This window comes from Streptomyces sp. NPDC058619, assembly GCF_042717785.1.
Classification (GTDB): domain Bacteria; phylum Actinomycetota; class Actinomycetes; order Streptomycetales; family Streptomycetaceae; genus Streptomyces.
The window spans coordinates 115,007-229,659 of record NZ_JBHXQN010000007.1; the positions used below are offsets into that span (position 1 = coordinate 115,007).

The window sequence follows — 114,653 nt, forward strand, 5'->3', positions numbered from 1 at the left end:
GCCGCGCGGCGCAGCTGCCCGGCCATCAGGGCGGTGAGGACCCCGCGCCGGCGGTGGGTGGGGGCGACGGACACGAAGGTGAGCCCGGGGCAGGGCAGGTCCGCGCCGGGTACGGAGAGCCGGAAGTCGTGCGCGGCCATGAACCCGACGCGGGAGTCGCCCGCGAACGGGTCAGCGCGCCGAGGGGCCGGTCCATCCGGCCGGGACGTGCCCGATCCGGACCCGCTGCGGATGGTCCCCGACGGGGACGGAGACCCGCTTGAGGCCGGTGGCGAAGTCGATGGCGGTGACCTGGTCGGAGCCGCTCTCGGAGATCACGCAGGCGGTGCCGTCTCCGTCGACGGTGGCCCAGTACGGCTTGTCGGCGGGCACCAGCGGCCCTTCGGCGAGGGTGGCCCGGTCCACCACGGTCGCGTAGTCGTCCATCGTGCCCGCGATGCAGAGCTTGCCGCCGTCCGGGCTCATCGACAAGCCGTGGTGCCGGGAGTCGTTGACCCAGGTGGTCCGGTCGGTGCTGGTGTCCGGGTTGCCGGGGAGGGTCTTGAGGCGGGTGATCCGGTCGGTGGCCACGTCGTACTCCAGGAAGCCGCTGAAGAACGACACTTGGAAGTACAGCTTCGACTCGTCCGGGCTGAAGGACACCGGCCGTACGGCGTCGGACAGGTCCGGGCGGCCGAAGGCGTCGAGGCGCTCGCGCATGTCGATGACGCGGACCGTGCGGAAGGTGTGCGCGTCGACGACGGTGATCTTCCGGTCGCCCTTCGTCCAGTCCAGCCACGGTGCGTCGAGGGCGGTGTTCACCTCGCCGATGGAGCTGTTCCAGAGGAACCGGCCGTCGCGCGTGAAGGTGTTCTCGTGCGGTTTGTCCCCGGTCCGGAAGGAACCGAGTCCGCGGCCGGTCGCGATGTCGAGGACGTGGACGGTGTTGGAGGTGGAGGCGGAGACGGCCACGCGGGCTCCGTCGGGCGAGACCGCCATGTGGTCGGAGCGGAAACCGGAGACGGGGAAGCGCCAGTTGATCCTTCCCGAGCGTACGTCGATGGAGACGACGTCGGCGAAGCTGGGCCGGGAGACCACCACGGCGGTGCCGTCGGGGGTGGTGTACATGTCGTCCACGAACTGGTCGTGGCCCTCGCCGGCGGTTTCCCGGACGCCGAGGAAGAAGGCGAGCCTGACCGGGTTGAGGTAGATCTCGCGGAGCCGCTCCGCCTTGTCGGGGATCACGTTGATCCGGCCGACCCTGTTGAGGCTGCCGGTGGAGTCCAGGACGTCGGCGGTCCCCTCCCAGTTGTTCCCGACGAAGAGCACCTCCCGCAGCCCGTCGGCGGCAGGGGCCGTCGCCGGCCCCGCCGTGGGAGCGGCTGTCGCCGGTCCCACGGCGGCCAGCAGGGTGGCCGCGGCGAGCAGGCCCAGGGTGCGCAGGGTGCGTGACATCCGTTCAACTCCGATACGGGGAAGGGATGGAGAGGGTGCCTCCTGTTACCGGCCGGTAAATTAGGGGAAACGCCTAAAGGACGCAACCCCTGGCCCTGGGGTGGCGCCCTTTTCTCACGTTCGGCGTTCAGGTGTCAGTGTCAGAGGGTCCGCTCTTCAAGCGACGGAGCCTATGCGGCCGATCACCGTGCTGGAGACGTCGGGATGGATCGGGGTGTGCGCCCCGGTGAGCGCGACCCCGGTGCCGCCGCGGCGGTTGGCGACGATCTCGGCGGCGATGGACAGCGCGGTCTCCTCCGGGGAGCGGGCGCCGAGGTCCAGGCCGATCGGGGAACGCAGGCGGGCCAGTTCCAGCTCGGTCACACCGACCTCGCGGAGCCGCTTGGTGCGGTCCTCGTGGGTCCGGCGGGAGCCCATGGCGCCGACGTAGGCCACGGGGAGCCTGAGGGCGGTTTCGAGGAGCGGGACGTCGAACTTGGCGTCGTGGGTGAGCACGCACAGGACCGTCCGGCCGTCGACCTCGGTGGCCTCCAGGTAGCGGTGGGGCCAGTCGACGACGATCTCGTCGGCCTCGGGGAAGCGGGCCTTCGTCGCGAAGACGGGCCGCGCGTCGCACACCGTGACCCGGTAGCCGAGGAACCTGCCGATGCGCACGAGGGCGGAGGCGAAGTCGATGGCGCCGAAGACGATCATGCGCGGGGGCGGGACGCTGGACTCGACCAGCACCTTGAGCGGCTCTCCGCAGAGCCTGCCGTCGGCCCCGATCTCCAGCACGCCGGTCCGGCCGGCGTCGAGCATGGCGCGGGCCTCTTCGGCGATGCTGCGGTCCAGCTCGGGGTGTCCGCCGAAGCCGCCCTCGTGGGCGCCCTCGGTACGGACGAGCACGGCGCGGCCCATGAGCTCGGCCGGACCTTCGGCTATCCGGGCGACCGCGGCGGCCTCACCGCGGGCGGCGGCGGCCAGCGCGGCCGCGAGCACCTCCCGTGCGGCGGAGCCCACGGGCACCGGGGTGACGAGGATGTCGATGATCCCGCCGCAGGTCAGACCCACGGCGAAGGCATCGTCGTCGCTGTACCCGAAGCGCTCCCGGGCTGTTTCGCCGTCCTCGAGCGCCTGCCGGCACAGCTCGTACACCGCGCCCTCCACGCATCCGCCGGACACCGAGCCGATCGCCGTGCCCTCGCCGTCGACGGCGAGGGCGGCCCCCGGCTGCCGGGGCGCGCTCCCGCCGACGGCCACGACCGTGGCGACGGCGAAGTCACGTCCCTGCTCGACCCACCGGTTCAGTTCTTCGGCGATGTCCAGCATGGGGGGGCCTCCTCGGAGGGGTCGGTTCCAGTATGGGATGCGTGGAGGGTCAGGTACGGATCATCGCCGGGCCTAGCCGACGCCGAGCCATCCCTCGATGGGGTGGAGGGCGAAGAACACCAGGAAGATGCCGGTCAGCGCCCACATGAAGGCGCCGATCTCGCGCGCCTTGCCCTGCGCCACCTTGATGGCGACGTAGGAGATGACACCGGCGGCGACGCCGGCCGTGATCGAGTACGTGAAGGGCATGATCACGACGGTCAGGAAGACCGGGATCGCGGTCGCGCTGTCGGCCCAGTCCACGTGGCGGGCGTTCTGCATCATCATCGCGCCGATGACGACCAGGGCGGCGGAGGCGACCTCGCCCGGGACGATCTGGGTGATCGGGGTGAAGAAGAGGCAGGCGGCGAAGAACAGGCCGGTGACCACGGAGGCGAGACCCGTACGGGCGCCCTCGCCGACTCCGGTGGCCGACTCGACGAACACGGTCTGGCCGGAGCCGCCCGCGACGCCGCCGATGGCGCCGCCGGCGCCGTCGATGAACAGGGCCTTGGACAGGCCCGGCATGCGGCCCTTGTCGTCGGCGAGCTTGGCCTCGGTGCCGACGCCGATGATGGTGGCCATCGCGTCGAAGAAGCCGGCGAGCACCAGGGTGAAGACGATCATGCCGACCGTCATGTAGCCGACGTCGCCCCAGCCGCCGAAGCTGACGTCGCCGAAGAGCGAGAAGTCGGGCGGGGAGACCACGGAGCCGTCGAGCACCGGCGGGCCGTTCTTCCACGCCTTCGGGTCGACGTCCACGATGGCGTTGAGGATCGCGGCCAGGATGGTGCCGCCGACGATGCCGATCAGGATCGCGCCGGGCACCTTGCGGGCCTGGAGCATGAAGGTGGCGATCAGGGTGATCGCGAAGAGCAGGACGGGCCAGCCGGAGAGCTCACCGGTGGCGCCGAGCTGCACGGGGGGCATGAACTCCCCGCCGTTGCCGACGAAGCCCGCCTTCACGAATCCGATCAGGGCGATGAAGAGGCCGATGCCCATGGTGATCGCGTGCTTGAGCGCGAGCGGGATCGCGTTCATGATCATCTCTCGGAGGCCGGTGACGACCAGGAGACAGATCACGACGCCGTAGACCACGCACATGCCCATGGCCTGCGGCCAGGTCATCTGCGGGGCCACCTGCGAGGCCAGCACGCCGGACACCGAGAGGCCGGCGGCGAGGGCCAGCGGCACCTTTCCGACGAAGCCCATCAGCAGGGTGGTGACGGCTGCGGCGAACGCCGTGGCGGTGATGATCGCCGAGGCGGCCATCGCGGTGCCCTCGACGTCCTTGCCCGAGAGGAGCAGGGGGTTGAGGAGCAGGATGTACGCCATGGCCATGAAGGTCGTGATACCGCCACGAACCTCGTTGCCGACGTTGGATCCTCTGTGCGTTATGTGGAAGTACCGATCGAGCCAAGACCGCCCGGCGGGATTGCGAGAGCCGTCGCCGGCCTCTTCCGCACTGGTCTTGGGTTCCACAGACGATTGGGTCATGGTGCCTAACTCCCAAGGTTCAAAGGGGCACCCGCATGAAGATTGGAGACGCGGGATTTGGGAAACTCCGTTGGCTGCACGACCCGGGGTGACGGCCCGAGGCGACGCGAATGTTCACTGCGTGTACTGCGGGTAGTGCGGGGGTTACCGCTGGTACTACGGGGGTTTTCGCAGGGGTACTGCCGGGTGAAGGGACCGCGAGCGGTGCGGTACTCCGTGTACTCCGGGCGGTGTGGGTGGAAGTGTGACGTTCCCGGGTCACACCGCCCGGAGAGTCTTGGGGGGGGTGCGGGGGGGGGGCGGGCCCCCCCCCCCCCCCCCCCCCGCGGGGGGGGGTTTTAAAAAAAGAGGGCGGGCGGGCGTGGGGGGGGGGTGTAGGTGGGGGGGGGGGGGTGGGTTGGGGGGGGGCCGGGCCCCCGGGGGGGGGGGGGGGGGGGGGGGGGGGGGCGCCCCCCCCCCCCCCCCGCCCACCCGCGCCGTCCTAGAGGGTGCCGGTGAGGGCTTCCGGACGGATCGGCGTCTTGTTGATCTCCAGACCGGTCGCCTGCCGGATCGCCGCGAGGACGGCCGGGGTGGACGAGAGGGTCGGGGCCTCGCCCATGCCGCGCAGGCCGTACGGCGCCTTCGGGTCGGCGAGCTCCAGGACGTCGACCGGGATGGTCGGGGTGTCGAGGATGGTCGGGATCAGGTAGTCCGTGAAGGAGGGGTTGCGCACCTTCGCGGTCTTCGGGTCCACGATGATCTCTTCCATGATCGCCACGCCGAGGCCCTGGGTGGTGCCACCCTGGATCTGGCCGACCACGGAGAGCATGTTGAGCGCCTTGCCGACGTCCTGGGCGGTCGCCAGCTCGACGACCTTGACCAGGCCCAGCTCGGTGTCCACCTCGACGACCGCGCGGTGCGCGGCGAAGGTGTACTGGACGTGCCCGTTGCCCTGGCCGGTGACCAGGTCGAAGGGAACGGTCGGGTGGTGGCGGTACTCGAGCTCGAGGTCGATGGCCTCGTCGCCGAGGATCTCGGCGATGTCCGCGAGGACCTCGCCGCCGTCGGTGACGATCTTGCCGCCTTCGAGCAGCAGCTCGGCGGTCGCCCACGCGGGGTGGTACGAGCCGTTCTTGCGGCGGCCGATCTCCAGCAGGGCCTCGCGGACCGCCTCGCAGGTGTTCTTCACCGCGCCACCGGTCATGTACGTCTGCCGCGAGGCGGACGTGGAACCGGCGGAGCCGACCTGGGTGTCGGCGGGGTGGATGGTCACCTGCGTGACGCCCAGCTCGGTACGGGCGATCTGCGCGTGGACGGTGATGCCGCCCTGGCCGACCTCCGCCATGGCCGTGTGGACCATCGCGACGGCCTCGCCGTTGATGACCTCCAGGCGCACGCGGGCGGTCGAGTAGTCGTCGAAGCCCTCGGAGAAGCCGACGTTCTTGATGCCGACCGCGTAGCCGACGCCGCGGACGACGCCCTCGCCGTGCGTGGTGTTGGAGAGGCCGCCGGGCAGCGCGCGGACGTCCGCGCCCTCACCGGCCGACTCCCACTGGCGCTCCGGCGGCAGCGGACGGGACTTCACGCGGCGGAGCAGTTCGGCGACGGGCGCCGGGGAGTCCACGACCTGGCCGGTGGGCATGACCGTGCCCATCTCCATGGCGTTCAGCTGGCGGAACTCGACCGGGTCCATGCCCAGCTTCGCCGCGAGCTTGTCCATCTGGGCCTCGTACGCGAAGCAGGCCTGGACGGCGCCGAAGCCGCGCATCGCGCCGCAGGGCGGGTTGTTCGTGTAGAGCGCGATCGCCTCGATGTCCACGTCCTCCAGGACGTACGGACCCACCGAGAGGGAGGACGCGTTGCCCACGACCGCCGGGGAGGCGGACGCGTAGGCGCCGCCGTCCAGGACGATCTTGCACTTCATGTGCGTGAGCTTGCCGTCCTTGGTGGCGCCGTGCTCGTAGTAGAGCTTCGCCGGGTGGCGGTGCACGTGGCCGAAGAAGGACTCGAACCGGTTGTAGACGATCTTGACCGGCTTGTTCGTGGCCAGGGCCAGCAGGCAGGCGTGGATCTGCATCGAGATGTCCTCGCGGCCGCCGAAGGCACCGCCGACGCCCGAGAGCGTCATCCGGACCTTCTCCTCGGGCAGGCCGAGGACGGGGGCGATCTGCTTGAGGTCCGAGTGCAGCCACTGCGTGGCGACGTACAGCTCGACGCCGCCGTCCTCGGAGGGCACGGCGAGGCCGGACTCCGGGCCGAGGAAGGCCTGGTCCTGCATGCCGAAGGTGTACTCGCCCTCGACGATGACGTCGGCGCGCTTGCGGGCCTCCTCCACGTTGCCACGGAGGATCGGCTGGCGGTGCACGATGTTCGGGTGCGGGACGTGACCGATGTGGTGGTCGTCGCGGCCCTCGTGGATCAGCGGCGCGCCCGGGGCGAGGGCCGAGGCCTCGTCCGTGACGAGCGGCAGCTCCCGGTAGTCGATCTTGATCTTGGCGGCCGCGCGGCGGGCGGTCTCCGGGTGGTCGGCGGCCACGAGGGCGACCGGCTCGCCGTGGTGGCGCACCCGTCCGTTCGCGAGGACCGGGGTGTCCTGGATCTCCAGGCCGTAGTTCTTCATCTCGGCCGGCAGGTCGTCGTACGTCAGGACCGAGTAGACGCCGGGCAGCGCGAGCGCCTCGGAGATGTCGATGGAGACGATCTCGGCGTGCGCGACGGTGCTGCGGAGCGTCTGGCCCCAGAGCATGTCCTCGTGCCACATGTCCGATGAGTAGGCGAACTCGCCGGTCACCTTCAGGGTGCCGTCCGGGCGCAGCGTGGACTCGCCGATGCCGCCCTTGGTGTGCTTCTGCGTGACGTTGGTCGGCGTACCCGCCGGAACCGTGCGCGTGTTCTGAGCCATGGTCAGACCGCCTCTCCCTGACGGGCGGCCGCGAGGCGGACCGCGTCGAGGATCTTCTCGTAGCCCGTGCAGCGGCAGAGGTTGCCGGACAGGGCCTCACGGATGTCCTGGTCGGACGGGGAGGAGTTCTCCTCCAGCAGCGCGTCGGCCTGGACCAGGAGGCCCGGGGTGCAGAAACCGCACTGGACGGCGCCGGCGTCGATGAACGCCTGCTGGATCGTGGAGAGGGGGGCGCCCTCGCCGGTCTGCGAGTCGCCCGGCCCGTGCGCCTGCCACTGCTTGGCCGCGTCCAGGGTGACGCCGCCCTTGCCGCCGCAGCCGCCGGAGGCGCAGGCACCGCCGTGGCCGTGCTGCTCGCGCTGCTTGGAGAATTCCGCCAGGCCCTCGACGGTCACGACGTCGCGGCCCTCGACCTGGCCGGCGGCGACGAGACAGGAACAGACCGGCACGCCGTCGAGGCGGACGGTGCAGGAACCGCACTCGCCCTGCTCACAGGCGTTCTTCGAACCGGGCAGGCCCATGCGCTCGCGCAGGACGTAGAGGAGGGACTCGCCCTCCCAGACGTCGTCGGCTTCCTGCGGACGGCCGTTGACAGTGAAATTGACGCGCATGATTACGCAGCCCCTTCAAGCGAGCGGCCGGTGGTGCCGCGGTACTGCTCCCAGGTCCAGACGAGCTGGCGGCGAGCCATGATGCCTACCGCGTGACGGCGGTACTTCGCCGTGCCGCGGACGTCGTCGATCGGGTTGGCCGCGCCGGAGGCGAGGTCACCGAACTGCTTGGCGATCGACGGGGTGATGACCTTGCCGGACTCCCAGAAGCCGCCCTCTTCGAGCGCGGCGTTCAGGAACTCCTCGGCGGCCTTGGCCCGGATCGGGGTCGGCGCGGCCGACCCGATGCCGGTGCGGACCGTGCGGGTCTGCGGGTGCAGCGCCAGGCCGAACGCGCAGACAGCGATGACCATCGCGTTGCGGGAGCCGACCTTGGAGTACTGCTGGGGGCCGTCCGCCTTCTTGATGTGGACGGTCTTGATGAGCTCGTCGGCGGCGAGCGCGTTGCGCTTGACGCCGGTGTAGAACTCGTCGATCGGGATCAGACGGGAGCCGCGTACGGACTCCACCTCGACCTCGGCACCGGCCGCGAGGAGCGCCGGGTGGGAGTCGCCGGCCGGAGAGGCGCAACCGAGGTTGCCTCCGACACCGCCGCGGTTGCGGATCTGCGGGGACGCGACCGTGTGCGAGGCGAGCGCGAGTCCCGGAAGCTCCGTGCGGAGGTTCTCCATGATCTGCGTGTACGGGACGGAGGCGCCCAGACGAACCACGTCCTCGCCGACCTCCCACTCCCGCAGGAGACCGATGCGGTTCAGGTCCAGGAGGTACTCCGGCCGACGGTGGTCGAAGTTGATCTCGACCATCACATCGGTGCCACCCGCGATCGGCACAGCTGTGGGGAACTCGGCCTTAGCGGCGAGCGCCTCCTCCCAGCTGGCGGGGCGAAGGAAGTCCATGTGCGGCTCTCTTCTTCTTCATCGTGTCGTTCACTTCAAGCCAGGAGGCCCCATGGCCGTCGACTGGTCGTTCACGTGCTGTTAACGCGGTGTGGAGTCAGTACACAAGCCGCGCGTCCCCCGGGTGCAGTCACCGAAACCATGAAGGAGTTGGCTGGGGACCTCCCTCGTCTTGTAGATTCGTATGAAAGGCAGGATGCGACGACCTGCCCGATTTCCAACGGCAACATCGAGACAGATCGGCGGCGACATCATGCGGCTGCGCGCACTGCTGGAAACCGAGGCGCTGGGGCTGCGGCTGCTGGGCGGCGAGGATGAACTCGACCGGACGGTCCGCGGGGTCATGACGACCGACCTGCGGGACCCCAGCCGATACCTGTCCGGGGGCGAGCTCGTGCTCACCGGCCTGGCCTGGCGAAGAAATTCGGCCGATTCCGAGCCGTTCGTACGAATCCTGGCGGGCGCGGGCGTGGCGGGCCTCGCCGCGGGCGAGGCCGAGCTGGGGGACATCCCGGACGACCTGGTATCGGCCTGTCTGCGCAACCGCCTGCCCCTGTTCGCCGTGAACGAGGACGTTGCATTCGCCACCATCACCGAGTACGTGGTGCGCCAGGTCTCGGGAGAGCGCGCCGGGGACCTCGCGGCCGTCGTGGACCGCCACCGCCGCCTGATGACGTCGGGACCCACCGGCGGCGGACCCGACGTGGTGCTGGATCTGCTCACCACCGACCTCGATCTCCGGGCCTGGGTGCTGTCCCCCACGGGCCGGCAGATCGCCGGAGCGGGCGAGCCGCTGGCCCCGGGCGTCTGTGCGGCGCTGGCGAGCGAGCACCTCGCGGCGGTCCGGACGGGCCGCAGGGGCCCGCACCGGATCTCCATCCAGGGTATTACGTACTCGCTCTTCCCGATCAGGGGACACGGGCGCGGCGCGGCCGGTCCTGCCGCCCGCGACGTGCGCGAGAGCGTCCTGTCGGACTGGCTGCTGGCCGTCGAGGCCGACGCCGGCGACTGGCCCGCCGAGCGCCTCGACCTGCTGCAGGGCGTCACCCAGCTGATCGCGGTGGAGCGGGACCGGCGCGACGCGGCCCGTACGGTGCGCCGCCGCCTCGCCCAGGAGGTGCTGGAGCTGGTCCAGACGGGCGCCGCGCCCGCCGAGATCGCCGCCCGTCTGCGGGTCGCGGCCCCGGTGCTGCTGCCCGGACTGGGCGGAGCGCCGCACTGGCAGGTCGTCGTGGCCCGGGTGGACTGGGACGGCGGTGACATCGCCGGCGGTCCGGTGGCCCAGTCGCTGCTGGAGGAGATCCTCGTCGACCCGTCGCTGTCGGGGCCCGAGCCCTCGGACCGGATCGCCGTGGCCCACGCGGGCGACGAGGCCATCGCCCTGGTGCCGCTGCCCGCGCTGTCCGGGGAGGCCGGGGAGGACAAGGGCCCCGACGCGGCCCTGCACGCCGACGAGCTCCTGAGCGTCGTACGGCACCCCCTGCAGGCCGGCCTGGCCGACGACGGGCGGCTCACGCTGGGCGTCAGCGCGGCCGTGCACTCCGCCGAGGGGCTGCGCGGGGCGCTGGAGGAGGCCCGGCACGCCCGCCGGGTCGCCGCGGCGCGCCCTGGCCGGGTCTGCGCGGCGGGCCACCACGAGCTGGCCTCGCACGTCCTGCTGCTGCCGTTCGTGCCCGACGACGTTCGGCGCGCCTTCACGGCGCGGCTGCTGGACCCGCTGCGGGACTACGACCGGCGCCACCGGGCGGAGCTCATCCCGACGCTGGAGGCCTTCCTGGACTGCGACGGTTCGTGGACCCGCTGCGCGACGCGGCTGCACCTCCACGTCAACACGCTGCGGTACCGGGTCGGGCGAATCGAGCAGTTGACGGGGCGGGACCTGTCCCGGCTGGAGGACAAGCTCGACTTCTTCCTCGCACTGCGCATGAGCTGAGGAGATCCGCTCCCGAACCGCGCGGCCCGGGCCGGGGGCGGCTGATGATCCGTCCGGACTTTGTGAAAGAGTTCACCCGACCCCTTGGCCGGAGCCGCCGATCCGTGCTCTCATTTCGCCCCAGGGCTCAACGATGTGCTGCTTGGTTGCTTTGGGGAGGGCAATGTGGCGGATACCGCCATGTCCGGTGCCGGATCTACCGGGGGAGACGACCCCCTCCAGCGGGCGATATGGCGGCTGCGCTCGCGCGGCTGTTGGACCGACGCGGCGGCCCTGCTGACGCCGCATCTGAACCACGCCGGAGCGGCCGTGCAGCGCACGGCGCTGCTGGTCGAGCGCTGCCTGTTCACCGGGCAGGGCTGGGCCGAGGCCGAGGACGCGCTGCGGGTCGCCGAGGCCGTCGCGCAGGACGACGACGACCGGGGCGCGGCCGCCTGCGAGCGGGGCCACCTGGCCTACGCCGCCACCGTGCTCGGCGTACGCGACCGGGCCGACGAGGCCCGCTCGGCGCTGGGCCGGGCCGCGGCCCTGCTCTCCCCCGGATCCCGGACCCGGCCGCTGCTGGACTTCCGGCGCGGGCTGGTGGCCGAGCACATCGCGGACGCCCCGCAGTCGGCCCGTCCCGCCTACCACCGGGCCCACGCGGGCGCGGAGGCCCACGGGGACACGCTGCTGCTCTCGTTCACCTGGCGGCACCTGGCCGCGCTGGCGCTGCGGGACGGCGAAGTGGCCGAGGCCCGCAGGGGCTTCACCGAGTCGCTGCGGATCCGGGAGGAGCTGGGCTTCCTCATCGGTACGGCCCCGGCGCTGGCCGCCCTGGCCGAGGCCGAGCCGGAGCCCGAGGCGGCCCGGCTGCGCGCGGAGGCCCGCCGGCTCTTCCACCTGCTGGGGGGCATCCCGACCTGGCTGGCGGACCAGCTCCACCCGGACCCGGCTCCCGCGTAGCCCGGGTCCGCGCCGGCACGGGGGCCCGGGCGGCCAGGGGCCCGGGCGGCCAGGGGCCCGGGCGTGCGGGCCCCGGTCAGCCGGCGGAGCCTGCGAAGTGCTCCCGTACGAGTGACTCCACCACAGGGAGGTCACCGGCGATCAGGGCCTCCAGCAGCGCCGTGTGCTCGGCCGCGTCGGCGACCAGCGCGGCGCGGCGCACCCGCGGGGCCCCCGGCAGCGGCCACTGGGCGCGGCGGTGGAGTTCCCCAGCCACCTGGACCAGCTGGTCGTTGCCGGCAAGCGCGAGCACCTCGCGGTGGAAGGCGCGGTCTGCCTCCGCGTAGCCGGGCAGGTCGCCGACCGCGGCGGCGGCGGCCGTGGCGGCGGCCGCGGGCCGCAGCGCCTCCCAGCCGGCCGCGGGCACCTCACGGGCCAGCCGGAGCATCACGGGGACCTCCAGCAGGGCCCGTACCTCGGCCAGCTCGGCCAGCTCGCGCCGGGTGCGCGACAGGACGCGGAAGCCTCGGTTCGGCAGGCATTCCACCGCCCCCTCCAGGGCCAGCTGCTGCATCGCCTCGCGCACGGGGGTCGCCGACACGCCGAAACGTTCACCCAGGGCCGGGCCCGAGTAGATCTCCCCAGGCACCAGTTCGCCGTCGACCAGCGCCGCGCGGAGGGCGTCGAGGACCTGGCCGCGCACCGAATGACGCAACACCTTCTGCGGTGTCTTCTGCGCCGGAATCGACGGCCGCGCAGCTTCCGCGTCACCCCTGGCCTGCGCCGCTCCGTGCACTCGGTCCTCCTCACAGGTCTCGACCTGTTCTGAGAATAGGGGACGGCGCGCGAGGCGTGAGGGTACGCTCCCCTCCCGATCGGGTAAGGTAAGGCTAACCTTTTAACGATCGCTTGAATCGGTGGTCCCCCATGACCGTCACGGTCCTCGGCGCCTCGTCGCGCGTCACACCCGCCACGGACGGCTCTCCGGTGGCGGATGCGTACGCACGCCTGGCCGAGGTCTACGGCGGACTCCGGGTCGTCGAGCCGGCCGCGCACGAACCCGTCCCTCGCGGTGTGGGATGGGTCGGCGCGGACGAGCTCGCGGCCGGGGGGCCTGCGCTCGACGCCTTCCTCGCCTGGGACAACGCCCAGGTGCTGAAGGACTATGGGCACCAGGCGCGCCCCGACGTGGTGGCGAGCTTCGGCCTGCACCGGTACGCGTGGCCCGCGTGCCTGCTGATCACCCTGCCGTGGTTCCTCCACCGGCGGGTGCCGGACCTCCCCGTGTTCGGGGTCACCTTCCACCGGACGCTCGGCCGGATGGCCGTGCGCGTCGACGGTTTCGCCTGCCTGCCGGGCGATCCGGCGGCCGCTCTCCCCGGGGCCCGGGTCGTGCCCGACGAGGAGGCGCTGCGCGACGAGGTGCGGGCCGCGGTGGCCCGGCACCTCGGACCGGTGCTGGAAGGTTTCGGCCCGCGCATGCGGCGCGGCCGCCGCGCCCTGTGGGGCATGGTCACGGACGAGGTCGTCGAGAGCCTCTGGTACGTCGGCACGCTGCTCGGCGAGGAGCAGCGGGCCATGGCCGAGCTGGAGGCACTGCTGCCGGGCTCGACCGCCCCGTACACCGGCGGCGCGGGCTTCCGCACGCTCACGGGCGCCGACGGCACGGAGCTGCCCACCCGGGACCGGGCCAGCTGCTGCTTCTTCTACACGATCCGCCCCGACGACACCTGCGTGACCTGCCCCCGCACCTGCGACGCGGACCGCGTCGCCCGGCTCACGGCCTAGCCTCCGGCGGCCGCGGCGGGCCGGGCATCGGCCGCCAGGCCTCCCGGCGCCGAACCCACCCGCGGCGGTGACCGCAATTCGAACTCAACTCATCCCGTACGAGCGCCAGTTCGAAAGACAACACCCTATCCGGCGAGCCCCGCCCCCCGATGGCGTCCACTTGCCCCGAAACCCGCGTGTACGGCGGACCGGCTGCGCCACTATGGCGCCCGGAAAGCCGCACGACCGCAGACGCGAGGCAAGGGACATCCGCATGAGACTGACCGACATATCGCTGGACTGGCTGCTGCCCGGCAGCCTGCTGATCCTGGGCGTGCTTGCGGCAGTTGCGGTACTGGCCCGGGGGAAGCGCGAGAGCGAGAAGGCCGCGGCCGAGGACAGCTGGGAGCGCAGCGAGGAGCGGCGCCGCCGCAAGGAGGCCGTCTACGGGACCGCCTCGTACGTCCTGCTCTTCTGCTGCGCGGCGGTGGCCGCCGCGCTCTCCTTCCACGGGCTGGTCGGCTTCGGCCGGCAGAACCTCAACCTCACCGGGGGCTGGGAGTACCTGGTCCCCTTCGGGCTCGACGGCGCCGCCATGTTCTGTTCGGTGCTCGCCGTCCGCGAGGCCAGCCACGGCGACGCGGCCCTGGGCTCGCGCATGCTGGTCTGGCTGTTCGCGGGAGCGGCCGCGTGGTTCAACTGGGTGCACGCGCCCAGGGGTCTGGGCCACGACGGGGCTCCGCAGTTCTTCGCCGGGATGTCGCTCTCGGCGGCGGTCCTCTTCGACCGGGCCCTGAAGCAGACCCGCCGGGCGGCGCTGCGCGAGCAGGGTCTGATCCCCCGGCCGCTGCCGCAGATCCGGATGGTCCGGTGGCTGCGGGCGCCCCGGGAGACCTTCGGCGCGTGGTCCCTGATGCTGCTGGAGGGGGTTCGCACCCTCGACGAAGCCGTGGACGAAGTGCGCGAGGACAAGAAGGAGAAGGAGAACGACCGGCACCGCCGGCGCGAGCAGCACCGCCTGGACCGCGCCCACATCAAGGCACTGGGCCGGCAGAACAGGGCGTTCGGGCGGGCCCGTGCCCGCGAGGGCGACATGCCGGGGCTGGCCCCCGGATCGGGCTCCGCGCCGGTCGGCGCGGAGCCGGCCATAGCGGAACCGGGACAGCTGACCCCGCCGCCCCGGCTACCGCTGGGAGGGAGTACCGGAAGGCCCTCCCTGCAGGCCGTGTCGGGATCCGAGCCGCTTGAGGTGACCGGGCCCCGGACAGTGGACCTCACCGCCGAGGACGACACCCAGACCATTCCCCGGCTCGACTCCCTGGAGCGCAAACTGAAGGATCTGGAGCAGCAGTTCGGCTGACGGGGCACCGTCGGCACCGCGCGGGGCCCGCTCGTTCAGGCGGGCCCCGCGCCGTACGCCGCCTCGTACCCGGGGGTTCGGGTCGCGTGCAGCTCGAACCACACCACCTTGCCGCCGCCCGCGGCCGACCCGTCCACGCCCCAGGCGTCGGCGAGCTCTTGCACCAGCGCCAGGCCCCGTCCGTGCGTACCGTGGTCGGCGGGCGGTACGTGCGGGCGGGGGCGGCGGGCGGCGTAGTCGCGGACCTCCACCCGCAGGCGGGAGCCGCCGAGGCTGGCGGAGACCTCTGCGCCCTGGTCGGTGTGGACGAGGGCGTTGGTGACCAGTTCGGTGATCAGCAACTCCGCCACGTCGGCGGCGTCGGTCCGGCACCGGTGGCGCATCAACTCCCGTAACGCCCGGCGGACTTCGCCCACCGCCTTGAGATCCGCCCGGCGCACGCTCCGCGTGATCCGCAGCGTGTCCACCGCTCCCCCGTCCTCGGCGCCGGTCGATGGTTCTCGCGGTACGGGCCGCCCCCTCTTCCACAGCTTTCCGGTCTTCGCCCCCACCCGCACGGCGATGTACCTCCCGCGTCCATGACTCTCGAACAGGCCTACGGGATGCATGCCCCTCGGGCCGACCCGCACTCCTGCGGTCTTACGGGCGCGGCACGTTGCGCAGGTTGGATCGAGCCATCTGGATCATCCGGCCCACCCCGCCGTCCAGCACGATCTTGCTGGCGGAAAGTGCGAAACCGGTCACCATGTCGGCACTGATCTTGGGCGGGATCGACAGGGCGTTGGGGTCGGTCACCACGTCCACCAGAGCAGGTCCCTTGTGCCGGAACGCGTCCTTCAAAGCCCCGCTGAGCTGCTTGGGCTTCTCCACGCGGACCCCGTAGGCGCCCGCCGCGCGGGCGATCGCGGCGAAGTCGGGGTTCGTGTTCGTGGTCCCGTAGGAGGGCAGGCCGGAAACCAACATCTCCAACTCCACCATCCCGAGAGACGAGTTGTTGAACAGGACCACTTTGACGGGCAGGTCGTACTGCACCAGGGTGAGGAAATCTCCCATCAGCATCGAGAACCCGCCGTCGCCCGACATCGACACCACTTGACGGTTCCGGTCGGTGAACTGTGCGCCGATCGCCTGCGGGAGCGCGTTGGCCATGGAGCCGTGGCTGAAGGAGCCGATGATACGCCGCTTGCCGTTCGGGGAAAGATAGCGCGCGGCCCACACGTTGCACATGCCTGTATCCACGGTGAACACCGCGTCGTCGGCCGCCAGTTCGTCGAGGACGGCCGCCACGTACTCGGGGTGGATCGGGAGGTGCTTCTCCACCTTGCGCGTGTACGCCTTGACCACGCCCTCCAGCGCGTCCGCGTGCTTCTTCAGCATCCTGTCCAGGAAGCGGCGGTCCGTCTTGGCCCGCACCCGGGTGTTGAGGGCGCGCAGGGTCTCCCGTACGTCGCCCCACACGGCCAGGTCCAACTTGCAGCGTCGGCCCAGGTGTTCCGGCCGGATGTCCACCTGGACGATCTTCACGTCGTCCGGGAGGAACGCGCTGTACGGGAAGTCCGTGCCGAGCAGGATCAGCAGGTCGCACTCGTGGGTGGCCTCGTAGGCCGCGCCGTAGCCGAGCAGGCCGCTCATGCCGACGTCGTACGGGTTGTCGTACTGGATCCACTCCTTGCCGCGCAGGGCGTGCCCGATGGGGGCTTTGACCCGGCCTGCGAACTCCATCACCTCGGCGTGCGCCCCGGCGGTGCCGCTGCCGCAGAAGAGCGTGACGCGCTCCGCCTCGTCGACGAGGCGGACGAGCTTCTCGATCTCGCCGTCTCCGGGCCGGACCGTGGGTCGGGCGGTGACGAGCGCCTGCTCGACGGCCTTCTCCGGCGCGGGCGCGCCCGCGATGTCCCCGGGCAGCGAGACGACCCCGACGCCGCTGCGCCCGATGGCGTGCTGGATGGCGCTCTGGAGCACCCGGGGCATCTGGCGGGGGTTGGAGATCAGCTCGCTGTAGTGGCTGCACTCGGAGAACAGCCGGTCGGGGTGGGTCTCCTGGAAGTAGCCGAGGCCGATCTCCGAGGAGGGGATCTGCGAGGCGAGCGCGAGGACCGGGGCCATCGAGCGGTGCGCGTCGTAGAGGCCGTTGATCAGGTGCAGGTTGCCCGGGCCGCACGAACCCGCGCAGGCGGCGAGACGGCCGGTGATCTGGGCCTCCGCGCCGGCGGCGAAGGCGGCCGTCTCCTCGTGCCGGACCTGGATCCAGTCGATGTCATCCGTCCGGCGGATTGCGTCGACCACCGGGTTGAGGCTGTCGCCGACGACTCCGTACATCCGTCGGACGCCCGCGCGTACGAGGATGTCGACGAACTGCTCCGCGACGTTCTGCTTGGCCATGGGGAGGCGCCCTCTCCGGTGTCCGGTCCGTTCCCGTCCGGTTCTCCGTTGCGTGTGCCTCCCATCCAGCCACGCATGCGCCGGTTACGCCTCCCAGACGGCGGCGGCCGTGCGGTCGTCGGCGTACCCCTTGAGGCGCAGCTGGGCGTCCGCGAGGAAGGCGGCGAGGCCCGGCGGCTCCTGTCCCGACCAGCGGGCGGCGAGCTCCGCCGACAGGACGGCCTCCTCGCGCATCGGCTCCGCGAGCCCGCCCGAGCAGAGCAGCAGGGTGTCCCCGGGGCGGGCCACCGAGGCACGGAAGCGGAAGTCGCCGTCCCGCTCCTCAGACGCGGTCGGGGCGTCGGGCTCCAGGTCCTGCCAGCGGCCCGCCCGGAGCCGGAACAGCCCGCCGGCTCCGGAGCCGAAGCAGACCCGGGTGCGGCACTTCGGGTCCACCGGGAGCAGCAGCCCGCGCAGCCCCGCGGTGTACGCCTCCTCGGCGAGGCCCCGCCCGGCGGCGTGTGCCCGCAGCCGCCCGTAGCCCCGGTCGGTGAGCCGCTGGAGCCCGGAGCGCAATGCCTCGCGGTGCCCCCCGCGGATGTCGTCGGCCAGCCGCTCCTGGCTGCGTCCGACGGCCGCCGCGACGGTCCGGCACAGTTCGGCGGCGGCCTCGGCGGCCCCGGGGGCGGCCCGGTCGCCGCCCGCGAGGACCACGAGGACCAGGGCGTCGTCGCCGGTGCCGAAGCGGGCGGTGAGCAGGTGGTCCCGGCGGGGCTCGCCCCGGTAGCGGGCGGAGTCGCCGCGCAGGGAGGCGGCGCGCAGGGTGTACGTGCCGTACCGGGCCCCGTCCATGACGGTGTCGGGGGTCAGCCCGGCGAGGGCCGCCGGGTCGGCGGCGGGCAGCGCGCCCGGCTCGGCGGCGTAGGTCGGGGCGCGGTCGCCCAGGTGGCGCACCTCCGGGCGGACGGTGGCGGGTTCCGCCGGTCCCCCGTCCGGCGCCCCGCTCCGCCGGGCGGGCGGCCCGGGCTCCGGCGCGGGTACGGGTGCGGCGGCCGGTACGGGTACGGGTGGCACCTCTACTCCCCCGAGCGCGTAGCCGGTGGCGCCGCCCGCCCGGGGGTCCCGGGGCGGGGGCAGCACTCCGGGCGCGGCGGCCGGCGGTGCGGGGGGCGGCGGGGGCGGGGGTGGAAGCGGCGGCCCGTCCGGCGCGGGCGGCACGGAGGCCGAGCCCTGCCGGGGCCCGGGCAGGAACGCCTCCCCGGGCCGGACCGGCGGCGGCCCCGGCTCAGCGGGCGGTGAAGCGGGCGGTGGCCCAGCGGCGTGGGACGGTGCTGCGCCGGGCGGTGCCGGGGTGACGTCCGGGGGTACCGCGGCGGCCGGGGTCTCCGGGCGGCGGGCCTCCGGCGGAGGCGGCGGTCCGGGCGGCCCGAAGACGCCGGAGGCCGGGAGCCGGGGCATCGGCGGTGGCGGCGGTGGCCCCGCGGAGGCCGGCCGGGCCGGCGGCGGGCCGGGCTCCGCGGACAGCTCCCCGGGCGGGAGCGGCGGAACCGGCGGAACGGTGCCGGCCTCCGCCCGCCCCGACGGACGCGGCGCCGGCGAGAGCAACGGCGGAGGCGGCGGGGACGGGGACGGGGACGGGGACGGGGACGGGGACGGCGGAGATTCCCCCCGGACCCCCGGCGGCACCACAGCCCCACCCGAAGGGACCGCACCCCCACCCGAGGGAACCGCCCCCCCGGCCGGCGGGAATGCCGCTCCAGCCGCCGGCGGTACCGCCCCGGCCGCGGGCACCACAGCCCCGCCCGCCTTGGGTGCCGCCTCCACCGGAGGCATCGCCGAACCGGCCGCCGGAGGTGCCGCCCCCACCGGAGGAGGCACCGCCGAACCGGCCGCCGGAGGTGCCGACCCCGCCGGCGGCACCACAGCCCCGACCGCCGGAGGCGGCGCCGCCCCGCTCGTCGGGGGTGCCGTGGCGTCCGGGGGCACCTGCGGGGGGACCGTCGGGGGCGTCGTCAGGACCGCCGCCGAGCGGAAGCGGTGGTCGAGCGTGTCCCCAGGATCGGGGTCCGCTCCCGCGTCCGGGTCGTCGTAGAGCTTCTGCCACCAGTCGTCCGCGCCCTGCTGACTCATGGCCCTATTGTCGGCCTCCCGCGGGGGTGGAGAACACGGAACGCGCGAAAAGGGTCCACCGGACCGCCGTCCGGTGGACCCCTCCCGCTCTACCCGTACGGATCAGCGGACGTCGTACGCCCGCGTCACCGTCTGGGTCACCGACACGCCGTGCGCGTCGGTCAGTTCGACCTTCAGCGACACCGGCTTGCCGGAAGCTCCCGCGTGGTCGACGACGGCGGTCCACCGGCCGCCGCGCTCAGCCGCCTTCGCCGCGGTCCAGTTCTCGCCGTCGTAGGAGTACGACAGCTTCGCGGACTTCAGCGCGCCGGGCGCGTAACCCGCGTGCCCCGTCGCGCTCAGCCCGACGCTCTGGCCGTTCGCCGCCGGGACCGTCTTGTTCCCGTCGAGCGGGGCGGCGTACCGGGGGAAGAGGAGCGGCAGGCCCTGCGAGTACGCCGACGCGTCCCGCTTCGAGGTGAAGCCCCACGTCGTCCGGACCGCGGTCGACCGCTGCCAGGTACGGGTGGGCGGGCCGATCTTCTCGATGCCCTGGGTCAGTTCGTACCGCGCTTCCTCGGCCGGGACCTCGAAGACTCCGAAGGGGTACCAGCTGTCGCCGATGACCTCGCCGTTGCGCTTGAGCTGGAGGCCGCCGATGTCGCCGAAGGAGCCCGGCTGCGCGAAGTGGGAGCTGTCGCCCCACATCGCCGGGGCGAAGCCGATCAGGTCGCCCTGCCGTTCGGCGGCCGGCGCCTCCTTGCCGGTGCGGTCGCGGGGCGCGACCGGGGCGGTCACGCCGTCGTACCAACTGGCCGTGGTCTTTTGGCCCTTGGCGTAGCCGCGCTGCTCGCCGGTCATGAACTCGCCCCGTCCACGGTCGTGACCAGGACGATCGCTCCCTTGGCGGCGACCGCGGCGAGCTCCTCGGGGGTGCCGGAACCGGCGTTGACGAGGGGCGCGTTGCCGTGGCCGTCGAGGTTGTCGCTGCCGGTGGACGCGGTGATCGGGTGCAGGACCGGGCCGCCGGCCACCTTCAGCTCGGAGAGCACGGGCGCGCCGGCCCGCCAGTAGCTGCCGAACTCGAACGCGCCGTCCTTGGCGCGTCCTTCGACGGAGGCGTAGTAGCCGCGGATGGTCCGGCCGCCCATGGCGGTGCCGGCGTGCAGCCAGGTGTCGTCCCAGCTGCGGGCGAAGCCGAGGGTGGTGTTGCGGGCCTCCAGGGGCTTGTCGCCCGCGATGTCCAGCCGGCCGGCCTTGCGGGCGTCCAGGACGACGGTCGTGTCCTTCTTCAACTCGACCTGGGGGCGTCCGAGGTAGGTGAGGGAGTCGGTCAGCTCGGCGCCCTCGCCCGCGTCGGGGGTGCCGACGAAGGCGGAGAGGAAGTACGCGCCGGGGCGCACCCGGTAGACCTGGTCCGCGGCGCCCTCGTTGAAGCGGCGCTCACCGCTCGCGTCGTCGGTGCCGATGACGTCCAGCGAGGACGGTCCGGCGGCCGGCTTGCCCGAGCGGTCGATCAGCTTGACGCGCAGGGTCACCGTCTCCGGCTCGACGTAGAGCGAGAAGGGGGTGGAGACGCGGACGCCGTTCGCGGTGGCGACGAGGCGGCCGGTGACGTCCCCGTACTGGGACCGATCCAGCTTCGCGGCCGGGTCGAGGGCGAGCGGCACGGTGACGGTGGCGCCGGCCGGGACGGTCACCGTGCGCCGCTCCGGGCGGGCGACCTGGCTGCGGACGGCGGAGCCGTCGTTGCCGGTGACCTTCTCGACGGCGAGGTCCAGGGTGACGGGCCGGGCGGTGGTGTTGGTGTACGGCACCTGGACGCTCGTCCGGTCGCTGCGGTCCTGGGGCCAGTTGTACGAGCCGCCCTGCACCGCGGGGGCGCTGACGACGGCGGTGCCGATCGCCGCCTGCACGTCGAGGCGGCCGCCGCCGGTCTGCCGCACGTCCCCGGGGACCCGGGTGTTCGCGGAGCCGACGAGGGCGGCCTTGACCTGCTGGGCGGTCCAGTCCGGGTGGCGCTGCTTGACGATGGCGGCGGCGCCAGCGACGTGTGGGGTGGCCATCGAGGTGCCGGACATGGACTGGTAGGCGTACACCCCGCGTCCGCCGGCGGCGGCGGCCGAGATCCCGACGCCGGGGGCGGTGAAGTTCTTCGACGCTCCGACGCGGCCCTTGAGGTCGGGGTGCTCCAGGTCGGTGCCGGTGTCGAGGACGGCGACCCTGGTGCCCTTGCCGTCGTACCCGGCGGCCCAGGCGGCGGGCGCGTTGACCTGACGGGTGGAGCGCTCCAGGCTCGCCTGGACCTTGCCGTCGAGCCACAGCTTCTTCAGCGGACCGGAGGCGGCGCGGGCGCGGGCGTCCGTACCGGTGACATCGGCCCAGAAGGCGGCGGCCTGCTGCTTGTCGGCGGAGAGCGCGACGGCGCCGATGGAGTCGAGGACCAGGGAGCGGTCGGCGCCGCGGGGTGCGGGCGGGGCGCTGCGCGCCACGTTCACGGAGGCGTCGTAGACGGCGATCAGCGGGAGCTTCTTGCTGTGCGCGTCGTCGTAGCCCTGCCGGACGAGGCCGGTGACGTTGAACAGCTCGTGGTCGACCTTGCCCGAGGCGAGCGGGGCGACGGCGTCCTCGGGGTAGACGTAGAGGTCCTTGCCGGACTGGCGGGTCTGTACGAGCGGCTGCGAGCCGTCCTCGCGCGGCATCGCGGTGGCGGCGGTGCGGCCGGCGGCGTCGGTGGAGACCAGGATCCGGTCGCCGGTGACCAGGGTCACGGTGACGGGGGCCGCGGGCTGCTTCCCGGCCGCTTCGCTTCCGGTGACGGGTCTTCTGCCCGGCGCTCCGTCGCTCGGTTGTGCCGTGGACGGGCCCACGGCGGTGACGGCCAGGACGGCCGCCGTGGCCGCTCCCAGTGCCGTGCGCGATATCGGGCGCATCGCTCTCCCCAGGTGAATTCCGGCCAACTACTGCATTGCACGGCAAAGCTGCCGCGTAAATGGCTTCTGGCCAGCGGATGTTGGTGCTGCGGTGGCATGACCTTGGCAGAGAGGCGGAGGGTGCGGCGATGATGTCCGCGGCGGGTTTGCGCCGTGGCCGCTTCCCGCCAGGCGCCGCGTGGAGAGGTGGGGTGGACGGGTTGCTGGGTGCGATAGGCCTGGACGAGGGCCAGGAGTCGGCGTACCGCGTGTTGGTGGCGCTGGGGGCGGCGGAGGTGCCCGACCTCGCGCACCGGCTGACCCTGCCGGTGCCGCAGACCGAGCGGGCGCTGCGGCACCTGGAGCGGCACGGGCTGGCGGCCCAGTCCTCGGCCCGGCCGGGGCGCTGGGTGGCGGCGCCGCCGGGGGTCGCCCTGGGGGCCCTGCTGACGCAGCAGCGGCACGAGCTGGAGCAGGCGGAGCTGGCGGCGGTGCTGCTGGCGGAGGAGTACCGGGCGGAGGCCGCCGAGCCGGCCGTGCACGACCTGGTGGAGGTGGTGCAGGGCGCGAGCGCGGTGGCGCACCGCTTCCACCAGCTCCAGCTGGGCGCGGTGGAGGAGGTGTGCGCGCTGGTCACCGGCCGCCCGCAGGTGGTGACGGGCACCGACAACGTGGCGGAGGACCGGGCGGCCGTGCGCGGGGTCGACTACCGGGTGGTGATCGAGCGGGAGGTGCTGACCCTGCCGAGCGGGATCCGGGAGGCGTCGACGGCGCTGGCGCGGGGCGAGCGGGTCCGGGTGACGGGGCAGGTCCCGACGAAGCTGGTGATCGCGGACCGCACCCTCGCCATGGTGCCGCTGACGGCGCGCGGCGCGGAACCGGCGGCGCTGGTGGTGCACGCGTCGGGGCTGCTGGAGTCCCTGACGGGCCTGTTCGAGGCGGTGTGGAGGGAGTCCCTGCCGCTGCGGCTGGGGGCGGCGGGCTCGGCGGAGGAGTCCGGCGGCAGCCCCGACACCACCGACCTGGAGATCCTGTCGCTGCTGCTGGCTGGCATGACGGACGCGAGCGTGGCGAAGCAGCTGGAGCTGGGCCTGCGCACGGTGCAGCGGCGGGTCAAGGGCCTGATGGAGGTCGCGGGGGTGACGACCCGGCTGCAGCTGGGCTGGCACGCGTACGAGCGGGGCTGGGTGGCCCGATAGGTCCCGGTCGGTCAGGCTGGACAGATGGATCTGCCGCAGCTGCTCCTGGTGGGGCTGGTGCTGCTGCTCGGGGTGGTGGGGGTGCTGGTCCCCGGAGTGCCGGGTACGTGGCTGGTGTGGGCGGGGCTGATGTGGTGGGCGATCCGCGAACGGTCCGACCTGGCGTGGATCCTGCTGGTCGCGGCGACGGTTCTGATGCTGGTGGTTCAGGTGGTGAAGTGGCTGCTCCCCCCGCGGCGACCGCGGGGCGCGGCGGTCTCTCCCCGGACCGCGGTCTACGCGGGTGCGGGGGCGGTTCTGGGTTTCGTACTGGTCCCGGTGGTGGGGGCGGTTCCGGGCTTCGTCGGCGGCATCTACCTGTGCGAGCGGCTCCGGCTCGGAACGCACGGGGAGGCGTGGGCCTCGGTGCGGTCGGTGATGCGGGCCGTGGGGACGAGCGTGCTGGTCGAGCTGTTCGCGTGCCTGGCGGTGGTGGGGGCCTGGGTGGGGGCGGTGGTGGCCGGGGCGTAGGTGGTCCGGCGGGGCCCGGGGTGCGCGGGGCCTGCGCCGGGCGCCCCCGCCGCGCTGAAGCCCTCGAAACCAGTCATCTCCGCCGGCCTCGCAGCCCCCGCCCCACCCCGCCCCGGAGTCGGCGTACCTCCGCTCTGGCGCCACGGGCGCTGCTGCGAAGGCATCGCAGCTGGTCACGGCGTGTAGGACGGTGATGGCCGCAATCGGATCCCTGTGCCACCGTGGGCCGGATGGAGGGTCACGGGCACACGCACGGACACGACGCACTGGGCCCCGGGCACGGCCCCGGGCACGGCCCCGGGCACGGCCACGGCCACGGCCACACGGGACATGATCACGACGGGCCCGGTCACGCCCCGCACGCCGTTCACGGGCTCGCGCACGCGCCACAGGGCGGTCCCGGGGGCGGCACGCCCCGGTGGCGGCACCGGGCGGCCCACCTCCTCCGGCCGCACGGCCACGAGGCCGCCGACAAGGTCGACGCCGCGATGGAGACCTCCCGCGAGGGCATGCGGACGTTGTGGATCTCCCTGGTCGTGCTCGGTCTGACCACCGTCGTCCAGGCGGCGATCGTCCTGTTGTCCGGGTCGGTGGCGCTCCTCGGCGACACGGTCCACAACGCCGCCGACGCGCTGACCGCCGTCCCGCTGGGCATCGCGTTCGTCCTCGGCCGTCGGGCGGCGACCCGCCGCTACACCTACGGGTACGGCCGCGCCGAGGACCTGGCGGGCATCGTCATCGTGGCGACCATCGCGGCGTCCGCGGCCCTGGCCGCCTGGACGGCCGTGGACCGGTTGCTCAACCCCCGGGACGTCACCCACCTGTGGGCGGTCGCGGGCGCGGCGCTCGCCGGCTTCGCCGGCAACGAGTGGGTCGCCCGGCTCCGCATCCGCACGGGCCGCAGGATCGGCTCGGCCGCGCTGGTCGCCGACGGCCTGCACGCCCGTACGGACGGCTTCACCTCCCTGGCCGTCCTGCTGGGGGCCGGTGGCGCGGCCCTGGGCTGGCGGGCCGCCGACCCGGTGGCCGGGCTGCTGATCACCCTGGCCATCCTGCTGGTCCTGGGGGACGCCGCCCGCGAGGTCTGCCGGCGGCTGATGGACTCGGTCGATCCGGCCCTCGTCGACGCGGCGGAGGCCGCGCTGCGCTCGGTGGACGGCGTACTGGACGTGGGGCGGGTGCGGATGCGGTGGATCGGCCACGCGCTGCGGGCCGAAGCGGACATCGTGGTCGACCCCCGACTGACGGTGGTACGGGCGCACGCGCTGGCGGTGGCCGCCGAGCACGCCCTGATCCACGCGGTACCCCGGCTGACCGCGGCGACGGTCCACACCGACCACGCCCCCACCTCCGACGGCGACCCCCACACGCCCCTGGCCCACCACACCGCCCGCCCGGCGCCGGCCTGAGCCACGGGCCGGACCCGTAGGCCCGCCGGTCAGGCCCGGGGTCCGGACGTCGGCGGCGGGCTCAGGGGCGCAGGGCGGTGTCGAGGTCGCGGATGAACTCCCCTACGCGCCCGCCGCCGGGAGGTGCGGCGGGCAGGCGGCCGAGGACCGCGCCGACGGCGGCGGGGGCGTGCCGGCCCGCCCACTCCAGGGTCCCCTCGGCGCCGGACCCGCCGTCCCCGGCCGCCAGTTCTTCCGCCCGCGCCGCGTGGGCCGCGGCGCCGAGGATGTGTTTCACCTGATGGGCGCTGGCCTTGGGGTGCAGGTACGCGGCGGCGGCCGCGTGGCTCGCCGCTCGCGCCGCGTCGGCCGCGGCGGGCGAAGCGGCCTCCTGTGCGGCTTTGTACGCCGCCCAGGCGCTCTGCCGCAGCGCGGCCGTGCGCCGGCCGCTCCCGGCGAAGGCGCGTGCCGCGTCGATGGCGTCGCGGGGGCGCGTGTCGGCGGGGAGGTCCGCCTCGAAGATCGACAGCGCCCTGCACGCGCAGTCGGCCGCGTAGCCCGTGATCTCACGGAGTTCGTCGTTGCTCAGCTCGATCTCTTCTGTCCTGGTCGCCACCGTCCCATCGTGCCGCGGGCCCCCGCGCCCTCCGCACCGCCGGCCGCCCCGGTCAGCCCTCGAAAAGGAATGCGTGTCCCCGTCGGCGGGCGGGAAGCGCGGTCACCGGGCTCATCGCGCACTCCGCCGGTCCCCGGGCGGGGAGGTCCCTGGCACCTCCGTCGCCGCAGGCCGCTTCCACGTCGCCCCCGGCACCGCCGTCGGCCCGATCCGCCCGGAGCCTGACGGCGCTCAGGCGCCGAAGGCGGACCGACCGCGGTCCGTACGCAGGCACCGACCCGGCCGGGGGCTCCACGGGCGGGTTCCGCCGCGGAGGCCCGGCGGCACGGACCGGTGGTGGGGCCCGGCGGGGTTACGCGCGGCCGGTGCGCTTGGCGGCGTAGTTGGCGCGGCCCTCCGCCGACTTCAGGCGCCAGTCCCGGCGGATCTCCGACCGCAGGCGCGCGTCCGTCTTCGCGACGATCCGCTGGTTCTCCCGCAACAGCTTGCGGTAGCTCTCCAGACGGCGATCCGCCAGCTCCCCGGAGGCCAGGGCGGCCAGCACCGCGCACCCCGGTTCCGCCTCGTGCGCGCAGTCGTGGAAGCGGCAGTGCGCCGCGTACTCCTCGATCTCCGCGAAGACCTGGCCGACGCCGGCCTCGGCGTCCCAGAGTCCCACCCCCCGCAGTCCGGGGGTGTCGATGAGGACGCCGCCGCCGGGGAGGACGAGCAGGTTGCGCGTCGTCGTCGTGTGGCGGCCCTTGCCGTCGACGTCGCGCGCCTCCTGCACCTCCATCACGTCGGCGCCGAGCAGGGTGTTGGCCAGGGTGGACTTGCCGGCGCCGGAGATGCCGAGCAGGACGCTCGTACCGCCCGCGACGACGGCCGACAGGACGTCCGTGCCCTCCCCCGTGTGGGAGGAGACGGTGAGCACCTGGACCCCGGGCGCGGTGTTCTCCACGTCCTGGACCAGGTGGGCGAGCGTCGCCGGGTCGGGGACCAGGTCCGCCTTGGTGAGGACGACCAGCGGCAGCGCGCCCGACTCCCACGCCAGCGCCAGGAAGCGCTCGATGCGCCCGAGGTCGAGTTCGACGGCGAGGGAGACGGCGATGATCGCGTGGTCGACGTTGGCGGCGAGGATCTGGCCCTCGGAGCGCTGCGAGGACGTGGACCGTACGAAGGCGGTCCGGCGGGGCAGGTACGCCTTCACGTACCGCGGGTTGCCGTGCGTCTCGACGGCGGCCCAGTCACCGGTGCAGACGACCCGGAGCGGATCGTGCGGCGTGACGAAGGCGGTGTCGGCGCGGACCGCGCCGTCCGCGGTCATGACGTCGCACTGGCCCCGGTCGACCCGTACGACGCGGCCGGGCACGAGGCCCTGCTCGGCGTACGGGGTGAACTCGGCCTCCCACGCCGCGTCCCAGCCGTAGGGGGCGAGGGCGTGCGGGAGCGGGGTGGACTGCGGGAAGGAAGAGGAGAAAGACAAGGGGAACCCTTCACAGGGTGGCCCCGGCGGCACGCGCTCGGCGCGTGCAGGTGTGTGAGGTCAGCCGGAGACCACGGAAGTGACATTGATGGTCTTAGTGCGGGCAGCGCCCTGCGCGACGACAGTCATCAACGAACTCACCTCCGGGTCATGCACGTGCTGAGTGCTCCGCACCGGTCGGCGGGAACGGCTTCACCGTAACAAGATCCCGCGCGCGGGGGCCACTTCTTTTTCCGCCGCTCCGCGGCGGGGCCCGCGTGCCCGGGCAGGCGGCTTTCCGGTGCCGAAGGGCGACAGCTCTCGCGGCGCGCCGCGGTGTCCGTTTCCTTCAAGACGGGGGCCGAGGGCGGTGCCTAGGCTGCCGTCATGACTCCTCGACTCGACATGATCGGCATGGTCGTCTCCGACATGGCCGCCTCGCTCGCCTTCTACCGCCGTCTCGGCCTCGACGTCCCGGCGGGCGCCGAGGAACAGGCGCACGTGGAGGCCGTGCTCCCCGGCGGGCTGCGGATCGGGTGGGACACGGAGGACGTCGTCCGCTCCTTCGACCCGTCCTGGGTCCGGCCCACCGGCGACGGCCGCCGCGACCTGGCCTTCCTGTGCGACTCCCCCGCCGAGGTGGACGCGCTGTACGCCGAGCTGACCGCGGCGGGGTACCCCGGGCACCTGAAGCCGTGGGACGCCTTCTGGGGCCAGCGCTACGCGGTGGTCCTCGACCCGGACGGCTGCGGTGTCTCGCTGTTCGCCGCCTCGGAGCCCGGGCCGGACGCCCCGGCCACGCCGGCGGCCGCGGTGTAGGCGGTCAGCGTCGTCCCCGCCAGCGCGCGGACCTCGCGGGCCAGGTGCGCCTGGTCGGCGTACCCGGCGGCGTGCGCGACCTCGGCGTAGCCCGTGCCGGACCGGGCGAGGGCCAGGGCCCGGCGCAGCCGCAGGACCCGGCCCAGCGTGCGGGGGCCGTACCCGAAGGCGTCGAGCGAGCGCCGGTGCAACTGCCGCTCCCCGAGGCCGACCGCCGCGGCGACCGCGGCCACCGCCTCCCCCGCCCGGATCCGGGCCGCGACCTCGGCGGCGAGCGGGTCGGGCGGTCCGGCCCCGGCGGCGCGCCGCGCGGCCAGCGCCTCCAGCCCGGCGCGCGGGTCCCCGTACGACCAGACGAGCCCGGTGAGGCGGCGCACCTCGCGGGCCGGCCAGAGCTCGGCGAGCTCCACGCGCCGGTCCCGCAGGACGTGCGCGGGGACGCCGAGCAGGGCGGGGGCGGTGCCGGGCGCGAACCGGATCCCGGCGAAGGCGCCGCCCGGGACCTCCCCGGCCGGGTGCGGCCGGGTGTCGGTGCCGGCGACCAGCAGCCGCCCGTCCGCCCACAGCAGGTCCATGCAGCCGTCGGGCAGCACCATGCCCCCGGGGCCGCCGCCGGGGGCCCCGGCCCGCCACAGCACGGCTCCTGGGACGGCCGCCGAGCGTGCCTCCTCGTACATGTGACCAGGCTAGGGGGTGGCCGGCGGGGCCCGCCGGTCAGTGCTTGCGGATCCGCGAGGTGTAGTCCTCCGGCGGGAGGAACTTCGACCACCGCTCGGGGAACTCCGACGGCATCCCGGCGTCCTCGTCGTCCTCCGACTCGCCCTCCGCCATCGCCCGCCAGGCGGCGGCCCGCGCGATCAGCTGCGCCGCCTCCGCCTCGCGGACGCGTTCGTTCGCCTCGCGGGCCGCGGCCGTGGCCACGGACGGCCAGACGCGGTCGATGGCGGCGTTGACGGCGGCGCCGACGAGCACCGCGAAGGCCGAGATGCCGATCCACAGCAGGATGGCGACCGGCGCGGCCAGCGATCCGTAGATCGTCGGTCCCTCCACGGTGTTGGTGAGGTAGATCCGCAGCAGGAACGAGCCCAGCACCCACATGGCGAGGGCCACCAGCGCGCCCGGCACGTCCTCGATCCACGGCGAGCGCACCGGGACGGACACGTGGTAGAGCGTGGTCAGGAAGGCGATGGACAGCAGGGTGACCGTCGGCCAGTAGAGCACCGCGATCACCTCGGTGCTCCACGGCAGCAGCCGGACCACCGCGTCGGGCCCGACGGCCATCAGCGGCAGCACGATCGCGCCGATCAGCAGGGCGATGATGTACAGCAGGAAGGCCAGCAGCCGGGTCTTGACGATCCCGCGGTGGCCGTCGAGCCCGTACATCACGGTGATGGTGTCGATGAAGACGTTGACGGCGCGGGAGCCCGACCACAGCGCGAAGGCGAAGCCGAGCGAGATCAGGTCGGGCCGGCCCCGGCTGGTGACGTCGTCCAGCATGGGCCTGGCGATGTCGTTGACGCCGCGGTCGGAGAGCACCGTGCCGACGGCCCGCAGGATGTTCTCCTCGATGCTCTGGACGGACTCGGTGTCCGTCCAGCCGTCCACGTAGCCGAGGAGGCCGAGCAGGCCGAGGAAAAGCGGGGGCAGCGAGAGCAGGGTGAAGAAGGCCGCCTCGGCCGCGAGTCCGAGGATGCGGTACTCGATGCACGAGTTGACGGTGTCCTTCAGCAGCAACCAGGCCATCTTCCGCTTGGAGACGTTGCGGTAGAGGGCGCGGGCCCGGTGGAGCCGTCCTGGGATCCGCTCGGGTGTTTCTTTTGCTGGCTGCACGTCCTTACGGTATCCGCATGGCAGCCACCACCCACACAGTCAGCAACCAGGCCCCGCCCCTGGTGGGCCACGACGTCTACGGGGGCGATCGCGCCCTCACGGAGGGAGTGGAACGGCACCTCGCCTCCGCGGACCCCGAACTCCTGGGGGACGTAAGGGAGGAGCTCACGACGCTCGGGCGCGCCGCGGGCTCCGCGCAGGCCCAGGAGTGGGGTGAACAGGCGAACGCGCATCCGCCGGAACTGCGCACGCACGACCGGTACGGGAACCGGATCGACGAGGTGGACTTCCACCCGGCCTGGCACCGGCTGCTCGGGCACGCCGTGACCTCCGGGCTCACCGACGCCTGGGGGCGCCCCGCGGGGCACCTGCGCCGCGCGGCCGGATTCTTCGTGTGGTCCCAGGCCGAGGCCGGGCACGGCTGCCCGGTGTCGATGACGCACGCCGCCGTGCCGGCGCTGCGGGCCGATCCGGAGCTGGCCGCCGAATGGGAGCCGCGGCTGACCTCGCACGTGTACGAACGGGGCCTGCGGCCGGCCGGGGAGAAGGCCGGCGTGCTGTTCGGCATGGGGATGACGGAGAAGCAGGGGGGCAGCGACGTACGGGCGAACACGACGTCGGCGGCGGCGCTGGACGCCTCCGGGGAGTACCTCCTCACCGGGCACAAGTGGTTCTGCTCGGCGCCGATGTGCGACGGGTTCCTGGTACTGGCGCAGGCGCCGGGAGGGCTGACCTGCTTCCTGGTGCCGCGGGTGCTGCCGGACGGCACGCGCAACGTCTTCGCGATCCAGCGGCTGAAGGAGAAGCTGGGGAACCGGTCGAACGCGTCGAGCGAGGTCGAGTTCGACGGGACCTGGGCGCGGCGGGTGGGCGAGGAGGGCCGGGGGGTTCGGACGATCATCGAGATGGTCGCGGCGACCCGGCTGGACTGCGTCATCGGCTCGGCGTCGCTGATGCGGCAGGCGCTGACGCAGGCCGTGCACCACGCGGAGCACCGCTCTGCTTTCGGAGCGGTGCTCGTCGACCAGCCGCTGATGCGCAACGTGCTCGCGGACCTCGCCCTGGAGTCGGAGGCGGCCACCACCCTCACCCTGCGCCTCGCCGCGGCGTACGACGCGGGCACGGACCGGGAGAAGGCGTTCCTGCGCCTCGCGGTTCCCGTGGCCAAGTACTGGGTGACCAAGCGCTGTACGCCGATGGTGGCGGAGGCCCTGGAGTGTCTGGGCGGCAACGGCTACGTCGAGGAGTCCGGCATGCCGAGACTGCTGCGGGAGTCTCCGCTGAACTCCATCTGGGAGGGCTCGGGCAACGTGCAGGCGCTGGACGTACTGCGCGCCCTCCAGCGGGAGCCGCACGCGCTGAACGCGTTCCTCACCGAGGTCGGCCTGGCCCGGGGCGCCGACCACCGGCTCGATTCGGCCATCAAGGGGCTGCTCACCGAGCTCGCCGACCTGGACGGCATCGAGGCGCGGGCCCGCCGCGTGGTGGAGCGCATGGCGCTGGTGCTCCAGGGTTCGCTGCTGGTGCGGTGGGCCCCGCCGGAGGTGGCCGACGCGTTCTGCGCCTCGCGGCTCGGCGGTGACTGGGGCGCGGCCTTCGGCACACTGCCGCACAGCCTGGACCTCGGCTCCGTCGTGGAACGGGCGCGGATCGCGCACTAGCCGTCTCGCAGGAGACGCGCACTAGCTGTCTCGCAGGAGACGGGAGGGGGAGGGCGGGGACCCCCCAAGGTCCCCGCACCGCTCCGAGCACGGGATCCGGGCCCGTCGGACGAGACCAGGGGCGGCGCCGCGCCGACTCGGCACCGCCCCTGACCCGAGAAGCCCCGAGGAGGAGCTGTCACGCCGCTCGGCGGCGTGCGGACAGTTTCGGCCGGGCGACCGGGACTTGGCGAGAGTTGCATGACGTTGCACCCTGTGAGTCGGCAGCCGCCCGCCGGGGCCGGGGGGCGCGGCCTCCGCGGACCGCCCGGGCGGCTCCGTCGTACCTCCTGTTCGCACGGGGAGGTTCCGGTGGCCGACACCGCAGGCAGCACGGTCGATGTGGCGCGCATCTCGGCCATGGACGCGCGGCAGGCCGCGCGCCTGCTCAAGGGGGTGCGGGCGGCGGTGCTCACCGGCGACCGGCTGCCGGCGGCGCCCCGGCCGGAGATCGCCGAGTCCTGGCGCCGGATGCTGGCCGGCGGGGTGCACCCGGACCGGGACGCGCGCTCGCGGATGCTGTCGGCCGCCGAGACCGAGGAGCGGCGCCGGGCCTCGCGGCTGCGGGAGGTCCTGCCCGTGCTGCGGGAGGGGCTGCTGCCCGCGCTGGACGGGGCCCTGCACATCATGGTCGTCGCCGACGCGGACGGCCGGCTGCTGTGGCGGGAGGGCCACCCCTCGATCCTGCGCAAGGCGGACCGGCTGGGTTTCTCGGTCGGGGCCGACTGGGACGAGGCCGTGGTCGGCACGAACGGGGTGGGCACGGCCCTGGTGGCCCGGCGCCCCGTCCAGGTGTTCTCGGCCGAGCACTTCGTCTCCAGCCACCACGAGTGGACCTGCGCGGGCGCGCCCGTACGGGATCCCCGTGACGGGCGGCTGCTGGGCGTGGTCGACGTCAGCGGGCCGCTGGCCACCATGCACCCGGCGACGCTGGCGTGGGTGAGCTCGGTGGCCCGGCTCGCGGAGCGGGAGCTGCGCCTGCGCCACCTGGAGTCCCTGGAGCGGCTGCGCGCGGTGGCCGCGCCGCTGCTGGCCCGGCTGCCGGGGCGGGCGCTGGCCGTGGACCCCGACGGCTGGACGGCGGCGGTGACGGGCCTGGCCCCGTCGGACCGCGCGCCGCTGCCGAAGGCGTTCGGGCCGGGCCGGGTGTGGGTGCCGCAGCTCGGCGAGTGCGCGGTGGAGCCGCTGCCGGGCGGCTGGCTGCTGCGGATCGCGGATTGCCCGGTGCCCGCGGCGGCGACCCGGGTCGTCCTCGACCTCAGCCGGCCGGGGGCCTGGTCGGCGACGGTGTGCGGGGCGGCGGGGAGCTGGTCGCAGGAGCTGAGCCCGCGCCACGCGGAGCTGCTGTTCCTGCTGGCGCAGTGCCCGCGGGGCCGGACGGCGGCGGAGCTGGCGGGAGAGCTGTTCGGGGACCCGACGCGCACGGTGACGGTCCGCGCGGAGCTGTCGCGGGTGCGCCGCCGCCTCGCGGGCGTCCTCACCCACCGGCCGTACCGCTTCGCCGAGGATGTGGAAGTGGAGGTGGTCCGCCCCGACGACCCGGCGGCGCTGCTGGCCCACTCCACCGCCCCGGCGGTGATCCGGGCCCGCTTGGTCCGTACCGGGCCCGGCGTGATTCCCTGACCTGCATGAGCACCGTCACCCTCACCACCTGGTCCCTGGAAATGACCTCGCCCGGGGACCTGGTCCCCGCGGCTGCCCCGGGGCCGGAGGTCACCGTCGTCCGGTCCGAAGTCCCCTCCCCCGAGTTCAGCCGCTTCCTCTACGCCTCGGTGGGCGGCGACATCCACTGGACGGACCGGCTGGCCCTGACCCGCGCGCAGTGGGTGGAGCAGCTGGCCCGGCCGGGAGTGGAGACGTGGGTGGCGTACGACCGCGGCACGCCGGCGGGCTACGTCGAGCTCGACCCGCAGGACGACGGCGTGGTGGAGATCATGTACTTCGGGCTGCTCCCGGAGTTCCGCGGCCGCCGCATCGGCGGGCACCTGCTGTCGCTGGGCGTCGCGCGGGCCTGGGACCTGGCGTCCCGCTGGCCGGACCGGGAGGCGACGCGGCGCGTGTGGGTCCACACGTGCAGCCAGGACGGCCCCACGGCGATGGCCAACTACCAGCGGCGCGGCTTCAAGCTGTTCGCGACGGAAACGGAACTGAAGGAGGAGTCCGAGACCCCCGGGCCGTGGCCCGGCGCGTAGCCTCCGCGCGGGTGGCTCCCGGTCGCCCGCCCGGCGCCCCGCGGATTCGTTTCCGGGCTCCGGGGCGCGCCCGTGAGGGGCTCGGTGGAAACCGGAAGGGGCGCGGGGAGTGACCCCGATCACGCCATCCCGCGATACGAGACGACTTCGTCCATATCGTGGACAGTAGTGGACTCGTCCAATCGCCACATGACACGCTTCCGTCATGAATGGAGCTGGAATTGCCTTGGTGAGTCGGCGGCACGTCGACCTCGGCCGCATGTCCAGCGCCATCTGTCCGGCGCGCTGACGGAACCAGCCACCGCCGCACATCGCCGCACACCCGGCACCGCCGCCGCGGAAGCGTCGATCACCGCAGTCCCCTGAAGGCCGCATACCGCCCTGCCCGCCGGCCACCCCGGCACGGGCGCGGGTACCAGCCGCACCCACTCAGCGACGCCGACGTGACAGGGGCGCGCGCCGCCCTCCCCCTGCCCCCGCCTTGAGCTGCCGAAGAAGGACGTACCGCCATGGCCGCCACCCCCGAAACGCCCGCAGCCGCCGCTCCCGCAGCGGCCGCGCGCCGCAAGACCGGCCGTCACCGCGGTGAGGGCCAGTGGGCCGTCGGACACCACACGCCCCTCAACGGCAACGAGCAGTTCAAGAAGGACGACGACGGTCTCAACGTGCGGACACGCATCGAGACGATCTACTCCAAGGCGGGCTTCGACTCGATCGACCCCAACGACCTGCGCGGCCGCATGCGCTGGTGGGGGCTGTACACCCAGCGCAAGCCCGGGATCGACGGGGGCAAGACCGCGATCCTGGAGCCGGAGGAGCTGGACGACAAGTACTTCATGCTGCGCGTGCGCATCGACGGCGGCCGGCTGACCACCGAGCAGCTGCGCGTCATCGGCGAGATCTCCGAGGAGTTCGCGCGCGGCACCGCCGACCTCACCGACCGCCAGAACGTCCAGTACCACTGGATCCGGATCGAGGACGTCCCGGAGATCTGGCGCCGCCTGGAGGCCGTCGGCCTCTCCACCACCGAGGCCTGCGGTGACACGCCCCGCGTCATCCTCGGTTCGCCCGTCGCCGGCATCGCGCAGGACGAGATCATCGACGGCACCCCCGCCATCGACGAGATCTACCGCCGCATCGTCGGCAACCCCGACTTCTCCAACCTGCCCCGCAAGTTCAAGTCCGCGATCTCCGGCTCGCCGCTGCTCGACGTGGCGCACGAGATCAACGACATCGCCTTCGTCGGCGTGAACCACCCCGAGCACGGCCCCGGCTTCGACGTCTGGGTCGGCGGCGGCCTCTCCACCAACCCCAAGCTGGGTGTGCGCCTGGGCACCTGGGTCTCCCTCGACGAGGTCCCGGACATCTACGAGGGCGTCATCTCGATCTTCCGCGACTACGGCTACCGCCGGCTGCGCACCCGCGCCCGGCTGAAGTTCCTCGTCGCCGACTGGGGTCCGGCCAAGTTCCGCCAGGTCCTGGAGGACGAGTACCTCAAGCGGAAGCTGACGGACGGGCCCGCCCCCGAGCAGCCCTCCGGCCAGTGGCGCGACCACGTCGGCGTCCACCAGCAGCAGGACGGCCGCTTCTACGTGGGCTTCGCGCCCCGCGTGGGCCGCGTGGACGGCGCCACCCTCACCAAGATCGCGGACGTCGCCGCGCAGCACGGCTCCGGCCGCCTGCGCACCACGGCCGAGCAGAAGATGATCGTCCTCGACATCGAGGCGGACCGGGTCGACTCGGTGGTCGCGGCCCTGGAGGCGCTGGACCTGCGGGTCAAGCCCTCCCCGTTCCGCCGCGGCACCATGGCCTGCACCGGCATCGAGTTCTGCAAGCTGGCCATCGTAGAGACGAAGGCGCGCGGCGCCTCGCTGATCGACGAACTGGAGCGCCGCCTGCCGGAGTTCTCCGACCCGCTGACGATCAACATCAACGGCTGCCCGAACGCCTGCGCCCGTATCCAGGTGGCGGACATCGGTCTCAAGGGCCAGCTGGTGCTGGACGACGACGGCAACCAGGTGGAGGGCTACCAGGTCCACCTGGGCGGCGCCCTCGGCCTGGAGGCCGGGTTCGGCCGCAAGGTCCGCGGGCTCAAGGTCACCTCGGCCGGCCTGCCCGACTACGTGGAGCGGATCGTCACGCGCTTCCAGGAGCAGCGCGAGGACGGCGAGCGCTTCGCCGCCTGGGTCACCCGCGCGAGCGACGAGGCCCTGTCATGAGCGAGCGCGCCGCACCGTTCTACTGCCCGTACTGCGGCGACGAGGACCTGTTCCCCAACGAGACGGGTCACGGCGCCTGGGAATGCAGGGCCTGCAACCGGGCCTTCCAGCTGAAGTACCTCGGGCTGCTGTCCCGGGGCGTTCAGGCCAACGGCACTGGAGGGGACGAGATATGACGACGGTTCAGGAGACCGAGGACCTGAGGGTCCTGGCCGAGCGGGCGGGCCGGGACCTGGAGGACGCCTCCGCGCTGGAGATCCTCACCTGGGCGGCCGAGACCTTCGGCGGTAAGTTCGCCGTGACCTCCTCCATGGAGGACGCGGTCGTCGCCCACCTGGCGTCCCGCGCCTTCCCCGGCGTGGACGTGGTGTTCCTCGACACCGGCTACCACTTCGAGGAGACCATCGGCACCCGGGACGCGGTCGAGGCCGTGATGGACGTCAACGTCATCACGCTCTCCCCGCGCCGCACCGTCGCCGAGCAGGACGCCGAGCACGGCCCGAAGCTGCACGACCGCGACCCCGACCTGTGCTGCGCCCTGCGCAAGGTCAAGCCGCTGGAAGAGGGCCTGACCGCGTACGACGCCTGGGCGACGGGCCTGCGCCGCGACGAGTCCCCGACCCGGGCGAACACCCCGGTGGTCGGCTGGGACGAGAAGCGCCGCAAGGTCAAGGTCTCGCCCATCGCCCGCTGGACGCAGGACGACGTGGACGCCTACGTCGCCGAGCACGGCGTGCTCACCAACCCGCTGCTGACGGACGGTTACGCCTCCGTCGGCTGCGCCCCCTGCACCCGCCGGGTGGCGGAGGGCGAGGACGCGCGGTCCGGCCGCTGGGCCGGCCTGGGCAAGACCGAGTGCGGACTGCACGGCTGATGACGACACCCCCCACTCGTACGGAACCGACGGAGAAGAACCAGATGAGCGTGAGCGACCAGGGCGCCACCGTGTGGCTGACCGGGCTGCCGAGCGCGGGCAAGACCACGATCGCCTACGCGCTGGCCGAACGGCTGCGCGCCGGCGGCCGCCGCGTGGAGGTGCTCGACGGGGACGAGATCCGCGAGTTCCTCTCCGCCGGCCTCGGCTTCAGCCGGGAGGACCGGCACACGAACGTGCAGCGGATCGGCTTCGTCGCCGAACTCCTCGCGAGCAACGGCGTCACGGCGCTCGTGCCCGTGATCGCACCGTTCGCGGACAGCCGCGAGGCCGTCCGCAAGCGGCACGCCGCCGAGGGCACCCCGTACCTGGAGGTCCACGTGGCCACCCCGGTCGAGGTCTGCTCGGAGCGTGACGTGAAGGGCCTGTACGCCAAGCAGGCGGCGGGCGAGATCTCCGGTCTGACCGGGGTCGACGACCCGTACGAGGCCCCCGAGTCCCCGGACCTCCGTATCGAGTCGCACACGCAGTCCGTGCAGGACTCGGCCTCGGCCCTGCACGCGCTGCTCACCGAGAGGGGTCTGGCATGACCACGGCCGCACACCCGCACACCGATTCCGGCTCCGACGCCCCGTACGCGCTGTCGCACCTGGACGCGCTCGAGTCCGAAGCCGTGCACATCTTCCGCGAGGTGGCGGGCGAGTTCGAGAAGCCGGTGGTCCTCTTCTCCGGCGGCAAGGACTCCATCGTCATGCTGCACCTGGCGCTGAAGGCGTTCGCGCCGGCACCGGTCCCCTTCACGCTGCTGCACGTCGACACGGGTCACAACTTCCCCGAGGTGCTGGAGTACCGCGACCGCACGGTCGAGAAGCACGGCCTGCGCCTGCACGTGGCGTCCGTCCAGGACTACATCGACGCGGGCAAGCTGCGCGAGCGCCCCGACGGCACCCGCAACCCGCTGCAGACCCTGCCGCTGACGGAGGCGATCCAGCAGCTCAGGTTCGACGCGGTCTTCGGCGGCGGCCGCCGCGACGAGGAGAAGGCCCGCGCCAAGGAGCGCGTCTTCTCCCTGCGCGACGAGTTCTCCCAGTGGGACCCGCGCCGCCAGCGCCCCGAACTGTGGCAGCTGTACAACGGCCGCCACGCCCCGGGCGAGCACGTGCGCGTCTTCCCGCTCTCCAACTGGACCGAGCTGGACGTGTGGCAGTACATCGCCCGCGAGGGCATCGAGCTTCCGGAGATCTACTTCGCCCACGAGCGCGAGGTGTTCCAGCGGGCCGGCATGTGGCTGACCGCCGGCGAGTGGGGCGGTGCGAAGGAGGGCGAGACGCCCGAGACGCGCCTCATCCGCTACCGCACCGTCGGGGACATGTCCTGCACCGGCGCCGTCGACTCCGACGCCGCCACGCTGGACGCCGTGATCGCCGAGATCGCCGTCTCCCGCCTCACCGAGCGCGGCGCGACCCGCGCCGACGACAAGATGTCCGAGGCCGCGATGGAAGACCGCAAGCGCGAAGGGTACTTCTAGACATGACCAGCACCACCGAGCAGTTCGCCGACGTGTCGGCCACCACACTGCTGCGCTTCGCGACCGCCGGTTCCGTCGACGACGGCAAGTCCACCCTGGTGGGCCGCCTGCTGCACGACTCGAAGTCGGTCCTGACCGACCAGATGGAGGCCGTCGAGGCGGTCTCCGCCCAGCGCGGCCAGGAGGCCCCCGACCTCGCGCTGCTCACCGACGGCCTGCGGGCCGAGCGGGAGCAGGGCATCACCATCGACGTCGCGTACCGCTACTTCGCCACCGCGCGGCGCCGGTTCATCCTCGCGGACACCCCCGGGCACGTGCAGTACACCCGGAACATGGTCACCGGCGCCTCCACCGCCGACCTGGCCGTGGTCCTGGTCGACGCCCGCAACGGCGTGATCGAGCAGACCCGCCGGCACGCGGCCGTCGCGGCCCTGCTGCGCGTCCCGCACGTGGTCCTGGCCGTCAACAAGATGGACCTGGTGGACTACGCCGAGTCGGTCTTCGCCACGATCGCCGAGGAGTTCACCGCGTACGCCTCCGACCTGGGGGTCCCGGAGATCACCGCGATCCCGATCTCGGCGCTGGCCGGGGACAACGTGGTCGAGCCGTCCGCGAACATGGACTGGTACGGCGGCCCCACGGTGCTGGAGCACCTGGAGACCGTCCCGGTCAGCCACGACCTGACCGCGTGCCCCGCGCGCTTCCCGGTCCAGTACGTGATCCGCCCGCAGTCCGCGGAGCACCCGGACTACCGCGGCTACGCGGGCCAGATCGCCTCCGGCGTGCTGCGCGTCGGCGAGGCCGTCACGGTCCTGCCGTCGGGCCGCACCAGCACCATCGAGGGCATCGACGCGCTCGGCGAGAGCGTCGACATCGCCTGGGCGCCGCAGTCGGTGACGCTGCGCCTGAAGGACGACATCGACATCTCGCGCGGCGACCTGATCGCGCCGTCCGCGAGCGCCCCGGCCACCACGCAGGACGTCGAGGCGACGGTCTGCCACGTGGCGGACCAGCCGCTGGCCGTCGGCGCCCGGGTGCTGATCAAGCACACGACGCGCACGGTCAAGGCGATCGTCAAGGAGATCCCCTCGCGGCTGACCCTGGACGACCTGTCCCAGCACCCGAATCCCGGGCAGCTGGTGGCCAACGACATCGGCCGCGTCGTCGTCCGAACCGCCGAGCCGCTCGCGCTCGACGCGTACGCCGACTCGCGCCGCACCGGGTCCTTCCTCCTGATCGACCCGGCCGACGGTACGACCCTGGCGGCCGGCATGGCGGGCGAGTCCTTCGCCTCCCAGGCCGAGACGACCGTCCAGGCAGACGAGGAAGGGTGGGACTTCTAACCCATGCTGTCCGACATCTACTCGACCTTCGCCAAGGAGGGCGGCCGCGTGGGCAGCGGCTCCCTCGGCAGCGGCCAGGGAGGGGTGGCGCGATGTGCGCGATGACGTACGCGCACCGCATGCGCGCCCACACCCCCCACGAGCTGTACCCGCCCGCGCTCCACAGACGAAGACGTGCGCCGTGACCAGACGGCGCTCCGAGAGGAATACCTCCCGTGCCTGCCACCGGTACCACCACCCGTACTCCGCTTTCCCGTAGGACCGGGCTGCGCCGCGGCATCGCCGCCGCTGCCGCCCTCCCGCTCCTGATCGGTGCGCTGGCCTCCTGCGGCTACGGCTCCGACGCCAAGAAGGACGAGCCGAAGGACAAGGCCGCCAACGTGGCCGACGCCGGCAAGAAGCTCTCCGCCTCCGAGGTCCGCATCGGGTACTTCCCGAACCTGACGCACGCCACCGCTCTGGTCGGCCTCCAGGAGGGCCTGATCCAGAAGGAACTGAACGGCACGACGATCAAGCCGCAGTCCTTCAACGCCGGCCCGTCCGAGATCGAGGCCCTCAACGGCGGCTCTCTCGACATCGGCTTCATCGGCCCCTCCCCTTCGATCAACGGCTACGTGAAGTCCAAGGGCTCCAACCTGCGGATCATCTCCGGCTCGGCCTCGGGCGGCGTCAAGCTCGTCGTGAACCCGGACAAGATCAAGACCCTGGACGACCTCAAGGGCAAGAAGATCGCCACCCCGCAGAAGGGGAACACGCAGGACGTCGCGTTCCTCAACTGGATCTCCGAGAAGGGCTGGACGGTCGACCCCGAGTCCGGCAAGGGCGACGTCTCCGTCGTCCGCACGGACAACAAGGTCACCCCGGACGCCTTCAAGCAGGGCTCGATCGACGGCGCCTGGGTCCCGGAGCCCACGGCCTCCAAGCTGGTCTCGGACGGAGGCACCGTTCTCCTCGACGAGACCGCCCTGTGGCCCGACAAGAAGTTCGTGATCACGAACATCATCGTGTCGCAGAAGTTCCTCAAGGAGCACCCGGACGTGGTCGAGGCCGTACTCAAGGGCACGGTGAAGACCAACGAGTGGATCAACGCCAACCCGGACAAGGCGAAGGCCTCCGCCAACGCCAAGCTGGCCGCCGAGGGCGGCAAGCCGCTGGACGCCAAGGTCATCGACCCGGCCTGGCCGAGCATCGCGATCACCGACGACCCGCTGGCGTCGACGCTGAAGACGCAGTCCGAGTGGGCGGTCAAGGCCAAGCTCATCGAGCAGCCCGACCTGGCCGGCATCTACGACCTGACGCTCCTGAACAAGGTCCTGAAGGCCGCCGGCAAGCCCGAGGTCTCCGACGCCGGTCTCGGCGCCAAGTAACCCCGCAGTCCAGCAACCCCAGGAGGTGACGACCATGGCCACGACGCTTGCCAAGGCTGCCGAGGGCACCGTAGCGGAGCAGCTCACACACGCCGCGCGCATCGAGCACGTCTCGAAGTCCTTCTCCGGCCCGGCCGGATCGCAGCTCGTCCTGGACGACATCAGCCTCGATGTCGCTCCCGGAGAGTTCGTCACCATCCTGGGGGCCTCGGGGTGTGGCAAGTCCACGCTGCTGAACCTGGTCGCCGGTCTGGACAAGCCGTCCGCAGGGTCCATCGCGACCCCCGGCGGCCGTCCGGCGCTGATGTTCCAGGAGCACGCCCTCTTCCCGTGGCTGACCGCGGGAAAGAACATCGAACTCGCCCTGCGCCTGCGCGGGGTGGCCAAGGCCGACCGCAAGCCGGAGACCGAGCGCCTGCTGGAGCTGGTCCGGCTCGGCGGCTCGTACGGCAAGCGCGTGCACGAGCTGTCGGGCGGCATGCGCCAGCGCGTGGCCCTGGCCCGGGCGCTCGCCCAGGACAGCCAGCTGCTGCTGATGGACGAGCCGTTCGCCGCGCTCGACGCCATCACCCGGGACGTGCTGCACGGCGAGCTCACCCGCATCTGGGAAGAGACGAACCTGTCCATCCTGTTCGTCACGCACAACGTGCGCGAGGCCGTCCGCCTCGCCCAGCGCGTGGTCCTGCTGTCCTCGCGTCCCGGCCGGATCGCGAAGGAATGGACCGTGGGCATCCCGCAGCCGCGCCGCATCGAGGACGCGGACGTCGCCGAGCTGTCCGTCGAGATCACTGAACACCTGCGTGGGGAGATCCGCCGTCATGGCCAGCACTGACATCAAGCCCAAGGGCAAGGCCGCCGGCGCCGACGACCTCGCCGGGCTGGAAGCCGGCCTGGACGCCCTGGACGCGGTCCAGACCCACCGGACCCCGGTCCACGAGGTCCTCGTCAAGAAGGTCCTGCCCCCACTCCTGGCCGTGGGCCTCGTGCTGCTGGTCTGGCAGATCCTCGTCAGCGCGAAGGTCACCGACGAGACCAAGCTGCCGGCCCTGTCCGCGGTCTGGGACAGCCTCTCCGACATGTGGCTCCAGGGCACGCTGCTGGAGGTCATCTGGACCAGCGTGTCCCGCGGCCTCCTCGGCTTCCTGCTGGCCCTGGCCATCGGTACCCCGCTCGGCCTGCTGGTCGCCCGGGTGAAGTTCGTGCGCGCCGCGATCGGCCCGATCCTGCAGGGCCTGCAGTCCCTGCCCTCGGTGGCCTGGGTGCCGCCGGCCGTCCTGTGGTTCGGCCTGAACGACGCCATGATGTTCACGGTGATCCTGCTGGGCGCGGTCCCCTCGATCGCCAACGGCCTGGTGTCCGGCATCGACCAGATCCCGCCGCTGTACCTGCGGGCCGGCCGGACCCTGGGCGCCACCGGACTGCGCGGCGCGCGGCACATCGTCATGCCGGCCGCGCTGCCGGGCTACCTGGCCGGCCTGAAGCAGGGCTGGGCCTTCTCCTGGCGCTCGCTGATGGCCGCCGAGATCATCGCCAGCTCCCCGGATCTGGGCCTCGGCCTCGGCCAGCTGCTGGAGAACGGCCGCAACAACATCGACCTGCCGGGCGTGTTCCTCGCGATCCTGCTGATCCTGGTGGTCGGCATCGCCATCGACCTGCTGATCTTCAGCCCGGTCGAGCGGTGGGTGCTGCGCAGCCGCGGCCTGCTGGTCAAGAGCTGAGCGCCGCCATGCACCGCGCACGACCCGTCCTGCTGGTCATCGCCCACGGCAGCCGCGACCCGCGGCACGCGGCGACCGTGCACGCCCTCACCCGGCGTGCGCGGGCGCTGCGGCCCGGGCTGCGGGTGGAGACGGCCTTCCTGGACTTCAACGCCCCGCGCGTGGAGCAGGTGCTGTCCGCGCTCCACGCCTCCGGAGTACGGGAGGTCGTGGCCCTGCCGCTGCTCCTGACCCGGGCCTTCCACGCCAAGGCCGACGTCCCGGCCGTGCTGTCGGAGTCGACGGCCCGGCTGCCGGGGCTCACGGTGCGGGTGGCCGAGGTCCTCGGCCCGTCCCCGCTCCTGGTCTCGGCCCTCGAACGCCGGCTCGCCGAAGCCGGCCTCACCCCGGCGGACCGTGCCACCACCGCGGTGGTGCTCGCGTCCGCCGGCTCCTCGGACCCGGAGGCGATCGCAGTGATCGCTGAAACCGCGCGGGAGTGGCGGCACACCGGTTGGTGCGCCGTGCGGCCTGCGTTCGCCTCCGCCGCCCTGCCCCGTACGGAGGACGCCGTACGGGAGCTGCGCGCCGAGGGCCACCGCCGCGTGGTGGTGGCCCCGTACGTCATCGCCCCCGGCCGGCTCCCGGACCGCATCGTGGCGGGTGCGCAGGCCGCGGGCGCGGACCTCGTCGCGGACGTGCTGGGCGCGGCCCCGGAGCTGGCCCGCCTGCTGCTGGACCGCTACGACGCGGCCGCCCGCCTCCCGGCACGTCTGCGGACGCTGGTGGCGTAGGCCGCCCGCGGTGCGAAGCGGCGACGCCGTCCGGGCTAGCTCCGAGCCGCCGCCTCGTCCGCCAGTGCCGTCAGGTCCGCGATCGACATCGCGCCCGGCGGCAGCCCCTCGCGGGCGAAGATGTTGGCCGCGTGCCGCAGCACGTCGTTGACCGGGGTCGGCACCCCGTGCAGCCGGCCCAGCAGGGAGACCTCCCCGTTGAGGTAGTCGGCCTCCACCGAGCCGGTCCCGCGCGCCAGGCTCTGCCACGACGAGCCGCCGCGCACCCCGGCGGGCTGCTCGACCTTGCCGTCGCGGGCGTCCGACTGCTCGGCCTCGGAGGCGTACGGGATGCCCGCCGCGAGGAAGGCCGCCTTGGCCTCGCGGACGGCCCGCAGGAGCAGGGCCGCCTTCGCCGGGTCGGGCTCGGGGCCGGTCGTCGCCTGGATCGCGTTGTCCAGGTTGCCCAGCAGCTTCGCGTGCTTCCAGCGCATCACGTCCGTGACCACGGGCGCCTCGAACCCGGCCTTCGCGAGGTCCGCGGCGACGGCCGCGGCCGCCCTGTCCGCGCCGCCGGCGGCCAGGCCCAGGTGCAGGATGCCGGTCAGCGGCGCGCACAGGGCGGAGACCACGCCCGGCTCCAGGAAGGTGGAGGGCAGCCAGACGCACACCCCGTAGACCCGCGCGAAGCGCCGCAGGGCGAGGCGCTCGCTCTCCACGCCGTTCTGCGCGCAGAGCACGGGCAGCCGCTGGGCGGCCGTGCCGCCGCCGGAGACCTCGGCGTCGCCCCACGCGTCGAGCGCGGCGATCGCGTCCTGGGTCTTGACGGTCAGCAGCAGCACGTCGTCGGGGCGCAGTTCGCCCAGCTCGGCGGGTTCGCCGACGACGGGCAGCCGGTGCACCCGGGTCCCGTCGGCCGTCGTGAGCCGCAGTCCGTCCGCCCGGAGGGCCTCCGCGTGCGCGCCGCGCGCGACGAGGACGACATCGCCGCCCGCCTCCGCGAGCCGTCCGCCGATGGTGGCGCCTACCGCGCCCGCGCCGATGATGATGTAACGCATGCCCCGAGCCTGGCACATCCCACGCCCGCGGGAGCCGCCGGGGCGGGACCGTCCGGACCGCCGTGACCGAACCGGCGCCGCGGCGGGCCGCGTTCGGTCGGATCCGGTCGGGGCGGGGCGGGTTCGGTCGGGGCGGGGCGGAGTCGGTCGGGGCCGGATCAGGCCCCGGTCAGCTCGACGAGCTTGGCGACCGTGTTCCAGTTCCGGGTGGTCGCGTCGATCCCCTTGACGACGGCGGGCCTGGCGAGGGCCTCGGCCAGCTTGGAGCGGCCCAGCCCGTTCGGGGCGTAGAGGTACACGACCCGGTCGCCCACCCGGTACTCCTCCGGGAGGTACGCCGCCGCGTCGAGGCCGGCGAACCGCTCGGGCCCGGGCTGCTCGGAGCAGAACGTGGCGTGGAGCTGCCGGCCCTCCAGCTCGGCGGCCGGGAAGGGGCAGGCCTCGGCGACGGCCCGCAGGTACGCCCCGTCCACCACCAGGCACGGCACCCGGAAGCCGAAGTGGGCCTCGATGGCCGCCTCCAGCTCCCGGGCGAGCGCCGCCGGGTCCTGCCGTGCGCTGCTGAACACGGCGTTGCCGCTCTGCAGGTAGGTCTGCACGCCGCCGTGGCCGAGTCCCTCAAGCACCGCGCGGAGTTCCGCCATGGGGACCTTCCGGCTCCCGCCGACGTTGATCCCGCGCAGCAGCGCCGCGTATGTCACTGCCGAGGTCTTCTTCGTCATGGGGGCACCCTAAGCACCGGCTAGGACAGTTCGGCCTCGATGAGGTCGGCGGCCTGCGCCGTGCCGCCCTCCTCGGCCATCCGCGCGCGGACCTCCGCGCAGCGGGCCGCGACCGCCGGGTCCCGGACCAGGGCGAGGACCGCCTCCCGCAGGGTCGCCGCGTCCGCCTCGGCCATCGGAACGTGCCTGGCCACGCCGAGCGAGGCGAGCACGTCGGCGTTGCCGAACTGGTCGACGGCCTGCGGTACGGCGACCATCGGCGTGGCGGTGGCGAGGCCCTCGCGGCTCCCGCCGGCTCCCGCGTGGGTGATGAAGGCGTCGGCCTGGCGCAGGATGTCCGGCTGCGGTACCCAGCGGTGGACCTCGACGTTGGCGGGGACCGTGCCGAGCGCGGCCTCGTCGGTGAACGCGCCGATCTGGAGGACGACGTGCCAGTCCGGCAGGTCCCCGAAGGCCTCGATGCACGCCCGGTAGAAGGCGGGCTGCTTGGTGAAGGTGGAGCCGAGCGAGACCAGCAGCACCTTCCTCCCCTCGGCGGACGCCGGACGCGTCCAGCGTTCGCGGGCGTCCGTACGGTCGCCCTGGCAGGCGCCGACGAAGGTGTACACGGAGGGGTCGACGCGGTCGGCGTTCGGCTGGAGCACCCGGGGGATCAGGACGATGCTGCGGCGCGGGCGGCCCTGGAAGCGGTCGACGTCCCCGTCGAGGCCCTGTCCGGTGAGCCAGCCGGCGAACCTCGCGTAGTACGCCCGTCCGCGCGCGGACGCCTTCAGCTCGGCGAACAGCGGCTCGGCGACCTCTTCTTCGTACCCCTCCCACGCGACCAGGTTCGGGGAGAGGGAGACGGCGGGGACGCCCCAGCCGTGGGCGAGCACGGGCGCCGGGTAGGAGGTGATGTCGTGGAGGACGAGGTCCGGCTCGTCGCCGGCGAACGCGGCGGCGAGTTGCGGGAGCGCCTGGACGGCGTCGTCGAGGAAGGGCTCGATGTTGTCGATGAGTTCGGTGCCCCAGGCGTCGGGGTCGTCGTCGGTGGGGAGGGTGGAGGTCCAGATCACCGGGGTGGCGCCGGTCTCCGCGACCTTCTCGGCGAAGGATGCGGGGACGGCGTAGCTGACGCGGTGGCCCCGCGCGACGAGTTCCCGGACCACTTCGATGCTCGGGTTCACGTGTCCGTGGGCGGCGATGGAGAACATGGCGATGTGGGCGGGCTTCGCGGAGGTCATGATCCGAGCGTAACGAGACGAGACGTCTCGTACAACCAGGAGACCCGACCGGAGTCCCGGAAGCCCGCCCCGCGGCACGGCGACCGCTGCGGGCCCGAACGGTTCCTCCCGGTACACGGCCCCGCGCGGGTGGGCTCGCACACGGGGACGGAGCAGCGCCCCGGGAATCCGCAGAGCGGCGAGACACCTCGGTGACTTCCGGGCGGAGACGGTGGGGGAGGCCGTCGCCGAGGTCGCCCTCACCCTGCTCGCCTGCGCGCTGCTGGCCGGCCTGGCCCTGACCGCCTGACTGGCCTGGTCGTTCAGTCCGCGCCTGACCCTCGCCGGAGCCGGACTGCTCGCGCTCGTCCTCGCCCACGGCGCCTGGTCGGCCCACCGCGCCCCCGCGAAGGGCCGCCGCCGCGGCCTCGCCGCCGTGACCGCGGCCGCCCTCGCCGTGACGACCGCGACGGCCGTCTTGCTCTTCTTCCACGCCTCCGGCTGCGGCTGCCTGTGACCCCGTCGACCGCACCCCCCGCGGCCGGCCCCGGTGGGGGCCCGGAGCGCCGTAGGGTGGCGGGCATGATGCGCACCGTCGTGCTCGACATCGGCGAGACCCTGACCCGCGACGACCGCTACTGGGGCAGCTGGGCGGACTGGCTCGGCGTCCCTCGGCACACCGTGTCGGCGCTCGTCGGCGCCGTCGTCGTGGACGGCCGGGACCCTTCCGACGCCCTGCGGCTCCTGAAGCCGGGCTTCGATCCGGACGCCGAGTACGCGGCCCGTGAGGCGGCCGGCCGGGGCGAGCGGCTCGACGAAAGCGACCTCTACGACGACGTCCGGCCCGCGCTCGCCGCCCTGAGGGAGAGAGGCGTCCGCGTCGTCGTCGCCGGGAACCAGTCCGCGAAGGCGGGCGACCTGCTGCGGGCCCTGCACCTGCCCGCGGACCTGGTCGTCACCTCCGCCGAGTGGGGCGTCTGCAAGCCCGGTCCGGACTTCTTCCACCAGGTCGTCGGCGCCGCCCGAGCCCCCGCCGACCAGACGCTGTACGTCGGCGACCACCCGCAGAACGACGTCTTCCCCGCGGCCCGGGCCGGTCTGATGACCGCGCACCTGCGCCGCGGCCCCTGGGGCCACTGGTGGGCCGACGACGAAACCGTCCGGCAGGTCGCCGACCATTGCATCGACTCCCTGCTCGAACTCCCGGGCCTCGTCGACCGGTCGCGGGGTGGGGGAGCCCCGGCCTGACCGGACCCCGGTGCGGGGCTCAGGCCCCTTCGGGGATGCGAGACTGGGCGGATCCACGACGCTGCAGCAAGGGACGAGACGAACGGCATGGACGAGGCGCAGGCCAGGGACGTACTGACGGCGGCGGGCCTCACGGAGCCGCCGGCGCTCCTCGCCTTCGGCGAGAACGCCGTGTTCGCCGTCGGGGACCTGGTGGTTAAGGTCGGCCGGGAGGCGGCGCTGCTGGAGCGCGCCGAGCGGGAACTCGCGGTCGCGGACTGGTTCGCCGCGTCCGGGATCCCGGCCGTCCGCGCGGCCGAACCGCAGCCGCGGCTGGTGGACGGGCACCCGCTGACGCTGTGGCACCGGCTCCCGGAGGCGGTCCGGCCGCCCGGCCCGCAGGACCTCGCGGCCCTGCTCCGCGCCGTCCACGCGCTGCCCGCACCGCCGTTCTCCCTCCCGCCGCGGGACCTGCTGGGCGGGGTCGAGCGCTGGCTGCGGCTGGCCGGGGACGCCGTCGACCCGGCGGACGCGGCCTACCTGCGGGCCCGGCGCGACGCCTACGCCGGCGAGGTCGCGGCCCTCACCCCGTACCTGACCCCGGGCACCGTCCACGGCGACGCCCTGACCCGCAACGTGCACGTGGGCCCGGACGGGCCGGTCCTGGTCGACCTGGAGACGGTCTCCGCCGACCTGCGCGAGCACGACCTGGTGGTGATGGCCCTGTCGCTCGACCGGTACGGCCTGCCCGCGGAGGCGTACGGGGAGTTCGTGACGGCGTACGAGTGGGACGTCCGCGACTGGGAGGGCTGCGCGGTCCTGCGCGGGGCCCGCGAGACGGCCAGCTGCGCCTGGGTCTCCCAGCACGCGCCGGCCAACCCGGCCGCGCTCGCCGAGTTCCGCCGCCGGGTGGCCTCGCTCCGGGACGGCGACCGGGAACTGCGCTGGCACGCCTTCTAGACCCGCCTGTCGGCCCCGTCGGCCGGTCCGTACCGGCCGGGACCCGCGGCCGGTGCGGTCACCGGCTCCGGGGGATCAGCGGCCAAGCCGGCTCGACGACCGCCTTCGGGTCCGCGGTGCGCCGCAGGTAGGCCTGGAGCGAGACCGACTGCTCGGCCGCCGCGCGCACCTGGAGGTCGTGCAGGTCCGCCAGGGCCATCGCACCGACGGGCCGGTGCCTCTCGGCCATGCGGCGCACCACCCGGGCCGCGGCCACGGCGTCGGCCTTCGCGTCGTGCGCGTCGTCGAGCGACACGCCGTAGTGGGCGCACAGCGCGTGCAGGGCCCGCTTGCCCTTGCGGTACTTGTCGACGTGCTTGTCGATCACCAGCGGGTCGATGACGGGCGAGGGCGCGTCGCCCAGCCGCTCGCTGATCGACGCCACCCCGTGCCGCCGGCACTCGCGGTCCAGCAGCGACAGGTCGTAGCGGGCGTTCATCACCACCAGCGGTGTCCCGGAGCGCAGTCCGTCGGCGACGGCCCGCGCGATCTCCTCGACGGCGGAGACGGCCGGCGCGCCGTGCGCCCGGGCGTGCTCCGTCGAGATCCCGTGGATCGCCGACGCCTGCTCGGGTATCGCGATCCCCGGGTCGAGCAGCCAGGTCCGCTCCTGCGCGACGGCGCCGTCCGGGTCCAGCCGTACGACCGCCGCCGTGACGATGCGGTCGGTTTCCACGTCGGTGCCCGTGGTCTCCAGGTCGAAGGCCACCAGCGGCCCGCTGATCCAGCTCATCGCACTGCCCCCGCTCCGGCGGTGACCGCCGGCTGCATCCGGAGCGGTGTCCCCGGCTCCGCGCCGGCCGTCTCCGGGCCGAATCCGATCGGCAGACCGCCGTACCGGTCCCCCGTGCCGTGCCAGTCCTCCACCCCGTGCCCCTCCCCCGTACGCCTTCGGTCAACGGCTTTCAGCCTGACACGGGGCACTGACAAGCCGGACGACGCCCCCCGCGCCGCGCCCCCGCGGGCTTCACGAGACGGGCCGGGAGTCCTCCCACACCGACTCGAACTCCTCCCGGTACGTCGTGAACAGCCCGTGCTCGGAGTCCTTCGCCACCCCGCGCCCGCCCCCGCGCAGGACCAGGACCGGCGCCTCCATGCCCCGGGCCCGCCGCAGGTACGACTGGACCACCGCGATGCCGGAGGACTCCCCCTCCACGAGGTAGGCGGTGAACCGCGGGGTTTCGTCGAAGACGTGGATGTCGAAGCGCGAGGGGTCGCGCAGCCCCGCCCGCACCCGCCGCACGTGCAGGATGTTCATCTCCACCGAGCGGCTCAGCTCGCCCCTGCGCAGCCCCAGCTCCCGCTCGCGCCGCTTGACCGCGCTGCTCGCCGGGTTCAGGAACACCAGCCGCACCCGGCAGCCGGCCTCGCTGAGCCGGACGAGTCTTCGGCCCGAGAAGTTCTGCACCAGCAGGTTGAGGCCTATGCCGATGGCGTCCAGCCGGCGGGCGCCGCCGAACAGGTCCTCCGCCGGCAGCTGCCGCTGCAGGCGCACCCGGTCCGGGTGGACGGAGATGACGTCGGCGTACCGGTCGCCCACCAGGCCCTCGACCGCGTCGATCGGCAGCCGGTCGGCCGACGGGCTGCCCGCGCCCCCGCCCAGGACCTCCAGCAGCCGCGCCGAGGCGCGTTCCGCCTGCTCCAGGACCGCGCGCGACAGCGCCCGGTTGCGGGAGACCACGTTCCGCGTGACCTCCAGCTCGTCCAGGGCCAGCTCGATCTCGCGCCGGTCGTCGAAGTACGGCTCGAAGCAGGGCCAGTGCTGGACCATCAGCTCCCGCAGCTGGGGCAGCGTCAGGAAGCTCAGCACGTTGTCGTCGGCCGGGTCGAGCAGGTAGCCCTTGCGCCGGCTGACCTCGCGCACGGCAACGGCCCGCTGCACCCACTCCTGCCCGGCGGGTCCGGCCGCGGCGACCACCCAGTCGTCCCCGCTGTGCACCGGCTCGTAGACCGGCCGCAGCACGGCGCCGACCACCGCCCGCAGGCGCTGCTCGATGAGGTTCAGCCAGATGTACGCCCGGCCCGCCCGCTGGGCCCGGGTGCGGACCTCGCTCCAGGCCTCCGTGCCCCAGTCGAGTTCGGCTCCGGCCCCCGCCTCGCGGGCCTCGTCCGGTCCGCCCGCCAGGGAGACCGCTCCGGCCGGGACCCCGGCCGCCCCGCCTCCGGTGGCGTCCGCCGGGCCACCCTCGTGACCGCTGTCACCAGGGGGCAGCTCCAGACCTCCCGAGCTCACCCGTGCACCGCCTTCTGCGTCTGGACGCCCGTCTCCAGTGATCACGGAAGGGTACTCCGCGCGCGCGGCCCGTTGCAGCCCGATGGCCCGTACACCGGCTGCCCGTTGGCCCGTTATCCGATGCCCACACAGTCCGCTGACCCGATCGTCAGCTCTCCGGGTCACCCGGTAGGAGCAACCCAAGTCCACGCGTGCGGGGACTCTTTCGGGGAAGATCTGGCAGTGACGTGGTCCAGCCGGATCAGCCGGAGCAGAACGGGAAGAGTCGTTTTCTATGCAGGCATGGCCTGGACAGGCGTATCCGCTGGGCGCCACTTACGACGGCGCCGGCACCAATTTCGCGGTCTACTCCGAGGCCGCCCGCCGCATTGAGCTGTGCCTTCTCCACGACGACGGTTCGGAGACCGCCGTCGAGCTGCGCGAGACGGACGCCTTCGTCCGCCACGCCTACCTGCCCGGCATCATGCCGGGCCAGCGGTACGGGTTCCGCGTCCACGGCCCGTACGAGCCCGAGCGCGGGCTGCGCTGCAACGCGGCGAAGCTGCTGCTGGACCCGTACGCCCGCGCCATCGCCGGCCACGTCGACTGGGGCGAACAGGTGTACGGCTACCATTTCGGCCGGCCCGACTCGCGCAACGACCTGGACTCGGCCCCGCACACCATGAGCTCGGTGGTGGTGAACCCGTACTTCGACTGGGCCAACGACCGGCCGCCGCGGCACGAGTACCACCACACCGTGCTGTACGAGGCGCACGTCAAGGGCCTCACCATGCACCACCCGGAGCTCCCCGAGGAGCTGCGCGGCACGTACGGGGCGCTCGCCCACCCGGCGATCATCGCGCACCTCACCAAGCTCGGCGTGACGGCGCTGGAACTGATGCCGGTGCACCAGTTCGTCAACGACCACCGTCTGGTCAACGACGGGCTGAGCAACTACTGGGGCTACAACACCATCGGCTTCTTCGCCCCGCACAACGGCTACGCCTCCGGCGACCGCGGCCAGCAGGTGCTGGAGTTCAAGTCGGCCGTACGGGCGCTGCACGAGGCCGGGATCGAGGTGATCCTCGACGTGGTCTACAACCACACGGCCGAGGGCAACCACTTGGGCCCGACGCTCTCCTTCCGCGGGCTGGACAACGCCTCCTACTACCGGCTCGGGGACGACCCCCGCCACTACACGGACACCACCGGCACCGGGAACTCGCTCCTGATGCGGTCCCCGCACGTGCTCCAGCTGATCATGGACTCGCTGCGGTACTGGGTGACCGAGATGCACGTGGACGGCTTCCGCTTCGACCTCGCGGCGACGCTGGCCCGCCAGTTCCACGAGGTGGACCGGCTGTCCTCGTTCTTCGACCTGGTCCAGCAGGATCCGGTGGTCAGCCAGGTGAAGCTGATCGCCGAGCCCTGGGACCTCGGCGAGGGCGGCTACCAGGTGGGCAACTTCCCGCCGCTGTGGACCGAGTGGAACGGCAAATACCGTGACACCGTAAGGGACTTGTGGCGCGGGCAGCCGCGCACGCTGGCCGAGTTCGCCGGACGGCTGACGGGCTCCTCGGACCTCTACCAGGACGACGGGCGGCGTCCGCTGGCCTCCATCAACTTCACCACCTGCCACGACGGTTTCACCCTGAACGACCTCGTGTCGTACAACGACAAGCACAACGAGGCCAACCGGGAGGGAAACCGGGACGGGGAGACCCACAACCGGTCGTGGAACTGCGGGGTGGAGGGTCCGACCGAGGACCCGGAGGTGCAGGAGCTGCGCGAGCGCCAGATGCGCAACTTCATCGCCACGCTGATGCTGTCGCAGGGCGTGCCGATGCTCAGCCACGGCGACGAGTTCGCCCGTACGCAGGGCGGCAACAACAACGCGTACTGCCAGGACAACGAGATGGCGTGGGTGAACTGGCCCGAGCCGGGCAAACCGGCGCCGTCCCTGCTGGAGTTCACCCGCCGGATGGTGTGGCTGCGCCGCGACCACCCGGTCTTCCGGCGGCGGCGGTTCTTCCACGGCCGGCCGGTGGAGGGGACGCACGACGAGCTGTCCGACATCGCGTGGTTCACCCCGCACGGCGAGGAGATGCGGGCCCGCGACTGGCAGGCGCAGCACGCGAAGGCGCTGACGGTGTTCCTGAACGGGGAGGCGATCTCGGAGCCGGGCACCCGCGGGGAGCGGATCACCGACGACTCGTTCCTGCTGATGTTCAACGCGGGGGCCGATCCGCAGGACTTCACCGTCCCGGCCGGTCACGGCGCGCAGTGGCGCCTCGTCGTGGACACGGCCCGGCCGGAGGTACTGCCACCCGGCACCGGGCCGCAGTTCGCGGCCGGGGGCCGGGTGGCCCTGACGGGACGGTGCCTGGTGGTGCTTCAGCGGCCTGCCTAGGCGGCTTCGGCGGGCAGGCGGCTTCGGCGGGCCGTTCCGGCGGGTCGCTCGGACGGCTTCGGCCAGCGGCGCCGGGCCCCTCAGCGCCCGGCGGGCGCGGCCGCCTCTCCGAGGACCGGGGAGGCGGTCTGCTGGGCCGGGATGAAGGCCTTGCCGTGGGTCCGGCCGGACGGCACCCGGGCCAGGAGGGCGAGGACGAGGCACAGCGCGGCCGCGCCGACCGCCACGGCGAAGGCCCCGGCGGGGCCGTACCACTCGGCGAGGCGGCCGCACGCGAAGAGGGCCGTGGCCTGCCCGGCCACCAGGCAGCTGGCGGCGAAGGCCATCGACGCGGAGAGCCGGGCCGGTTCCACGGCCCGCTCGATGAGTGCGAAGGCGGTGATCAGGTGGGGGGCGTAGGCGGCCCCGAGGACGGTGACGACGGCGTACAGCGGCCACAGGCTGTCGGTGAACAGCAGCGGCACCGACAGCACCAGGGCCGCGCCGGTGGCCGCCCGCCAGCGCAGCCGCAGCCCGTAGCGGGCCGGGAGGGCGCCCAAAGCGAGCCCCACGACGGCGCTGACGACGCCCATCGCGGAGTAGACGACGGCCGCCTGGTCGGGGACGCCCAGCCGGATGGTGAGCGCGGCGATCCCCGCCTGGCAGGCGCCGAACATGGCGCCCTGGAGGGCGAGCGAGCCCCGTACGGCGTAGACCACGCCGGGCGGACGGGCCCGGTCCCCGGCGGTGCGGGCCCGTGCGGGCGACCCGGCCGTGACGGCGGCGGTCGGGTGCAGCGCGTAGGCGGTGCCGAAGACGGCGACGAGCCCGGCGGCGCCGCCGAGGGCGACGGCCGGGTGGGCGAGCAGCGCCGCGAGGCCCACCAGGGCGGGCCCGAAGACGAACGAGACCTCGTCCAGGGTGCCTTCGAGCGCGTGGACGGCGCCCACGACGCTCTCGTCGGAACCGGCCCGGCGGGCCAGGGCCACGGACCGGGTCCGGGCGAGCGGCCCGATCAGCGGTACGGAGGCACCGGTGACGGCTCCGAGCGCGGCCAGCGGGACCGTGGCGAGGTGCGTGAGCGCCCCGGTGACCAGGGCGGCGGTGGCCAGCGCGTTGACGGCGGCGGCGGTGAGGACCACGCGCCGCTGCCCGTACCGGTCCGCGAGCCTCCCGAGCAGGGGGCCGCAGAGCACCTGGCCCACGGAGAGGGAGCCGCCGACGATGCCGGCGGTGGCGAGGGAGCCACTGGTCTCGGCGACCAGGAGGAAACTTCCGAACTGGGACATCGCGACGGGCAGTCGGGCGAAGAACGAGACGAGGGGGAGTAGGGGCCCGGTCAGGGCGATGACTTTTCGATAGGTGTTGACGGTTCCAACCACTTGAGCAACGTTAACCCGCCGCAGTCACCCGGATGCATTGGGTCATGGCACGGAATCCGGCAGGCTGGGTACGTACGTTCTCATGAGCCAGCCGCAGTCAAGCCTCCGTTCGGAATCTGATGTTCCGAAACCTGTCACTCCGGCGTCGACCTACCGCCTCCAGCTGCGCCCGGAGTTCCCCTTCGAGGCGGCCGGGGCCGCCGTGCCGCACCTCGCCTCCCTCGGCGTGTCCCACCTGCACCTCTCCCCCGTGCTGGAGGCCGTGCCCGGTTCGGCCCACGGGTACGACGTCACCGACCACTCCCGGGTCCGGGCGGAGCTGGGCGGCGAGCCCGGCCTGCGGGCGCTCGCTGCGACCGCCCGGGCGCACGGGCTCGGCCTGGTCCTGGACATCGTGCCGAACCACATGGCGGTGCCGTCGCCGCTGCGGCTGAACCGCCCGCTGTGGGAGGTGCTGCGGGACGGGCCGGACTCCCCGTACGCCCGCTGGTTCGACATCGACTGGGAGGCGGGCGGCGGGCAGGTCCTGCTGCCGGTGCTCCCCGGACCGGCCGCCGGGTGCGCGCTCGCGGTGGACGGGGACGTCCTGCGCCACGGGGAACAGGAGTTCCCCCTGCGCGAGGGCACCGCGGGCCTGGAGCTGCCGGAGCTGCTGGCCGCCCAGTGGTACCGGCCCGCCTGGTGGCGGGAGGCCCGCACCGCCCTCAACTACCGCCGCTTCTTCACGATCTCGGAACTGATCGGGGTCCGGGTGGAGGACCCGGTGGTGTTCGCGGCCACCCATGCCAAGGTGCTGGAGCTGGTGCGGGACGGGGTCGTGGAGGGGCTCCGGATCGACCACGTGGACGGGCTGGCGGACCCCGGGGAGTACCTGCGGCGGCTGCGGGAGGCAGCCGGGCCGCACTGCTGGGTGGTGGTGGAGAAGATCCTGGCCCGCGACGAGCGGCTGCCGTCCGCCTGGCCGGTCGCGGGGACCACCGGGTACGACGCGCTGCACCGGGTCGACGGGGTGTTCACCGACCCGGAGGGCGCCGCCGAACTGGCCCGCCGGTACGCCGCCTTCACCGGGACGGCGCCGTGGGAGCGGACGGCCGCGGCCGCCGCGCGGGAGGTGCTGACCGGCGACCTGGCCGCCGAACTGGCCGCGCTGGAGCGGATGGCCGGCCCGGAACTCGGACCGGCGGTGCGGGAGCTGCTCATCGCCTACCCCGTCTACCGGCCGTACCCCGAGGCGCCGGAGCCCGACCCGGGGGCCCTGGAGCGGGCGGCCGCGGCGCTCGCGGCGGTCGGCGAGGCCCCGGTAGGCGAAGACCCGGCCGCGGAGGGCGCGGACCGGGAGGGCGCGGACGGGGAGGACGCGGGCGGCGGGAGCGCGGCCGGCGGCAAGGACGCTCTGGGCGGCGTACGCGAACTGCTGCTGCACGAGCCCGCGTTCGCCGCCCGCTTCGCCCAGACCTCGGCGGCGCTGCGCGCCAAGTCCCTGGAGGACAGGGCCTTCTACCGGTACGCCCCCCTGCTGTCCGCCACCGAGGTCGGCGGCGAGCCGGGCCACCCGGCCGTCCCGCCCGCGGAGTTCCACGCGTACTGCGCGGCCCTGGCGCGGGAGTGGCCCGGGTCCGGCACGGTGCTGTCCACGCACGACACCAAGCGCAGCGCGGACGTCCGGGCCCGGATCGCGGTGCTCTCGCAGGCGCCGGAGCTGATGGGCCGGCCCGCGGGCGCGGACCCGCAGCTGGCGTGGGTGGCCCGGCAGACCGCCCTGGGCCTCGGGGACGCCCCCGAGGCCCCGGACCGCCTGGCGGAGGCCCTGCTCAAGGCGGTCCGCGAGGCCGCCCTGCACACCGGCTGGACGGAGCGGGACGAGGCGTACGAGACGGCCGTCCCGGACTACGCCCGGACCGGCGGCGGGCTCCCGCCCGAGCTGGCCGAGGCGGCCCGGGCCAACCTCCTCGGGACGGCTCTGCTGCACCTGGCGATGCCCGGGGTCCCGGAGGTCTACCAGGGCGCCGAGACCGAGTACCGGGCCCTCGTCGACCCCGACAACCGGCGGCCGGCGCGCTTCCCCCGCGAAGCCCTGGCCCGGCTGGACGCGGGAGCCGCCCCGAGCGGTCCCGCCGAGGAGAAGCTCGCCCTCACGGCCGCCGTCCTGCGGCTGCGCCGGGCCCGCCCGTCGCTGTTCGCCGGGTACGCCCCCCTCACCGCCCGGGGTCCGGCGGCGGAGCACTGCCTGGCCTTCGCCCGCTCGCCGGGGCTCGTCGCGGTGGCCACCCGGCTCTCGTACCGGCTGGCCGGGGCCGGGGGCTGGCGCGACACGGTGCTGCCCCTGCCGCCGGGCCGGTGGGTCCCGCTGGCCGGGCCGGACGGCGCGCCCGGCGCCCCGTACGCGGGAAAGGCCGCCCTGGGCGAGCTCCTGGCCGCCCGGCCGGTGGCGCTCCTGCTCCGGCAGGAGTGACCGGGCGGCGGCCGGCGGCGCCCCGGTCGGGTGTGCGAAGGGCGGTCGGACGGTCGGTGCGGACGGCGTGGCCAGGCGGTTCGCGGGACATTTGGGGAAGTGCCGGGCGCCCGGAGCGGTAGGGGGTGCGCCGGGCGGGCATGGCATCCCCTGTGACCCTCCTTCGCGACATGCACTACCCGACGCCGCTCGAACTCGTTCTGACCGCCCGCGCGCTGGCGGACGACCATCCCGGCCAGGTCCGGCTCCGCCAAGCGGGCAGCTCCCGGGCCGGGCAGCCGCTCTGGGTGCTGTCCGTCGGGCCGGCGGACGGCCCCGGCGGCGGCCCGGCGGCCGGGCCCCCCGCGGGGCCCGGCCGCAACGTGCTGGTCGTCGCCGGCGCGCACGCCAACGAGCCCGTCGGCGGCGCGACCGCGCTCTCCCTCGCCCGGCACCTGCTGCACGACCCGGGGCCGCGCGCCGGCTGCGGCTGGCACTTCCTGCTCTGCGCCGACCCGGACGGGGCGCGGCTGCACCGCACGCCCCGTCCGTACTCGCTCCTGGAGTACCACCGGCACTTCTTCCGGCCCCCGGGGCCGGAACAGCCCGAGTGGGCGCCGTCTTTACTGCCCCCGGACCGGCTGCCGCCCGAGACCGTGGCCCTGACCGCCCTGATCGACGAGCTGCGGCCCGTCCTTCAGGTCTCGCTGCACGCCACCGACCTCGGCGGCTCCTGGGTGCAGCTGACCCGCGACATACCGGGCCTGGCGGAGCCCTTCGCCAAGTCGGCCGCCGAGCTGCGGATCCCGGTGGAGAACGGGGCGTCGGACGCGGCCGGGTGGCTCTCCCCCGGTCCGGGGATCTTCGTGATCCCGGAGCCGGGCAGCGAGGCCGCCGGGGCCTTCCCCCCGGAGGACACCCGGCTCAGCACCTGGTACCACACCCACCGGTACGCCGGCACCACGGCGATCGTCGAAGTCCCGATGTGGGCTTCGGACCTGGTGGACGACCCGGCCCCGCACCCCGATCCGCGCCGGGCGCTGCGGGTGCTGTCCGAGCGGCTCACGCAGGACGCCGCCCTGGTGTCCCGGGTGCGCGACGGAACGCTGTCCGGGCAGGCCCCGTACGGCGACCCGGACGCGGCGCCCCTGCTGCGCGCGGTGGACTGGACGCTCGCCCTGATCCCGCGGATCGCCGCCGAGTGGACCGGCCCGGGCGCCCCCACCGAGGCCACGGCCGCGTACGTCGCCAGCATCGACGCGTTCGGGCGGCGGCTGTCGCTGCGCGCGGCGGCGATGCTGCTGCGGGTGCTGCGCGCGCGGGACGACGCGGCGGCGCCGGGGCTCGACCGCCTCGTCACGGGGTGGTGCGAGGAGTTCGCGGCCCGCTTCCAGGCCCGCTGGGTCCCGGTGGCCACGCAGGTCGAGCACCAGTCCCGGACCGTGCTGGCCGCGTACGAACGCCTCGCGCCCCGCCCGCGCTAGGAAGCGGCCGGAGCAGTCGGGGCCGGGGCGGGCGGGGTCCACGTGTACCGGCGCTTGGGGGCGCCGGTGGCGCCGAGCCGGTCGTAGAAGCGGACGGCGCCCTCGTTCCACTCGGGGGTCTGCCACTGCACCTCGTCGAGGCCGAGCTCGTCCGCGAGCCCGGCGACCCCGTCCATCAGGGCGGCGCCGAGCCCGTGCCCGCGGGCGTCCTCGGCGAGGTACAGGCAGTCCATGTGGAGGTAGGAGCGTGCGTCCCAGAAGGCGAACTCGGCGGAGCAGGCGGCGTATCCGGCGACCTCGCCCCCCGGGGTCCCGGCGAGCAGCACCCACAGCCGGGCGCCCTCGGCGAACAGCAGCGGGCCCAGCCGCTCGGCGAGGCCGGGCGGGCGGGGCGCCGCCCTCTCGTACGCGACGTGCTCGTGGACGAGCTCGACCAGGCGGGGCAGATCGGCGGGGCGCGCGCGGCGCACGACGGGGGTGGTGTGGTCCATGCGGCCATCCTGCTGGGCGCCGCCCGCCCTGCGCACCCGGGGGCCGGCGCCGCGCCCGGTCCGGATCCGCGGGGTACGGGTCCCGGTCGGCCGTCAGCTCGCCGAGAGTCGGAAGGACATCTTCCCGAAGCCGATCTGGTCGCCGTCCCGGACCACCGCCGAGCCCGTCACCCGGTGCCCGTTGACCGTGGTCCCGTTGGTGGACCCGAGGTCCTTCAGTACCCACGTCCCGTCCCGCAGGCTGAGCTCGGCGTGCGCCCGGGAGACGGTCTCGTGGGTGAGCCGCAGGCCGCTGCCCGGGTCGCGGCCGATCCGCAGGACCCCCGCGCTCGGGTGCGGGAGCAGCAGCCGGGGCAGCTTTTCGGCGGCCCACGCGCGCCGGACGCCGACGCTGACCGCGGACACCCGGCCCACCCAGCCGAACAGCCGACGGGTCCACGGGCTTTCGCGGCCGCCCCGGCCCTGGAGGTCGGCGGTGAGGACGGCGAGGTCCTCGGAGCGCCGGGCCACCAGGGCGAGTTCCATACGGCGCAGGAACGTGTCGTGGGACAGCTTGCCGAGGGCAGCGCCCTCCCTGAGCTGGCCCAGCGCCCGGTCGCGCTCGGCGTCGGACAGCCGCGGCGCGGGATAGGCGGGGAACTCGAAACTCGACGTCACAGGGTGATTGTCGGCCTGTTGGGGGTGGAGTGTCCAGAACTCCCCCGCCCGGCCCGGAATGATGGGCAGGATACGCATGCTGGACACCGCCGGAGACGAGGGGACCGTCCGTGCAGTTCGAGGTGTGGGCACCACTGACAGGTCATGTCGCCATGCGACTCGACGACGCGACGTACGACATGGCTCCCGATCCGGACCGGGATGGCTGGTGGGTGGTGCAGGCCCCGGCCGCCGACGGCAGCCGGTACGGGTTCCTGCTGGGAGAGGACCCCGTCCCGCGCCCCGACCCGCGCGGCCGGAGGCTACCGGACGGGCCCGACGGGCTCTCGGCGGTGGTCGCCCCGGACGCCTTCGCGCCGCACGGGGCGCCGCCCCCGCGGGTGCCGCTCCAGGACGCGGTCCTGTACGAGCTCCACGTCGGCACCTTCACCCCCGAGGGCACCTTCGACGCCGCCGCCGCGCGCCTGGGCCACCTCACCGGCCTCGGTGTCACGCACGTGGAGCTGATGCCGGTCTGCTCCTTCCCGGGCCGGCACGGCTGGGGGTACGACGGGGTCGCGCCCTGGTCGGTGCACGAGCCGTACGGCGGCCCGGCCGGCCTCTCCCGGTTCGTCGACGCGGCGCACGCGGCCGGCCTCGGGGTCGTGCTGGACGTGGTCCACAACCACCTCGGTCCCTCGGGCAACCACCTGCCCGCCTTCGGCCCGTACTTCACGGACGCCCACCACACCCCGTGGGGCGCCGCGGTCAACCTGGACGCGCCCGGCTCGGACGAGGTCCGCGCGTACTTCCTTGGGTGCGCCCTGGCCTGGCTGCGCGACTACGGGATCGACGGGCTCCGGCTCGACGCCGTGCACGCGCTGGCCGACGGGCGGGCGCTGACCTTCCTGGAGGAGCTGGCCGCCGCCGTCGACGCGCTGGCGGCCGAGTCCGGGCGGCCGTTGTTCCTCATCGCCGAGTCCGACCAGTGCGATCCCCGCACCACGACCGCGCGCGGCAGTGGCGGGCTGGGTCTGCACGCGCAGTGGAACGACGACTTCCACCACGCCCTGCACTGCGCGCTGACCGGTGAGTCCCAGGGCTACTACGGCGACTTCGCGGCGGCGCCGCTCGCCGCCCTCGCCAAGACGATGACCCGGGCGTTCTTCCACGACGGAACCTGGTCCTCCTTCCGCGGCCGCACCCACGGCCGGCCCGTGGACCGCCGGCGCACCCCGGCCCACCGGTTCCTCGGCTACACGCAGACCCACGACCAGATCGGCAACCGGGCGCTCGGCGACCGGCTCTCCGCCTCCCTCTCCCCCGGGCTGCTGGCGTGCGCCGCGACGGTGGCGCTGACCGGGCCGTTCGTGCCGATGCTGTTCATGGGCGAGGAGTGGGGCGCGGGCACCCCGTGGCAGTACTTCACGGACCACCCCGACCCCGACCTCGCCGAGGCCGTGCGCAGCGGCCGCCGGCGGGAGTTCGCCGCGCACGGCTGGAAGGCCGAGGAGATCCCCGACCCGCAGGACCCGGCGACCCGGGCCCGTTCCTGCCTGGACTGGACGGAGCCGGGGCAGGGCGCCCACGCCCGTCTGCTGGCCTGGTACCGGACCCTCGTCGCGCTCCGCCGCACGCACCCGGACCTGCGCGACCCCGACCTCGCGGCGGTCCGGGTCGCCTACGACGAGGAGCGGCGGTGGCTCACGTTCCGGCGCGGCGACGTACGGGTGGTCGTCAACCTCTCCCCCGAGCCGGCGACGATCGCGCTGGGGCGCAACGGGGTGCGGGTGCTGGCCGCCTGGGAGCCCCTCGACCACCCGGGCCCGGACGGCCGGGTGCACGTTCCGGGGGAGTCGGCGGTCGTCCTCGGCCCGTGACGGCCGTCTCCCCGGGTGCGGTGGAGGGCCGCGCGGCGGGCCCGCCGGCCGGCTACTCGACGACGGCCAGTTCGCGCGGGGCGTTGTTCAGGCGGCGCCCGCCGTCCCGGGTGACCGTCACGATGTCCTCGATGCGGACGCCGAAGCGGCCGGGCAGGTAGACGCCGGGTTCCACGGAGAAGCACATGCCGGGGACCAGCGGCCGCTCCTCGCCCTCGACCATGTAAGGGGGTTCGTGGGTGGTGACGCCGATGCCGTGGCCGGTGCGGTGGATGAAGCGGTCCCCGTACCCGAACTCGGTGACGACCGCACGGGCCGCCCGGTCCACGTCCTGGCAGGCGGCGCCCGGCCGGACCGCCGCGAAGCCGGCCTGCTGGGCCTCGCGGACGACGTCGTGGACCCGCTGCTCCTCCGCGGTGGGCTCCCCGACGTGCACGGTGCGGGAGATGTCGGAGCCGTAGCCGTAGCGCAGGCCGCCGAAGTCCAGGACGACCATGTCGCCGCGGCGGATGACCCGGTCGCCGGCCTCGTGGTGCGGGTTGGCGCCGTTGGGGCCGGAGCCGACCACGGTGAAGTCGACCTGGGAGTGGCCGTGCGCGCGCAGCAGGCCGGCCAGGTCGGCGGCGACGTCGGTCTCCCGGCGGTCGGCGAAGGGGAGGTGGAGGATCTGCGCGTACGCGGCGTCGGCGGCGGCTCCCGCCGCGGCGAGGCGCTCCAGCTCCCGTTCGTCCTTCACCGCGCGGAGCATGGGGAGCGCGTCGGTGAGCGGCGCGTACGAGCTGGCGGGAAGCGCCCGCTGCAGGCCGAGGAGGTGCAGGGCCCAGGTGTTGTCGCTCACGCCGAAGCGCCCGGCGGCGTCCAGCAGCGGTGCGGTCGCGGCGTACGGGTCCTTGCCGTCGGCCCAGTCCCGCAGGGTCAGCGCGGGGGCGCCGGGGGCCTTCTCCGCGTCGGGCGCCTCCAGCGCCGGCACGACGAGCACCGGCTCCCGCCCGGCTGCCAGCACGAGCACGGTCAGCCGCTCGGTCTCGGCGGTGGGGCGGTAGCCGGTGAGGTGGGTGAGGTCGGGCCCGGGGGCGATCAGCAGGCCGGCCAGGCCCGCTCCGGCCGCGGTCCGCGCGGCCGCGGCCATCCGGGCGGCGTAGTCCGCGGCCGTGAAGGGGGCGGGTTCGGCGGGCGCGGGGTCAGGCGTCGCGTGCGTGGGGTCGGGAGTCATACGGCGATCCTGCCGCGAGGCGTGCGGCGAGCGCAGCGGCCGCGCCGGTCGGAGTGCCGGGCGAGAGCAGTTCCGTACGGTGCACCAGGCGCGGGGCGGCCAGGGGTACGGCGACCCCGGCGCCGGCGGCCGCGGCGACCCGGCGGGGCAGCAGCACGAGGCCGTGCCCGGCGGCGGCGAGGGCGCACAGGGCCAGCAGGTCGGTGCCGTCGTAGCGCAGGGCGCCGCGGGCGGCGGTGAGCGGCAGTCCCACGCCGGGGGCGTCGAGCCAGCGGGCGTCGGTGAGGTCGTCCAGCCGGACGGAGGCCCGCACGGCCAGGGGGTGCCCGGTGGGAAACAGCACGGCCAGCGCCTCCTCGCCGATCCCGGTCACCGTGAGCGGGGCCACGTCGGGCAGCCGCAGCGGGTCGCTGGGGGCGGCGAGCCCGTCGACGAGGCCGAGGTCGCAGCCCCCGGTGGCGACGGCGGCGGGCACCTGCTCCGGGGGCAGCACCCGCAGGGTGACGCCGGTGACGGGCAGGACGGCGAGCAGCGCCGGCCCGACGGCGAGCGGGGAGGCCGCGAGGGTGACCCGGCCGGGCGGGGCGGCGGCCAGCCGCAGGACGTCGGCCCGGGCGGCGTCGAGGCGCAGCAGCAGCGGCCCGGCGTGTTCCAGGAGTCGTTCCCCGGCCGCGGTCGGCTCCACGGGCCGGCGGGTGAGGAGCCCGGTCCGCAGGTCGCCCTCCAGGGCGGCGATGTGCTGGGACACGGCGGACTGGGTGTAGCCGAGTTCCCGGGCGGCGCCGGAGAAGGAGCCCAGCCGGGCCACGGCGACGAAGGTGCGGAGCAGGTGCGGTTCCATGGGCATCAGCGTTGCTTATCGAGGGAGCGACAACAATCGTTGGCGCTGAAATGGGAGGGGTCGCAGGATGATCCGCATGACCACCACACCGGCCGGCGCCACCCTCGCCGCCACCACTCTCGCCGCCACCACCCTCCCCGCCCCCGCCCCTGTGCGCGCGGCCCGGCTGGCCCTCGTCGGCGACCGCTCGCCCCACGTGACCGCCCACACCCGCATCCCGCTCCTCCTCGACTCGCTCGCCTCGCGCGAAGGCCTCGTCCTCGACGCGTACTGGATCCCCACCGGCGACGCCGTGGCCGAGGCCACCTCCGGGGCGCTGGCCCGCTTCGACGCCGTCTGGGTCCCGCCGGGCAGCCCGTACGCCAGCGAGGCCGGGGCGCTCGCGGCGATCCGGGTGGCGCGGGAGGCGGGCATCCCCTTCCTCGGGACCTGCGGCGGCTTCCAGCACACCCTGCTGGAGTACGCCCGCTCCGTGTGCGGCCTGACCGGAGCCGCGCACGCCGAGAACGACCCCGGCGCGGCGGACCCGCTGATCGCGCCGCTCGCCTGCTCGCTCGCCGGGCACGAGGGGCTCGTACGGGCCGAGCCCGGGTCGCTGGCCGAGTCGGCGCTGGGCGCGGAGCGGTCGATGGAGCGCTACAGCTGCAACTACGGCCCGGTGGCAAGGCGCCTGGAGGTGCTCACCGCGCACGGGCTGCGGCTGTCGGGTCGCGACGAGGAGGGACAGGCGCGCATCGCGGAGCTGCCGGGCCATCCCTTCTTTCTCGCGACGCTCTTCCAGCCCGAGCTGTACGGGGACGGCACCCGGCCGCACCCGATCGTGCGGGCGCTGGCCGCGGCGGCCGTCGCGCACGCCGCCGCGGGGGCTCCGGTGGCGGAATAAGGCGTCGCGGAAGCACCCCGCTGATCGGCTATGCTGTGCATGCACATCGAACGGGTGGTCCGCCACCCTTCGTGGTGGGTGTAGCTCAGTTGGTAGAGCACCTGGTTGTGGTCCAGGTGGCCGCGGGTTCAAGTCCCGTCACTCACCCTGTTGATCCCCTGGCGGGTACGAGGTCCTCCTCGTACCCGCCAGGGGCTTTTCCACGTCCGGGAGCGGCACTCCGCGCACGTCCCCTCCCCCGCCCGGCCGGATCACCGGCCACGGCCGCCCCGTCCGTCGGCACGTCCGGCACGGCCGTCATGCCCGTCGGCACGTCCGTCGGCGCCATCGCCCGCGCCACCGACGCCCGACGCCGATGCGGAAGCCGTCCGGCCGGAGGACGGCCGGACCGGCGATCGTCCCGTCTGCCGCGGATCGACCGCGATGTCCGGCCGGTTCCTCACGGGTCGTGACGGAGGCAATTCGGCAGGTAGTAATTAGGTGAATCCCCGACTGAATTCCAGTCAATAGACCTTCCCTGATTATTTCGATTCGATAACAACGACCCGATGAAGGCCTGGACCATTAGGGCACTATTACCTCAACTTGGCACCTGGTAAAGCTAATTGAGTGTTCGTCAAATCAGACGGACAGGTAACGGAATGATTTCCCGGGCCACGCACCCCTTTGTCCGAATTCTCCGGCGCGTACGTCTGGCAGGCTTCCGCGGACCCAGTCACTCCGATCACTATTTGAGGTGCGCATGACAGGACGCAGACGGCGGGAACACCGGCGCAGACCCCGGCGGTTGATACTCCTGACCGCCGCCACGGCCACAGCGGCCGTGATCGCGGCGGGTATCGCCTATTCCGGAATCGGCGACGGCGCCCAGGCCGCGGCCCCCGCGCAGGCCTCGGGGGCCGACGCGGAGACGGTCGTACCGGCCGCCGCGGCCGCCCGGGACCAGGAGCCGGAGCCGATCCCGGCCGCTCCCGCCAACGAGAACGCGCGCGGGATGGTCTACGACGGCCTCAAGGCCGCTCCGAAGGGCGACCGGTGCGTGGGCGTCTACCGCACCGAGGCCGGACTGTGCACCCACGGACCCGACGCCCCGCCCAAGGGCGTCGACATCAAGAAGGAGATACCGCCGGCCGTCGCCACCACCGCGGCGGCCGCCGACCCGTCCCGCCCCGCGACCGAGGACCCGGCCGCCACGCAGGACGGCGGGCGTCCTCAGGACGCGCCCGCCGCCGACGCGGCCGCCACCAAGGACTCGGCGCCCGCGCCCGCCGCCGCCCCCTCGGCCGGCGAGCGCGCCGTGGCCGCGGGACCCGCGGGCCAGACCGTCCAGTGCGAGGGCGACGGCACCACCGGCAACCGCGTCCAGGTGGTGTACGTCCACGGCCCCGGCCGTGACCGGTTCTCCCAGTACGCCGCCTCGTTCCGCAAGTGGGCGGCCGACGCCGACCTGATCTACTCGGCGAGCGCCCAGGAGACCGGCGGCGTGCGCCACATCCGCTACGTGACGAACGCGGACTGCACGCCGGCGGTGCTCAACATCGAGCTCCCCGACTCGGCACTGTCCGAGTTCAGCGCCACCAACGCCGCGCTCGCCGGCAAGGGCCTGGACCGCCGGGACCGCAAGTACATGATCTTCGCCGACACCCAGGTCTACTGCGGCATCGGCACGTTCGCCGGCGACGAGCGGCCCGGACAGAACAACCAGAGCAACTTCGGCCCGTCCTACGGGCGTACGGACTCCGGGTGCTGGGGCGGGCACACGGCGGCGCACGAACTCGGCCACAACCTCGGCGCGGTGAACAACAGCGCCCCCAACACCAGCCTCGGCGCGCACTGCACCGACGAGTTCGACGTCATGTGCTACTCGGACTCGCCGAACTACCCGAAGATGCGCAACGTCTGCACCAACCAGGCCGCCGAGAACATCCTGGACTGCAACCACGACGACTACTTCCACACCAGTCCCAAGGCCGGCAGCTACCTGGCCACGCACTGGAACATCGCCGACAACCGGTTCCTGATGAAGACGAAGGGCGGCGGAGGAGGCGGCACCGACCCCGGTCCGAACCCGAGCCCGAGCCCGACCCCGAGCCCGACGAAGAAGCCCTCGCCGACCCCGACCGAGAAGCCCGGCGGCGGACCGGCCGTGACGGCCGCCCAGGTCCAGTCCACCTCGGTCGTGGTGAGCTGGCCCAAGGTCGAGGGCGCCGCCTGGTACCAGGTCCTGATCAACGGCAAGCACCTCACCTGGGTGCAGTCGCAGGTCCTGCGCATCCACGGCCTCAAGCCGGACACCACGTACAAGGTGACCGTGTCCGTGCGCGACGGCTCCGGCCGGGACAGCGGTCCGGGCAAGGCGGCCTCCTTCAAGACCCCGAAGGCCGGCGGCGGCGCCACCACCCCCGGCAGCCGCTACACCCTCGGCAACGGCAGCACCGGCATGGCCGCCGAACTGTGGGGCGGCCGTACCGCCGACGGCACCGTGCTCGTCGGCTCCCGCGCCAACGGGTACGCGCAGCAGCAGTGGTACTTCGACGACGCGGGCGGCGGCCAGGTCCGCATCCGGTCCGCGGCGTCCGGCAAGTGCCTGCAGCCGGGCGGCGCCCCCTCCGCCGGCATGTGGGTCGCCCAGCGCCCGTGCGGCACCGACGCGGCGCAGTCCTGGCGGCTGACGACCCGCGGCGGCGCGGTGACCGTCACGGACCCCGGGGGCGGCTTCGCCCTCACCGTGAGCCGCCGCCCGTACTACGGGAGCTGGCTGCTCGACCTCCAGCGCGCGGACGGCGGTGCCGCGCAGCTCTGGACCGTCCAGAAGGCCGGCTGACGGCCTGCCCGAAGGACCGACCGACGACACGGCCGATGCCCCTTGACCCGAGCCCGGCCGACGGTCCGGCCCCGCCCGACCGACGGATCCACCGGCCGACCTGACGGAGTGCCGGTGGGGCCGACGGCCGGGCCGGCGGTCGCGGGGGGGCCCCCCGCGGGCGGCCCCCCCCCCCCCCCCGCCCCCCCCGCCCCGGGGGCGGGCGCCGCGGCCCCCCGCGCCCCCCCCCCCCCCCCCCCCCCCCCGGGGGGGGCCCCCCCGGGGGGCGCCCCCCCCCCGACCCCTCACCCCACCCGGAGCACCGCAACGATGCGTACCAGATCCGTCTTCCCGGCCTTCGTGGCCGCCCTCGGCCTGATCCTCCTGGCGCCCGCACCCGCACTGGCCCACGGCGACACCGTCAAGGTGGTGGTCACCGGCCAGCGCGAGGGCCGCGTCACCGCCGCCGTCACCTGGGAGAACGACGGGGACGCCGTCGAAGAAGCCGTCGCCGCCACCGTGAACGCGGTCAGCGTCGACGGCACCCGCACGCTCGGGCCCTTTCGCCTGATCCGCGACCCGCTCGCCCCTCCGGCGGGCTGGACCACCGCCGAGGCCCTGCCGCCCGGCACCTGGAAGGTCAGCGTCGACGTGGGCTTCCCGGCCCTCGGCCACGGCGAGCTCGAAGTCGGCGTCCCCGTGGTGGACCCGGCGCCCGCGCCGTCGGCCGCCGGCCCCTCCGCCGGTACCGCGGCCACCGGCGCGACGGCCACCGGAACCTCCGCCACGACGCCCACGGCGGCCGCCTCCCCGACCGCCTCCTCGCCGCAGTCCGGCGCGCCCGCGTCGGACGCCGCCGAGCCCGCCGCCTCCGGTCCGGCCCTGTGGTGGACCACGGCCGGCGTCGCGGTCACCGCGCTGACCGGCGCGGCCGCCGGCATCCTCCTGCGCCGCCGCCGCGCCCGCCGCCTGCGCTAGGGGTGTCGGCCGTCCCGCCGGCGCGCCACCGTACGGACCCCGTCCCCCACCGGGGTCCGCCGAACGGCGAAGGCCCCGGAGCGGGCGGGCTCAGCTCACGAGGAAGGCCTCGACCGCCGTGGCGAAGGCCACCGGGGTCTCCTGGGGCGGGTAGTGGCCGGTGCCCGGCAGGGTACGGATCCGGCAGTTCGGGTACCACGCCTGCCAGGTGCCCCGCATGACCTCGGCGGTCAGCGCGAGGTCGTACTCCCCCACCAGGACGAGCACCGGCACGGTGTTGCCCTTGACGGCGCAGGACAAGTCGAGCGGCTGCCAGCTCGCGAGGTAGCCGGCGAAGGCCTCGGGCCGGGACGCGGCCAGCGAATGGGCGACCATCCGCTCCAGCCAGTGACGGCTCGCACGGTGCCCGGTGACCAGGTCCAGGATGGTCCGGCGCTTGTCGGGGTCCTCGGCGGCTCCGTGGAAGAGGGCGTGGGTCGCGTCGTCCATCGCGTAGGGCGCGGCCGGGACCGGCGCGACCCCGATGAGCTTCTCGATGCGCTCGGGGGCCCGTACGAGCACCTGCTGCGCCGCCTTGCCCCCCATGGAGTGGCCGAGGAGCGAGAAGGTGTCCCAGCCCAGCTGGTCGGCGAGTTCGAGGACGTCGTCGGCGATCTCGGGGAGGCTGTAGCGGCCCGCCACGTCCCGCCGGTCGCCGTAGCCCCGGCAGTCGAGGAAGGCGTACGAGAACCCCTCCGGGTCCAGGTGGTCCAGTACGGATCCCCAGGTGGCGCAGGTGCCGAACCAGTCGTGCAGCACGATGACGCGGACGGGTCCGGTGCCGATCCTGCGATGGGCGATGGCCATGCGTTCTCCCTCGGTGACGGGGTGGAGATGCCGACGCCGTACGTACTGCCCACCGGACCTACCATCACACCGTGAATCCGCCGCCGGCCGCGGCGGACCGGTCAGACGGTCCTGAGCGCCGGGTCGGAGACGCCCGGGGCTCCCGTCTCCACGTGGCCCGCGAAGCGGCGCAGGAAGGTGGCGTCGGCGTCGGAGACCACCTTGACGTCGTACCAGCGGCCGGTGGTGCGCAGGTCCACCGTGTGCGCGACGGTGGCGCCCGGGTTGACCTTGAAGGTCTGGGCGGCGCCCCCGTAGGAGTTCGTCACGGTGAGGTGGACCGCGGCCGCGCCGGAGTTGGCGAGGCTCAGCACCAGGTTGCCGCTCGCGTCCGCGTGACGCGCCGTCACTTCGGGGCCGGCCTTCTTCGCCGGGCCCTTCCAGGTGCGCAGGAAGCCGTTCGGGCCCCAGACGGTGAGGTTGACCTGGTTGCCGGTGGAGGCGCTGGTGCTCCACGTGTCCGAGAGGGTCTTGCCCGCCTCGACGGTGTAGGGCCAGGGCCCGTCCGCACGGTTGCCCGAGGTGCTGTGGAAGTGGGCGCCCAGGGTGGAACCGGCGGCGAAGGTCAGCGTGAACTTGCCGGTGGACACGGTGGCCCTGCCGTCCGCGTAGGGGCTGTAGCCGAGCGGACGGGTCGGCTTGGAGCCCGCCTCCTGCTTGGGCAGGGCGCCCGTCGCCGGCGGCACCGGGTGGTACGACGGGTGGGTGTTGCGGTCAGGCGGGAGGTAGCCGTCCGTCGGGGGGAGCGCGACCGGGGCGGCGTCGGACCGGGTGAAGTCGAAGGCCGAGGTGAGGTCGCCGCAGACCGCGCGCCGCCACGGGGAGATGTGGGGCTCCTTGACGCCGAATCGCTTCTCCATGAAGCGGATCACCGAGGTGTGGTCGAAGGTCTCCGAGCAGACGTACCCGCCCTTGCTCCACGGGGAGACGACGATCATCGGGACGCGCGGGCCGAGCCCGTAGGTCCCGGCCGCGTATCCGCCGCCGCCGGCGTACAGGTCGCGCGTCACGTCGGCGGTGGACAGGCCCCGGGCCGCGGACGCCGGCGGGTACGGCGGGACGACGTGGTCGAAGAAGCCGTCATTCTCGTCGTAGGTGATGAAGAAGGCCGTCTTCGCCCACACGTCCGGGTTGGAGGTCAGGGCGTCGAGGACCTGCGCGATGTACCAGGCGCCGAAGTTGACGGGCCAGTTCGGGTGCTCGCTGAAGGCCTCCGGCGCCGCGATCCACGAGACCTGGGGCAGGGTTCCGGCCCGCACGTCGGCGCGGAGCCGGTCGAAGTAGCCGTCGCCCGCCTTGGCGTCGGTGCCCGTACGGGCCTTCTCGTACAGGGCGCTGCCCGGCTGGGCGTTGCGGTAGGAGTTGAAGTAGAGCAGGGAGTTGTCCCCGTAGTTGCCGCGGAAGGCGTCGCTGATCCAGCCCCAGTGGCCGGCGGCGTTCAGGCCGTCGCCGACGTCCTGGTAGATCTTCCAGGAGACCCCGGCGGACTCCAGGCGCTCGGGGTAGGTCTTCCAGCCGTAGCCGGCCTCCTGGTTGCCGAGGACCGGGCCGCCGCCGGTGCCGTCGTTGCCCGTGTGCCCGGTCCACACGTAGTAGCGGTTGGGGTCGGTGGCGTCGATGAAGGAGCAGTGATAGGCGTCGCAGACCGTGAAGGCGTCGGCCAGGGCGTAGTGGAACGGGATGTCGTCACGGGTCATGTGCGACATCGTGGTGGCGGTCTTGGCCGGGACCCACTTGTCGTACTTGCCGTTGTTGTAGGCCTGGTGCCCGCCGGCCCAGTCGTGGTCGAGCCCCTCCACGAACTGCATGCCCAGGTCGTCGACCTGCGGGTTGAAGGGGAGGATGTCCTTCGTCCCGTTGGACTGGTGGAAGACGGACTTGCCGTTGTCCTGGAGGACCGGCCGCGGGTCGCCGAAGCCACGTACGCCCTTCATCGACCCGAAGTACTGGTCGAAGGAACGGTTCTCCTGCATGAGGACGACGACGTGCTCGACGTCCTGGATCGTCCCGGTGGCACCCTGCGCCGGGATGGCGGCGGCCCGCGCGATGCTCTCGTTCAGCATCGCGACGGCGGCGGTGCCGCCGGCGATCTGGAGGAACCTGCGGCGGTTGACTTCTGCCATGGCGGGACGACCTCTGGGGTGAGGGGGGAGTCGAGGGGCGCCCCAAGGACAGCGGCCCAGGGGGGCCGGACGGCGATCCCCGGCTGACGCCGGGCCGTACAGCGGGAGAACGGACGGCCCTGCCGGGAGGAACGCACGGACCAGCCCGCCCACCCGGTGGTCCTGGACGTCCGAAGGGCCCGGTCCCGGGGCTGGAACCCGGGCCGGACCCTTGAGGACTGCCTCAGCTCTGCGCGGGGGTCAGCCGCAGGGAGATGGAGTTGATGCAGTACCGCTGGTCGGTGGGGGTCGGGTAGCCCTCGCCCTCGAAGACGTGGCCCAGGTGGGAGCCGCACGCGGCGCAGAGGACCTCGGTGCGGACCATGCCGTGCGACCGGTCGTGGACCAGCTCGACCGCGTCGGTGTCCTTCGGGTCGAAGAAGGACGGCCAGCCGCAGTGCGACTCGAACTTCTCCGTCGAGCGGAACAGCTCGGAACCGCAGCCGCGGCAGGAGTACACGCCCTCCGTCTTGGTGTCGGTGTACTCACCGCGGAAGGCCGGCTCGGTGCCCGCGAGGCGCAGCACCTGGTACTCGGCCGGGGTCAGCTCGGCCTGCCACTGCTCGTCCGTCTTCTCGACCTCGTACGCCATGACGTTCCCGCTCCCTCAGTTCGACAGCCGGGCGATCGTTTCCAGGATCCGGGGTCCCAGGTCCGTGACGTCGCCCGCGCCCATGGTGAGAACGAGATCACCGGGCTTGGCCATTCCCGCGATGACGTCGGCGACGGCCTCCTTGGAGTGCTCGGCGGTGACGTCGGCGCCCGCGGCCCGGGCGGCGGCGATGATCAGCTCGCTGGTGACGCCGGGGATCGGGTCCTCGCGGGCCGGGTAGATGTCGAGGACCACGGAGGCGTCGGCCAGTGCGAGGGCCCGGCCCATCTCCTTGCCCAGTTCCTGGGTGCGGGAGAAGAGGTGGGGCTGGAAGACGACCAGGATGCGGGCGTCCCCGGCGGCGCCGCGGATGGCCTCCAGGTCGGCGGTCATCTCGGTGGGGTGGTGCGCGTAGGAGTCGATGACCTGGACGCCGGCGGCCTCGCCCTTGAGCTGGAGGCGGCGCTTGACCCCGGTGTACTTGCCGAGGGCGGAGGCCAGGTTGTGCGCGGGGATGCCGAGGGCTACGCCGGCCGCGAGGGCGGCGACGGCGTTGTGCGCGTAGTGGCGGCCGGGGACGGAGACGGTGAAGGTGAGCATCCGGCCGCCGATGACGACGGTGACCTCGCTCGCCAGACCGCGCGGGGTGATCTTGGTGATCCGGACGTCGGCCTCCGGCTCCTCGCCGTAGGTGACGACGTTCAGGCCGTCGTTGCCGCGGACCCGGCGGGTGATCTCGGCGGCGCCGGCCTGGCCGTGGGCGACGACGAGGGTGCCGCCGGGCACGATCTTGGAGACGAAGGTCTCGAAGGACTCGTAGATCTCCTCCATCGACGCGTAGTTCGCGTGGTGGTCGAGCTCCGCGTTGAGGATGATCGCGACCTGCGGGGTGTACTTGTGGAAGCTGCGGTCGCTCTCGTCCGCCTCGGCGACGAAGATGTCGCCCTCGCCGTGGTGGGCGTTGGAGCCGGGGGCGTCCAGGTCTCCGCCGATGGCGTACGAGGGGTCCAGGCCCAGGGCCGACAGGGAGACCGCCAGCATCGAGGTGGTGGTCGTCTTGCCGTGCGTGCCGGCGACGGCGATCGGGCGCAGGCCGTCCATCAGGCCGGCGAGGGCGTCGGAGCGGTGCACCACGGGGATGGCGAGCTCGGCGGCGCGGGCCAGCTCGGGGTTGTCGGCGCGGATGGCGCTGGAGACGACCACGCAGGTGGAGTCGTCGGCGAGGTGGCCGGCGGCGTGCCCGATGTGGACGACGGCGCCGTGCGCGCGCAGCGCCTGGGCGGTCTCCGAATCGCGCGAGTCGCTGCCGGCGACCTGTGCGCCCCGCTGGGCGAGGATCTTCGCGATGCCGGACATGCCGGCGCCGCCGATGCCGATGAAGTGGGGCCGTTCCATGGCGGTCGGCAGGCCGGGCTTCATTCAGGTCGCTCCAGGAATCGATCGTGCGTGTCCTACGGGGGTGCGCGTCCGCGTTCGCGCTGCGGGGCGCGGGCCCAGCCTATTCGTTGTGGGCGAAGAGCTTGAGCACCGGAACGCCCACCTTGTGGCGGGCGCGGGAGGCCCAGTCCCGGTGGAAGAACTCCTCCACGAAGTGCGGTGCGGTCAGGACGATCACCTCGTCGGCCCCGGTCTCCTCGACGACGTCCTTCAGCCGGTCGAGGGGGTGCCGCCCGATGATCTGCCCGGTGGCCTTGGCGCCCTTGCCGCGCAGGGCGTTCAGGGAGTGCGTGAGGGCGTGTGCGGCGGGGCCCTGTGCGGCGTCGCCCTCGGGCTCGTCGCCCTCGCGGATCGCCTCGGGGAGCTCACCGAGCGCTACGTCGTCGATGGCGCGCAGCAGTCGGTCCTGGTCACCCCGGGGCTGCATGAGGACGACGAAGGAGACCGCGTCGTCTCCGTGCAGGCTGGTGACGAAGTCCACGTCCACCGTGGTCAGCGGCTGCTCGATCATCAATACGCTCGTGAACACGGACGCCCTCTCCTTCATGGGCCGAGGCCGGCTGGCGGGCCGGCCCCTGCGGAAACCATCCTGCCCCGCCGTTGCACGGGGCTTGCGCAGGTATATGCCCAGCGGAAGCGAAGCGGAACGACAAATTCCGCCCCTTGTCAGATCCGACGGTAGCTCGTGAAGAGGAACCCGGCCTCTTCCAGTACACAAGCGGGCGCCAGCCGGTGCGGAACCGCGACCGACGGGCCTCCGGAGATCCGCTGGGCGCTGCCCGCGGTGAGCATCGGCGAGATGGTCAGGCACAGCTCGTCCAGCGCGTCGGCGGCCACGAACTGCCCGAGCAGCCGGGGTCCGCCCTCGGTGAGCTGGCGGCGCAGCCCCCGCCCGGCCAGTTCCCGTACCGCCCGCGCCGGGTCCACGCCGGACCCGTCGCCCGCCACCACCACCTCGGCGCCGGCATCGACCGCCTCGGCGACGCGGTCGGCGGGCGCTCCGGCCCCGGTGACGACCAGGGTCGGGACCAGGGGCGAGGTGAAGAGCGGCAGGGTGAAGTCGAGGTCCAGGCTCGCCGTGACCACCGCGATCGCGGGGGCCGGCCCCTGGCCCGCGGCCTCGCGCCGGGCCGCGAAGGCGTCCCGCGCCCGGGCGGGCCGGTACCCCTCCTGGCGAACCGTTTCAGCACCGACGACCACGACATCGGCCAGCGCCCGCAGGGTGCCGAAGATCCGCATGTCGGTCTCGCCGGAGATCGGCTGCGAGCGGCCGTCGTGCTGGGCCGCCCCGTCCAGGGTGGAGACCATGTTGGCCCGGAGCCAGTGCTCACCGGCGCCGAGGGAGGGGTACGCGTACGCCTCCGCCAGCTCGTCCAGCGACCATGCGCGGTCGGCCGGATCCCGGGGTGGGGCCGGTGTCTGATCGGTCACAGGGAACAGGCGTCGCATCGGTGCAGTGTGCCACGCCCCGTAGAGTTGAGTGCTGTGTCGACCTCTCTCTCCACCTCCGGTTCAGCCGCCGGGCGGCCCGCCGACCGGCCTCCCATAGCCGACGCCGGCCCGCAGGCGCTGTGTGCCCGTGAGCCCCGGGTGCCCGCCGAACGGCTGGTGGCCGAGATGGTGCCGCCGCCGCGTTTCGACTCGGTGCGCTTCGACACCTACGACCCGGACCCGGCCCAGCCGAGCCAGTCCGAGGCCGTCACCGTGCTGAGCGGCTTCGCCGCCGGCCTCGGCGGCGCCCACGCGACCGGCTCCGGCAAGCGCCGCTGGTTCGCGAAGAAGCCCGCGGCCCCGACGGGCCCCCGCGGGGTCTACCTCGACGGCGGCTACGGCGTCGGCAAGACCCACCTCCTCGCGTCCCTGTGGCACGCCACCCCGGCCGAACCGGCGCTCAAGGCCTTCGGCACCTTCGTGGAGCTGACCAACCTGGTCGGCGCGCTCGGCTTCCAGCAGACAGTGCAGACCCTGGGCGGGCACCGGCTGCTGTGCATCGACGAGTTCGAGCTCGACGACCCGGGCGACACCGTCCTGGTGTCCTCGCTGCTCAGCCGCCTGGTCGAGCAGGGCGTGGCGCTGGCCGCCACCTCCAACACGCTGCCCGGCAAGCTCGGCGAGGGGCGCTTCGCCGCCGCCGACTTCCTGCGGGAGATCCAGGGGCTGTCGGCGCACTTCCGGCCGCTGCGGATCGACGGCCAGGACTACCGCCACCGGGGGCTCCCGGAGGCGCCGGCCCCCTTTTCCGAGGAGCAGGTCACCAAGGCCGCGTACGCCACCCCGGGTGCGAGCCTGGACGACTTCCCGGCCCTGCTGGAGCACCTGGCCCGGGTCCACCCCAGCCGCTACGGCGCGCTGACGGACGGGCTCTCGGCGGTCTGCCTCACCGAGGTCGGACCCGTGCCGGACCAGTCGACGGCGCTGCGGCTGGTGGTGCTCGCCGACCGGCTGTACGACCGGGAGGTCCCGGTCCTCGCCTCGGGCGTACCGTTCGACCGCCTGTTCAGCGACGAGATGCTGAACGGCGGCTACCGCAAGAAGTACTTCCGGGCGATCTCGCGGCTCACCGCGCTGGCACGCGACGCGAAGCCCCTGGTGTCCCAGTAGGTTTGGCACGGTCGGGCCCTTTCGCGGCCCGGCCGTTCCCACTTCTGCGAAGGGATCCACCATGGCCACCACGCGTCACGCGCACACCGTCTGGGAAGGCAACCTCCTCAAGGGCTCGGGTGTCGTCACCCTCGACTCCTCCGGTCTCGGCTCGTACGACGTCTCCTGGCCCTCGCGCGCCGAGGCGGCCAACGGCAAGACCAGCCCCGAAGAGCTGATCGCCGCCGCCCACTCCAGCTGCTACTCCATGGCGCTCTCCCACGCCCTGGACGGCGCGGGCACGCCGCCCACCCGCCTGGAGACGAAGGCCGACGTCACCTTCCAGCCCGGCGAGGGCATCACCGGCGTCCACCTGACCGTGCGCGCCGAGGTCTCCGGCCTGGACGCGGAGGGCTTCGCCGCCGCCGCCGAGGACGCCAAGAAGAACTGCCCCGTCAGCCAGGCCCTGACCGGCACGACGATCACGCTCTCCGCCGAACTGCTCTGACGGAACTGCTCTGACGGCCGGAGCCGGTCCGGCCGGGTTCGCGGGCCGGCACCGTTCGCCGCTGCGGCCCGGCGGTAACACGCCGGGCCGGGGCGCGCCGGGCCGGGGCTGCGGGGCCGGGGCTGCGGGGCCGAGGCCGCCGCTGCGGGGCCGGTGCGCCGCTACGGTCCGAACAGCCCGCGGCACCCGTCCAGACCCGCCAGCTCCACCGGCACCGTGCGGTGGGCCTCCCAGTCGGCGCGGTCCAGCCGCAACCGCCGCAGGGTCCGCGCCGTCCCCCGTACGGAGACCGTCTCCAGCCCGTCCGGGCGGTAGCCCAGCTTCTCCGAGACCCGCAGCGAGCCCGCGTTGTCCGTCATCGCGGCCGAGGTGGCGCTCCGCGCACCGAGCCCCTCGAACGCCAGGTGCAGCACCGCCGCGCGCATCTCCGTACCGATGCCCCGGCCCTGGTGGACGGCGCCGAGCCAGGAGCCGGTGTGCGCCTCGCCCGTGACGGCGAACTCGGCGGCGGACAGGTCCTGGCGGCCGACCAGCGTCCCCTCGCACCGCACCGCCAGGCTCAGCGTCCAGTCCCGCACGGTCCAGCCCGCGACGGTGCCCAGCACGTGCTGGAACACCGCCCGCCCCCGTTCCGCGGGGGCCGCGTCGGTCCACGGCACGGTGAACGGCATCCGCCCGGGATCGTGGACCCCGTCCGCCGAGACCGCCGCCAGCTCGGCCAGGCCCGCCAGGTCCGGCAGGCACAGCTCCAGCCGGGGGGTCGTGATGCGCAGCCCGTACAGGGGCCAGACGTCGCTTTCCATGGAAGGAGCCTGCCGAATCCGCGCCCGGACGTCGAGTGCGTTTCCACCGGCGCCGGGCGGCGGAACCCGCGGACACGGTGGTGTGACACCCGGCCGGGAGCGCTCGCGTCGGCCCCCGGCGGGCGGGCCGCCGTGGTAGCACGGGCCGTTCACATCTCCAGTAACGCCGCCGGGAGTTGCCGATGTCCGTCACCCGCCGCAGCCTGCTCGCCGCCGGTGGGATCGCCTTCACCGGCGCGCTCGGCGCCCTGTCCACCGGTGGCGCCGGAGCCGCCCGGGCCACCGGCCGGGGGTACGGGCCGCTGCTGCCCGATCCGCGCGGGCTGCTCGACCTGCCCGCCGGGTTCTCCTACCGGGTGCTCTCCCGCGCGGGCGACCCGCTGCGCTCCGGCGAGGGGCCCGTGCCGGCGAACTGCGACGGCATGGCCGCCTTCTCCGCTGGCGGTGGCGGTGGCGTCGGCTTCGGTGACGGTTCCGCCGGCGGCGGCAACCGGGTCCGGCTGGTCCGCAACCACGAGAACCGCGCCACCGCCGCCCTGCGCGTCCCCGCCGTCGCGGGACTGACGTACGACCCGCAGGCGCTCGGCGGCTGCACGGTCCTGGAGCTCGACGGCGCCGGCCGGGTCGTCGGCGAGCGGGTCGCCCTCGCCGGTACGGCCGTCAACTGCGCGGGCGGGCGGACCCCCTGGAACACCTGGCTGAGCTGTGAGGAGACCGAGGACCGCGCCGGCACCTCCGGCTACACACTGGACCACGGCTACGTCTTCGAGGTGGACCCCGCCGACCCGCACCGCTCGGGGGCCTTCCCGCTCACCGCGCTGGGCCGGTTCGCCCACGAGGCCGTCGCCGTGGACCCGTACAGCGGGATCGTCTACGAGACCGAGGACGCCTTCGTCGAGCCGTTCGGGCTCTTCTACCGCTTCCTGCCCGAGCGGCCCCTCGGCGGCCCCGGCTCGCTTCGGGCGGGCGGCGCCCTGGAGGCCCTGCGCGTACCGGGGCTGGCCGACCTGTCGGTGGTGGACGAGCCCGGGGCGGAGTTCCCGGCGCTGTGGGTGCCCGTACCGGACCCGGGGGCGGCCGCGACCCCGATCCGGCTCCAGGACTTCGGGCCGGGCGGGATCACCCACGCGCAGAAGCTGGAGGGCTGCTACTGGGGTGACGGCGGGGTGCACTTCGTCTCCAGCTACGCCCGCAACCGCGAGGGATCGGCCGCCGACCACCACGGCCAGGTGTGGTCCTACGACCCGCGGCGCGGCCGGCTCCGGCTGGACGTCCTCTTCGGCCCGGCCTCGGACACGGTCCTGCCCGGGGACTCCCCCGACAACATCTGCCTGGCGCCGGACGGCGGCCTGATGGTGTGCGAGGACGGCGGCGGGGCGCAGTACGTCTTCGGCGTCACGGTCGGCGGCGAGGTCTACCCGGTCGCGCGCAACGCGCAGGACGTCGGGCGGCCGGGGGCGCCGGAGTGGGGCGAGTTCGCCGGGGTCACCTTCTCACCCGACGGCCGGACGATGTACGTGAACGCCTACGCCCCGGGGACGACGTTCGCGGTGACGGGCCCCTGGCGCTGACATCGGCCGCCACGTCGCGATTCCGTTCGATCGGAGGGAAGATCGAACGGAATCGATGCGATGGGGGTAGGTGGCGTGGCAAAGAAGCACACGGACCGGCAGAAGCGGCAGCCCGACCCGGACGGCCCCGAAGTCCCGGACGCCCGCGAACCGGCCGACCGGGGCGGGAAGACCCCGGCCGGCAAGAAGCGGACCCGGCCGGAGGCCGAGCCCCAGCCGGAGCCGGAGGGCAGGGCCACCTCCGGGAAGGGCACGGCCGGAACCGCGCCCGAGGCCACCGGCAAGCCCGCGAAGGGGCCTGGGCCGAAGCCCAAGGGCCGGGACAAGGGCAAGGCCAAGGGCGAGGGCGAGGGCGACGCAGCCGGCAGCACGGCCCGGACCGGGGCACCGGACGGGCCGAAGGCCGACGTCGGCGCCCCTCCCGAGGGCGAGGTCCCGGCACCGGACGGGCCGAAGGCCGGCAGCAAGGCCAGGGGCCGGTCCGCGGCCGGGCCCGGACCGAAGACCGGAGACGGCACCGAGCCGAAGGCCAAGGGCAAGCGCAAGGACAAGTCCCCGGACCGGCCGAAGGGCGACGACGGTCCCCGGCCCGATACCAAGGGCAAGGCCAAGGGCAAGGGCGACGCCACGGCTGAGGCCAAGGATGCCCGGGGCAAGGGCAAGGGAAAGGGCAGGGAGGCCAAGAAGGTCAAGGCCAGGACCGAGGACAAGACCGAGGTCAGGGCCACCGACCACCGACCCGACGCGGACGACGGGACCCGCCCCGGGGCCACGGCCACGGACCGGCCGGAGGCGGACGACGCGGGGACCAGGAAGGCCAAAGCCAAGAGCAAGAGCAAGAGCAAAACCAAGGACAAGGCCAAGGCCAAGGCGGGGACCGAGGTCGGCGACCGGCCGGAGGCGGACCCCGCCGGAGCCGAGAAGGCCGAGGGCAGAGCCAAGGTCAAGGCCGAAGCCAGGGCCGCAGTCACCGACCGGCCCGAGGCGGAGCACCGCGGGACCGGGCCGGAGGCCGACGGCGGAGAGCGGCGGGAGCGGCCCGGAGCCGGGGCCGGCCCGGAGCTGCGGGAGGTGTTGCGGGTTCCGGCGGGCGAGCGGGTGGACCTGCGCCGCTTCGACCCCCGTGCCACCCTCGCCGGACCCACCGACAAGGCGGCGGGGACCACGGCCACCGCCGCCATGGCGGAGCGGCTCGGTTCCCTCCAGGAGCGGCTCTACGCGGCCAGCACCGCCGGCAGCCGCCGCCGCGTCCTGCTCGTCCTCCAGGGCATGGACACCAGCGGCAAGGGCGGCACCGTCAAGCACGTCATCGGCCACTTCAACCCGTCCGGCTGCCGCATCCGGGCCTTCAAGGCGCCCACGCCCGAGGAGCACAGCCACCCCTTCCTCTGGCGCGTCACGCAGGCCCTCCCCCAGCCCGGCGAGATCGGCATCTTCGACCGCTCCCACTACGAGGACGTCCTCATCGCCCGCGTCCGCGAACTGGTGCCGCGCAGTGTGCTCGGCCGCCGGTACGGGCAGATCAACCGGTTCGAGCAGACCCTCGCGGACGACGGCGTGACCGTCGTGAAGGTCTTCCTCCACATCAGCTACGCGGAGCAGCGCGAGCGGCTCCTGGAGCGGCTCGACAACCCGGACAAGCACTGGAAGTTCAGCGAGGGCGACATCGAAGAGCGGGGCCTGTGGCCCGCGTACCAGGAGGCCTACGAGAAGGCCCTGGAGCGGTGTTCCACGGACGCCGCACCGTGGTTCGTCGTCCCCGCGGACCGCAAGTGGTACCGCAACTGGGCGATCAGCCAGCTGCTGCTGGAGCACCTGGAGGCCATCGGTCCGCAGTACCCGAAGGGTGATTTCGACGTGGAGGAGTGCCGTGCACGTCTGATTGCCACATAGTCATATATTTTGCCTGCGTGACTATTTCTGTGCGCAAAGCGGCAGCCGTAGCCGCGCTCGGTGCCGCCCTCGCGGGTTGCGGGGGCGGCACCGGCACGTCGGACGCCGGACGCGAAGCCCGCATGGGCACGCCGGCGGCGACGGACTCCGCCCCCGCCTCCCCGTCCGGGACGGCGTCCGCCGCCCCCGGCCCGTCCGCCCCGCAGGCCGGCCCGCCGGCCAAGCCCCCGACCATGGCGCCCGGTCCGAACGGTCTGACCCCGGTCTTCGAACGGGCGCGCCAGCAGGCCGACAAGACCGTCGCGCTGACCTTCGACGCCGACATGACCTCCGACCAGGGGCCGCGGGCCGCGGACGGGGAGCACTTCGACAATCCCGCGCTGATCTCGGCGCTGCGCACCCTCAAGGTGCCCTCTACGGTGTTCATGACGGGACGTTGGGCCGAGGAGTACCCGGACCAGGCGAAGTCCATCGGCACCGACCCGAACTTCGAGATCGCAAACCACTCCTACAGCCACCACGCCTTCACGTCCCCCTGCTACGGGCTGCCCGCGCTCGACGCGGCTGCCGCCCGGGCCGACGTGGACCGGGCCTTCGCCGCCTTCCGCACGGCGGGCGCGGTCAACACCGTCCCGTACTTCCGCTTCCCCGGCGGCTGCTACGACGACCGGTCCCTGCGGGCCCTGTCCACGGCCGGGATCACGGCCGTCCAGTGGGACGTGGTCAGCGGGGACGCCTTTGCGAAGGACCCGGACGCCGTGGCCGAGCAGGTGCTCGCCGGGGTCAAGCCGGGCTCGGTGGTGGTCATGCACTGCACGCGCAGCGCCGCCCCGGTGACCGAGGAGGCCGTCCGGAAGATCGTCCCGGAGCTGCGCAAGCGGGGCTACCGCTTCGTGAAGGTGTCCGAGCTGATCGGCACCTAGGGGGGTGTCGGGGGGCTCAGCCGGAGCAGGCGGTGCGCTGCGCCTCCTGCCATTCGCACACGGGGCACAGCACGATGCCCGGGGTCGCGACCCCGTACTCGGTGGGCCTGCCGCACCCCAGGCAGTCGGCGTACGGCGGCCCGGCGACCCGCCCGGCGGGCGCAGCCGGGGCCGCGCAGTACGACGGGGCGCCCTCCCGCTGCTCCGACGGGGTCTCTTCCTGCTGCTCCATGTGTACGAGCCTACTCAGCCGGGCCGCCGGACGGCGGGCCTGCAGCAGTGCGACCGCCGGCGGCCCGGCCGAGGGCGGGGGGGCCGGGGAAAGCGTCCCCCGACGGTCAGTGCGCCCCGGTCCGCTCGGTGACCTCGCTCGGGCGGACCATGACGAAGCCCTCGCCCCGCAGCATCAGCTGGACGGCCTCGCCGGAGCCGCCGCGGATCATCGAGCCGGCCGACTGGGAGCGGTGCAGGCCGGTCTCCAGTCCGGCGCTCCAGCCGACGACCGCGTCGGTGTCCACGTAGACCGGGGCCTGCGCGGTGACCGGTATGACGATCGGGGCGCCGTCGCAGACGACGGCGAGCTTGCCGGTGCCGGTGAAGAGGCTGTTGAAGAGGCCGCCGCCGGCCATGCCGGCGCCCTTCACCATCTTGATCTCGTAGGACAGGGTCGGGTCGAAGCACAGCACGTTGCGGCCGTGACGGTCAGGGCGTCGCCCGGCTCGAAGTCGACGATGAAGCAGTTGCCGCCCTGGTGGGCGAACCAGGCCTCGCCCTGCCCGCGCACCGTCATCAGCGCGAGGCCCTCGCCGGTGACGGCGCGCTTGAGCATGCCGCCGATGCCCTGTCCCTTGCGCTCGAACTGGAGGCTGCCCCGGAAGGCCACCATCGAGCCCTGGCGCGCGAGCATCTCGCCGTCGACGGCGTACTTCACCGACTTGGCGTTCTGCAGGGTCATGCCCGGGGCGGTGGCGGGCCGGGCCAGGTTCTCGGATGCGAACAGGTCACTCTTCATGGCTTCGATCCTCGCCCGGAGCGAGCCCCCTGGGCGTCATCCTGAAGGCGGAGGCTGGCATCCTTGGCAGGATGAGCAGCCAGCCCGCGCACGACACCACGGACGTACCCGCCGTCGGATCGGACCGTCCCTTCCGCCAGGAGCACGCCGTCCGCGACGAGGCCCCCCAATTCGTCCTGCCGCTGGTCGTGCGGATCGAGAAGGCCGAGCCGCCCGCCCGCACGGACGCCCTGGAGACCGCGGCCCGCGCGGTGCTCGTCCTGCTGACCGACGAGCGGGCGCACGGCGAGGGCGAGTGGGCCGAAGCGGTTCGGGACTGGCAGGACGCCCGCATCCGCAAGGTGGTCCGGCGGGCGCGCGGCGCGGAGTGGCGCAAGGCCGGGACCCTTCCGGGCGTCACCGTGCACGGCGACGCCGCGGAGGTACGGGTCTTCCCGCCGGTGCCCCTCGACGGCTGGCCCAAGGAGCTGGCCAAGCTCCAGGTCTCGGGCACCGACCTGGACGACCCCGGGCCCGTCGCGGCCCCCGCCGGGGCGGACCTGCCCGTGCTGTGGCTCAACCCCGGCCTGGACATGTCGGCCGGCAAGGCCATGGCGCAGGCCGGGCACGCGGCGCAGCTCGCCTGGTGGGAGCTGACCGCGCCGGAGCGGGCCGCCTGGCGGGAGTCAGGCTTCCGGCTGGCCGTACGGACCCCGCCGCGCGAGCGGTGGGCGGAGCTGAGCGGGAGCGGGCTGCCGGTGGTGCGGGACGCCGGCTTCACGGAGATCGCGCCCGGCTCGTGCACGGTGGTCGCGGACCATCCGGCGCTGCGGGCCCGGCTCTGAGCCTGTTCCGCGGGCCCGCGGAACCTCAAATGTTGCTCTGAACGTCCCCCTACGCGATTGGCGTGACCCTGCCGGGGCGATGACACCGGCACAGGGTCCGATGAGAGGGGGCGGGGGACATGGAACCCATGGCACACCTGGGGGTGGGCATCGGCTGGCGGCCGGAGATCTCGGACGCCGTCGAGCGGCTGCCCGGACTGGACTGGGTCGAGGTGGTGGCCGAGAACATCTGCCCGGGCCACCTCCCGACCGCGCTGGTGCGGCTGCGCGAGCGCGGCGTGCGCGTCGTACCGCACGGGGTCTCCCTGGGGCTGGGTGGCGCGGACCGCCCCGACCCGGAGAAGCTGGCGGCGCTCGCCGAGCGGGCGGTGGCGCTGGGGGCGCCGCTGGTCACCGAGCACATCGCGTTCGTACGCACCTCCTCGCCCGCGCTGGAGGCCGGCCACCTGCTGCCGGTGCCGCGCACGCGGGACGCGCTGGACGTGCTGTGTGAGAACGTACGGATCGCCCAGGACGCGCTGCCCGTGCCGCTGGCGCTGGAGAACATCGCCGCGCTGATCTCCTGGCCGGACGAGGAGATGACGGAGGGCCGGTTCCTGTCGGAGCTGGTCGCCCGGACCGGTGTCCGGCTGCTCATCGACGTGGCCAACCTGCACACCAACCGGGTCAACCGCGGCGAGGACCCGGCGGCCGTGCTGGACGCGATCCCGTTGGAGGCGCTGGCGTACGTGCACGTGGCGGGCGGGGTGGAGCGGGGCGGTGTCTGGCACGACACGCACGCGCACCCCGTGCCGCCGGTCGTGCTGGACCTGCTGGCGGGACTGCGGTCCCGGGTGGACCCGCCGGGCGTCCTGCTGGAGCGGGACGACGACTTCCCGCCGGAGGCGGAGCTCGCCGGGGAACTGACCGCGATCCGCACGGTGCTGACGACCGCCGGCCGGGACGCCGCGCCGCCGCGCGTACGCGTCCCGGCGGCGGCGGGGGTCCCTACGGTGACCGGGGTCACCGCGGGGACGGGGGTCACCGCGGGGACGGGGGTCCACACGGTGACGGAGGTCCCCACGGTGACGGAGGTCCCCACGGTGACGGGGGTCCCCACGGTGACGGCCGCGCCGAACGCCGCGTCGCCTGCGGCTGCGGCTGCGGCTACACCTCGGGCGGCCGCGCCGGAGGCGGCGCCCGCTGCCGGGTCCGGCGGTGTCCCGGCGGGCCACAGCGGCGCCGACGGCCCCACCGGCCCCGTCGTGGAGCCGGATCCCGTGCCCGCCCCGCCCGCCCCGGCCGGCGAGGCCGCCCGGACGCGCGTCGGGCTCCGGCAGGCGGCCCTGCTGTCGGCGCTGGTGGCCGCGACGCCCGTCCCCGAGGGGTTCGACCGCCGGCGCGTCCACGTGCAGGCCCGCGCCCTGATCGCCAAGCGGGCCGGGGTGGTGGCCAGGCTGGCCCCCGAACTCCCCGCGATCCTCGGCGGTGACGGACCGTACCGCGAGGCGTTCTCCGCGTACGCCAAGGGCCGTCCCATGACCGGCGGATACCGCCGGGACGCGCTGGACTTCGCCGAGCACCTCCTCATCCGGGACCTGCCGGCCGACCCGGCCGCCCGGCGCCGGCTCACCGCCTGGTGGCAGGACCGGGCCGGAGCGCGGCCGCCCCGCCGCATCGTGCGCTGGGCCCGCGCCCTGGTGGGGAGAGCGGCATGAACCTCCTCGCCCTGGCCGTCTGGCTCAGCGTCGCCGCCTCCAGCGTCCTGCTCTTCCGCGGCCTGCGCCGCTCCCGGACCCCGGCGGCCGGGGCGGCCCCCGGCCTCCACGACCTGTCCGAGGCCGCGTTCCTGTCCGGCGGGCCGGGCGGCGTGGTGGACACCGCGCTCGTCTCCCTCCTCGGGGACGGCCGGCTGGTCGTCGGGGGCCCGGGCATCGTCCACGTACGGCCCGGGGCGCGGGCCGGCGACATCGCCGAGCGCGCCGTGCTCGGGGCGCACCAGGGGGCCCCTTCGGGCTGGCTCTACCAGGTCCGGTACGCCGCCATGCTCGACCCCGCCGTGCAGGAGACCGGTGACGCGCTGGCCGCCCGCGGGCTGCTGTCCCGGCCCGGCGCCGGGCGGACCTGGCGGCGCTGGGCGCTGGTCCAGACCGTGGTGTGCGCGGTGCTGATCCCGGTGTCGCTGCCGCTGACCTTCCTCGCGTACGTCCTGGAGTCCGGCCCGGCGGTGCCGTTCGCCGTGAAGGTGGTGCCCGCGCTGCTCGGCGGGATCGTCGCGGCCCGGATCGGCGCCGCCCGGGCCCGGAGCCGGCTGACCCCGGCGGGCGCTCGGGCGCTGCGCGAGCTGCGCGGCTCGTACGCGAACGACCCGACCCCGCACGTGCAGACCGCGCTGTTCGGGCTGCGCGGGCTGCGGGACCCGTTCCTGCGGCAGCAGCTGGTGCCGGCGGCGCGCGGCACCCGGCTCGCGGCGGCCCAGGTGCGCGGCCGCCCCGTCCGCCACGGGTCCCACGACCACGGGTCGTTCGCCGATGTCCTGCCGGTCCTCTGGTGCGCCGGGAGCGACGGCGGCGGAGGGGGCGGCGGCGGTGCTGGCGGCTGCTCCGGGGGCGGCGCCGGCTGCGCCCCGGGCTCCGGCTGCGGCTCCTCGGGCGGCAGCGGCGGCGGGAGCGGCAGCAGTTGCGGCAGCAGCGGTTCCAGCTGTTCGAGCAGCTCCGGGTCCAGTTGCAGCAGCTCCTCCGGCTCCAGCTGCTCCAGCAGTTCCTGACCGCTCGTCACGACGGGCCGCGGGTACGGCAACCGGGGGTGGATCGCGGACTGGGCGGTCTGGGACCGCGACAACACCGAGCTGGCGCGTACGGCCCCGTTCGAGACCTGGGCCAACGCCTTCCTGAACCTGCCGTGCGCCTCCTGGCCCGTACGGAACCGGCAGCGGCCCGCCGCCGTGGGGGCCCCGCACCCGGGGCTGCCGCGCACGCTCGTCGTCGCCGCGGAACGGGACGGGGCGACTCCGTACCGGGGGGCGCTGGAGCTCCAGCGGCGCCTCGGCGCCGGGGCGGCGCTGGTCACGGAGCGGGACTCGGGCCACCACGGAGTGGTCGGCGGACGCAACGACTGCGTGGACCGTCACGTGGAGCGGTACCTGCTGACAGGTGACACCGCGGGACGGCGTGTCACGTGTGGACCGCATCCGGAGCCCGCACCGGTGTCGCTGGACGGCCGGGCAGCGCGTGCCCGCGGGGCACTGGTGCCGCCTGCCGTCTGAACTTCCGGGCGGGGTCTCCGGCTGCGTCGATTCGGGGGCTGTGCCTCCCGATCCACCGGCAGCGCCTCAGTCAGGGGCGCACGCCGGTTCTTCCCCCCAGGGGAGGTATCAGGCGAGTCCGGCCACCAGATCGGCGACGGACTTGCGGCGCCCGGTGTAGAAGGGGACCTCTTCACGGACGTGCATGCGGGCCTCGGAGGCGCGCAGGTGACGCATGAGGTCGACGATGCGGTACAGCTCGTCGGCCTCGAAGGCCAGCATCCACTCGTAGTCGCCGAGGGAGAAGGAGGCGACGGTGTTGGCGCGCACGTCGGGGTAGCCGCGGGCCATCTTGCCGTGGTCGGCGAGCATGCGGCGGCGGTCCTCGTCGGGCAGCAGGTACCAGTCGTAACTGCGGACGAAGGGGTAGACGCTGACGTAGTCGCGCGCGTTCTCGTCCGCCAGGAAGGCCGGGATGTGCGACTTGTTGAACTCGGCCGGGCGGTGCAGGGCCATGTTCGACCACACCGGCTCCAGCGCGCGGCCCAGCTTGGTGCGGCGGAACAGGTTGTAGGCGCCCTGCAGTTCGTCCGCCGTCTCGGCGTGCCACCAGATCATGACGTCGGCGTCGGCGCGCAGGCCGGACACGTCGTAGGTACCGCGGACGGTGATGTCCTTGGCGCCCAGCTGGTCGAAGAGATCCTGGACCTCGTCGGCGTAGCCGGCGCGGTCCTCCGGGAGTACGTCCTTCAGCTTGAAGACGGACCACAGGGTGTAGCGGATGACCTCGTTGAGGTCCTTCGCCTTCTTCCCCGCGTTGGGAATCTTCTCTGGTGCAGTCATGCGTCCATTGTCCCGTGTGCTGATCAGTGGTCGGTGCCAGGGGTGCCGATCGCGGCGGTCACCGCGTCGGCGGCCCTGTGCGCACTGGCGACGCACGCCGGAACGCCCACCCCGTCGTAGAGCGCCCCGCAGACCGCGAGGCCGGGCAGGGCCGCGACGGCGGCGCGGATCCGGGCGACCCGGGCGAGGTGGCCCACGGGGTACTGGGGCAGGCCGCCGTCCCAGCGGGTGACGGTGGAGGCGACCGGGCGGGCCGCGAGGCCGACGGCCGCGCCGAGGTCGGCGAGCGAGACGCCGACCAGCTCCGCGTCGTCCCGGGCCAGGTCCGCCTCGTCGCCGTGGCGGCCCACGGAGGTGCGCAGCAGGAAGAGCTCGGGGTCGGTGCCGGCCCAGGCCCACTTGTTGCTGGAGAAGGTGGAGGCCTTGATGGTGCGGCCGTCCACGGGCGGGACCAGGAAGCCGCTGGCGCCGCCGCCGGTGACGCAGGCCGGCAGCTCGGAGCGGCGGAAGGCCATCGTGACCAGGGCCATCGAGGCGTACTCGACGGAGCGCAGCTCGGCGGCGGCCGCGGGGACCGTCCCGTCGAGCAGACGCGCGGCGGCTCCGGCCGGGGTGGCCAGGATCACGCCGTCGGCCTCGACGGCCTCCGCTCCGGCCACCACCCGCCAGCCCCCGGTGGTACGGGTCAACTCGCTCACGGGGGTGTCGAGGAGGATCCGCGCCCCGGCCGCGCGGCAGGCGTCGGCCACGGCGAGCGGGAGCCGGCCGATGCCGCCGTCGATGCCGGCGAAGACGGGCCCGGCCGCCTGGGGCTGCTCCGCCGCCCGGCGCTGCAGTTCCCGTACGCCGTCGCCCAGCAGCGCGTGCGTGCGGGCGGCCTCGAAGAGCTGGGGCACGGCCGCGCGCATGGAGATGCGGTAGGCGTCGCCCGCGTAGACCCCTCCGAGCAGGGGTTCCACGAGCCGGTCGACGACCTCGCGCCCGAGCCGGGCGGCGACGTACGCGCCGACGGCCACGTCCTCGCCGATCTCGGTGGGCGGCTGCTCGTGCTCGGCCCCGATCCGGGCCAGGCCCTCCGGGGAGAGCACCCCGGACGCGGCCAGCGGGCCCAGGTCGCCGGGGACGCCCATGACGTGCCCGCGCGGCATCGGCCGCAGCTCGCCGCGGGTCCACAGGTGGGCGGTGGCGGTGGCGGGCGCCTGGAGGGCTTCGCCGAGGCCGACGGCGCGGGCCAGTTCGAGGGCTTCGGGGCGGCGGGCGAGCACGGACTCGGCGCCGAGGTCGACGGGCAGGCCGGCGAGCTCGTCGGCGCGCAGCTTGCCGCCGAGCCGCGGTCCGGCCTCCACCAGGGTGACCCGGACGCCGTCGGCGAGCAGCCGGTGGGCCGCGGCGAGGCCCGCGATGCCGCCGCCGACCACGACGACGTGGCCCGGAGAGCCGGCCGGGGCCCCGGGGACGTCCGGCCGGTCCGTACGCATGTCCGCTTCGTGCATGGACACATCGTCTCAGACCGATCACCGACGCCGGACCGTGACCGCATCGGGACCGGGCCGGAACCGCGCGGGTGCAACCCGTACCGGGCCTCGGGACGTCGAACCGGCAACACCAGCCGATCTCCGGGGGTTCACCATCATGCATTCCGTGCGCGGACACCGCTCCGCGTCCGCTCTGGCCGCCCTCTCCCTGGCCGGGGCGCTCGCGCTCACCGGCTGCGGGGCCGGCTCCGCCGAGGACAAGTCAGCCGCGCGGCCGGCCGCCGCCGACCGGGCCCCGGCGGCCGGTCCGCAGGACGGCGCGGCGCAGGAGGGCGGGGCTGCCGCGGCCAAGCCGGGTTCCGGGACCGCCGCGCCCTCGGCGGCGGACGCCAAGGCCCAGCCACAGCCCGCGCCGGTCCGCGCCCACGTGATCCGCACGGCGACGCTGGCCATCGAGACGGCGGAGCCGCAGAAGGCCCTCGCGGCGGCCCGCACGGAGGCGGAACGGGCGGGCGGGTACGTGGGCAACGAGTCCACGGGGCGCGGCAAGGACGGCCTGGTCACCTCGACGGTGACGCTGCGGGTGCCGGGCGAGCGCTTCGACGCCGTGATCGGCTCGCTGGAGGGCGGCGGGAAGCTGCTCAACCGCAAGGTCGAGACCCAGGACGTGGGCGAGAAGGTCGCCGACGTCGACAGCCGGGTCAAGTCGCAGCAGGCCAGCGTGGTCCGGGTGCGCGAGATGATGGACCGGGCCTCGGCGCTGAGCGACGTGGTCATGCTGGAGGGCGAGTTGAGCCGGCGCCAGTCCGACCTGGAGTCGCTGCTGGCCCAGCAGGGCGCGCTGAAGGACCAGACCGCGCTGGGCACGATCACCCTCTCGGTGTCCGAACCGGCCCCGAAGGCCGCGGAGAAGAAGGACGACGAGACGGGCTTCGCCGACGCGCTGCGCGGCGGCTGGGAGGTCTTCTCCACCCTGGTGCGGTACCTCGTCCTCGCGATCGGCGCGGTGCTGCCGTTCGCGATCACGGCGGCGCTGCTCGCGCTGGCGTTCCGCATCTACCGCAGGCTGCGGCCCGCGAAGCCGCGCCCGGCGTCCGCCGCCGCGCGGGTCCCCGCGCAGGGTGCCCCGGGGCCGTGGGCCACGCCCGCCGCGCCGCCGGCCGGCGCCCCCAATGCCGCGCCGGCCCGCGCGAGGGCTTCGTCCCCCGCCGACTCCCCCACCGGGACCGGGACCGGGACGGACGGACAGGCCTGAGGCCCGCCGGGTAGGGGGGGAACACGCCTTCGCCCGTAGCGTGTTCCCCCGGACGACGGTGACGGGTGACGGAAGGGCGGTACGGGCGATGGCGGCGGAACGACTGGTGGTGGTCGGCGGCGACGCGGCGGGGATGTCCGCGGCGTCGCAGGCGCGGCGGCTCAAGGGCCCGGCGGAGCTGGAGATCACCGCCTTCGAGCGCGGGCACTACACCTCGTACTCCGCGTGCGGGATCCCGTACTGGATCGGCGGCCAGGTCGCGGGGCCGGACGACCTCGTCGCCCGTACGCCCGAGGAGCACCGGGCCCGCGGCATCGACGTGCGCACCCGTACCGAGGTCGTGGAGCTGGACCTGGCCGGGCAGCGGGTCCGGTCCCGCGATCTGGAATCGGGGTCCGAGTCCTGGACCGGCTACGACCAGCTCGTCCTGGCCACCGGCGCCCGCCCGGTCCGGCCGCGGCTGCCCGGCATCGGCGCGCACGGGGTGCACGGCGTCCAGAGCCTGGACGACGGCCGGCGGCTCATGACGAGCCTGGAGCGTACGGAGGGCCGGCGCGCGGTCGTCGTCGGCGCGGGCTACATCGGCGTGGAGATGGCGGAGGCGCTGGTCGGCCGCGGGTTCGAGGTCACCGTCCTGCACCGCGGCGAACAGCCGATGGCCACCCTGGACCCGGACATGGGCGGCCTGGTGCACCGTGCGATGAACGGCATGGGCATCGTGACGGTCTCCCGGGCCGAGGTGACGAAGATCCTGACCGACGACGAGGGCCGGGTCCGGGCGGTGGCGACGGCGGCGGGCGACGAGTACCCGGCGGACGTGGTCGTGCTCGGCATCGGCGTGGAGCCCCGCACGGCCCTGGCGCGCGCGGCCGGGCTGCCGCTCGGCCTGTCGGGCGGCCTGCTCACGGACCTGTCGATGCGGGTCCGCGGCCACGGCAACGTCTGGTCGGGCGGGGACTGCGTGGAGGTCCTCGACCTGGTCTCGGGCCGCACCCGGCACATTCCGCTGGGCACGCACGCCAACAAGCACGGCCAGGTCATCGGCTCGGGCGTCGGCGGCGGCTACGCCACGTTCCCCGGGGTGGTCGGCACCGCGGTGAGCAAGGTCTGCGACCTGGAGATCGCCCGTACGGGACTGCGCGAGAAGGACGCCCTGGACGCGGGCCTGCGCTTCGTCACCGCGACGATCACCTCCACCAACACGGCGGGCTACTACCCGGGCGCGACGGAGATGACGGTGAAGATGCTGGCGGAGCGCCGCACCGGCCGGCTCCTCGGCGTGCAGATCGTCGGCGGCGCGGGCGCGGCCAAGCGGGTGGACGTCGCCGCGGTCGCCCTCACCGCGGGGATGACGGTGGACCAGATGGTCTCGCTGGACCTGGGCTACGCCCCGCCGTTCTCCCCGGTCTGGGACCCGGTGCTGGTGGCGGCCCGCAAGGCGGTCTCGGCGGTGCGCGCGGCCGGCGTGTAGCGGATCCCGTCCGGCGGCGGCTGCCGCCGGACGTGCGAGACGCCGGTCCGTGCCGTGCGGTGCACAGCGCGGTACCGGCGTCCCGGTCGTCTCCGGTGCCGTCCGGCTCAGCGGGCGGTCTTGGTGTGGACGTAGTCCACCAGGCGGGTCAGGGCCTCCGGGTCGGTCGTCGGGAGGACGCCGTGCCCGAGGTTGAAGACGTGGCCCTCCAGACCGGCGGCCGCCGCGAGGACCTCGTCCGTCTTGGCCTCGACCGCCTCGGGGGTGGAGAAGAGCACCGCGGGGTCCAGGTTGCCCTGGAGCGCCTTGCCGGGGCCGACCCGGCGGACGGCCTCGTCCATCGGGATGCGCCAGTCGACGCCCATGACGTCCGCGCCGGCCTCGCCCATCAGGCCCAGCAGCTCGCCCGTGCCCACGCCGAAGTGGATGCGCGGGACGCCGTACGACGCGACGGACTCGAAGACCTTCGCCGAGGCGGGCATCACCGAGCGGCGGTAGTCGGCCGGGGCCAGCGCGCCGACCCAGGAGTCGAAGAGCTGGACGGCGGAGACGCCCGCCTCGATCTGGACCTTCAGGAAGGCCGAGGTGATCTCGGCGAGGCGGTCCAGCAGGTCCGCCCACAGCTGCGGGTCCCCGTACATGAGGGCCTTGGTGTGCTCGTGGTTGCGGGACGGGCCGCCCTCCACGAGGTAGCTCGCGAGGGTGAACGGCGCACCCGCGAATCCGATCAGCGGGGTGGAGCCCAGTTCACCCGTGAGCATGCCGATCGCCTCGGTGACGTACGAGACGTCCTCCGGGGTGAGGTCGCGCAGCTGTGCGAGGTCCTCGCGGCGGCGGATCGGCCGGGCGACGACCGGGCCGACGCCCGGCTTGATGTCCAGGTCGATGCCGATGGCCTTCAGCGGGACCACGATGTCGGAGAAGAAGATCGCCGCGTCCACGTCGTGGCGGCGCACCGGCTGCAGCGTGATCTCGGTGACCATGTCCGGCCGCATGCACGATTCGAGCATCTGGGTGCCCTCGCGCAGCTTGCGGTACTCCGGCAGTGAGCGCCCCGCCTGCCGCATGAACCACACCGGGGTGTGGGGCACCGGCTCCCGCCGGCACGCCTTCATGAAGGCGGAATCGTACGTCTGACTCGGCTGGCCCGTGGACGGGGTCTCCCCAGCTCGGGCGGAGCCTCGAGCGAGGGGAAGGTCGTTGGCACTCACGCCCCGAATCCTCGCACGTATGAAGAAGTGCCCGGCCCGGCGCGGGTGTCCCTGCGCCGTACGGGCGCTCGTTCCGCCTAGTCTTCCCCGCATGGCTGCGGCTCAGGGACGATTTTCAGATGGCGCCGACGGTATGGACAGCGCGAAGGAGAGCTCCGTCCCGCTCCCGTTCCGGCGGGCGGTCGACGGCTTGAAGAAGGCGCGGCTGCGTGCGGGGATCGAGATCGACCCCACGAAACCGCCCCAGAGACTGGCTCCGCACGCCTACGCGCTGGAGGCGGCGGTCGTCGACGGCGAGGACGACCTGGCCGACGGCCGGCTCATCCTGCTCCACGACCCCTCCGGGCACGACGCCTGGCACGGGACGTTCCGCCTGGTGACGCTGGTACGGGCCGAGCTGGAGCCGGAGATGGCCGCCGACCCGCTCCTCCCCGAGGTGTGCTGGTCCTGGCTGACCGGGGCGCTCGACGCGCGCGGCCTGACGTACGGGGAGCCGAGCGGCACCGTCACCATGGCGAGCTCGCACTACTTCGGCGGGCTCTCGGAGCGGCGGCCGGCGACCCAGATCGAGATCCGGGCCTCGTGGACGCCCCGCGAGGGGGTGGGCGGGGTGCCGGACACCTCGGCGCACCTGTCGGCGTGGTGCGAGCTGCTGTGCCAGATCGCGGGGCTGCCCCCGGTGGGCCCGACGGACACGGCCACCGGCGTGGTCTCCCTGCCACAGCGGCGCGGTCCGCACCGCCCGTAGGCGCGGGGCCGTACGGCGGTGCGCGGGAGGCCGCGCGGACGCGCACCCGGCCCCCGGCCCCGACCGCTCGCAGCCCGTGCGGAGCGGGCGGGATCCGTACACCGCCTCGCACGGTCGCTCGAAGCCCGGAACCGAGTGTCAGAACCGGGCGTCCGTTGTGGGCTTCTGATCACCCGATGATCGATCATGCGTCCGAATTGCCCGAATTGTTACTCACCAAATCGTGATCATTCCCTAAAGCCGGGCGGGTGACGTGCCGAAGGAGTCAGTGACCATCCGCACGGTTCGCACCGGCTTCCTTCCCCTAGCCGGCCGTCCCGCCACTCCCCCAGGAGGCCTAGGTGTCCGTTCTTCTCGAGCAGCCCGCAAGCCTGGTCGCCTACCGCCCGAACAAGCCGACGGCCATGGTCGTCGTGGCCGACCCGCGCGTGCGTTCCACCGTGACCCGCCATCTGTGGGCCCTCGGAGTACGCGACGTGATCGAGGCTTCGTCCATCGCGGAGGCCCGTCCCCGCGTCGCCAGCCCGCGCGACATCTGCGTGGCCGACGTACACCTGCCCGACGGTTCCGGTCTCACCCTGCTCTCCGAGACCCGCGCCGCCGGCTGGCCCAACGGCCTGGCCCTGTCCGCCGCCGACGACATCGGCGCCGTCCGCAACGCCCTCGCGGGCGGAGTGAAGGGCTACGTCGTCACCGGTACCCGGACGAACATCGGGCTCCCCACCCGGCCCGGCGCCGCCCCCATCGGCGCTGCCGCGGCCCGCATGCACCGCCGCCCCCCGGGTGCCCCGAGCCACCCGGGCGGCTACCGAGAGCTCTCCGGCCGCGAGGTCGAGGTCCTGCGCCTCGTCGCGGAGGGCCAGTCCAACAAGGCCATCGGCGTATCGATGGGCCTGTCCGCCCTGACCGTCAAGTCCCACCTCGCACGGATCGCCCGCAAGCTGGGCACCGGCGACCGGGCCGGGATGGTCGCCGTCGCCCTGCGGACCGGAATCATCCACTGATCCCGCCCCGAGGCTCCCCGGCGGACCCCAGCGGTGGCTGGGGGTGCACCCGGGGGAACCCGGGGAGCCGTCCGCCCCCACCCCCCGCACCCGTCGCCGGAACGTTCCGGCGACGGGTGCGTCACATCCACGGATACCCTTGACCGGTGACCGACGCCCAAGAGACCGCAGCAGACGTGCGCACCACCACCGGGGGCGGCCCCCCGGACGAACGAGCTCCGTCCGACGGGCCGCCGATCCCCCTGCTCGAACCCCGCGAGGGAATCCCGCCGGTCGTCGCCGACGCGGAGTCCCTCGCCCGTGTGGTCGCGGCCTTCGCCGCGGGCACCGGCCCCGTGGCCGTGGACGCCGAGCGCGCCTCCGGCTACCGCTACGGGCAGCGCGCCTACCTGGTGCAGTTGCGCCGCGAGGGAGCCGGCTCCGCGCTGATCGACCCGGTCGGCTGCCCCGACCTGTCCGACCTCGGCGAGGCCCTGTCCGGCACCGAGTGGATCCTGCACGCCGCCACCCAGGACCTGCCGTGCCTGCGGGAAATAGGCATGGTGCCCACCTCCCTGTTCGACACCGAGCTGGCCGGCCGCCTCGCGGGCTTCCCCCGGGTCGGCCTCGGCGCGATGGTCGAGGGCGTGCTCGGCTACGCGCTGGAGAAGGGCCACTCCGCCGTCGACTGGTCCACCCGCCCGCTCCCGGAGCCGTGGCTGCGCTACGCCGCGCTGGACGTCGAGCTGCTGGTGGACCTGCGGGACGCGCTGGAGGAGGAGCTCGACCGGCAGGGCAAGCTGGAGTGGGCCCGCCAGGAGTTCGACGCCATCGCCGCCGCCCCGCCCGCCCCGCCCCGCAAGGACCCGTGGCGCCGCACGTCCGGCATGCACAAGGTGCGCCGACGCCGGCAGATGGCGGTCGTACGGGAGCTGTGGGAGTCCCGGGACCGGATCGCGCAGCGCCGTGACGTGTCCCCGGGCAAGGTGCTGAGCGACGGGGCGATCGTCGAGGCCGCGCTCGGCCTCCCCGCGAACGTACAAGCGCTGTCGGCGCTCCCCGGGTTCGGGCAGCGGATGGGGCGGCGCCAGCTGGACCAGTGGATGGCCGCCGTGGACCGGGCGAAGGGCCTGCCCGAGAGCGAGCTGCCGCAGCCGGGTGCCAACCCGGCCGGTCCGCCGCCGCCGCGCTCCTGGGCGGACAAGGACCCGGAGGCCGCGGCCCGCCTGTCGGCGGCCCGCACCGCCGTCTCGGCGATCGCGGAGGGGCTGAACCTGCCCCAGGAGAACCTGATCGCCCCGGACACGGTCCGCCGGCTGTGCTGGGAGCCGCCGGTGCGGCTCGACCCGGCCACGGTCGCGGAGGCCCTCGCGGGCCACGGCGCCCGCCCCTGGCAGATCGAGCAGGTGACCCCGGCGCTCGTCACGGCCCTCGCCGCGACGGCCCCGCCGGTCCCCGAGCCGGCCGACCAGCCCGGCGCCGCGGACTGATCCGCACCCGGTCCGCACCGATCCGTACGGGCAGAGCCCCCGGCCCACCGGCCGGGGGCTCTGCCCGTTCCGGGGCCGTCCGAGTGTGACCTTCGCCGCTCCTCCCGGAGGGGCTGTCCACATTGGTTACCCGCAAGTAGCATGGGCGAGGTGAGCGCGCGCTCAGCGGCACCCGCCGAGCGCGTACCCGCGCAGCAGTGCACACCCGCACCTGGAGGAGAGCCAACGTGCCTCGTACCGTCAGGGACGTCGTCTTCGTCGACGGCGTCCGCACCCCGTTCGGCAAGGCGGGCCCGAAGGGCATCTACCACGAGACCCGCGCCGACGACCTCGTCGTGAAGGCGATCCGGGAGCTGCTGCGCCGCAACCCGGACCTGGACCCCAAGAAGATCGACGAGGTCGCCATCGCCGCGACCACGCAGATCGGCGACCAGGGCCTCACGCTGGGCCGTACGGCCGGCATCCTCGCGGGCCTCCCGCAGTCCGTCCCGGGCTACTCCATCGACCGCATGTGCGCCGGCGCGCTCACCGCCGTGACCGCGGTCGCGGGCGGCGTGGCCTTCGGCGCGTACGACGTCGCCCTCGCCGGCGGCGTCGAGCACATGGGTCGCCACCCCATGGGCGAGGGCGTGGACCCCAACCCGCGCTTCGTTTCCGAGAAGCTGGTCGACGAGTCCGCCCTCTTCATGGGCATGACCGCCGAGAACCTGCACGACCGGTACCCGACGATCACCAAGCTCCGCGCCGACGAGTACGCCGTGCGCTCGCAGGAGAAGGCCGCCAAGGCGTACGCCGACGGCAAGATCCAGCAGGACCTGGTCCCGGTCTCGGTGCGCAACACCAACGAGGCGGCGGGCGAGACGGGCTGGGGCCTGGTCACCACCGACGAGCCGATGCGCCCGGGCACCACGCTGGAGAACCTGGCCGGCCTGAAGACCCCGTTCCGCGCCCACGGCCGGGTCACCGCGGGCAACGCCGCCGGTCTCAACGACGGCGCCACCGCCGCGATCATCGCGTCCGAGGACTTCGCCCGGGAGAACAACCTCCCGGTCAAGATGCGCCTCGTCTCGTACTCCTTCGCGGGCGTCGAGCCGGAGGTCATGGGCTACGGCCCGATCCCGGCCACCGAGAAGGCCCTCGCGCAGGCAGGTCTGACGATCGACGACATCGGCCTCTTCGAGGTCAACGAGGCCTTCGCCGTACAGGTCCTGGCCTTCCTGGAGCACTACGGCATCGCCGACGACGACGCGCGCGTGAACCAGTACGGCGGCGCCATCGCCTTCGGTCACCCGCTCGCCTCCTCGGGCGTGCGCCTGATGACGCAGCTGGCCCGTCAGTTCGAGGAGCAGCCGCACGTCCGCTACGGCCTGACCACCATGTGCGTCGGCTTCGGCATGGGCGCCACCGTCGTCTGGGAGAACCCGCACTTCACCACCGAGGGAGACGCCAAGTGAGCACCACCACTGAGCTCCTGAAGGGCGCGGCCGAGCTGTTCCCGGACGAGGTCGTCACGCAGGCGCACGTACGCCACCTGGACCTGCCGCTCGGTGCCGGGCGCTTCGCGCTCGTCACGCTGGACAACGGCCTGGACCACACCAAGCCGACCACCTTCGGCCCGCAGTCCCTCGCCAACCTGAACGCGGCGATCGACCAGGTCGAGCAGGAGGCCGCCGCCGGCTCCATCGTCGGCGCGGGCATCACCGGGAAGCCGTTCATCTTCGCGGTGGGCGCCGACCTCAAGGGCGTCGAGCTGCTGAAGAAGCACGACGAGGCGCTCGCCATCGGCAAAGGCGGCCACGACGTCTTCAAGCGCCTCTCCGCGCTGGCCGTCCCGACGTTCGCCTACTACAACGGCGCGGCGATGGGCGGCGGTGTCGAGGTGGGCCTGCACTGCTCCTACCGCACCGTCTCCAAGGCCATCCCGGCCTTCTCGCTGCCCGAGGTCTTCCTCGGCCTGGTTCCGGGCTGGGGCGGCTGCGCGCTGCTGCCGAACCTGATCGGCGCGGACCGCGCGGTCTCGGTGATCATCGAGAACTCGCTGAACCAGAACAAGCAGCTGCGCGGCAAGCAGGTCCTCGACCTGGGCATCGCGGACGCGCTGTTCGAGGGCGCGGACTTCCTGGAGCAGTCGCTCCTGTGGACCGCGGGCGTGCTGAAGGGCACCACCGAGGTCGTCCGCGCCGAGATCGACCGCGGCGAGGCCTGGGACGCGGCGGTCGCCCGCGGCCGCGCCGTCGCGGACTCCAAGGTGCACGGCGCGGCCCCGGCCGCCTACCGCGCGCTGGAGATCATCGAGGCGGCCAAGGACGGCGACCTGCAGAAGGGCTTCGACGCCGAGGACACCGCGCTCGCGGACCTCATCATGGGCGGCGAGCTGCGCTCCGGCATCTACGCGTTCAACCTGGTCCAGAAGCGCGCCAAGCGCCCGGCCGGCGCCCCGGACAAGTCCCTGGCCCGCCCGGTCACCAAGGTCGGCGTCGTGGGCGCGGGTCTGATGGCCTCGCAGCTGGCGCTGCTCTTCCTGCGCCGCCTGGAGGTGCCGGTGGTCCTCACCGACATCGACCAGGAGCGCGTCGACAAGGGCGTGGGCTACGTCCACGCCGAGATCGAGAAGCTGCTCGGCAAGGGCCGCATCAACCAGGACAAGGCCAACCGCCTGACCGCCCTGGTGACGGGCGTCCTGGACAAGGCCGAGGGCTTCGCGGACGCGGACTTCATCATCGAGGCCGTGTTCGAGGAGATGTCGGTCAAGCAGAAGGTGTTCGCGGAGGTCGAGGCGGTCGCCCCGGCGCACGCGGTCCTCGCCACCAACACCTCCTCGCTGTCGGTGTCGGAGATGGCTTCCAAGCTCCAGCACCCGGAGCGCGTGGTCGGCTTCCACTTCTTCAACCCGGTCGCGATCCTCCCCCTGCTGGAGATCGTCCGCGGTGAGCAGACGGACGACGCCTCGCTGGCCACCGCCTTCGGTGTCGCGCGGAAGCTGAAGAAGACCGCGGTCCTCACGAAGGACGCCCCGGCGTTCGTCGTGAACCGCATCCTCACCCGCTTCATGGGCGAGATCCAGAACGTCATCGACGAGGGCACCCCGGTGGCCACCGCCGAGAAGGCCATCGAGCCGCTCGGTCTGCCGATGTCCCCGCTGGTGCTGCTGGAGCTCGTCGGCCCCGCGATCGGGCTGCACGTCTCCGAGACCCTGAACCGCTCCTTCCCGGAGCGCTTCACCGTCTCCCCCAACCTGAAGCGGGTCGTCGAGGCCGGCAAGCGCGGCTTCTACGTCTACTCGGCCGAGAACGGCTTCAAGCCGGAGCTCGACCCCGAGGTCGCCGCCCTCCTGGTCCAGGGCGACAGCGTCCTGACCGAGGAGCAGGTCCGCGACCGCGTCCTGGACGCGGTGGCGCAGGAGATCGGCCTGATGCTGGAGGAGGGTGTCGTGGCCGAGGCCCAGGACATCGACCTCTGCCTCATCACGGGCGCCGGCTGGCCCTTCCACCTGGGCGGCGTCACGCCGTACCTGGACCGCGAGGGCGTCTCGGAGCGCGTGAACGGCAAGAAGTTCCTCGCCCCCGGCGTGGCGAGCGTCCCGGCGTAGCTTCCCGGAGCGCCTGACCGGCGGCGTCCGTCCCCCGTCGAGGGGGGCGGGCGCCGCCGTCGTTGTCCGTACCCCGGTGCACGGACATGGCCTGCGACCTCGGATAATCGTGGGATGTACCCGAGAACCGCCAAACGGCCACGCTTCCCCCGGATATCGACGGCGGCCGCGATCGCGGTGGCGTGCACGGTGATCGGCGCGCTGCTGGGAGCGGTCGGGTACGTGATGACCCGGGGGGATGGGGCCACCGAACCGCCGGCCGTCACGGCGGCCGGCCTGCGCGTGGTCAACTGGAACATCTGCGGGGAGGCGGGCGGGCAGCGCGGGCAGCGCGGCTTCTGCCCCAACCGCAACCGGCCCGACCTGACGGTGGCCGAGATCGGCGAGATGGTCGCCGAGCGGGATGCCGACGCCGTGACCCTGCAGGAGGTGTGCGGTGGCGCGCCGGGGAGCCATCTCGCGCTGCTGGACGCCGCTCTCGGCGAAGGCTGGAGCATCGTGCGGGCCCTCGGCACCCGGCCGGACGGGGCCGCCGAGTGCCGTGGCTCGCTGACAGGAGATCTCGGCGTCGCCATCGCCGTTCGCGGCAAGGTCGTCTCGGACACGTCGAGCAACACCCTCTCGGACGAGGCCCCGCGGTCGGGCGAGCGGCTGTCGCCGCTGCTGTGCGTCGATGTCGAGGGCTGGTCGCACCGCGTGTGCACGACGCACATGCTGCCTTCCGGCGACAAGCGGGGCGCCGGGCAAGCCGAGAGGATCGCCCACCGGATCTCACCGGACGGCAGGCCGTACATCCTCACCGGGGACTTCAACCGGCCGTCGGACTCGCCCGAGCTGGCCCCCCTCACAGACGCCATGGTGGAGTGCCGCCATCTGACGCGCGCGGAGCAGACCACGCATCACGCGTGGGACGCCAAGAAGCGCCGGCACGTCTACCGGACGCTCGACCACATCTTCGCGGGCCCGAAAGCCGGTGGAGCCGCGTCGGAGTTCTCCTCGTGCGGCGTGGACCGCTCGCGGATGGACACGACGCCGAACGAGGAGGACACGCCGCCCAACGGCAAGTCCGACCACGCCCCGCTCTACGCGACCGTCAGGATCGGGCGCTGAGGAGGCCGCCCCCGCGGCGGCCTCCGGGGTCCGTACCCGTCACCAGCGCCCGGCGAAGGGCATGTGCTCGCACTTGGGGCCGCACGGGACGCGGGACATGGTGGATTCCCGGATCCAGTTGCCTTCCGGTACACCGTGCACGCGCAGGGTGTACGGCAGGGGCTTGGAGTGGATGGCGCTGAAGATGGCGACGAACTCCAGCGAGTACGTACCGGGCTGCCAGTCGTGCTCGTGGGTCACCTTCCAGGTGCCGTCCTTCTGCACCGGCGCTGCGGCGATCAGCCGTTCCCCCTCCATGACCATGATCTGGGAGACCCCGGGCACGGCCGTTCCCGAGAAGCGTGGCCGCGGGCCGCTGAGGGTCCCCTCGCGGGGACCCGTCACGACCGGCGGGTCGACGCTCTCCCACACCGTGAAGGGAAGCCGGCCGATCTCGGACAGCCCCTGCTCGGTGATGCCGACGGCCTGGATCGTGCGGTCGCCGCCCATCCACTTGACCGCCCGGCGCCAGGTCCACTTTCCTTCCGCGTTGACCCGCGTACCGCCGATGTACCCGCCCTGCTCGAAGAAGAGCAGGTACGAGGTGCCGGGGGCGGCGGTACCCCAGAACTTCTGCATCGCGCTCACGGCCTGCCCGGGCTTGGGGCCTGCGAAGACGGGCGCGGGGACGACGCCGCCCTGGCTCTGGAGCGCCCGCTCGGGCGAGGCGACGGTGAACTCGGTCAGTGGCGGCGGGTAGCCGGGGGCCGCGGCTATCGCCTCCGCATCGACCAGCCCGTAGGGCAGGCCCTGCGCCGTCTGGTGCAGGCCGATCGCCACCAGCCGGGCGACCTCCCTGGCGCCGGCCTCGTTGAAGTGCGACGCGTCGATCAGGCCGTCGGGGTGATGGGGGTGCTCGCCGGCGTCGACCCAGCGGTAGTACTGCCGGGCCCGCTGCGGGCCGAGTTCCCCGAGCATCCGCGCGGTCATCAGGTTGAGGTCGACCAGCGGCGTACCGGTCTCGGCCGCCACCTCGCGTACCACCTGCGGGTAGCCGTCGCGGGTGTCGGCGACCGTTCCGTCCGGCTCGAAGACACAGCGCACGGCGGGAGTGAACAGGACGGGCAGCGCGCCTTCGCCGCGGATGGCGGCGACGTAGAGGTGCAGGAACTCCCGGAGCTCGCGGTGGCTGTGGTAGAGGCCCGGCTTGTCGATGCGCTGTTCGACTCCGCCGAAGTCGATCGCCACCACGTCACCGGGGCTGAGCAGGTTGAGCAGCGTCAGGAAGCGCTCGGTGTAGTACGAACGGGCGGTCATCGCGTCGCGCGCGTAGTTCCGGACCTCGACGTACGCCGTCATGTACTCGCCGAGGAACTGCCCCCAGCCCGCGAAGGGCCCTTCCTTCGGCGTCCTGGGCGCGGCAACGGAATTGCCGATAATGCACAGCTTGGTCACGACTTCTCCTCTTTCACGCATGTGTCTCCACGCCCTGCGGTGCTGCTACAACGGCCACTCGGGCATCCGGCCTGCGTGGTAGCGCTGGTTGCGGGGCGCTCCGTACTCGAATTGGCTCGCGACGGGGAAGTAGCTCGGGAGGAACGCGGCCAGGATCGCGTCCTGCTCCTCCTCCGGGACGTCACCGTCGTGGTAGTCGTTCAGGCAGAAGACGTCGTGCGGGCGGGCCGTCATCAGGCGGCTCAGTCGGGTGCGGTGTTCGCTCAGGCCCACGTTGACGAATCCGCAGGCGATCCGGCCCGGGATGCTGCGGCCCGTCTGGTAGGCGAAGTAGTGGTGGAGCGAGGAGGCGATGGACACGTCGCTGTGGGCACGCAGCCGGCTCGCGGCGGTCTGTGCGACGACCTCGGGGTAGGTCTGGTGCAGGTCGGCCATGACGCTGCGGCGCATCGGGTAGGGCGCGTGCAGGAAGCCGTGGGTCAGCGCCTGGCCGAAGGATCCCGCGATCAGCGCCCTGTTGTTCTTGGCCGCGCTGATGTTGAAGTCGTCGTCGTGGCGGGTCGGGAGCATGGGGATGGCGGTCGGCGACAGGAAGTGCTTCGCCTGGCCGTTGCCCTCGAAGAAGAGCCCCGGCAGCACGGTCCGGCCCATGAAGAAGTCGTCGTTGAAGTAGAGGAAGTGCTCCGCGAGGCCCTCGATGTTGTGGAGCTGGCTCTCGATGGCGTGCGAGTTGAAGGTCGGGAGCGCGCCGCGGTTGCCGAAGATCTCCGTGTGGTCGACGACGCGTACCCGGTGGTGGTTGGTGTCCAGCCAGGGCGGCACCTGCCGGTCCGTGACGATGTAGATGTTCCGGATCCAGGGCGCGTACATGTCGATCGAGCGCAGTGAGTAGCGCAGCTCGTCACGGCTGCGGAAGCGCGCGGCGCTGGCGGCCGCGTCCACCGGCTCCAGGCCGAGCCCGGACAGCACCTGGTTCTTGCGGTCCAGCCAGCTGAGGTCCGAGCCGTCGACCCAGGTGTAGACGGCGTCGACCGGGAAGGTGACGTCGCCGTGCAGGGGCTGTTCGAAGGGGGCGATGGTCGGATAGGTGCGGCCGGACAGGACCGTGGGCACACGGCTCATCGAGTACTGCGAGATCCGGTCGCCGATGAGGGTACGCGTCGGGGTGACCACGAACTCCTCCTCTTCGGGGTCGGTGTCCCAGAAGGAGATGGTGCAGCCGTACACGGCGCCCAGGCGCAGGGTGCGCGAGGTGGTGACGACGCTCTGGTAGACGCGGACCCCGGTGCAGGAGAGCTGGGCGTACTCCTCGCAGAGCCCGGCGAGGACGGTGGCGATGGCGTCCTGGCGCTCGTTCAGGAAGACGGCGTACACGGCCTCCTGCCGGTAGGCGTCGGCCACCGCCTTCAGCACGGCCTCGCGGTAGGAGGCGTGGACGGCGATGGTCTTGCGCACCATCGTGTCCCGCGTGAGGAGGTAGGGGATGGCGGCGGCTTCGAGGGCGTCGGCGGCCAGTGCCAGGTTCGCCTGCACGATGTCGAACGGGGACTCGGAATCGGTGACCCGGCAGAGCTGGCCGCCGTCGCGGACCAGCTCGCGGCGGCGTTTGGCGACCTGCTCTTCCAGCTTGCGCTGGTTGCCGGCGCGGGACTGGCTGGCGGGTGCGGGGGACGCGGCGGTGGCCGCGCCGGTGATCCCGCTGTAGACCGCGTGCAGGGCGACGCGGTCCGCCTTGGCGGCGTCGCGGCGCCCGCTCTCGCGGTGGCCCGCCAGCTCCTTGAAGAGCTTCTCCCACTGTGCGGTGATCTGGGGCGGGTCGAACCGGTGGATCGTGTGCGCGGCCTCGGCACCCATCCGGTGCCGCAGTTGCTGGTCCACCATGAGCCGTTCGAGTTGCCGGGCGAGGGCCTCGACGTCGCCGTGCGGGACGAGGATGCCCGAGCGGCCGTCCAGGATGATCTCGCTGGGGCCGTTGGGGCAGTCGTACGACAGGACGGGGACGCCCGCGGCCTGCGCCTCCATGAGGACGAGCGGGAAGGCCTCGTTGCGGGAGGTCATCAGCGCGATGCTGGCCTTGGCCCATTCCTCGGCGAGGTGCGGGGTGTTGCCGTTCAGCTGGACGCTGTCGTGCAGGCCGAGCTGGTTCACCTGCCGGCGCAGCACGCCGGACAGCGGGCCGTCGCCGAAGATGCGCAGGATCCAGTCGGGGTGACGCGGGGAGATCTGGGCCCAGGCGTTGATCGCGTGGTCGAGCTGCTTCTCGCCGACGAGGCGCCCGGCGGTGACGACCGTACGGGTCTCCAGCGTCGAGCGGGGCCGGAACCCGTGGGGCAGCGCGTTGGGGATGACCTCGATCCGCGGGGCACTGGCCCCGAGGGTCTCGGCGAACCAGTCGCCGGTACGGCCGCTGAGCACGGCGAGGGCGTCCAGGCGCGCGGAGTACTTGAGGAGCGGTTCGCCGCTGGTGCCCCGCAGCTCGGAGACGCGGTGCTCCTGGTGCACGGTGATGACCCGGCTGGGCGCGAGCTGGACCGCGAGGGCCATCAGGGCCGGGGTCGTCGTGACGAGGATGTCGGTGTCGGTGTGCTGGAGCGCGAGTTCCAGTTCGATGTCCGACAGTTGGTTGAAGGCTGCCTCCCAGGCGCGGTCGACCAGGACGCTGGACTGCGCGGAGAGGACGGAGTACGCGTCGTCGCCCAGGTCCGCATGGCGCGTCGGCCGCGGTACGGGGCCGGTCTGGTCGATCAGGTAGTCGATCCGGACCCGCTCGTCGAGCGGGAAGAACAGCTCGGCCTGGCTGCGGAAGACGCTGAGGACCCGCACGTCGTGGCGGGCGGCGAGCTCGGCGGCCTGGTTGAAGACAGCTCGTTCGGTGCCTCCCACGGCGTCGGCAGTGGTCAGCAGAAAAGTGATCTTCATCAAGCTCTCCGCCCGGCTTCGGGCATGCGGCTGCAGGTCACCCGGAGGTTGCCCGCGGGGGTGTAACGGGGGTGGACGATCATCGGGGCCTGCCCCCTCGGGGCGACGACGGCCTTGTTGATGGAGAACACGCGCATCGGGTTGCGCACGTCGTGCATCCGGCGGCCGATGCGCAGTGCGCGTGAGGCCTTCGAGCTGACGGCGACGTCCCAGTGGTCCGTGGCGCGCGCCGGAGGCATCTCCTCCAGCGGGACGACGACCCGCCAGGCGCCCGCGGGCAGCGGCTGGGCCGGCCGCTCGATGCGGCGGCGGGACGCGGTGAACTCGACCCGCGGGTCGGCGATCCGCGTGCCGATCAGCCGGAAGTCCACGACGAGTGCGGAATGCGAGAGGTCGACGCGCACGACCTCGGCCAGTGGCTTGGGGTTCGAGGTGACCACGCGCAGGCTGCCCGCGACCGTACGGCCGAGGCGGTGGCGCAGTCCGTCGACGGGTGAGGCGTCCATCGGCCTGGTCGGCCCGGCGTACGCCACGGGCGGCTCGACCAGCAGCAGGTGGTACTTGCGGGTCTTGCGGCCGCCGTGGACCAGCAGTCTGGCCTTCCAGCGTCCGCTGGTCACGGCCAGTCCGCCGAGGCCGCCGCCCAGCAGCACTGTGGCGTCCATCAAGAGCCGGTCACCGCGGTCCTCGTACACGCGGACCGTCGTGCGGAAACCGGTCCGGCCGTGTTTCAGCTCGATCTCGGCGGATTCGCCGAGCGTCGCCGCGTGCGGCAGCTCGGCGTGGAGGTTCATGGTGTGCCCGTCGAGGATCTGGGCGTAGCGCAGCACGGCGGCGCGACCGGCGCGCCGGGGCAGGAACACGTGCTCCATGAGCCAGGCACGGAGGACGAACAGGCGCGGGGCCAGGCCGGCCACGATCGACTCGCGCGAGCGGAGCAGCCTCTTGAGGAGATTCTTCATCGGTAGTGCGTGCTTCCCAGCTCGGCGGTGCGCTGGGTGGGGATGCCCACGGCGTCCGGAATCTCATAGGGGCTCGGTACGGGAAAGTACGAGTCGAGGAACCGCTCGACCATGCGCGCCTGCGCGTGCTTGTCCTTCGGTTCGACGGTGTCGTTGATGCAGAACGTGTCGAAGTCACGGCGGGCCACGAGCCGGTCGAGGCGCTGCTGGGCGGCGCCGTCGCCGATGTCGATGTACACGTACCGCAGGTCGCCCACCGTGGCTCGCGCCGAGTGGTACGAGTAGTAGTGGTGGAGGGACGAGGCGATCGGTACGTCGTGCGGGGAGCGGAAGCGCGACTGCTGGGTGACCCAGTGGGAGCGGGCGTAGACGTGCTCGATCTCCCAGAGCACGCTCCGCCGCAGGGCGTGCGGCGTGTGCTTCATCTTCTGGGAGATGAACGTGCCGAACTGCTGGGCGATCAGGCCCCGGCTGTTCTTTCCGGCCGCGTTCACGGGCAGGTCCTGGGGGCTGACGCCGCCGGGCGGGATCAGGGCCTTCGACATGAAGAACTTCGACAGCCCGTTGGAATGGAAGAAGTGCCCGGGCCGCACCGGCCGCCCGAGGAACACGTCGTCGTTGAGGTAGAGGAAGTGCTCCGACAGGTCGGGTATGTGGTGCAGCTGGCTCTCGATGGCGTGCGAGTTGAACGTGGGAAGCGCCGTCGGGTCGGAGAAGATCTCCCGGTGGTCGACGACCCTGAGACCCGGGTACTCGGTGTTGAGCCATCCCGGTGCCTGGCCCGCGGTGACGAGGAAGATCTGACGGATCCACGGCGCGTACTGGTGGAGGGAGCGCAGCGAGTACCGCAGCTCGTCACGGCTGGTGAAGCGCGCGTCGTTGGCGGCCTGCGCGTGCAGCGGGGCGGCGTCCTCCCCGCCCGCGGTGATGCCGCGGCGGGCCGAGTCCTTGCCCGCGCGCCACACCGGATCGGAGTCGTCGACCCAGGTGTAGACGACGTCGATCGGGAAGAGGTGGTCGGAGGGCAGCGGGGCGGTGAACTCCGCGAGGGTGCGCGCCTCACCGGTCCAGTACGGGGAGGGCACCGGGCTGAACCGCTCCTGCGGCGCCCAGGTGCGGCGGCCGTCGGCCGGCACCTCGGTCACCACGCTGTTGGGCCGCGGCGCGACGAGCCGGCCGGCCACTTCGTCCCAGAACTCCAGATCGACGCCGGACTCGTGCCCGAACACGAGGTTCCCCGTCGGGTCGCAGACGATCCAGAACAGCCGCAGAACGTCGCGCGAGCGCTGTCGGCGCCAGCTCTTGGCCGAGGCGCCGGGGAAGTACCGGGGGCTTCCGGTCGCGGGGGCGACGTAGCCGGGGTTGAAGCGGAAGGCGCCGCGCAGGGCCGCTTCGGCTTCCTCCCGCCACGCGGTGGGAACGGCGACGCACGGGTTTGCCGTCCCGGTGCCGCGGACGCAGAAGTAGTCGATGCCCGCTTCCTCGAGCACGTTGACGAGGGACTGCAGGTTGCGGGCTCGGGCGGCCCATTCCGTGGCCCCGGCGACGACCATCGCGTGGACGTGCCTGCCCTGGAGACGGACCACCCTCAGGACGGCGTCGTCACTGTGGCCCGCCTGCTCCGGGCTGCCGCCCATCGCGCGGACGACGACGGCGGACCGGGCCGAGTCCACGAGCGTCATGCTCTTCATGACGCCGGCGCGCATGGGCTTGGGAACGGTGCGTACGAGGCGCCTGCGGGCGCGGACGGGGACCATCGAGCGGTAGCCCGCCACGAGAGCACTGGACTCCGGGTTGCTCGCCACTGATCGCATCCGTCCACATCGCCAGGGGACCGCCATGACCGGTCGCTCCGGACTCGCCAAGCTGCAGTGCGCATGGCCCCGTTGGTGCGCCCCAAACACTTATCGGATCTTCACACCAATGGCCATGAGTTGTCCATCTGCTGATCGTCGAGGGGACACCTCAACGTGCCGATATGCAGGACATGTTCAGGATTGAGTAAAAACTCAGTGAAGAAGCTCACAGGCTTTTCTAGAGGGAATAGCCGAGCATTTGGCACTGAATGCGGCGTGAATGTCCCGCTTTAAACCTGGACTGAAGGGTTCATACTCAGACCCGGCCCGTCACTCTGACGTGCGATCCGCAGCCCGCCGCCCGCGTCCACCATGCCGATCACCACGCGGCCGTACCCGTCGAGCGCGAGCGCGGGCGGGCATGCCGTGCCCTCGCCGGTAGCCGACCACCACAGGCCCGCACCCTCGTTCTCCGTGCCGCAGGCGGCCAGCATGACCTGGCCGTCGTACCCCCGGTGCGCCAGAACCGTGCAGTCGTACCCGTCGAGCACGGCGCGCACGGCCGCCAGCCGCCCCCCGGCCGGTGCTCCGCCCAGGGGGATGATCCACTCTCCGATCCGGTGGGCGAGGATCCCGCCCGATTCGCTGTCGGTCCAGTAGTACGTGACCCGGCCCGGCGAGGTCTCCAGCGCGACGACGCTGTCCCCGGTGGGCGCGACCCGGATGTTCGGCCGTCGTTCGACCTCACCGTCGGCCGCGGCCTGCGCCCAGTGCATGGCGCGTCCGTTGTCGGCGGGGACCAGCAGCTCCACGAGCCCCGTGGAGGCGGTCACCGCCGCCAGGCCGTCGAGAGCACACTGGCCCTGCAGGTTCCGCCACGGCTCCCACGCGCCGCGCTTGCCCTGACGGCGCATGGACACGCCCCCACCGGCATGCCGGACGAAGACGTACACCGCCCCCGATCCGGCCACCGCCCCGACCGGCGGGCCCGCCATCGCGGCGCGCTCACGGTCCTTGGACGGGCTCCCCAGCGCGAACCAGTCGGTCGACGGGCGGCCCGTCTGGAACTGCGTCGCCTGGACGAAGTCCACCACCGGCACCCCGTCCGCCCCCCGCGCGGTGCGGCGGCCCAGCAGGTGCAGGTAGCCGTCGACGCCCTGAGCCACGCAGATGTGGGAGAGCTCGGGAGTCTCCTTGAGGTCGGGGCCGGTCCACTTCGGCCCGCCCGGCGCCTCCTCCGTCCAGCGCAGCAGCCCGCCGCCCGAACGGACGAAGGCCGTGAGGCGGCCGTCCTTACCGAGGGAGAGCCAGCGCCCGTCGACAACGAAATCGCTCACCGCGACCCTTCCAGAAGTGGTACCGAGCCGCCCGGGGGCCCAGTCAAGGCGAATAATAGTGGGACGTACAGACAAGCGATTCGAGTCGGTGGACCGCACGCCTGTCTCATTTGCTGCCTACAATGCACGATCAGCGTGGGAGGGCGGGGCGGTCTCACACCTTTCGGGCGTCCGTCACCTGCCAACAACCGCTCGCACTACCACCATTGAGGAACAGCAGCATGAGCCAGGACGTCATGACCCCTGACAATGAAGCCCCCCGCCGTTCCCGGCGAGGTGGTCGCAAGCGGGTTCGGACCCGCGGTCAGCGCGTCAGGCGGATCATTCTGCTGTCGGTGGCACTCCTGATCCTCGCCGCGGCCGGCACGGGGTGGTGGATGTACAGCAGCCTCAACAGCAACCTCTCCAGCGTCGACCTGGACCGGGCCATCGGGGACGACCGGCCGAAGAAGGTCGTCGCCGGGGCGCAGAACGTCCTGGTGCTCGGCTCCGACTCCCGGGCCGGGGCCAATGCCGACCTGGACCACGGCGACGTCAGCGGGGCCCGTTCCGACACCACCATGCTGGTGCACATACCCGAGGGCCGGGCCAAGGCGACCGCGGTCAGCATCCCGCGCGACACCCTGGTCAACCGGCCCGAGTGCAAGGGCGAGGGCGGCAAGACGGCCCCGGCGCAGAAGCGCGCCATGTTCAACAGCATCTACAGCACCGGCGGCCCGGCCTGCGTCGTCAAGACCGTCGAGGCCATGTCCGGCGTCCGCGTCGACCACTTCGTCGAGGTGGACTTCGCCGGCTTCAAGGGCCTGGTGGACGCGCTCGGCGGGGTCACCGTCACCCTCGACAAGCCGATGACCGGGGCCAAGGGCGGCCTGAAGCTGGACGCGGGCACCCACCGGCTGAACGGCACCGACTCGCTCAAGTTCGTCCGTACCCGCTACGGCTACGGCGACGGCAGCGACCTCGGCCGAATAGGCCTGCAGCAGCAGTTCATGATGGCGATGCTGTCCGAGATCAAGAAGCAGGACGCCCTCGGCAATCCGGCCCGGCTCTACAAGCTCGCGGACGCCGGCACCAAGTCGCTGACCACGGACTCCGATCTCGCCTCGCTCACCGCGCTCTCGGACTTCGCGCAGAGCATGAAGGGCGTGGACCCGGAGACCATGGAGACCATCATGCTCCCGGTCGCCTACGACAAGGTGGACCGGAACCGCGTGATCACCGCGGAGCCGCAGGCGACCCAGCTGTGGGAGGCCCTGCGCAACGACCAGAAGATCCCCGCCTCCGCGAAGAAGTCCCCGGCCACCGGCGGCTGAGCCGCCCCGGGCCGGGGACTTCGGAGCGCGGGCTCAGCGGTCCGCGCGGTACACGCGGACTTCCTCCCCCCGGCCCAGCCTGCTGTGGCTGCGGCCGTAGAGGAAGTAGACGACGACGCCGATCGCCATCCAGACCCCGAAGCGGATCCAGGTCTCGGCCGGCAGGTTGAGCATCAGCCAGAGCGAGGCCGCGATCGACACGATCGGGACCACCGGAACCCACGGGGTGCGGAAGGCCCGGTGCAGGTCGGGGCGGGTCCGGCGCAGGACGATGACGCCGAGGGCGACCACCACGAAGGCGAACAGGGTGCCGATGTTCACCAGCTCCGCGAGCTTCTCCAGACTGGTGAAGCCCGCGACGACGGCGATGACCCCGCCGAGCAGGATGGTCGCCCGGTAGGGGGTGCGGTACTTGGGGTGGGTGACGGAGAAGACCCGCGGCAGCAGTCCGTCACGGCTCATCGCGAAGAACACCCGGGTCTGGCCGAGCAGCAGGATCATGCACACGGTGATCAGACCGACGGACGCCCCGAGACTGATGGCGCCGGCGAAGAACGGCTGGTTCACGGATTTGAAGGCCTCGGCGAGCGGGGCGCTGGGCGACATCTCCGAGTATTTCTGCATGCCGGTGACCACCAGCGTCACGGCGACGTAGAGCACCGTGCAGATGATCAGCGAGCCGAGAATGCCGCGCGGCATGTCCCGCTGGGGGTTCTTGGTCTCCTCGGCCGCGGTGGCCACCACGTCGAAGCCGATGAAGGCGAAGAAGATGAGGGAGGCCGCGGTGAAGATGCCCATGACGCCGAAGTTGGTGGGCGCGTAGCCGAAGAGCAGCTGGACCAGTGGCGCGTGCAGGCCGCCGCCCGCCTCCTGCGACTGGGCCGGGGGGATGAACGGCGAGTAGTTGTCGGCCTTGATGAAGAACAGGCCCGCGACGATGACCAGCAGCACCACGGTGACCTTGATGGCGACCACGATCGCGGTGATCCGGGCCGAGAGCTTCGTCCCGACGACCAGGATCGCGGTCAGCGCCAGGATCAGCAGGAAGGCCAGCAGGTCGAAGGTTCCTCCCGCGTCGGGTCCGGCCAGCGCGACGGGCATGTCCCAGCCGAGGTTGGTCTCCAGGAGGTGACGCACGTACCCGGACCAGCCGACCGCCACGACGGCGGTGCCGAGCGCGAACTCCAGGACCAGGTCCCAGCCGATGATCCAGGCGGGCAGCTCACCGATCGAGGCGTACGAGAAGGTGTAGGCCGAGCCGGCCACCGGCACGGTGGACGCGAACTCGGCGTAGCAGAGCGCCGCGAGGGCACAGACGACGCCCGCTGCCACGAAGGCGAGGGCGGTGGCGGGTCCGGCGTTGTTCCGGGCCGCGATGCCCGTGAGGACGAAGATGCCGGTGCCGATGATGACACCCACACCGAACACGGTCAGGTCCCAGGCGGAGAGCGACTTGCGGAGCGCGTGTTCCGGCTCCTCCGTGTCGCGGATGGACTGCTCCACCGTCTTGGTGCGGAAGGGGCTGTTCATATCCCTACTCACCAACGCACCTCCGAACAGGTGTCGACGCACGCGAACGGGCCGGGAGGCCCACCTCAAGGGTGATCTCCCGGCCCGTGACGTGCAACCGCGCGGCGATCTACGGACTAGTCGACGGTGGCCGCCGGCTCGGTGTCGTAGCGCCCGTCGAGCTTGGCCACCAGGCCCGTGACCTGCCGGGCGATGTCCGGGGCGGTCAGGCCGATCTCGGCCAGGATCTCCTTGCGCGGCGCGTGGTCGAGGAAGCGCTGCGGAATGCCGAAGTCGCGCAGCGGTACGTCGACGCCGGCGTCCCGCAGGGTCTGGGAGACGGCGGCGCCCACGCCGCCGGTGCGGCCGTTGTCCTCGACGGTGACGACCACCCGGTGGCCGTCCGCGAGCGGGGCCAGGGCCTCGTCGACCGGCTTGACCCAACGGGGGTCGACGACGGTCGAGGTGATGCCCTGCTTGTCCAGCAGGGCGGCGATCTCCAGGCACATCGGGGCGAGTGCGCCGACCGAGACGATGAGTACGTCCGGTCGGGTGACCTCGGGGGCCGGGATGCGCAGCACGTCCATGCCGCCGATGCGTCCGACGGCCGGGACGGCCGGGCCGACGACGCCCTTCGAGTAGCGCACGACGGTCGGGGCGTCCTGGACCGCGACGGCCTCGCGGAGCTGGGCCCGCAGCTGCTCGGCGTCGCGCGGGGCCGCGAGGCGCAGGCCGGGGACGACCTGGAGGATGGACATGTCCCACATGCCGTTGTGGGAGGCGCCGTCGTCACCGGTGACGCCCGCGCGGTCCAGGACGAAGGTCACCCCGCACTTGTGCAGGGCGACGTCCATGAGGACCTGGTCGAAGGCGCGGTTGAGGAAGGTCGCGTAGACCGCGAAGACGGGGTGCACGCCGCCGCTGGCCAGGCCCGCGGCGGAGGTGGCGCCGTGCTGCTCGGCGATGCCGACGTCGAAGATGCGGTCCGGGTAGGCGTCCGCGAACTTCTTCAGGCCCACCGGCTGGAGCATGGCCGCGGTGATGGCGACGATGTCCTTGCGCTCCCTGCCGAGCTTGACCATCTCGTCGGCGAAGACGGAGGTCCAGCTGGCCGCGGCGGTCTTCACCGGCAGGCCGGTGTCGGGGTGGATCACTCCGACCGCGTGGAAGCGGTCCGCCTCGTCCTGGACGGCCGGCTCGTAGCCCCGGCCCTTCTGGGTGAGGCAGTGCACGATGACCGGTCCGCCGAAGCGCTTGGCGCGCTGCAGCGCCGATTCCAGCGCCTCGATGTCGTGGCCGTCGATGGGGCCGACGTACTTGAGGCCGAGGTCCTCGAACATGCCCTGCGGGGCGATGAAGTCCTTGAGGCCCTTCTTGGCGCCGTGCAGGGTCTCGTAGAGGGGCTTCCCGACGACGGGGGTGCGCTCCAGGAGGTCCTTGCCGCGGGCCAGGAAGCGCTCGTAGCCGTCGGTGGTGCGCAGGGTCGCCAGGTGGTTCGCGAGGCCGCCGATGGTGGGGCCGTACGAGCGCTCGTTGTCGTTGACCACGATGACCAGCGGGCGGTCCTTGGCGGCGGCGATGTTGTTCAGCGCCTCCCAGGCCATGCCGCCGGTGAGCGCGCCGTCGCCGATGACGGCGGCGACGTGGTGGTCCTCGCGGCCGAGCACCTCGTTGGCCTTGGCGAAGCCGTCGGCCCAGCCCAGCACGGTGGAGGCGTGCGAGTTCTCGATCACGTCGTGCTCGGACTCGGCGCGCGACGGGTAGCCGGACAGGCCGCCCTTGGTGCGCAGCCCGCCGAAGTCCTGGCGGCCGGTGAGGAGCTTGTGGACGTAGGCCTGGTGGCCGGTGTCGAAGAGGATCTTGTCCTTGGGCGAGTCGAAGACCCGGTGCAGGGCGATCGTCAGTTCGACCACCCCGAGGTTGGGGCCGAGGTGCCCGCCGGTCTTGGAGACGGCGTCGACGAGGAAGGACCTGATCTCCGAGGCGAGCTGGTCGAGCTCCTCCTTGCCGAGCCGGTCCAGATCGCGCGGTCCCTTGATGCGGGTCAGCAGCACCCGTGCCTCCTTGCAGTCGCCAGCTGGTCTGACGAGTCTAATGTTCCGCTCACGGGCGCGGTCATCGGGCCGTCCCGGCGGAGTCACACCTTTGTCATACATGTACACAGTGCCGTGCGGTCACACACCCCAAACGGGCGTATACCCGCACAGCTGTGCGGGTATTTGTACGCACCGATGCCCGGTGCCACACGAAGTGGCACCGGGCACTGTGACCGGTCTTACCGGCGGACGTGGCGTCCGGGAGGGCGGTCAGGCCCGTCCGGCGGTCTTCTGGGTCTTGCGCGTGACCGAGTCGATCACCACGGTGGCCAGCAGCACCGCACCGGTGATCATGTACTGGATCGGCGTCGCGATGCCCTCCAGGGCCAGGCCG

93 protein-coding genes, 1 tRNA gene and 3 pseudogenes (2 of these 97 running past the window's edge) are annotated in these 114,653 nt (G+C 73.4%); 50 read left to right on the forward strand and 47 right to left on the reverse strand.

Features of this window, described 5'->3' with window-relative positions; translation table 11 throughout:
* The 7 genes from ACFWTC_RS09850 to ACFWTC_RS09880 all read right to left on the reverse strand — a co-directional run.
* Window positions 1-233 carry the 5' end (the start) of a GNAT family N-acetyltransferase gene (locus ACFWTC_RS09850; RefSeq protein ID WP_384026670.1) on the reverse strand. 400 nt of this gene lie to the left of the window's left edge, so the window shows 233 of its 633 coding nt (coding positions 1-233); its start codon is at window positions 231-233; the stop codon falls past the left edge of the window.
* On the reverse strand, window positions 172-1,434 hold the full coding sequence (locus ACFWTC_RS09855; RefSeq protein ID WP_384026611.1) for a YncE family protein: 1,263 nt from the start codon (window positions 1,432-1,434) through the stop codon (window positions 172-174). The genes ACFWTC_RS09850 and ACFWTC_RS09855 overlap by 62 nt, the downstream gene beginning before the upstream one ends.
* A gap of 156 nt (window positions 1,435-1,590) precedes the next feature.
* On the reverse strand, window positions 1,591-2,742 hold the full coding sequence (locus ACFWTC_RS09860; RefSeq protein ID WP_383918961.1) for an XdhC family protein: 1,152 nt from the start codon (window positions 2,740-2,742) through the stop codon (window positions 1,591-1,593).
* 72 nt (window positions 2,743-2,814) lie between these two features.
* On the reverse strand, window positions 2,815-4,278 hold the full coding sequence (locus tag ACFWTC_RS09865; RefSeq protein WP_383918964.1) for an NCS2 family permease: 1,464 nt from the start codon (window positions 4,276-4,278) through the stop codon (window positions 2,815-2,817).
* A 481-nt stretch (window positions 4,279-4,759) separates the two neighbouring features.
* A complete protein-coding gene (pucD, locus tag ACFWTC_RS09870) occupies window positions 4,760-7,162 on the reverse strand; it encodes a xanthine dehydrogenase subunit D (protein ID WP_383918967.1) in 2,403 nt (800 codons plus the stop codon).
* 2 nt (window positions 7,163-7,164) lie between these two features.
* The gene (locus ACFWTC_RS09875) at window positions 7,165-7,773 is read right to left on the reverse strand and encodes a (2Fe-2S)-binding protein (protein WP_384026614.1); all 609 of its coding nucleotides are present in this window, start codon (window positions 7,771-7,773) and stop codon (window positions 7,165-7,167) included.
* A 2-nt stretch (window positions 7,774-7,775) separates the two neighbouring features.
* A complete protein-coding gene (locus ACFWTC_RS09880) occupies window positions 7,776-8,669 on the reverse strand; it encodes a xanthine dehydrogenase family protein subunit M (RefSeq protein WP_267720136.1) in 894 nt (297 codons plus the stop codon).
* A 253-nt stretch (window positions 8,670-8,922) separates the two neighbouring features.
* Here ACFWTC_RS09880 and ACFWTC_RS09885 point away from each other — a divergent pair, with 253 nt between their 5' ends.
* Window positions 8,923-10,602, forward strand: a complete 1,680-nt coding sequence (locus ACFWTC_RS09885; protein ID WP_383918973.1) for a PucR family transcriptional regulator — start codon at window positions 8,923-8,925, stop codon at window positions 10,600-10,602.
* A 165-nt stretch (window positions 10,603-10,767) separates the two neighbouring features.
* Window positions 10,768-11,547, forward strand: coding sequence for a hypothetical protein (locus ACFWTC_RS09890; protein WP_383918976.1), 780 nt, complete (start codon window positions 10,768-10,770; stop codon window positions 11,545-11,547).
* Window positions 11,548-11,623: 76 nt separating this feature from the next.
* On the opposite strand, the gene ACFWTC_RS09895 is transcribed toward ACFWTC_RS09890, so the two are convergent.
* Window positions 11,624-12,322 (reverse strand): GntR family transcriptional regulator, encoded by a 699-nt coding sequence (locus tag ACFWTC_RS09895; protein ID WP_383918979.1) that lies wholly within the window; start codon window positions 12,320-12,322, stop codon window positions 11,624-11,626.
* A gap of 131 nt (window positions 12,323-12,453) precedes the next feature.
* Here ACFWTC_RS09895 and ACFWTC_RS09900 point away from each other — a divergent pair, with 131 nt between their 5' ends.
* Both ACFWTC_RS09900 and ACFWTC_RS09905 read left to right on the forward strand, forming a co-directional pair.
* The gene (locus tag ACFWTC_RS09900; RefSeq protein ID WP_383918982.1) at window positions 12,454-13,314 is read left to right on the forward strand and encodes a (2Fe-2S)-binding protein; all 861 of its coding nucleotides are present in this window, start codon (window positions 12,454-12,456) and stop codon (window positions 13,312-13,314) included.
* A 253-nt stretch (window positions 13,315-13,567) separates the two neighbouring features.
* The gene (locus ACFWTC_RS09905) at window positions 13,568-14,653 is read left to right on the forward strand and encodes a DUF2637 domain-containing protein (RefSeq protein WP_383918985.1); all 1,086 of its coding nucleotides are present in this window, start codon (window positions 13,568-13,570) and stop codon (window positions 14,651-14,653) included.
* 35 nt (window positions 14,654-14,688) lie between these two features.
* Here ACFWTC_RS09905 and ACFWTC_RS09910 read toward each other — a convergent pair whose 3' ends face one another.
* The 5 genes and pseudogenes from ACFWTC_RS09910 to ACFWTC_RS09930 all read right to left on the reverse strand — a co-directional run.
* Window positions 14,689-15,093, reverse strand: coding sequence for an ATP-binding protein (locus tag ACFWTC_RS09910; protein WP_383919101.1), 405 nt, complete (start codon window positions 15,091-15,093; stop codon window positions 14,689-14,691).
* Between the two features lie 199 nt (window positions 15,094-15,292).
* Entirely contained in the window at window positions 15,293-17,035 is a 1,743-nt protein-coding gene (locus ACFWTC_RS09915) for a pyruvate dehydrogenase (RefSeq protein ID WP_384026617.1), read from the reverse strand.
* 84 nt (window positions 17,036-17,119) lie between these two features.
* Window positions 17,120-18,088, reverse strand: a complete 969-nt coding sequence (locus ACFWTC_RS09920; protein WP_384026619.1) for a protein phosphatase 2C domain-containing protein — start codon at window positions 18,086-18,088, stop codon at window positions 17,120-17,122.
* Window positions 18,089-19,246: 1,158 nt separating this feature from the next.
* Window positions 19,247-19,984, reverse strand: a complete 738-nt coding sequence (locus tag ACFWTC_RS09925; protein ID WP_384026622.1) for a hypothetical protein — start codon at window positions 19,982-19,984, stop codon at window positions 19,247-19,249.
* Between the two features lie 569 nt (window positions 19,985-20,553).
* Window positions 20,554-21,765, reverse strand: a pseudogene (locus tag ACFWTC_RS09930) (S8 family serine peptidase); the annotation flags it as partial.
* Window positions 21,766-22,256: 491 nt separating this feature from the next.
* Between ACFWTC_RS09930 and ACFWTC_RS09935 the strand changes: the two are divergent.
* The 3 genes from ACFWTC_RS09935 to ACFWTC_RS09945 all read left to right on the forward strand — a co-directional run bounded on the left by ACFWTC_RS09935 (window position 22,257) and on the right by ACFWTC_RS09945 (window position 25,153).
* Window positions 22,257-23,234, forward strand: coding sequence for a helix-turn-helix domain-containing protein (locus ACFWTC_RS09935; protein ID WP_384026673.1), 978 nt, complete (start codon window positions 22,257-22,259; stop codon window positions 23,232-23,234).
* A 24-nt stretch (window positions 23,235-23,258) separates the two neighbouring features.
* Window positions 23,259-23,744, forward strand: coding sequence for a DUF456 domain-containing protein (locus tag ACFWTC_RS09940; RefSeq protein ID WP_383918999.1), 486 nt, complete (start codon window positions 23,259-23,261; stop codon window positions 23,742-23,744).
* A gap of 230 nt (window positions 23,745-23,974) precedes the next feature.
* Window positions 23,975-25,153: a cation diffusion facilitator family transporter gene (locus ACFWTC_RS09945; protein WP_384026628.1), complete on the forward strand. Its 1,179-nt coding sequence runs from the start codon at window positions 23,975-23,977 to the stop codon at window positions 25,151-25,153.
* Window positions 25,154-25,214: 61 nt separating this feature from the next.
* Here ACFWTC_RS09945 and ACFWTC_RS09950 read toward each other — a convergent pair whose 3' ends face one another.
* Entirely contained in the window at window positions 25,215-25,748 is a 534-nt protein-coding gene (locus ACFWTC_RS09950) for a putative immunity protein (RefSeq protein ID WP_384026631.1), read from the reverse strand.
* Window positions 25,749-26,100: 352 nt separating this feature from the next.
* Window positions 26,101-27,213 carry a ribosome small subunit-dependent GTPase A gene (rsgA, locus tag ACFWTC_RS09955; protein WP_383919007.1) on the reverse strand — a complete coding sequence of 371 codons (1,113 nt, stop codon included), beginning with the start codon at window positions 27,211-27,213 and terminating at the stop codon, window positions 26,101-26,103.
* Between the two features lie 366 nt (window positions 27,214-27,579).
* Here rsgA and ACFWTC_RS09960 point away from each other — a divergent pair, with 366 nt between their 5' ends.
* Window positions 27,580-28,011, forward strand: a complete 432-nt coding sequence (locus ACFWTC_RS09960) for a VOC family protein (RefSeq protein ID WP_384026634.1) — start codon at window positions 27,580-27,582, stop codon at window positions 28,009-28,011.
* Here the strand turns inward: ACFWTC_RS09960 and ACFWTC_RS09965 are convergent.
* Window positions 27,912-28,688 (reverse strand): helix-turn-helix domain-containing protein, encoded by a 777-nt coding sequence (locus tag ACFWTC_RS09965; protein WP_384026637.1) that lies wholly within the window; start codon window positions 28,686-28,688, stop codon window positions 27,912-27,914. The genes ACFWTC_RS09960 and ACFWTC_RS09965 overlap by 100 nt on opposite strands.
* A gap of 37 nt (window positions 28,689-28,725) precedes the next feature.
* On the reverse strand, window positions 28,726-29,841 hold the full coding sequence (locus ACFWTC_RS09970; protein WP_383919016.1) for a YihY/virulence factor BrkB family protein: 1,116 nt from the start codon (window positions 29,839-29,841) through the stop codon (window positions 28,726-28,728).
* A gap of 17 nt (window positions 29,842-29,858) precedes the next feature.
* Here ACFWTC_RS09970 and ACFWTC_RS09975 point away from each other — a divergent pair, with 17 nt between their 5' ends.
* From ACFWTC_RS09975 to ACFWTC_RS10040, 14 genes are all read left to right on the forward strand, one after another.
* Window positions 29,859-31,502 carry an acyl-CoA dehydrogenase family protein gene (locus ACFWTC_RS09975; protein ID WP_383919019.1) on the forward strand — a complete coding sequence of 548 codons (1,644 nt, stop codon included), beginning with the start codon at window positions 29,859-29,861 and terminating at the stop codon, window positions 31,500-31,502.
* A gap of 399 nt (window positions 31,503-31,901) precedes the next feature.
* On the forward strand, window positions 31,902-33,164 hold the full coding sequence (locus ACFWTC_RS09980; protein WP_384026676.1) for a GAF domain-containing protein: 1,263 nt from the start codon (window positions 31,902-31,904) through the stop codon (window positions 33,162-33,164).
* Between the two features lie 5 nt (window positions 33,165-33,169).
* The gene (locus ACFWTC_RS09985; protein WP_383919022.1) at window positions 33,170-33,733 is read left to right on the forward strand and encodes a GNAT family N-acetyltransferase; all 564 of its coding nucleotides are present in this window, start codon (window positions 33,170-33,172) and stop codon (window positions 33,731-33,733) included.
* A gap of 205 nt (window positions 33,734-33,938) precedes the next feature.
* Entirely contained in the window at window positions 33,939-34,022 is an 84-nt protein-coding gene (locus tag ACFWTC_RS09990) for a putative leader peptide (protein ID WP_312847410.1), read from the forward strand.
* Between the two features lie 220 nt (window positions 34,023-34,242).
* Entirely contained in the window at window positions 34,243-35,952 is a 1,710-nt protein-coding gene (locus tag ACFWTC_RS09995) for a nitrite/sulfite reductase (RefSeq protein WP_383919025.1), read from the forward strand.
* Window positions 35,949-36,128, forward strand: a complete 180-nt coding sequence (locus ACFWTC_RS10000; protein WP_267720116.1) for a hypothetical protein — start codon at window positions 35,949-35,951, stop codon at window positions 36,126-36,128. Before ACFWTC_RS09995 ends, ACFWTC_RS10000 begins: the two co-directional genes overlap by 4 nt.
* Complete coding sequence (locus tag ACFWTC_RS10005) at window positions 36,125-36,826, forward strand: phosphoadenylyl-sulfate reductase (protein ID WP_383919028.1); 702 nt, start codon at window positions 36,125-36,127, stop codon at window positions 36,824-36,826. Before ACFWTC_RS10000 ends, ACFWTC_RS10005 begins: the two co-directional genes overlap by 4 nt.
* A 44-nt stretch (window positions 36,827-36,870) precedes the next feature.
* Window positions 36,871-37,416 (forward strand): adenylyl-sulfate kinase, encoded by a 546-nt coding sequence (cysC, locus tag ACFWTC_RS10010; RefSeq protein ID WP_384026639.1) that lies wholly within the window; start codon window positions 36,871-36,873, stop codon window positions 37,414-37,416.
* Window positions 37,413-38,354, forward strand: coding sequence for a sulfate adenylyltransferase subunit CysD (gene cysD, locus ACFWTC_RS10015; protein ID WP_383919033.1), 942 nt, complete (start codon window positions 37,413-37,415; stop codon window positions 38,352-38,354). The genes cysC and cysD overlap by 4 nt, the downstream gene beginning before the upstream one ends.
* Window positions 38,355-38,356: 2 nt before the next feature.
* Window positions 38,357-39,697 (forward strand): sulfate adenylyltransferase subunit 1, encoded by a 1,341-nt coding sequence (locus ACFWTC_RS10020; RefSeq protein ID WP_383919035.1) that lies wholly within the window; start codon window positions 38,357-38,359, stop codon window positions 39,695-39,697.
* 215 nt (window positions 39,698-39,912) lie between these two features.
* Window positions 39,913-41,064, forward strand: coding sequence for an ABC transporter substrate-binding protein (locus tag ACFWTC_RS10025; RefSeq protein ID WP_383919038.1), 1,152 nt, complete (start codon window positions 39,913-39,915; stop codon window positions 41,062-41,064).
* Between the two features lie 34 nt (window positions 41,065-41,098).
* A complete protein-coding gene (locus ACFWTC_RS10030; RefSeq protein ID WP_384026641.1) occupies window positions 41,099-41,896 on the forward strand; it encodes an ABC transporter ATP-binding protein in 798 nt (265 codons plus the stop codon).
* Window positions 41,883-42,782, forward strand: coding sequence for an ABC transporter permease (locus ACFWTC_RS10035; protein WP_383919044.1), 900 nt, complete (start codon window positions 41,883-41,885; stop codon window positions 42,780-42,782). Before ACFWTC_RS10030 ends, ACFWTC_RS10035 begins: the two co-directional genes overlap by 14 nt.
* 8 nt (window positions 42,783-42,790) lie before the next feature.
* Entirely contained in the window at window positions 42,791-43,555 is a 765-nt protein-coding gene (locus ACFWTC_RS10040; RefSeq protein WP_383919047.1) for a sirohydrochlorin chelatase, read from the forward strand.
* A 35-nt stretch (window positions 43,556-43,590) separates the two neighbouring features.
* Here ACFWTC_RS10040 and ACFWTC_RS10045 read toward each other — a convergent pair whose 3' ends face one another.
* From ACFWTC_RS10045 to mgt, 3 genes and pseudogenes are all read right to left on the reverse strand, one after another.
* Entirely contained in the window at window positions 43,591-44,592 is a 1,002-nt protein-coding gene (locus ACFWTC_RS10045; protein WP_384026644.1) for a ketopantoate reductase family protein, read from the reverse strand.
* Between the two features lie 158 nt (window positions 44,593-44,750).
* Window positions 44,751-45,314: a DUF1697 domain-containing protein gene (locus ACFWTC_RS10050; RefSeq protein ID WP_383919053.1), complete on the reverse strand. Its 564-nt coding sequence runs from the start codon at window positions 45,312-45,314 to the stop codon at window positions 44,751-44,753.
* 20 nt (window positions 45,315-45,334) lie between these two features.
* Window positions 45,335-46,572: pseudogene (gene mgt, locus ACFWTC_RS10055) on the reverse strand (macrolide-inactivating glycosyltransferase).
* 526 nt (window positions 46,573-47,098) lie between these two features.
* On the opposite strand from mgt, the gene ACFWTC_RS10060 reads away from it, so the two are divergent.
* Together ACFWTC_RS10060 and ACFWTC_RS10065 are read left to right on the forward strand one after the other, a co-directional pair.
* Window positions 47,099-47,764: an HAD family hydrolase gene (locus ACFWTC_RS10060; RefSeq protein WP_384026646.1), complete on the forward strand. Its 666-nt coding sequence runs from the start codon at window positions 47,099-47,101 to the stop codon at window positions 47,762-47,764.
* Window positions 47,765-47,851: 87 nt separating this feature from the next.
* Window positions 47,852-48,703 (forward strand): phosphotransferase enzyme family protein, encoded by an 852-nt coding sequence (locus ACFWTC_RS10065; protein WP_384026648.1) that lies wholly within the window; start codon window positions 47,852-47,854, stop codon window positions 48,701-48,703.
* 58 nt (window positions 48,704-48,761) lie between these two features.
* On the opposite strand, the gene ACFWTC_RS10070 is transcribed toward ACFWTC_RS10065, so the two are convergent.
* Together ACFWTC_RS10070 and ACFWTC_RS10075 are read right to left on the reverse strand one after the other, a co-directional pair.
* The gene (locus ACFWTC_RS10070; protein WP_383919062.1) at window positions 48,762-49,475 is read right to left on the reverse strand and encodes a 3'-5' exonuclease; all 714 of its coding nucleotides are present in this window, start codon (window positions 49,473-49,475) and stop codon (window positions 48,762-48,764) included.
* Between the two features lie 234 nt (window positions 49,476-49,709).
* Window positions 49,710-50,975: an SAV2148 family HEPN domain-containing protein gene (locus tag ACFWTC_RS10075; RefSeq protein ID WP_384026651.1), complete on the reverse strand. Its 1,266-nt coding sequence runs from the start codon at window positions 50,973-50,975 to the stop codon at window positions 49,710-49,712.
* A 274-nt stretch (window positions 50,976-51,249) separates the two neighbouring features.
* Between ACFWTC_RS10075 and glgX the strand changes: the two genes are divergently transcribed.
* Entirely contained in the window at window positions 51,250-53,364 is a 2,115-nt protein-coding gene (gene glgX, locus ACFWTC_RS10080; RefSeq protein ID WP_383919069.1) for a glycogen debranching protein GlgX, read from the forward strand.
* A gap of 80 nt (window positions 53,365-53,444) precedes the next feature.
* Here glgX and ACFWTC_RS10085 read toward each other — a convergent pair whose 3' ends face one another.
* Entirely contained in the window at window positions 53,445-54,725 is a 1,281-nt protein-coding gene (locus tag ACFWTC_RS10085) for an MFS transporter (protein WP_383919072.1), read from the reverse strand.
* Window positions 54,726-54,807: 82 nt separating this feature from the next.
* Between ACFWTC_RS10085 and treY the strand changes: the two genes are divergently transcribed.
* A complete protein-coding gene (gene treY / locus ACFWTC_RS10090; RefSeq protein ID WP_384026654.1) occupies window positions 54,808-57,177 on the forward strand; it encodes a malto-oligosyltrehalose synthase in 2,370 nt (789 codons plus the stop codon).
* 152 nt (window positions 57,178-57,329) lie between these two features.
* Window positions 57,330-58,640: a M14 family zinc carboxypeptidase gene (locus tag ACFWTC_RS10095; RefSeq protein WP_384026657.1), complete on the forward strand. Its 1,311-nt coding sequence runs from the start codon at window positions 57,330-57,332 to the stop codon at window positions 58,638-58,640.
* On the opposite strand, the gene ACFWTC_RS10100 is transcribed toward ACFWTC_RS10095, so the two are convergent.
* Together ACFWTC_RS10100 and ACFWTC_RS10105 are read right to left on the reverse strand one after the other, a co-directional pair.
* Entirely contained in the window at window positions 58,637-59,131 is a 495-nt protein-coding gene (locus tag ACFWTC_RS10100) for a GNAT family N-acetyltransferase (protein WP_383919081.1), read from the reverse strand. The two genes, ACFWTC_RS10095 and ACFWTC_RS10100, sit on opposite strands and share 4 nt — an antisense overlap.
* Window positions 59,132-59,224: 93 nt before the next feature.
* A complete protein-coding gene (locus ACFWTC_RS10105) occupies window positions 59,225-59,788 on the reverse strand; it encodes an FHA domain-containing protein (RefSeq protein WP_384026660.1) in 564 nt (187 codons plus the stop codon).
* Window positions 59,789-59,898: 110 nt separating this feature from the next.
* Between ACFWTC_RS10105 and treZ the strand changes: the two genes are divergently transcribed.
* On the forward strand, window positions 59,899-61,647 hold the full coding sequence (treZ, locus tag ACFWTC_RS10110) for a malto-oligosyltrehalose trehalohydrolase (RefSeq protein ID WP_384026663.1): 1,749 nt from the start codon (window positions 59,899-59,901) through the stop codon (window positions 61,645-61,647).
* Between the two features lie 52 nt (window positions 61,648-61,699).
* On the opposite strand, the gene ACFWTC_RS10115 is transcribed toward treZ, so the two are convergent.
* Together ACFWTC_RS10115 and ACFWTC_RS10120 are read right to left on the reverse strand one after the other, a co-directional pair.
* Window positions 61,700-62,860: a M24 family metallopeptidase gene (locus ACFWTC_RS10115; protein ID WP_383919090.1), complete on the reverse strand. Its 1,161-nt coding sequence runs from the start codon at window positions 62,858-62,860 to the stop codon at window positions 61,700-61,702.
* Window positions 62,829-63,701: a LysR family transcriptional regulator gene (locus ACFWTC_RS10120; protein WP_383919109.1), complete on the reverse strand. Its 873-nt coding sequence runs from the start codon at window positions 63,699-63,701 to the stop codon at window positions 62,829-62,831. The genes ACFWTC_RS10115 and ACFWTC_RS10120 overlap by 32 nt, the downstream gene beginning before the upstream one ends.
* 151 nt (window positions 63,702-63,852) lie before the next feature.
* Here ACFWTC_RS10120 and ACFWTC_RS10125 point away from each other — a divergent pair, with 151 nt between their 5' ends.
* From ACFWTC_RS10125 to ACFWTC_RS10140, 4 genes are all read left to right on the forward strand, one after another.
* Window positions 63,853-64,584, forward strand: a complete 732-nt coding sequence (locus tag ACFWTC_RS10125; protein ID WP_384026679.1) for a hypothetical protein — start codon at window positions 63,853-63,855, stop codon at window positions 64,582-64,584.
* A gap of 74 nt (window positions 64,585-64,658) precedes the next feature.
* Window positions 64,659-64,731 (forward strand) — tRNA-His (locus tag ACFWTC_RS10130).
* Between the two features lie 640 nt (window positions 64,732-65,371).
* The gene (locus tag ACFWTC_RS10135; protein ID WP_383919095.1) at window positions 65,372-67,408 is read left to right on the forward strand and encodes an RICIN domain-containing protein; all 2,037 of its coding nucleotides are present in this window, start codon (window positions 65,372-65,374) and stop codon (window positions 67,406-67,408) included.
* A gap of 309 nt (window positions 67,409-67,717) precedes the next feature.
* The gene (locus tag ACFWTC_RS10140) at window positions 67,718-68,365 is read left to right on the forward strand and encodes a hypothetical protein (RefSeq protein WP_384028884.1); all 648 of its coding nucleotides are present in this window, start codon (window positions 67,718-67,720) and stop codon (window positions 68,363-68,365) included.
* A gap of 90 nt (window positions 68,366-68,455) precedes the next feature.
* On the opposite strand, the gene ACFWTC_RS10145 is transcribed toward ACFWTC_RS10140, so the two are convergent.
* The 6 genes from ACFWTC_RS10145 to ACFWTC_RS10170 all read right to left on the reverse strand — a co-directional run bounded on the left by ACFWTC_RS10145 (window position 68,456) and on the right by ACFWTC_RS10170 (window position 74,890).
* Window positions 68,456-69,211, reverse strand: coding sequence for an alpha/beta fold hydrolase (locus ACFWTC_RS10145; RefSeq protein ID WP_383919747.1), 756 nt, complete (start codon window positions 69,209-69,211; stop codon window positions 68,456-68,458).
* Between the two features lie 101 nt (window positions 69,212-69,312).
* Complete coding sequence (locus ACFWTC_RS10150; protein WP_384028886.1) at window positions 69,313-71,373, reverse strand: phosphocholine-specific phospholipase C; 2,061 nt, start codon at window positions 71,371-71,373, stop codon at window positions 69,313-69,315.
* 223 nt (window positions 71,374-71,596) lie between these two features.
* Complete coding sequence (gene msrB, locus ACFWTC_RS10155) at window positions 71,597-72,004, reverse strand: peptide-methionine (R)-S-oxide reductase MsrB (RefSeq protein WP_383919741.1); 408 nt, start codon at window positions 72,002-72,004, stop codon at window positions 71,597-71,599.
* A gap of 15 nt (window positions 72,005-72,019) precedes the next feature.
* The gene (murC, locus tag ACFWTC_RS10160; protein ID WP_384028887.1) at window positions 72,020-73,423 is read right to left on the reverse strand and encodes a UDP-N-acetylmuramate--L-alanine ligase; all 1,404 of its coding nucleotides are present in this window, start codon (window positions 73,421-73,423) and stop codon (window positions 72,020-72,022) included.
* Between the two features lie 79 nt (window positions 73,424-73,502).
* Complete coding sequence (locus ACFWTC_RS10165) at window positions 73,503-73,970, reverse strand: indole-3-glycerol phosphate synthase (protein ID WP_384028889.1); 468 nt, start codon at window positions 73,968-73,970, stop codon at window positions 73,503-73,505.
* 137 nt (window positions 73,971-74,107) lie between these two features.
* The gene (locus tag ACFWTC_RS10170) at window positions 74,108-74,890 is read right to left on the reverse strand and encodes a pyrimidine reductase family protein (RefSeq protein WP_383919732.1); all 783 of its coding nucleotides are present in this window, start codon (window positions 74,888-74,890) and stop codon (window positions 74,108-74,110) included.
* 96 nt (window positions 74,891-74,986) lie between these two features.
* Between ACFWTC_RS10170 and zapE the strand changes: the two genes are divergently transcribed.
* Both zapE and ACFWTC_RS10180 read left to right on the forward strand, forming a co-directional pair.
* Window positions 74,987-76,042: a cell division protein ZapE gene (gene zapE, locus ACFWTC_RS10175; RefSeq protein ID WP_383919763.1), complete on the forward strand. Its 1,056-nt coding sequence runs from the start codon at window positions 74,987-74,989 to the stop codon at window positions 76,040-76,042.
* 61 nt (window positions 76,043-76,103) lie between these two features.
* Window positions 76,104-76,529: an OsmC family protein gene (locus tag ACFWTC_RS10180; RefSeq protein ID WP_383919730.1), complete on the forward strand. Its 426-nt coding sequence runs from the start codon at window positions 76,104-76,106 to the stop codon at window positions 76,527-76,529.
* A 161-nt stretch (window positions 76,530-76,690) separates the two neighbouring features.
* On the opposite strand, the gene ACFWTC_RS10185 is transcribed toward ACFWTC_RS10180, so the two are convergent.
* On the reverse strand, window positions 76,691-77,332 hold the full coding sequence (locus ACFWTC_RS10185) for a GNAT family N-acetyltransferase (RefSeq protein ID WP_384028891.1): 642 nt from the start codon (window positions 77,330-77,332) through the stop codon (window positions 76,691-76,693).
* A gap of 182 nt (window positions 77,333-77,514) precedes the next feature.
* Here ACFWTC_RS10185 and ACFWTC_RS10190 point away from each other — a divergent pair, with 182 nt between their 5' ends.
* From ACFWTC_RS10190 to ACFWTC_RS10200, 3 genes are all read left to right on the forward strand, one after another.
* Window positions 77,515-78,903, forward strand: coding sequence for an alkaline phosphatase PhoX (locus ACFWTC_RS10190; RefSeq protein ID WP_383919724.1), 1,389 nt, complete (start codon window positions 77,515-77,517; stop codon window positions 78,901-78,903).
* Window positions 78,904-79,965: 1,062 nt separating this feature from the next.
* The gene (locus ACFWTC_RS10195) at window positions 79,966-80,796 is read left to right on the forward strand and encodes a PPK2 family polyphosphate kinase (protein WP_383919760.1); all 831 of its coding nucleotides are present in this window, start codon (window positions 79,966-79,968) and stop codon (window positions 80,794-80,796) included.
* Between the two features lie 17 nt (window positions 80,797-80,813).
* Entirely contained in the window at window positions 80,814-81,719 is a 906-nt protein-coding gene (locus ACFWTC_RS10200; RefSeq protein WP_383919721.1) for a polysaccharide deacetylase family protein, read from the forward strand.
* A 16-nt stretch (window positions 81,720-81,735) separates the two neighbouring features.
* Here the strand turns inward: ACFWTC_RS10200 and ACFWTC_RS10205 are convergent, their stop codons facing one another.
* Both ACFWTC_RS10205 and ACFWTC_RS10210 read right to left on the reverse strand, forming a co-directional pair.
* Window positions 81,736-81,951 carry a hypothetical protein gene (locus tag ACFWTC_RS10205; RefSeq protein ID WP_383919718.1) on the reverse strand — a complete coding sequence of 72 codons (216 nt, stop codon included), beginning with the start codon at window positions 81,949-81,951 and terminating at the stop codon, window positions 81,736-81,738.
* Between the two features lie 106 nt (window positions 81,952-82,057).
* A pseudogene (locus ACFWTC_RS10210) lies at window positions 82,058-82,605 on the reverse strand (AIM24 family protein).
* A gap of 197 nt (window positions 82,606-82,802) precedes the next feature.
* Between ACFWTC_RS10210 and ACFWTC_RS10215 the strand changes: the two are divergent.
* The 4 genes from ACFWTC_RS10215 (at window position 82,803) to ACFWTC_RS10230 (ending at window position 86,799) form a co-directional block, all read left to right on the forward strand.
* Entirely contained in the window at window positions 82,803-83,555 is a 753-nt protein-coding gene (locus ACFWTC_RS10215; protein ID WP_383919713.1) for an aminoacyl-tRNA hydrolase, read from the forward strand.
* A gap of 128 nt (window positions 83,556-83,683) precedes the next feature.
* Window positions 83,684-85,252, forward strand: coding sequence for a DUF692 domain-containing protein (locus ACFWTC_RS10220; protein WP_384028923.1), 1,569 nt, complete (start codon window positions 83,684-83,686; stop codon window positions 85,250-85,252).
* On the forward strand, window positions 85,249-86,301 hold the full coding sequence (locus ACFWTC_RS10225; protein ID WP_384028893.1) for a TIGR04222 domain-containing membrane protein: 1,053 nt from the start codon (window positions 85,249-85,251) through the stop codon (window positions 86,299-86,301). The genes ACFWTC_RS10220 and ACFWTC_RS10225 overlap by 4 nt, the downstream gene beginning before the upstream one ends.
* 81 nt (window positions 86,302-86,382) lie before the next feature.
* Complete coding sequence (locus ACFWTC_RS10230; protein ID WP_384028925.1) at window positions 86,383-86,799, forward strand: alpha/beta hydrolase; 417 nt, start codon at window positions 86,383-86,385, stop codon at window positions 86,797-86,799.
* Window positions 86,800-86,907: 108 nt separating this feature from the next.
* On the opposite strand, the gene hemQ is transcribed toward ACFWTC_RS10230, so the two are convergent.
* Both hemQ and hemG read right to left on the reverse strand, forming a co-directional pair.
* Window positions 86,908-87,621 (reverse strand): hydrogen peroxide-dependent heme synthase, encoded by a 714-nt coding sequence (hemQ, locus tag ACFWTC_RS10235; RefSeq protein WP_383919705.1) that lies wholly within the window; start codon window positions 87,619-87,621, stop codon window positions 86,908-86,910.
* Window positions 87,622-87,644: 23 nt separating this feature from the next.
* A complete protein-coding gene (gene hemG / locus ACFWTC_RS10240) occupies window positions 87,645-89,114 on the reverse strand; it encodes a protoporphyrinogen oxidase (protein WP_384028895.1) in 1,470 nt (489 codons plus the stop codon).
* A 139-nt stretch (window positions 89,115-89,253) separates the two neighbouring features.
* Here hemG and ACFWTC_RS10245 point away from each other — a divergent pair, with 139 nt between their 5' ends.
* Window positions 89,254-90,351, forward strand: a complete 1,098-nt coding sequence (locus tag ACFWTC_RS10245) for a DUF4349 domain-containing protein (protein ID WP_384028897.1) — start codon at window positions 89,254-89,256, stop codon at window positions 90,349-90,351.
* An 88-nt stretch (window positions 90,352-90,439) separates the two neighbouring features.
* Window positions 90,440-91,822 carry an FAD-dependent oxidoreductase gene (locus ACFWTC_RS10250; RefSeq protein ID WP_384028898.1) on the forward strand — a complete coding sequence of 461 codons (1,383 nt, stop codon included), beginning with the start codon at window positions 90,440-90,442 and terminating at the stop codon, window positions 91,820-91,822.
* A gap of 107 nt (window positions 91,823-91,929) precedes the next feature.
* Here the strand turns inward: ACFWTC_RS10250 and hemE are convergent, their stop codons facing one another.
* Window positions 91,930-93,033 carry a uroporphyrinogen decarboxylase gene (hemE, locus tag ACFWTC_RS10255; protein WP_384074139.1) on the reverse strand — a complete coding sequence of 368 codons (1,104 nt, stop codon included), beginning with the start codon at window positions 93,031-93,033 and terminating at the stop codon, window positions 91,930-91,932.
* Window positions 93,034-93,124: 91 nt separating this feature from the next.
* On the opposite strand from hemE, the gene ACFWTC_RS10260 reads away from it, so the two are divergent.
* From ACFWTC_RS10260 to ACFWTC_RS10285, 6 genes are all read left to right on the forward strand, one after another.
* Window positions 93,125-93,781, forward strand: a complete 657-nt coding sequence (locus ACFWTC_RS10260) for a DUF3000 domain-containing protein (RefSeq protein ID WP_384028900.1) — start codon at window positions 93,125-93,127, stop codon at window positions 93,779-93,781.
* A 341-nt stretch (window positions 93,782-94,122) separates the two neighbouring features.
* On the forward strand, window positions 94,123-94,785 hold the full coding sequence (locus ACFWTC_RS10265) for a response regulator transcription factor (protein WP_267720058.1): 663 nt from the start codon (window positions 94,123-94,125) through the stop codon (window positions 94,783-94,785).
* Between the two features lie 146 nt (window positions 94,786-94,931).
* Window positions 94,932-96,254, forward strand: coding sequence for a ribonuclease D (locus ACFWTC_RS10270; RefSeq protein ID WP_383919687.1), 1,323 nt, complete (start codon window positions 94,932-94,934; stop codon window positions 96,252-96,254).
* A gap of 227 nt (window positions 96,255-96,481) precedes the next feature.
* The gene (locus ACFWTC_RS10275; RefSeq protein WP_383919684.1) at window positions 96,482-97,708 is read left to right on the forward strand and encodes a thiolase family protein; all 1,227 of its coding nucleotides are present in this window, start codon (window positions 96,482-96,484) and stop codon (window positions 97,706-97,708) included.
* Entirely contained in the window at window positions 97,705-99,843 is a 2,139-nt protein-coding gene (locus tag ACFWTC_RS10280; RefSeq protein WP_383919681.1) for a 3-hydroxyacyl-CoA dehydrogenase NAD-binding domain-containing protein, read from the forward strand. Before ACFWTC_RS10275 ends, ACFWTC_RS10280 begins: the two co-directional genes overlap by 4 nt.
* 114 nt (window positions 99,844-99,957) lie before the next feature.
* Window positions 99,958-100,953, forward strand: a complete 996-nt coding sequence (locus ACFWTC_RS10285; RefSeq protein ID WP_383919678.1) for an endonuclease/exonuclease/phosphatase family protein — start codon at window positions 99,958-99,960, stop codon at window positions 100,951-100,953.
* A 39-nt stretch (window positions 100,954-100,992) separates the two neighbouring features.
* Here the strand turns inward: ACFWTC_RS10285 and ACFWTC_RS10290 are convergent, their stop codons facing one another.
* The 5 genes from ACFWTC_RS10290 to ACFWTC_RS10310 all read right to left on the reverse strand — a co-directional run bounded on the left by ACFWTC_RS10290 (window position 100,993) and on the right by ACFWTC_RS10310 (window position 109,401).
* Window positions 100,993-102,387, reverse strand: a complete 1,395-nt coding sequence (locus ACFWTC_RS10290; RefSeq protein WP_383919675.1) for a GDSL-type esterase/lipase family protein — start codon at window positions 102,385-102,387, stop codon at window positions 100,993-100,995.
* A gap of 45 nt (window positions 102,388-102,432) precedes the next feature.
* The gene (locus tag ACFWTC_RS10295; RefSeq protein WP_384028903.1) at window positions 102,433-105,306 is read right to left on the reverse strand and encodes a stealth conserved region 3 domain-containing protein; all 2,874 of its coding nucleotides are present in this window, start codon (window positions 105,304-105,306) and stop codon (window positions 102,433-102,435) included.
* Window positions 105,306-106,268 (reverse strand): hypothetical protein, encoded by a 963-nt coding sequence (locus ACFWTC_RS10300; protein ID WP_383919670.1) that lies wholly within the window; start codon window positions 106,266-106,268, stop codon window positions 105,306-105,308. The genes ACFWTC_RS10295 and ACFWTC_RS10300 overlap by 1 nt, the downstream gene beginning before the upstream one ends.
* A complete protein-coding gene (locus tag ACFWTC_RS10305; protein ID WP_383919755.1) occupies window positions 106,265-108,025 on the reverse strand; it encodes a stealth family protein in 1,761 nt (586 codons plus the stop codon). The genes ACFWTC_RS10300 and ACFWTC_RS10305 overlap by 4 nt, the downstream gene beginning before the upstream one ends.
* A 329-nt stretch (window positions 108,026-108,354) precedes the next feature.
* Window positions 108,355-109,401, reverse strand: a complete 1,047-nt coding sequence (locus ACFWTC_RS10310) for a hypothetical protein (protein WP_383919668.1) — start codon at window positions 109,399-109,401, stop codon at window positions 108,355-108,357.
* Window positions 109,402-109,622: 221 nt separating this feature from the next.
* Here ACFWTC_RS10310 and ACFWTC_RS10315 point away from each other — a divergent pair, with 221 nt between their 5' ends.
* Window positions 109,623-110,714 (forward strand): LCP family protein, encoded by a 1,092-nt coding sequence (locus tag ACFWTC_RS10315; protein WP_383919666.1) that lies wholly within the window; start codon window positions 109,623-109,625, stop codon window positions 110,712-110,714.
* Window positions 110,715-110,747: 33 nt separating this feature from the next.
* Here the strand turns inward: ACFWTC_RS10315 and ACFWTC_RS10320 are convergent, their stop codons facing one another.
* The 3 genes from ACFWTC_RS10320 to ACFWTC_RS10330 all read right to left on the reverse strand — a co-directional run.
* The gene (locus ACFWTC_RS10320; RefSeq protein ID WP_383919663.1) at window positions 110,748-112,244 is read right to left on the reverse strand and encodes an amino acid permease; all 1,497 of its coding nucleotides are present in this window, start codon (window positions 112,242-112,244) and stop codon (window positions 110,748-110,750) included.
* Between the two features lie 116 nt (window positions 112,245-112,360).
* Entirely contained in the window at window positions 112,361-114,277 is a 1,917-nt protein-coding gene (gene dxs, locus ACFWTC_RS10325; protein ID WP_383919660.1) for a 1-deoxy-D-xylulose-5-phosphate synthase, read from the reverse strand.
* A 252-nt stretch (window positions 114,278-114,529) separates the two neighbouring features.
* Window positions 114,530-114,653, reverse strand: the final stretch of a protein-coding gene (locus tag ACFWTC_RS10330) for a sugar ABC transporter permease (RefSeq protein WP_384028905.1). It continues 1,187 nt past the right edge of the window; 124 of the gene's 1,311 nt are visible here — the last part of the coding sequence; its start codon lies beyond the right edge, outside the window — the gene reads right to left on this strand; it ends in the stop codon at window positions 114,530-114,532.

What these genes read in the sequence shown, in the direction of transcription:
- ACFWTC_RS10305 (WP_383919755.1), bottom strand. Translation starts at nt 108,025, where the DNA reads ATGGTCCCCGTCCGCGCCCGCAGGCGCCTCGTACGCACCGTTCCCAAG.
- hemG (WP_384028895.1), bottom strand. Translation starts at nt 89,114, where the DNA reads ATGCACGAAGCGGACATGCGTACGGACCGGCCGGACGTCCCCGGGGCC.
- cysD (WP_383919033.1), top strand. Translation starts at nt 37,413, where the DNA reads ATGACCACGGCCGCACACCCGCACACCGATTCCGGCTCCGACGCCCCG.
- ACFWTC_RS09940 (WP_383918999.1), top strand. Translation starts at nt 23,259, where the DNA reads ATGGATCTGCCGCAGCTGCTCCTGGTGGGGCTGGTGCTGCTGCTCGGG.
- ACFWTC_RS09880 (WP_267720136.1), bottom strand. Translation starts at nt 8,669, where the DNA reads ATGGACTTCCTTCGCCCCGCCAGCTGGGAGGAGGCGCTCGCCGCTAAG.
- msrB (WP_383919741.1), bottom strand. Translation starts at nt 72,004, where the DNA reads ATGGCGTACGAGGTCGAGAAGACGGACGAGCAGTGGCAGGCCGAGCTG.
- ACFWTC_RS09995 (WP_383919025.1), top strand. Translation starts at nt 34,243, where the DNA reads ATGGCCGCCACCCCCGAAACGCCCGCAGCCGCCGCTCCCGCAGCGGCC.
- ACFWTC_RS10190 (WP_383919724.1), top strand. Translation starts at nt 77,515, where the DNA reads ATGTCCGTCACCCGCCGCAGCCTGCTCGCCGCCGGTGGGATCGCCTTC.
- ACFWTC_RS10150 (WP_384028886.1), bottom strand. Translation starts at nt 71,373, where the DNA reads ATGGCAGAAGTCAACCGCCGCAGGTTCCTCCAGATCGCCGGCGGCACC.
- ACFWTC_RS09990 (WP_312847410.1), top strand. Translation starts at nt 33,939, where the DNA reads ATGAATGGAGCTGGAATTGCCTTGGTGAGTCGGCGGCACGTCGACCTC.
- ACFWTC_RS10115 (WP_383919090.1), bottom strand. Translation starts at nt 62,860, where the DNA reads ATGACTCCCGACCCCACGCACGCGACGCCTGACCCCGCGCCCGCCGAA.
- ACFWTC_RS10215 (WP_383919713.1), top strand. Translation starts at nt 82,803, where the DNA reads ATGAGCAGCCAGCCCGCGCACGACACCACGGACGTACCCGCCGTCGGA.
- ACFWTC_RS09875 (WP_384026614.1), bottom strand. Translation starts at nt 7,773, where the DNA reads ATGCGCGTCAATTTCACTGTCAACGGCCGTCCGCAGGAAGCCGACGAC.
- ACFWTC_RS10295 (WP_384028903.1), bottom strand. Translation starts at nt 105,306, where the DNA reads ATGAAGATCACTTTTCTGCTGACCACTGCCGACGCCGTGGGAGGCACC.
- ACFWTC_RS09980 (WP_384026676.1), top strand. Translation starts at nt 31,902, where the DNA reads ATGGACGCGCGGCAGGCCGCGCGCCTGCTCAAGGGGGTGCGGGCGGCG.
- ACFWTC_RS10040 (WP_383919047.1), top strand. Translation starts at nt 42,791, where the DNA reads ATGCACCGCGCACGACCCGTCCTGCTGGTCATCGCCCACGGCAGCCGC.
- treY (WP_384026654.1), top strand. Translation starts at nt 54,808, where the DNA reads ATGAGCCAGCCGCAGTCAAGCCTCCGTTCGGAATCTGATGTTCCGAAA.
- ACFWTC_RS10045 (WP_384026644.1), bottom strand. Translation starts at nt 44,592, where the DNA reads ATGCGTTACATCATCATCGGCGCGGGCGCGGTAGGCGCCACCATCGGC.
- ACFWTC_RS10170 (WP_383919732.1), bottom strand. Translation starts at nt 74,890, where the DNA reads ATGCGACGCCTGTTCCCTGTGACCGATCAGACACCGGCCCCACCCCGG.
- ACFWTC_RS09925 (WP_384026622.1), bottom strand. Translation starts at nt 19,984, where the DNA reads ATGACCGGCGAGCAGCGCGGCTACGCCAAGGGCCAAAAGACCACGGCC.
- ACFWTC_RS09885 (WP_383918973.1), top strand. Translation starts at nt 8,923, where the DNA reads ATGCGGCTGCGCGCACTGCTGGAAACCGAGGCGCTGGGGCTGCGGCTG.
- ACFWTC_RS09860 (WP_383918961.1), bottom strand. Translation starts at nt 2,742, where the DNA reads ATGCTGGACATCGCCGAAGAACTGAACCGGTGGGTCGAGCAGGGACGT.
- ACFWTC_RS10180 (WP_383919730.1), top strand. Translation starts at nt 76,104, where the DNA reads ATGGCCACCACGCGTCACGCGCACACCGTCTGGGAAGGCAACCTCCTC.
- ACFWTC_RS10285 (WP_383919678.1), top strand. Translation starts at nt 99,958, where the DNA reads ATGTACCCGAGAACCGCCAAACGGCCACGCTTCCCCCGGATATCGACG.
- ACFWTC_RS10315 (WP_383919666.1), top strand. Translation starts at nt 109,623, where the DNA reads ATGAGCCAGGACGTCATGACCCCTGACAATGAAGCCCCCCGCCGTTCC.
- pucD (WP_383918967.1), bottom strand. Translation starts at nt 7,162, where the DNA reads ATGGCTCAGAACACGCGCACGGTTCCGGCGGGTACGCCGACCAACGTC.
- ACFWTC_RS09915 (WP_384026617.1), bottom strand. Translation starts at nt 17,035, where the DNA reads ATGGCCAAGCAGAACGTCGCGGAGCAGTTCGTCGACATCCTCGTACGC.
- glgX (WP_383919069.1), top strand. Translation starts at nt 51,250, where the DNA reads ATGCAGGCATGGCCTGGACAGGCGTATCCGCTGGGCGCCACTTACGAC.
- cysC (WP_384026639.1), top strand. Translation starts at nt 36,871, where the DNA reads ATGAGCGTGAGCGACCAGGGCGCCACCGTGTGGCTGACCGGGCTGCCG.
- murC (WP_384028887.1), bottom strand. Translation starts at nt 73,423, where the DNA reads ATGAAGCCCGGCCTGCCGACCGCCATGGAACGGCCCCACTTCATCGGC.
- ACFWTC_RS10030 (WP_384026641.1), top strand. Translation starts at nt 41,099, where the DNA reads ATGGCCACGACGCTTGCCAAGGCTGCCGAGGGCACCGTAGCGGAGCAG.
- ACFWTC_RS09985 (WP_383919022.1), top strand. Translation starts at nt 33,170, where the DNA reads ATGAGCACCGTCACCCTCACCACCTGGTCCCTGGAAATGACCTCGCCC.
- ACFWTC_RS09945 (WP_384026628.1), top strand. Translation starts at nt 23,975, where the DNA reads ATGGAGGGTCACGGGCACACGCACGGACACGACGCACTGGGCCCCGGG.
- ACFWTC_RS09965 (WP_384026637.1), bottom strand. Translation starts at nt 28,688, where the DNA reads ATGTACGAGGAGGCACGCTCGGCGGCCGTCCCAGGAGCCGTGCTGTGG.
- ACFWTC_RS09855 (WP_384026611.1), bottom strand. Translation starts at nt 1,434, where the DNA reads ATGTCACGCACCCTGCGCACCCTGGGCCTGCTCGCCGCGGCCACCCTG.
- ACFWTC_RS10245 (WP_384028897.1), top strand. Translation starts at nt 89,254, where the DNA reads ATGCATTCCGTGCGCGGACACCGCTCCGCGTCCGCTCTGGCCGCCCTC.
- ACFWTC_RS10220 (WP_384028923.1), top strand. Translation starts at nt 83,684, where the DNA reads ATGGCACACCTGGGGGTGGGCATCGGCTGGCGGCCGGAGATCTCGGAC.
- ACFWTC_RS10225 (WP_384028893.1), top strand. Translation starts at nt 85,249, where the DNA reads ATGAACCTCCTCGCCCTGGCCGTCTGGCTCAGCGTCGCCGCCTCCAGC.
- ACFWTC_RS10070 (WP_383919062.1), bottom strand. Translation starts at nt 49,475, where the DNA reads ATGAGCTGGATCAGCGGGCCGCTGGTGGCCTTCGACCTGGAGACCACG.
- ACFWTC_RS09905 (WP_383918985.1), top strand. Translation starts at nt 13,568, where the DNA reads ATGAGACTGACCGACATATCGCTGGACTGGCTGCTGCCCGGCAGCCTG.
- ACFWTC_RS10140 (WP_384028884.1), top strand. Translation starts at nt 67,718, where the DNA reads ATGCGTACCAGATCCGTCTTCCCGGCCTTCGTGGCCGCCCTCGGCCTG.
- ACFWTC_RS10050 (WP_383919053.1), bottom strand. Translation starts at nt 45,314, where the DNA reads ATGACGAAGAAGACCTCGGCAGTGACATACGCGGCGCTGCTGCGCGGG.
- ACFWTC_RS10005 (WP_383919028.1), top strand. Translation starts at nt 36,125, where the DNA reads ATGACGACGGTTCAGGAGACCGAGGACCTGAGGGTCCTGGCCGAGCGG.
- ACFWTC_RS10320 (WP_383919663.1), bottom strand. Translation starts at nt 112,244, where the DNA reads ATGAACAGCCCCTTCCGCACCAAGACGGTGGAGCAGTCCATCCGCGAC.
- ACFWTC_RS10020 (WP_383919035.1), top strand. Translation starts at nt 38,357, where the DNA reads ATGACCAGCACCACCGAGCAGTTCGCCGACGTGTCGGCCACCACACTG.
- ACFWTC_RS10000 (WP_267720116.1), top strand. Translation starts at nt 35,949, where the DNA reads ATGAGCGAGCGCGCCGCACCGTTCTACTGCCCGTACTGCGGCGACGAG.
- ACFWTC_RS10300 (WP_383919670.1), bottom strand. Translation starts at nt 106,268, where the DNA reads ATGAAGAATCTCCTCAAGAGGCTGCTCCGCTCGCGCGAGTCGATCGTG.
- ACFWTC_RS10120 (WP_383919109.1), bottom strand. Translation starts at nt 63,701, where the DNA reads ATGGAACCGCACCTGCTCCGCACCTTCGTCGCCGTGGCCCGGCTGGGC.
- ACFWTC_RS10100 (WP_383919081.1), bottom strand. Translation starts at nt 59,131, where the DNA reads ATGGACCACACCACCCCCGTCGTGCGCCGCGCGCGCCCCGCCGATCTG.
- ACFWTC_RS10185 (WP_384028891.1), bottom strand. Translation starts at nt 77,332, where the DNA reads ATGGAAAGCGACGTCTGGCCCCTGTACGGGCTGCGCATCACGACCCCC.
- ACFWTC_RS10260 (WP_384028900.1), top strand. Translation starts at nt 93,125, where the DNA reads ATGGCTGCGGCTCAGGGACGATTTTCAGATGGCGCCGACGGTATGGAC.
- ACFWTC_RS10065 (WP_384026648.1), top strand. Translation starts at nt 47,852, where the DNA reads ATGGACGAGGCGCAGGCCAGGGACGTACTGACGGCGGCGGGCCTCACG.
- ACFWTC_RS09865 (WP_383918964.1), bottom strand. Translation starts at nt 4,278, where the DNA reads ATGACCCAATCGTCTGTGGAACCCAAGACCAGTGCGGAAGAGGCCGGC.
- ACFWTC_RS10035 (WP_383919044.1), top strand. Translation starts at nt 41,883, where the DNA reads ATGGCCAGCACTGACATCAAGCCCAAGGGCAAGGCCGCCGGCGCCGAC.
- hemQ (WP_383919705.1), bottom strand. Translation starts at nt 87,621, where the DNA reads ATGACTGCACCAGAGAAGATTCCCAACGCGGGGAAGAAGGCGAAGGAC.
- ACFWTC_RS10060 (WP_384026646.1), top strand. Translation starts at nt 47,099, where the DNA reads ATGATGCGCACCGTCGTGCTCGACATCGGCGAGACCCTGACCCGCGAC.
- ACFWTC_RS10250 (WP_384028898.1), top strand. Translation starts at nt 90,440, where the DNA reads ATGGCGGCGGAACGACTGGTGGTGGTCGGCGGCGACGCGGCGGGGATG.
- ACFWTC_RS09975 (WP_383919019.1), top strand. Translation starts at nt 29,859, where the DNA reads ATGGCAGCCACCACCCACACAGTCAGCAACCAGGCCCCGCCCCTGGTG.
- ACFWTC_RS10145 (WP_383919747.1), bottom strand. Translation starts at nt 69,211, where the DNA reads ATGGCCATCGCCCATCGCAGGATCGGCACCGGACCCGTCCGCGTCATC.
- ACFWTC_RS10205 (WP_383919718.1), bottom strand. Translation starts at nt 81,951, where the DNA reads ATGGAGCAGCAGGAAGAGACCCCGTCGGAGCAGCGGGAGGGCGCCCCG.
- ACFWTC_RS09900 (WP_383918982.1), top strand. Translation starts at nt 12,454, where the DNA reads ATGACCGTCACGGTCCTCGGCGCCTCGTCGCGCGTCACACCCGCCACG.
- ACFWTC_RS09960 (WP_384026634.1), top strand. Translation starts at nt 27,580, where the DNA reads ATGACTCCTCGACTCGACATGATCGGCATGGTCGTCTCCGACATGGCC.